This is a genomic window from Dysosmobacter sp. Sow4_B12 (assembly GCF_052116665.1).
Taxonomy (GTDB): Bacteria; Bacillota; Clostridia; order Oscillospirales; family Oscillospiraceae; genus Oscillibacter.
This window is the reverse complement of the sequence record NZ_JBQKKR010000006.1, coordinates 1-99,705: the sequence shown is the minus strand read 5'-3', so window position 1 is coordinate 99,705 and position 99,705 is coordinate 1. Positions and strand designations below refer to the sequence as shown.

General features: G+C 58.0%; 99 protein-coding genes, 5 tRNA genes, 1 rRNA gene, 2 pseudogenes and 1 other annotated feature. Of the genes and pseudogenes, 32 read left to right on the top strand and 75 right to left on the bottom strand.

The window, feature by feature from the left end; translation table 11 throughout:
- The 15 genes and pseudogenes from ACTQ4R_RS08040 to ACTQ4R_RS07970 all read right to left on the bottom strand — a co-directional run.
- Positions 1–207: pseudogene (locus ACTQ4R_RS08040) on the bottom strand (hypothetical protein); the annotation flags it as partial.
- A gap of 59 nt (positions 208–266) precedes the next feature.
- Positions 267–467, bottom strand: a complete 201-nt coding sequence (locus tag ACTQ4R_RS08035; RefSeq protein WP_441627531.1) for a hypothetical protein — start codon at positions 465–467, stop codon at positions 267–269.
- A 560-nt stretch (positions 468–1,027) separates the two neighbouring features.
- Positions 1,028–1,816 (bottom strand): hypothetical protein, encoded by a 789-nt coding sequence (locus ACTQ4R_RS08030; RefSeq protein WP_441627529.1) that lies wholly within the window; start codon positions 1,814–1,816, stop codon positions 1,028–1,030.
- Complete coding sequence (locus ACTQ4R_RS08025) at positions 1,813–2,967, bottom strand: hypothetical protein (RefSeq protein ID WP_441627527.1); 1,155 nt, start codon at positions 2,965–2,967, stop codon at positions 1,813–1,815. The genes ACTQ4R_RS08030 and ACTQ4R_RS08025 overlap by 4 nt, the downstream gene beginning before the upstream one ends.
- A 702-nt stretch (positions 2,968–3,669) precedes the next feature.
- Positions 3,670–4,323 (bottom strand): HAD family hydrolase, encoded by a 654-nt coding sequence (locus tag ACTQ4R_RS08020; RefSeq protein ID WP_441627525.1) that lies wholly within the window; start codon positions 4,321–4,323, stop codon positions 3,670–3,672.
- A 122-nt stretch (positions 4,324–4,445) separates the two neighbouring features.
- Positions 4,446–5,270: a PHP domain-containing protein gene (locus tag ACTQ4R_RS08015; RefSeq protein WP_441627523.1), complete on the bottom strand. Its 825-nt coding sequence runs from the start codon at positions 5,268–5,270 to the stop codon at positions 4,446–4,448.
- Positions 5,267–5,902 (bottom strand): bifunctional phosphoribosyl-AMP cyclohydrolase/phosphoribosyl-ATP diphosphatase HisIE, encoded by a 636-nt coding sequence (gene hisIE / locus ACTQ4R_RS08010; RefSeq protein ID WP_441627521.1) that lies wholly within the window; start codon positions 5,900–5,902, stop codon positions 5,267–5,269. Before hisIE ends, ACTQ4R_RS08015 begins: the two co-directional genes overlap by 4 nt.
- A gap of 18 nt (positions 5,903–5,920) precedes the next feature.
- Positions 5,921–6,676 carry an imidazole glycerol phosphate synthase subunit HisF gene (gene hisF, locus ACTQ4R_RS08005; RefSeq protein ID WP_441627519.1) on the bottom strand — a complete coding sequence of 252 codons (756 nt, stop codon included), beginning with the start codon at positions 6,674–6,676 and terminating at the stop codon, positions 5,921–5,923.
- Complete coding sequence (gene hisA / locus ACTQ4R_RS08000) at positions 6,670–7,389, bottom strand: 1-(5-phosphoribosyl)-5-[(5-phosphoribosylamino)methylideneamino]imidazole-4-carboxamide isomerase (RefSeq protein ID WP_441627517.1); 720 nt, start codon at positions 7,387–7,389, stop codon at positions 6,670–6,672. The genes hisF and hisA overlap by 7 nt, the downstream gene beginning before the upstream one ends.
- Positions 7,390–7,401: 12 nt before the next feature.
- Positions 7,402–8,013 carry an imidazole glycerol phosphate synthase subunit HisH gene (gene hisH, locus ACTQ4R_RS07995; protein ID WP_441627515.1) on the bottom strand — a complete coding sequence of 204 codons (612 nt, stop codon included), beginning with the start codon at positions 8,011–8,013 and terminating at the stop codon, positions 7,402–7,404.
- A 14-nt stretch (positions 8,014–8,027) separates the two neighbouring features.
- The gene (hisB, locus tag ACTQ4R_RS07990) at positions 8,028–8,615 is read right to left on the bottom strand and encodes an imidazoleglycerol-phosphate dehydratase HisB (RefSeq protein ID WP_441627513.1); all 588 of its coding nucleotides are present in this window, start codon (positions 8,613–8,615) and stop codon (positions 8,028–8,030) included.
- A 12-nt stretch (positions 8,616–8,627) separates the two neighbouring features.
- Positions 8,628–9,692, bottom strand: coding sequence for a histidinol-phosphate transaminase (hisC, locus tag ACTQ4R_RS07985; protein WP_441627511.1), 1,065 nt, complete (start codon positions 9,690–9,692; stop codon positions 8,628–8,630).
- Complete coding sequence (gene hisD, locus ACTQ4R_RS07980) at positions 9,689–10,981, bottom strand: histidinol dehydrogenase (RefSeq protein WP_441627509.1); 1,293 nt, start codon at positions 10,979–10,981, stop codon at positions 9,689–9,691. Before hisD ends, hisC begins: the two co-directional genes overlap by 4 nt.
- The gene (gene hisG / locus ACTQ4R_RS07975; RefSeq protein WP_441627507.1) at positions 10,978–12,555 is read right to left on the bottom strand and encodes an ATP phosphoribosyltransferase; all 1,578 of its coding nucleotides are present in this window, start codon (positions 12,553–12,555) and stop codon (positions 10,978–10,980) included. Before hisG ends, hisD begins: the two co-directional genes overlap by 4 nt.
- Positions 12,556–12,737: 182 nt before the next feature.
- The gene (locus ACTQ4R_RS07970) at positions 12,738–14,207 is read right to left on the bottom strand and encodes a MerR family transcriptional regulator (protein ID WP_441627506.1); all 1,470 of its coding nucleotides are present in this window, start codon (positions 14,205–14,207) and stop codon (positions 12,738–12,740) included.
- A gap of 223 nt (positions 14,208–14,430) precedes the next feature.
- On the opposite strand from ACTQ4R_RS07970, the gene ACTQ4R_RS07965 reads away from it, so the two are divergent.
- The 4 genes from ACTQ4R_RS07965 to ACTQ4R_RS07950 all read left to right on the top strand — a co-directional run bounded on the left by ACTQ4R_RS07965 (position 14,431) and on the right by ACTQ4R_RS07950 (position 17,179).
- Complete coding sequence (locus ACTQ4R_RS07965; RefSeq protein ID WP_441627504.1) at positions 14,431–14,775, top strand: cupin domain-containing protein; 345 nt, start codon at positions 14,431–14,433, stop codon at positions 14,773–14,775.
- A 122-nt stretch (positions 14,776–14,897) separates the two neighbouring features.
- Positions 14,898–15,386, top strand: coding sequence for an RNA polymerase sigma factor (locus ACTQ4R_RS07960; protein WP_441627502.1), 489 nt, complete (start codon positions 14,898–14,900; stop codon positions 15,384–15,386).
- A complete protein-coding gene (locus ACTQ4R_RS07955) occupies positions 15,370–16,419 on the top strand; it encodes a DUF4179 domain-containing protein (RefSeq protein WP_441627500.1) in 1,050 nt (349 codons plus the stop codon). Before ACTQ4R_RS07960 ends, ACTQ4R_RS07955 begins: the two co-directional genes overlap by 17 nt.
- A 277-nt stretch (positions 16,420–16,696) precedes the next feature.
- Entirely contained in the window at positions 16,697–17,179 is a 483-nt protein-coding gene (locus ACTQ4R_RS07950; protein ID WP_441627498.1) for a MarR family winged helix-turn-helix transcriptional regulator, read from the top strand.
- 39 nt (positions 17,180–17,218) lie between these two features.
- Here the strand turns inward: ACTQ4R_RS07950 and mtnA are convergent, their stop codons facing one another.
- The gene (gene mtnA / locus ACTQ4R_RS07945; RefSeq protein WP_441627496.1) at positions 17,219–18,277 is read right to left on the bottom strand and encodes an S-methyl-5-thioribose-1-phosphate isomerase; all 1,059 of its coding nucleotides are present in this window, start codon (positions 18,275–18,277) and stop codon (positions 17,219–17,221) included.
- Positions 18,278–18,289: 12 nt separating this feature from the next.
- Positions 18,290–18,811: a nitroreductase family protein gene (locus ACTQ4R_RS07940; RefSeq protein ID WP_441627494.1), complete on the bottom strand. Its 522-nt coding sequence runs from the start codon at positions 18,809–18,811 to the stop codon at positions 18,290–18,292.
- Positions 18,812–19,033: 222 nt separating this feature from the next.
- Here ACTQ4R_RS07940 and ACTQ4R_RS07935 point away from each other — a divergent pair, with 222 nt between their 5' ends.
- Complete coding sequence (locus tag ACTQ4R_RS07935; RefSeq protein ID WP_441627492.1) at positions 19,034–20,197, top strand: pyridoxal phosphate-dependent aminotransferase; 1,164 nt, start codon at positions 19,034–19,036, stop codon at positions 20,195–20,197.
- Positions 20,198–20,232: 35 nt separating this feature from the next.
- Here the strand turns inward: ACTQ4R_RS07935 and ACTQ4R_RS07930 are convergent, their stop codons facing one another.
- Positions 20,233–20,478 carry a hypothetical protein gene (locus tag ACTQ4R_RS07930; RefSeq protein WP_441627490.1) on the bottom strand — a complete coding sequence of 82 codons (246 nt, stop codon included), beginning with the start codon at positions 20,476–20,478 and terminating at the stop codon, positions 20,233–20,235.
- A 207-nt stretch (positions 20,479–20,685) separates the two neighbouring features.
- Here ACTQ4R_RS07930 and ACTQ4R_RS07925 point away from each other — a divergent pair, with 207 nt between their 5' ends.
- The 5 genes from ACTQ4R_RS07925 (at position 20,686) to ACTQ4R_RS07905 (ending at position 25,915) form a co-directional block, all read left to right on the top strand.
- The gene (locus ACTQ4R_RS07925) at positions 20,686–22,665 is read left to right on the top strand and encodes a YgiQ family radical SAM protein (protein WP_441627488.1); all 1,980 of its coding nucleotides are present in this window, start codon (positions 20,686–20,688) and stop codon (positions 22,663–22,665) included.
- Positions 22,666–22,774: 109 nt separating this feature from the next.
- Complete coding sequence (locus tag ACTQ4R_RS07920; RefSeq protein ID WP_441627486.1) at positions 22,775–23,023, top strand: sporulation transcriptional regulator SpoIIID; 249 nt, start codon at positions 22,775–22,777, stop codon at positions 23,021–23,023.
- 43 nt (positions 23,024–23,066) lie between these two features.
- Positions 23,067–23,324 carry a hypothetical protein gene (locus ACTQ4R_RS07915; protein ID WP_441627485.1) on the top strand — a complete coding sequence of 86 codons (258 nt, stop codon included), beginning with the start codon at positions 23,067–23,069 and terminating at the stop codon, positions 23,322–23,324.
- 124 nt (positions 23,325–23,448) lie between these two features.
- Positions 23,449–24,453: an LCP family protein gene (locus tag ACTQ4R_RS07910; RefSeq protein ID WP_441627483.1), complete on the top strand. Its 1,005-nt coding sequence runs from the start codon at positions 23,449–23,451 to the stop codon at positions 24,451–24,453.
- A gap of 34 nt (positions 24,454–24,487) precedes the next feature.
- Entirely contained in the window at positions 24,488–25,915 is a 1,428-nt protein-coding gene (locus ACTQ4R_RS07905) for an S-layer homology domain-containing protein (RefSeq protein WP_441627481.1), read from the top strand.
- A gap of 46 nt (positions 25,916–25,961) precedes the next feature.
- Here the strand turns inward: ACTQ4R_RS07905 and ACTQ4R_RS07900 are convergent, their stop codons facing one another.
- Genes ACTQ4R_RS07900 through ACTQ4R_RS07885 form a run of 4 tightly spaced genes read right to left on the bottom strand, consistent with a single transcriptional unit; the run spans position 25,962 to position 30,208 of the window.
- A complete protein-coding gene (locus ACTQ4R_RS07900) occupies positions 25,962–26,255 on the bottom strand; it encodes a NifU family protein (protein WP_441627479.1) in 294 nt (97 codons plus the stop codon).
- Positions 26,248–27,780, bottom strand: coding sequence for an ATP-binding protein (locus ACTQ4R_RS07895; protein WP_441627477.1), 1,533 nt, complete (start codon positions 27,778–27,780; stop codon positions 26,248–26,250). Before ACTQ4R_RS07895 ends, ACTQ4R_RS07900 begins: the two co-directional genes overlap by 8 nt.
- Positions 27,781–27,820: 40 nt before the next feature.
- A complete protein-coding gene (locus ACTQ4R_RS07890) occupies positions 27,821–29,191 on the bottom strand; it encodes a vWA domain-containing protein (RefSeq protein WP_441627475.1) in 1,371 nt (456 codons plus the stop codon).
- Positions 29,192–29,227: 36 nt separating this feature from the next.
- On the bottom strand, positions 29,228–30,208 hold the full coding sequence (locus tag ACTQ4R_RS07885) for a hypothetical protein (RefSeq protein ID WP_441627473.1): 981 nt from the start codon (positions 30,206–30,208) through the stop codon (positions 29,228–29,230).
- A 158-nt stretch (positions 30,209–30,366) separates the two neighbouring features.
- Here ACTQ4R_RS07885 and ACTQ4R_RS07880 point away from each other — a divergent pair, with 158 nt between their 5' ends.
- The 3 genes from ACTQ4R_RS07880 to ACTQ4R_RS07870 are packed head-to-tail and all read left to right on the top strand — an operon-like array spanning position 30,367 to position 32,203.
- On the top strand, positions 30,367–30,747 hold the full coding sequence (locus tag ACTQ4R_RS07880; RefSeq protein WP_441627471.1) for a GntR family transcriptional regulator: 381 nt from the start codon (positions 30,367–30,369) through the stop codon (positions 30,745–30,747).
- Positions 30,744–31,598 carry an ABC transporter ATP-binding protein gene (locus ACTQ4R_RS07875; RefSeq protein WP_441627469.1) on the top strand — a complete coding sequence of 285 codons (855 nt, stop codon included), beginning with the start codon at positions 30,744–30,746 and terminating at the stop codon, positions 31,596–31,598. The genes ACTQ4R_RS07880 and ACTQ4R_RS07875 overlap by 4 nt, the downstream gene beginning before the upstream one ends.
- The gene (locus ACTQ4R_RS07870) at positions 31,595–32,203 is read left to right on the top strand and encodes an ABC-2 transporter permease (protein ID WP_441627467.1); all 609 of its coding nucleotides are present in this window, start codon (positions 31,595–31,597) and stop codon (positions 32,201–32,203) included. The genes ACTQ4R_RS07875 and ACTQ4R_RS07870 overlap by 4 nt, the downstream gene beginning before the upstream one ends.
- A 290-nt stretch (positions 32,204–32,493) precedes the next feature.
- On the opposite strand, the gene ACTQ4R_RS07865 is transcribed toward ACTQ4R_RS07870, so the two are convergent.
- The 3 genes from ACTQ4R_RS07865 to ACTQ4R_RS07855 form a co-directional block, all read right to left on the bottom strand.
- On the bottom strand, positions 32,494–34,116 hold the full coding sequence (locus ACTQ4R_RS07865) for a putative manganese-dependent inorganic diphosphatase (RefSeq protein WP_441627465.1): 1,623 nt from the start codon (positions 34,114–34,116) through the stop codon (positions 32,494–32,496).
- 140 nt (positions 34,117–34,256) lie between these two features.
- Positions 34,257–35,330: a M24 family metallopeptidase gene (locus ACTQ4R_RS07860; RefSeq protein WP_441627463.1), complete on the bottom strand. Its 1,074-nt coding sequence runs from the start codon at positions 35,328–35,330 to the stop codon at positions 34,257–34,259.
- Between the two features lie 351 nt (positions 35,331–35,681).
- Positions 35,682–37,292 carry a CTP synthase gene (locus ACTQ4R_RS07855; protein ID WP_441627461.1) on the bottom strand — a complete coding sequence of 537 codons (1,611 nt, stop codon included), beginning with the start codon at positions 37,290–37,292 and terminating at the stop codon, positions 35,682–35,684.
- 612 nt (positions 37,293–37,904) lie between these two features.
- On the opposite strand from ACTQ4R_RS07855, the gene ACTQ4R_RS07850 reads away from it, so the two are divergent.
- From ACTQ4R_RS07850 to ACTQ4R_RS07820, 7 genes are all read left to right on the top strand, one after another.
- Positions 37,905–38,912: an ABC transporter substrate-binding protein gene (locus ACTQ4R_RS07850; protein WP_441627460.1), complete on the top strand. Its 1,008-nt coding sequence runs from the start codon at positions 37,905–37,907 to the stop codon at positions 38,910–38,912.
- A 122-nt stretch (positions 38,913–39,034) separates the two neighbouring features.
- Entirely contained in the window at positions 39,035–40,018 is a 984-nt protein-coding gene (locus ACTQ4R_RS07845; protein ID WP_441627458.1) for an ABC transporter permease, read from the top strand.
- Complete coding sequence (locus tag ACTQ4R_RS07840) at positions 40,011–40,805, top strand: ABC transporter ATP-binding protein (RefSeq protein ID WP_441627456.1); 795 nt, start codon at positions 40,011–40,013, stop codon at positions 40,803–40,805. Before ACTQ4R_RS07845 ends, ACTQ4R_RS07840 begins: the two co-directional genes overlap by 8 nt.
- A 383-nt stretch (positions 40,806–41,188) precedes the next feature.
- Positions 41,189–41,436: a binding site (T-box leader), on the top strand.
- 138 nt (positions 41,437–41,574) lie between these two features.
- Entirely contained in the window at positions 41,575–42,597 is a 1,023-nt protein-coding gene (locus tag ACTQ4R_RS07835; protein ID WP_441627454.1) for an ABC transporter substrate-binding protein, read from the top strand.
- 45 nt (positions 42,598–42,642) lie between these two features.
- A complete protein-coding gene (locus ACTQ4R_RS07830) occupies positions 42,643–43,509 on the top strand; it encodes a fumarylacetoacetate hydrolase family protein (protein ID WP_441627452.1) in 867 nt (288 codons plus the stop codon).
- A 22-nt stretch (positions 43,510–43,531) separates the two neighbouring features.
- Positions 43,532–44,473 carry an ABC transporter permease gene (locus ACTQ4R_RS07825; RefSeq protein WP_441627450.1) on the top strand — a complete coding sequence of 314 codons (942 nt, stop codon included), beginning with the start codon at positions 43,532–43,534 and terminating at the stop codon, positions 44,471–44,473.
- A complete protein-coding gene (locus tag ACTQ4R_RS07820; protein ID WP_441627448.1) occupies positions 44,466–45,239 on the top strand; it encodes an ABC transporter ATP-binding protein in 774 nt (257 codons plus the stop codon). The genes ACTQ4R_RS07825 and ACTQ4R_RS07820 overlap by 8 nt, the downstream gene beginning before the upstream one ends.
- 119 nt (positions 45,240–45,358) lie before the next feature.
- On the opposite strand, the gene ACTQ4R_RS07815 is transcribed toward ACTQ4R_RS07820, so the two are convergent.
- From ACTQ4R_RS07815 to ACTQ4R_RS07800, 4 genes are all read right to left on the bottom strand, one after another.
- On the bottom strand, positions 45,359–46,567 hold the full coding sequence (locus ACTQ4R_RS07815) for a dicarboxylate/amino acid:cation symporter (protein ID WP_441627447.1): 1,209 nt from the start codon (positions 46,565–46,567) through the stop codon (positions 45,359–45,361).
- Positions 46,568–46,630: 63 nt separating this feature from the next.
- Positions 46,631–47,824: a threonine ammonia-lyase gene (gene ilvA / locus ACTQ4R_RS07810; protein WP_441627445.1), complete on the bottom strand. Its 1,194-nt coding sequence runs from the start codon at positions 47,822–47,824 to the stop codon at positions 46,631–46,633.
- A gap of 332 nt (positions 47,825–48,156) precedes the next feature.
- Positions 48,157–49,359: a VWA domain-containing protein gene (locus tag ACTQ4R_RS07805; RefSeq protein WP_441627443.1), complete on the bottom strand. Its 1,203-nt coding sequence runs from the start codon at positions 49,357–49,359 to the stop codon at positions 48,157–48,159.
- A gap of 6 nt (positions 49,360–49,365) precedes the next feature.
- Positions 49,366–50,178 carry an AAA family ATPase gene (locus ACTQ4R_RS07800; RefSeq protein WP_441627441.1) on the bottom strand — a complete coding sequence of 271 codons (813 nt, stop codon included), beginning with the start codon at positions 50,176–50,178 and terminating at the stop codon, positions 49,366–49,368.
- 300 nt (positions 50,179–50,478) lie between these two features.
- On the opposite strand from ACTQ4R_RS07800, the gene ACTQ4R_RS07795 reads away from it, so the two are divergent.
- Positions 50,479–51,678: a CaiB/BaiF CoA transferase family protein gene (locus ACTQ4R_RS07795; RefSeq protein WP_441627439.1), complete on the top strand. Its 1,200-nt coding sequence runs from the start codon at positions 50,479–50,481 to the stop codon at positions 51,676–51,678.
- A 20-nt stretch (positions 51,679–51,698) separates the two neighbouring features.
- Entirely contained in the window at positions 51,699–52,607 is a 909-nt protein-coding gene (locus ACTQ4R_RS07790) for a hydroxymethylglutaryl-CoA lyase (protein WP_441627438.1), read from the top strand.
- 137 nt (positions 52,608–52,744) lie between these two features.
- Here the strand turns inward: ACTQ4R_RS07790 and cysK are convergent, their stop codons facing one another.
- Complete coding sequence (gene cysK, locus ACTQ4R_RS07785) at positions 52,745–53,677, bottom strand: cysteine synthase A (RefSeq protein WP_441627436.1); 933 nt, start codon at positions 53,675–53,677, stop codon at positions 52,745–52,747.
- A 245-nt stretch (positions 53,678–53,922) separates the two neighbouring features.
- Between cysK and ACTQ4R_RS07780 the strand changes: the two genes are divergently transcribed.
- A complete protein-coding gene (locus ACTQ4R_RS07780; protein WP_441627434.1) occupies positions 53,923–54,354 on the top strand; it encodes an RrF2 family transcriptional regulator in 432 nt (143 codons plus the stop codon).
- Between the two features lie 83 nt (positions 54,355–54,437).
- On the opposite strand, the gene ACTQ4R_RS07775 is transcribed toward ACTQ4R_RS07780, so the two are convergent.
- Entirely contained in the window at positions 54,438–54,602 is a 165-nt protein-coding gene (locus ACTQ4R_RS07775; protein WP_441627433.1) for a hypothetical protein, read from the bottom strand.
- Positions 54,603–54,614: 12 nt separating this feature from the next.
- Positions 54,615–54,962 (bottom strand): TetR-like C-terminal domain-containing protein, encoded by a 348-nt coding sequence (locus ACTQ4R_RS07770; RefSeq protein WP_441627431.1) that lies wholly within the window; start codon positions 54,960–54,962, stop codon positions 54,615–54,617.
- Between the two features lie 363 nt (positions 54,963–55,325).
- On the opposite strand from ACTQ4R_RS07770, the gene ACTQ4R_RS07765 reads away from it, so the two are divergent.
- The gene (locus tag ACTQ4R_RS07765; protein WP_441627429.1) at positions 55,326–55,925 is read left to right on the top strand and encodes a site-specific integrase; all 600 of its coding nucleotides are present in this window, start codon (positions 55,326–55,328) and stop codon (positions 55,923–55,925) included.
- A 348-nt stretch (positions 55,926–56,273) separates the two neighbouring features.
- Here the strand turns inward: ACTQ4R_RS07765 and ACTQ4R_RS07760 are convergent, their stop codons facing one another.
- The 6 genes from ACTQ4R_RS07760 to ACTQ4R_RS07735 all read right to left on the bottom strand — a co-directional run bounded on the left by ACTQ4R_RS07760 (position 56,274) and on the right by ACTQ4R_RS07735 (position 62,018).
- Positions 56,274–56,996 carry an AlkZ-related protein gene (locus ACTQ4R_RS07760; RefSeq protein ID WP_441627428.1) on the bottom strand — a complete coding sequence of 241 codons (723 nt, stop codon included), beginning with the start codon at positions 56,994–56,996 and terminating at the stop codon, positions 56,274–56,276.
- 115 nt (positions 56,997–57,111) lie between these two features.
- On the bottom strand, positions 57,112–58,248 hold the full coding sequence (locus ACTQ4R_RS07755) for a hypothetical protein (protein ID WP_441627426.1): 1,137 nt from the start codon (positions 58,246–58,248) through the stop codon (positions 57,112–57,114).
- 161 nt (positions 58,249–58,409) lie between these two features.
- Positions 58,410–59,540 (bottom strand): hypothetical protein, encoded by a 1,131-nt coding sequence (locus ACTQ4R_RS07750; RefSeq protein WP_441627424.1) that lies wholly within the window; start codon positions 59,538–59,540, stop codon positions 58,410–58,412.
- A complete protein-coding gene (locus tag ACTQ4R_RS07745) occupies positions 59,537–60,139 on the bottom strand; it encodes an RNA polymerase sigma factor (RefSeq protein WP_441627422.1) in 603 nt (200 codons plus the stop codon). The genes ACTQ4R_RS07750 and ACTQ4R_RS07745 overlap by 4 nt, the downstream gene beginning before the upstream one ends.
- 63 nt (positions 60,140–60,202) lie before the next feature.
- On the bottom strand, positions 60,203–60,355 hold the full coding sequence (locus ACTQ4R_RS07740; RefSeq protein ID WP_441627420.1) for a hypothetical protein: 153 nt from the start codon (positions 60,353–60,355) through the stop codon (positions 60,203–60,205).
- 82 nt (positions 60,356–60,437) lie between these two features.
- Positions 60,438–62,018: a recombinase family protein gene (locus ACTQ4R_RS07735; RefSeq protein WP_441627418.1), complete on the bottom strand. Its 1,581-nt coding sequence runs from the start codon at positions 62,016–62,018 to the stop codon at positions 60,438–60,440.
- A gap of 44 nt (positions 62,019–62,062) precedes the next feature.
- Between ACTQ4R_RS07735 and ACTQ4R_RS07730 the strand changes: the two genes are divergently transcribed.
- Positions 62,063–62,314 (top strand): threonine/serine exporter family protein, encoded by a 252-nt coding sequence (locus ACTQ4R_RS07730; RefSeq protein WP_441627417.1) that lies wholly within the window; start codon positions 62,063–62,065, stop codon positions 62,312–62,314.
- Between the two features lie 114 nt (positions 62,315–62,428).
- On the opposite strand, the pseudogene ACTQ4R_RS07725 reads toward ACTQ4R_RS07730, so the two are convergent.
- The 9 genes and pseudogenes from ACTQ4R_RS07725 to ACTQ4R_RS07685 form a co-directional block, all read right to left on the bottom strand.
- A pseudogene (locus ACTQ4R_RS07725) lies at positions 62,429–62,899 on the bottom strand (cation:proton antiporter); the annotation flags it as partial.
- Positions 62,900–63,624: 725 nt separating this feature from the next.
- A complete protein-coding gene (locus ACTQ4R_RS07720) occupies positions 63,625–64,632 on the bottom strand; it encodes an ATPase P (RefSeq protein WP_441627415.1) in 1,008 nt (335 codons plus the stop codon).
- Positions 64,633–64,767: 135 nt separating this feature from the next.
- A complete protein-coding gene (locus ACTQ4R_RS07715; protein WP_441627413.1) occupies positions 64,768–66,249 on the bottom strand; it encodes a carbon starvation CstA family protein in 1,482 nt (493 codons plus the stop codon).
- Positions 66,250–66,444: 195 nt separating this feature from the next.
- Positions 66,445–66,726 (bottom strand): hypothetical protein, encoded by a 282-nt coding sequence (locus tag ACTQ4R_RS07710; RefSeq protein ID WP_441627412.1) that lies wholly within the window; start codon positions 66,724–66,726, stop codon positions 66,445–66,447.
- A 54-nt stretch (positions 66,727–66,780) separates the two neighbouring features.
- On the bottom strand, positions 66,781–68,529 hold the full coding sequence (locus tag ACTQ4R_RS07705; protein WP_441627410.1) for a hypothetical protein: 1,749 nt from the start codon (positions 68,527–68,529) through the stop codon (positions 66,781–66,783).
- A 4-nt stretch (positions 68,530–68,533) separates the two neighbouring features.
- Positions 68,534–69,448, bottom strand: a complete 915-nt coding sequence (locus ACTQ4R_RS07700; protein WP_441627408.1) for an AAA family ATPase — start codon at positions 69,446–69,448, stop codon at positions 68,534–68,536.
- Between the two features lie 303 nt (positions 69,449–69,751).
- On the bottom strand, positions 69,752–70,426 hold the full coding sequence (locus ACTQ4R_RS07695) for a YoaK family protein (protein WP_441627406.1): 675 nt from the start codon (positions 70,424–70,426) through the stop codon (positions 69,752–69,754).
- A gap of 15 nt (positions 70,427–70,441) precedes the next feature.
- Positions 70,442–71,260, bottom strand: coding sequence for a DUF4866 domain-containing protein (locus ACTQ4R_RS07690; protein WP_441627404.1), 819 nt, complete (start codon positions 71,258–71,260; stop codon positions 70,442–70,444).
- Between the two features lie 50 nt (positions 71,261–71,310).
- Positions 71,311–72,210: a LysR family transcriptional regulator gene (locus ACTQ4R_RS07685; protein ID WP_441627402.1), complete on the bottom strand. Its 900-nt coding sequence runs from the start codon at positions 72,208–72,210 to the stop codon at positions 71,311–71,313.
- A gap of 76 nt (positions 72,211–72,286) precedes the next feature.
- Here ACTQ4R_RS07685 and ACTQ4R_RS07680 point away from each other — a divergent pair, with 76 nt between their 5' ends.
- A complete protein-coding gene (locus ACTQ4R_RS07680; RefSeq protein WP_441627400.1) occupies positions 72,287–73,618 on the top strand; it encodes an aminotransferase class I/II-fold pyridoxal phosphate-dependent enzyme in 1,332 nt (443 codons plus the stop codon).
- A 403-nt stretch (positions 73,619–74,021) separates the two neighbouring features.
- On the opposite strand, the gene ACTQ4R_RS07675 is transcribed toward ACTQ4R_RS07680, so the two are convergent.
- The 20 genes from ACTQ4R_RS07675 to ACTQ4R_RS07580 all read right to left on the bottom strand — a co-directional run bounded on the left by ACTQ4R_RS07675 (position 74,022) and on the right by ACTQ4R_RS07580 (position 92,728).
- A complete protein-coding gene (locus tag ACTQ4R_RS07675; RefSeq protein ID WP_441627398.1) occupies positions 74,022–75,086 on the bottom strand; it encodes a M23 family metallopeptidase in 1,065 nt (354 codons plus the stop codon).
- Positions 75,086–76,915, bottom strand: coding sequence for a VirB4 family type IV secretion system protein (locus tag ACTQ4R_RS07670; protein WP_441627396.1), 1,830 nt, complete (start codon positions 76,913–76,915; stop codon positions 75,086–75,088). Before ACTQ4R_RS07670 ends, ACTQ4R_RS07675 begins: the two co-directional genes overlap by 1 nt.
- Positions 76,908–77,489: a hypothetical protein gene (locus ACTQ4R_RS07665; protein WP_441627394.1), complete on the bottom strand. Its 582-nt coding sequence runs from the start codon at positions 77,487–77,489 to the stop codon at positions 76,908–76,910. The genes ACTQ4R_RS07670 and ACTQ4R_RS07665 overlap by 8 nt, the downstream gene beginning before the upstream one ends.
- The gene (locus tag ACTQ4R_RS07660) at positions 77,486–77,749 is read right to left on the bottom strand and encodes a hypothetical protein (protein ID WP_302644233.1); all 264 of its coding nucleotides are present in this window, start codon (positions 77,747–77,749) and stop codon (positions 77,486–77,488) included. Before ACTQ4R_RS07660 ends, ACTQ4R_RS07665 begins: the two co-directional genes overlap by 4 nt.
- Positions 77,750–77,808: 59 nt before the next feature.
- Positions 77,809–78,123: a hypothetical protein gene (locus ACTQ4R_RS07655; protein ID WP_325194941.1), complete on the bottom strand. Its 315-nt coding sequence runs from the start codon at positions 78,121–78,123 to the stop codon at positions 77,809–77,811.
- Positions 78,124–78,198: 75 nt separating this feature from the next.
- Entirely contained in the window at positions 78,199–79,803 is a 1,605-nt protein-coding gene (locus tag ACTQ4R_RS07650) for a DNA cytosine methyltransferase (RefSeq protein WP_441627392.1), read from the bottom strand.
- 12 nt (positions 79,804–79,815) lie between these two features.
- A complete protein-coding gene (locus ACTQ4R_RS07645) occupies positions 79,816–80,130 on the bottom strand; it encodes a DNA cytosine methyltransferase (RefSeq protein WP_441627390.1) in 315 nt (104 codons plus the stop codon).
- 17 nt (positions 80,131–80,147) lie between these two features.
- Positions 80,148–81,044 carry a conjugal transfer protein TrbL family protein gene (locus tag ACTQ4R_RS07640; RefSeq protein WP_441627533.1) on the bottom strand — a complete coding sequence of 299 codons (897 nt, stop codon included), beginning with the start codon at positions 81,042–81,044 and terminating at the stop codon, positions 80,148–80,150.
- A gap of 64 nt (positions 81,045–81,108) precedes the next feature.
- Entirely contained in the window at positions 81,109–81,399 is a 291-nt protein-coding gene (locus ACTQ4R_RS07635; protein ID WP_441627388.1) for a type II toxin-antitoxin system RelE/ParE family toxin, read from the bottom strand.
- 2 nt (positions 81,400–81,401) lie between these two features.
- Complete coding sequence (locus ACTQ4R_RS07630) at positions 81,402–81,746, bottom strand: AbrB/MazE/SpoVT family DNA-binding domain-containing protein (RefSeq protein WP_441627386.1); 345 nt, start codon at positions 81,744–81,746, stop codon at positions 81,402–81,404.
- 140 nt (positions 81,747–81,886) lie between these two features.
- Positions 81,887–82,222: a DUF3852 domain-containing protein gene (locus ACTQ4R_RS07625; RefSeq protein ID WP_441627384.1), complete on the bottom strand. Its 336-nt coding sequence runs from the start codon at positions 82,220–82,222 to the stop codon at positions 81,887–81,889.
- A 175-nt stretch (positions 82,223–82,397) separates the two neighbouring features.
- The gene (locus ACTQ4R_RS07620) at positions 82,398–87,308 is read right to left on the bottom strand and encodes a SpaA isopeptide-forming pilin-related protein (RefSeq protein WP_441627382.1); all 4,911 of its coding nucleotides are present in this window, start codon (positions 87,306–87,308) and stop codon (positions 82,398–82,400) included.
- A 144-nt stretch (positions 87,309–87,452) separates the two neighbouring features.
- Positions 87,453–88,130, bottom strand: a complete 678-nt coding sequence (locus tag ACTQ4R_RS07615; RefSeq protein ID WP_441627380.1) for a hypothetical protein — start codon at positions 88,128–88,130, stop codon at positions 87,453–87,455.
- A gap of 560 nt (positions 88,131–88,690) precedes the next feature.
- Positions 88,691–88,930: a hypothetical protein gene (locus ACTQ4R_RS07610; protein ID WP_302643255.1), complete on the bottom strand. Its 240-nt coding sequence runs from the start codon at positions 88,928–88,930 to the stop codon at positions 88,691–88,693.
- A 23-nt stretch (positions 88,931–88,953) separates the two neighbouring features.
- Positions 88,954–89,493: a hypothetical protein gene (locus tag ACTQ4R_RS07605; protein ID WP_302643253.1), complete on the bottom strand. Its 540-nt coding sequence runs from the start codon at positions 89,491–89,493 to the stop codon at positions 88,954–88,956.
- 46 nt (positions 89,494–89,539) lie between these two features.
- Complete coding sequence (locus tag ACTQ4R_RS07600; protein ID WP_302643251.1) at positions 89,540–89,842, bottom strand: nucleotidyltransferase family protein; 303 nt, start codon at positions 89,840–89,842, stop codon at positions 89,540–89,542.
- Between the two features lie 616 nt (positions 89,843–90,458).
- On the bottom strand, positions 90,459–91,010 hold the full coding sequence (locus ACTQ4R_RS07595; RefSeq protein WP_302643250.1) for a hypothetical protein: 552 nt from the start codon (positions 91,008–91,010) through the stop codon (positions 90,459–90,461).
- Positions 91,011–91,146: 136 nt separating this feature from the next.
- A complete protein-coding gene (locus tag ACTQ4R_RS07590) occupies positions 91,147–91,383 on the bottom strand; it encodes a hypothetical protein (protein WP_441627377.1) in 237 nt (78 codons plus the stop codon).
- A 98-nt stretch (positions 91,384–91,481) separates the two neighbouring features.
- On the bottom strand, positions 91,482–92,198 hold the full coding sequence (locus tag ACTQ4R_RS07585) for a DUF4367 domain-containing protein (protein ID WP_302643246.1): 717 nt from the start codon (positions 92,196–92,198) through the stop codon (positions 91,482–91,484).
- The gene (locus ACTQ4R_RS07580) at positions 92,195–92,728 is read right to left on the bottom strand and encodes an RNA polymerase sigma factor (RefSeq protein WP_302643244.1); all 534 of its coding nucleotides are present in this window, start codon (positions 92,726–92,728) and stop codon (positions 92,195–92,197) included. Before ACTQ4R_RS07580 ends, ACTQ4R_RS07585 begins: the two co-directional genes overlap by 4 nt.
- A 325-nt stretch (positions 92,729–93,053) precedes the next feature.
- Between ACTQ4R_RS07580 and ACTQ4R_RS07575 the strand changes: the two genes are divergently transcribed.
- Together ACTQ4R_RS07575 and mobP3 are read left to right on the top strand one after the other, a co-directional pair.
- Positions 93,054–93,215: a hypothetical protein gene (locus ACTQ4R_RS07575; protein WP_441627375.1), complete on the top strand. Its 162-nt coding sequence runs from the start codon at positions 93,054–93,056 to the stop codon at positions 93,213–93,215.
- Positions 93,203–95,161 (top strand): MobP3 family relaxase, encoded by a 1,959-nt coding sequence (mobP3, locus tag ACTQ4R_RS07570; RefSeq protein ID WP_441627373.1) that lies wholly within the window; start codon positions 93,203–93,205, stop codon positions 95,159–95,161. The genes ACTQ4R_RS07575 and mobP3 overlap by 13 nt, the downstream gene beginning before the upstream one ends.
- Before the next feature lie 79 nt (positions 95,162–95,240).
- Here mobP3 and ACTQ4R_RS07565 read toward each other — a convergent pair whose 3' ends face one another.
- Together ACTQ4R_RS07565 and ACTQ4R_RS07560 are read right to left on the bottom strand one after the other, a co-directional pair.
- A complete protein-coding gene (locus tag ACTQ4R_RS07565; protein WP_441627371.1) occupies positions 95,241–95,426 on the bottom strand; it encodes a hypothetical protein in 186 nt (61 codons plus the stop codon).
- A gap of 145 nt (positions 95,427–95,571) precedes the next feature.
- Positions 95,572–95,886, bottom strand: coding sequence for a hypothetical protein (locus tag ACTQ4R_RS07560; protein WP_441627369.1), 315 nt, complete (start codon positions 95,884–95,886; stop codon positions 95,572–95,574).
- A 221-nt stretch (positions 95,887–96,107) separates the two neighbouring features.
- Here ACTQ4R_RS07560 and ACTQ4R_RS07555 point away from each other — a divergent pair, with 221 nt between their 5' ends.
- The 4 genes from ACTQ4R_RS07555 to ACTQ4R_RS07540 all read left to right on the top strand — a co-directional run bounded on the left by ACTQ4R_RS07555 (position 96,108) and on the right by ACTQ4R_RS07540 (position 98,836).
- Complete coding sequence (locus tag ACTQ4R_RS07555) at positions 96,108–96,314, top strand: helix-turn-helix domain-containing protein (protein ID WP_441627367.1); 207 nt, start codon at positions 96,108–96,110, stop codon at positions 96,312–96,314.
- 146 nt (positions 96,315–96,460) lie between these two features.
- A complete protein-coding gene (locus tag ACTQ4R_RS07550; protein WP_441627365.1) occupies positions 96,461–97,153 on the top strand; it encodes a CAP domain-containing protein in 693 nt (230 codons plus the stop codon).
- A 214-nt stretch (positions 97,154–97,367) separates the two neighbouring features.
- Positions 97,368–97,685 carry a DUF6809 family protein gene (locus ACTQ4R_RS07545; protein ID WP_441627363.1) on the top strand — a complete coding sequence of 106 codons (318 nt, stop codon included), beginning with the start codon at positions 97,368–97,370 and terminating at the stop codon, positions 97,683–97,685.
- Positions 97,685–98,836, top strand: coding sequence for a tyrosine-type recombinase/integrase (locus tag ACTQ4R_RS07540; protein WP_441627361.1), 1,152 nt, complete (start codon positions 97,685–97,687; stop codon positions 98,834–98,836). Before ACTQ4R_RS07545 ends, ACTQ4R_RS07540 begins: the two co-directional genes overlap by 1 nt.
- Positions 98,837–99,023: 187 nt before the next feature.
- Here the strand turns inward: ACTQ4R_RS07540 and ACTQ4R_RS07535 are convergent.
- From ACTQ4R_RS07535 to rrf, 6 genes are all read right to left on the bottom strand, one after another.
- Positions 99,024–99,099 (bottom strand) — tRNA-Thr (locus ACTQ4R_RS07535).
- Between the two features lie 6 nt (positions 99,100–99,105).
- A tRNA-Asp gene (locus ACTQ4R_RS07530) sits at positions 99,106–99,182 on the bottom strand.
- 59 nt (positions 99,183–99,241) lie between these two features.
- Positions 99,242–99,317 (bottom strand) — tRNA-Trp (locus ACTQ4R_RS07525).
- A 37-nt stretch (positions 99,318–99,354) separates the two neighbouring features.
- Positions 99,355–99,431 (bottom strand) — tRNA-Ile (locus ACTQ4R_RS07520).
- A gap of 53 nt (positions 99,432–99,484) precedes the next feature.
- Positions 99,485–99,560 (bottom strand) — tRNA-Asn (locus ACTQ4R_RS07515).
- A 35-nt stretch (positions 99,561–99,595) separates the two neighbouring features.
- Positions 99,596–99,705: ribosomal RNA gene (rrf, locus tag ACTQ4R_RS07510) — 5S ribosomal RNA — on the bottom strand; the annotation flags it as partial.

Genomic DNA, 99,705 nt, shown 5'->3' with positions numbered 1-99,705 from the left:
GGAGAGAACCCTTCCATCACCAAATACTTTCTTGCAAATATGCGGAGTCTTGTAAGCGGAATCTGCAACAATGGTCTCTACTTCGGGGAATGCCTTCGTTACCTTGTCATAGGCTTTTTGATTCACAATGCTGTTACTGTCGCCCTGTGATTCATCGTCACGGGACAGGCGGCAATACAGCGCGGTAATTTTGTCAGACTGCTTCATAGTAGATTCCTCCATCATCTGAGGACAGTCTGCCAAGACAAGGTTGCTGTTGGTCACGATCACACACTCCCTTCGGAGTCGATCAGCTTCACCGCCTTTTCGGGAAGGGTGTGCGTTCCGTCAAAACTGGCAGTAAAGCGGTAGATGGTGTTTCCTTCTTTCAGGCGCACCGTGATCTGCGGTAACTCCTGCCAGAGAGGAACGGGGGCACTGCGGCTGCCGTTCGATTCCACTTGGACGTTACGTTTCTTGTTATCCATTTGCACCTTCCTTTTCATTCAGATTTCCGAGCAGCGCCGCATGAATCTCCCGGAGCAAAGTGCGTGATATGACCTATTGCTATTCAGTATATCACGACAATTTCCGGGATTCCATTGGGCAATGTACCGGGATTCACAGGAGAATTACAGGCAGTTCGCCGGGTCGCACAGCCGTCCGTGCCTGTCAAGAAATCGGCTTCGCCTCGCTGCGCGTCCTTGACAGGCTCGTTCGCCTGTGCAAATCGGTAATCAAGGCGGCGATGCCGCCATTTGCCAATGAAAATCAACTGCGTTCCAAGACTTTTTTAATCTTTCAGCCTAATTATAACAAGAACAAACGTTCGAGTCAATGCGATTCTTAGGGGAAGAGCAAGCACAGCAAGTGTAGCTACACTTGCGAAAAATGGCGTGGGTTGACCGGGATTTCCTTGCAGTGCAGCAAGCAAATCCGGTGAGTACCCACACCGAAAAAACAGGGCGTTCCGGCTGACTGCCGAAACGCCCTGTTTTCATTTTTGGGATAGTCCCAAGCCCTTATGTTTGTGAAAAATTGCGAAAGCTCACCAGCTATACTCTGATAACTGGAATGTGTAGGATTCGCCGGGAGTAATGTCATAGATCACAACAGAGTCATCCTTGAATTTATCTCCGGCGCTCAGAGAAGATAGGTATATATTGCCGGAGTCTACCAGATAACCCGCACTGTCATACAGCTTATAACTAATCATATCATACCCGGAATCACTGCTCCCGCTCTTCTTTTCTCCGGTAATCGTAATGGTCAGATGCGGGGAATAGTCTTTGTCAAACTTAAATTCGGCTCCTTGAATTTGGATCACGGATGCCGTACTCCCCATGAAGTCCTTCACCTTCAGATCCAGCGGAAATGAATCAAACGTCACTTGAACATCTTCAATAGGCAGGCAATACAGAGCATCGCAGTTTACTTCGTCAAACTGAACTGCGTTTTCCTTGTACACGGTGAAATAAACCTTCCCGCTTGCGGACGTTCCGGCTTTGATCTCAGAGGCAGGGATTCTCACATTGGCAAGATACTGCTCTCCGGCAGCTTGGCTGGAATAATAACTGAAATCATCAGGAGAAACGGACTTTGTACCAGTATAGACCTCTTCATCCGCATCATTTACGATTCGAATATCAACATCGACATCGGCTGACAGGGACTTATCATTTTTATCAGCCAAGCCAAAGAAAAGGCTGTAATCACTTGTCCCTTCGTTATACTGGAAAGACCAGCTTTTCAGTGTTTCAACACGGGATGCTGACGATCCGCACCCACTTAACAACAATGCAATTACAAGTCCCCACATAAGAAAGCATCGTTTCATTTCTGCGTCTCCTTATCTGTCTGTGCCTTTATTGCACGGAACATTTCTTGTTTGAGCAAACGCTTTTTCTTTGGATCCATTGTGCAGTAATTGCGATTGCACCGCTCACTTAGAAAGCAAGTCTCGCAGATAAGCTGTTCAACTTCCTGCATAATCAGTTCATCATCACTGGGAAGCTCGTAGGCTTCGATCTTTTGGATGCCTGTCGGGTTACGCAGTCCGTAGTCAATCAGTTTTCCATTTCCGGTTTTTACATAGCGGTAGACCTCGGCGCAGAACGAAACACTGTCACCAACGGCGCACTCTTCAAAGCCGGATTTCTCCATCCAGACGTGATCCTCTTTTCCGTCAAACATTGTCCCATCGGTGTACATTCCACTAATGAAGATCCGCTTGAAGCAAATATGTTTTGGCTTAACCTTCTCAATCTGTCCTTTGAAATGAGACATAACCGCATTGAAAAAGCAGTCAGAAAAGTACGGACGGTGTTTCTTACCCAACGACGCGAATTGAACGTCGAGATAATCATTGTAGGAAAATTTCTCCGCTCCAACAACATTACGCTGGGACGCTGGGTCAAAAAGAATGATCCCGCCTTCGTCTAATACACGATCCTTTTCTCCATAGTAGAGTGCCAAAAGCGATTTTTTATCTGGATACTTGGCAATCAGAGCAGCGGCTTTTTTGAGCCGATCCTGCCGCTTTTGCCTTTCGCAGCGTTCGCACTCATGCTGCTCCGCAAGAATGCGATCCTCTATGTGTCTGCTTTCGGCTTTTGTCAGCAACGGCGATAAATGGTCAACGCAATCGTAATCCCCATTTTTCATGCGTGTTTTGAAGCGGGCAAGAACTTCTTTAAGTTCCTCAGTGGTCAGATACCTTGCCTTGCTAATAGAACAGCTATGGTAACACCCCGTGTTTATGTTGCCATGCCCATCGCCGTACATAATGGCGGTATTCCATGGGCAAAAATAATGTTCTTTCTGGACGAGTCTTCCTCGCTTCAAGCCCTCCTCAAATTCCGGAAAGACCGCTGGATTGCCACAGCCTTCGTGATCCTCCACCCAAAATCCGGAAGGACCCTTGTCCGCGTGGCGGATCATCACATTGATTGCGTCGACTGTGGCCTTTTTCATTTGCTTGTTATTCATAACCCAAACCTCCGTTAATAAGTGCCGCCAGACAGCGACCTGACATGTTAACGTGGTCTTTTAGAGCTTTTATGGAAATTATAGCATGTTTCCTTGTACTTGTCTATCCTACTTACTTGGCCGGACAAGCAAAAACAGCTTTCAAATATTCAGAGGTTTTTATCTCTGTAAATGATGTGCTGCTTATGGAAAGGGATTCCACTGTTCATTGGATGGTAAATAGCTAATTGTAACCATGCAATAGCGAACGGAACGGTGAGCGCAGTACACGGATTGCAGAAGCGCGGAATGAGGAACAAAATTATCGTTTCAGCACACTTCTTTCCTATCCTCACAAGGATTGGTTTAAGTGAGGGATTTCTGACTACTTTTCTGAAAGATGACATCTCAGAAGTACCCTTATGAAACAGGTTGGAAATCGGCATTTAACTGACGTATGAGCTGTACTTGTGCAAGGGCATGGACGCATCATTGCCCCTGATTTTTGCGTTGCTCACAGGGAAGCTAATTCCGGATTATCGGCCTTAAATCGTACAAAATCCATCCTATCCATCTACCATCAACAAAGGCAACTGCAAAAGCAAAGGGGCATGTTCCTTAATGACACATACCCCTTTTGTCAGCAACCCTTGTCCGGCAACTGCCATAGTATTTGTTTCTCAAAACCTGTTTTATGGACAGCTACCTCATGGGCAGCTTTTTTCAATGGCCGAGGATATAACGCTCCAGCTGCTCCGCAGTGTCCGCCAGCAGTTCCGCCCCGGCGTCCACCAGCACCTGCCGGTCCCGGAATCCCCAGGTGACGCCGCAGGCGGTGAGGCCGGCGTTGTGGGCGGTGTCCATATCCGTGTCGCTGTCCCCCACAAACAGCGTCTCTGCCGGGACGGCTCCCAGCGCCTCCAGCACCTGGCGCACGCCGGTGGGGTCCGGCTTCACCGGAACACCCGGCAGCTTGCCCCGCACCAGGTCGAAGGTGTCCGGAAAGTAGTGGCGGATGATGACCTGGCTGAACTCGTCGGCCTTGTTGGAATACACGGCCATCCGCACGCCGGCGGCCTTCAGCCGTGCCAGCATGGCCGGAATACCGGGATAGGGTTCCGTCTTGTCCATGTTGTGGGCGGCGTAATACTCGGAAAACTGCGCCAGGGTGTTGGCCGCCATCAGCGGACTGCGGAAGCCCTCCGGCGAGAACCGGCGCACCAGGTTGGGGATGCCGTGGCCCACCATCTGCCGGAACTCCGCCACGGAATGTTCCGGCCAGCCGTTCCGGCGGCAGACGTGGTTGCCCGCGGCAGCCAGGTCCTCAATGGTGTTCAAAAGCGTTCCGTCCAAATCAAAAATGACCGTCTGATACATTAAAGATCACCTCGCAGATCGTGTTGAAAACAGCTCCATTGTACCAAGTTCCCATAGGTATCTCAAGAGGCGGAAACACCGAAAGCCGCGGCTTCCGGCCGCGGCTTTTTGTGGTTTCCTTGTCACAGGGTGCACTCCACGGGGCCACCCAAAGTCAGAAGAACGCTTTTTGCAAAGCCCGCCGCCTTTGCCAGAGCGGCGGACTGGCCGTAGCCGTACACCACCGTGTCCGCGCTGTGGGCGTCGGAGGTGAGAATGATCCGTCCGCCCATGCGCCGCCACTCCCGCAGCAGGAACAGCGCCGGATAGGGCGCGGTCCGGTAGCCCCGGGACACGCCGCCGGTATTGATCTCCAGCAGCGTGGCGGCGGGGTCCGCGGCGTGGAGGGCCTCCAGAGCCGCCGCCTTGTACCGGGGCGAGTCCTCGTCAAAAAAGCGGCTGCCGCCGTTGAGCTTGGTAATGAGGTCCAGGTGTCCCAAAATGGGAGGCTTTTTCTCCGCCACCCGGCACACCTCCCGGAAATAGCCCTCCGCCACCGCCAGGGCGTCACCGCCGAACAGCTCATCCCGGCAGGCGGTAAAGTGCTCCTCTCCCCAGTCGGCGGCGTAAAAGCGGCCGTTGCCCGCCTGGTAGTGAACGCTGCCGATCCAGTAGTCGAAGCCCTCCGGCGTCACGTCGGACTGGCTGTCCCACTCCAGGCCCAGCAGCACCTCCATACGGCCGGCGTATTCCGCCCGCAGCTCCAGCACCGCCCGGCGGTAGGCCGTCATGTCCCCGGGCAGGACGGCACCCTCATCCTGGGGGATGGGGGTATGGGAATGACAGGAGACGCCGTAGTACCGCACACCGGCGTCATACGCCGCGGCGGCCATCTCCGCCAGGGTGCTTTTCCCGTCGCAGAAGGTGGCGTGGGTGTGGACGGAGCAGGCGGTGGGCGTCAAGCTCATTGCATCCGCTCCTGCTTCACCTTGTGGTCCACCACGTGGCGCTTTTCCAGCTCCCGGGTGATGTCCTCCACGGTGATGCCCATCTGGACCATCAGCACCATGACGTGGTACGTCAAGTCCGCGATCTCATAAATGGTCTCCTCCTTGTCCTCCTTGCGGCCGCCGATGATGACCTCCGTGCACTCCTCGCCCACCTTTTTCAAAATCTTGTCCAGTCCCTTTTCAAAAAGGTAGGTGGTGTAGCTGCCCTCCTTGGGGCTGGTCTTGCGGCCCTCAATGAGGTGGTACAGCCCCTCGTAGCTGAACCGTTTCAGCTCGTCAGAGAGATATACCTCGTTAAAAAAGCAGCTCTCCGCGCCGGTGTGGCAGGCGGGGCCGTCCTTCACCACCTCCACCACCAGGGCGTCACCGTCGCAGTCGGCGGTGATGGACACCACGTGCTGCACGTTGCCGGAGGTCTCCCCCTTGCGCCACAGCTCCTGGCGGCTGCGGCTCCAAAAGCAGGTGCGCCGCTCGTCGATGGTGATGGCCAGGCTCTCCGCGTTCATGTAAGCCAGGGTCAATACCTCCTTGGTGTAGTGGTCCTGGACAATGGCGGGGATGAGGCCCCGCTCGTCAAATTTCAGCTCCATTGGTCGTTTGCTCCCCTCTTACAGGCGCATTTCCACGCCCTGGGCGCGGAGATAGCGCTTTAATTCCTTGATGTCCACCTGCTTGGTGTGGAAAATGGAGGCCGCCAGCCCCGCGTCGATGCCCGGATGGGTGAACAGCCGGGCAAAATGCTCCATGTTCCCGGCGCCGCCGCTGGCAATAATGGGCACGCTGACCCGGGAGGCCAGGGCGTCCAGCATCTCCAGGTCAAAGCCCGCCTTGACGCCGTCGGTGTCGATGGAGTTCAGCACGATCTCGCCGGCGCCTGCCGCCACGCCTTTGACGGCCCACTCCATAGCGTCGATGCCGGTATCCTCCCGGCCGCCTTTGGCGAACAGGCGGAACTGCCCGTCCACCCGCTTGACGTCCATGCTGAGGACCACGCACTGGTCGCCGTACTTCTTGGCCGCCGCGCCGATGATGCTGGGGTCCGCGATGGCGCCGGAGTTGACGGACACCTTGTCGGCGCCGCACTTGAGCACCCGGTCAAAGTCGTCCAGGGTGCGGATGCCGCCGCCCACCGTCAGGGGAATGAAGATCTCGCTGGCCACCCGGCGGAGGATGTCGGTGAACAGGTTCCGCCCCTCCACGGAGGCGGTGATGTCGTAAAACACCAGCTCGTCGGCGCCGGATTCGTTATAAAAGCGGGCCATGTCCACCGGGTCCGCCATGTCCCGCAGGCCCTCGAAATTGGTGCCCTTGACCACCCGCCCGTCCTTCACGTCCAGGCAGGGGATGATGCGCTTGGCTAACATGCGCCCACCTCCTCAATGACAGTTTTCAAATCCAGCCGCCCGGTGTACAATGCCTTACCCAGAATGGCGGCCCGGGTGCCCATGGCCTGCAGCTCCTTCAGCTCCTCCAGGGAGCTGACACCGCCGGAGGCGGTAACGGCCAGGCCCTCGATCTTCGCAAGCTCCCGGTACACGGCCAGATTCGTGCCCTTCTCGGCGCCGTCCCGGCTGATGTCCGTGTAGATGACGGTGCCCACGCCGGCGTCACGGAGGCGGCGGCAGAAGTCCACGCTCTTTTCACGGGACAGCTCCTTCCAGCCGTTGACGGCCACATAGCCGTCCCTTGCGTCCACGCCCACGGCGATTTTATCCCCGTGGGTCTGGGCCATACGGGCGGTGAAGGCAAAGTCCTTCACCGCGATGGTGCCCAGAATACAGCGGCCGACGCCCAAATCCAGATACTGCCGGATGCGCTCCTCGGTGCGGATGCCGCCGCCCACCTCGATATAGAGGCCGCCTTGCTTTGCGATGGCGGCGATGGATTCGAAATTCGCCAGGGTGCCGTCCCTGGCGCCGTCCAGGTCCACCACATGGAGGTATTTGGCCCCGGCGGCAATAAAGTCTCTCGCCACGGCGCAGGGGTCCTGGCCGTAGACGGTCATTTTGTCGTAATCTCCCTGGTACAGGCGGACCACCTGGCCGCCGGAGAGGTCGATGGCGGGAAATATCTGCATGGCGCCCCTCCTTTACAGCTCCGCGAATGCCTTGAGGAGCCGCAGTCCCGCGTCGCCGGATTTCTCCGGGTGGAACTGGGTGCCCCAGACGTTTCCGCAGCGCACCGCGCCCGTCACCACCACATTGCCGTACTGGGAGGTACCCAGGGTGCTGGCGGCACAGTTTTTGGCGTAAAAGCTGTGGACGTAATAGACGTGCTCCCCGTCCTTGAAGTACTTGAACAAAGGATCGTCCTTCACGATCCGCAGGCTGTTCCAGCCCATGTGGGGGACTTTCAGCGTCTTGTCCTCCAAGTCGCCCCGCAGGTCCACTACCTCCCCGGGCACCAGCCCCAGGCCGGGGTGCTCGCCGTACTCAAAGCCGCGGTCAAACAGCAGCTGCATCCCCAGGCAGATGCCAAGCAGGGGCTTACGCTCCGCCTCTTCCCGGATGACCGGCACCAGGCCCGTGTCGTCCAGCTTGGCCTTCGCGTCGCCGAAGGCGCCCACGCCGGGGAGGATGATGCGGTCCGCCGCCCGCAGGCGGGAGGCGTCCCGGGTGACCTCCGTCTCCAGGCCCAGGGCCTTGAGGGAGGAGGACAGGGAAAACAGGTTTCCCACGCCGTAATCTACAATTGCGATCATGGTATCAACTCACTTTACAGAGTACCCTTGGTACTCGGAATCTCGTCCAGGTGCTTTTCATCCGGAGCAACAGCCTCCTTCAGCGCCCGGCCCATGCCCTTGAACACTGCCTCCAGGATGTGGTGGGTATTCTCCCCCGTGATCTCCCGGATGTGGATGGAGCCGGGGCAGTTGCGGACGAAGCCCAGCCAGAACTCCTTGGCCAGTTCCGTGTCAAAGGTGCCCACCTTGGCGCTGGGCAGCTCCACGGCCCAGCCCAAATAATCCCGACCGGAGAGGTCCACGGCGCACAGCACCAGCGTCTCGTCCATGGGCAGCAGGAACTGGCCGTAGCGGGTGATGCCCCGCTTGTCCCCCAAAGTCTCGGTAAACGCCTTGCCCAGGCAGATGCCGATGTCCTCCACCGTGTGGTGGTCGTCCACCTGGGTGTCCCCCCGGCAGGTGATGTTTAAGTCAAAATCGCCGTGGCGGGCGAAGAGCGTCAGCATGTGGTCCATGAAGCCGCAGCCGGTGGCAATGTCGCTTTTTCCGGTGCCGTCCAGGTCCAGCGACAGCGTGATCTGCGTCTCCTTGGTGTCCCGTCGAATGGCGGTGGTACGCATAGGCAATCCTCCTTACAGTTCTTCCAGCAGGCGGGCGATCTCGTCCACCAGCGCCGTCATCTGCTCCAGGGATCCGATGGTGATGCGGACATAGTCCCGGATGCGGTCCGCGTCGAACCAGCGCACCAGGATGCCGTTTTCCTTCAGCTTCCGGTACAGCTCCCCGCCGGGGAGCTTGTCGGACTTGGCAAAGATAAAGTTGGCGGAAGAGGGCAGCACGGTAAATCCCAGCTCCTCCAGCTCCCGGACCGTCCACGCCCGGTTGTTCTGAACGGCGGCTGTGCAGGTTTGGAAATAGGGCTCGTCCTCCACGGCGGCGGCGCCGGCCACGATGGACAGGCGGTTGACATTGTAGGGGTTGAAGCTGTACTTCACCCGGTTCAGCGCGGAGATGAGGGCGGGGCTGCCCAGGGCGTAACCCCCCCGGCCGCCGGCCAGGGACCGGCTCTTGGACATGGTCTGCACCACCAGCAGGTTGTCATAGCGGTAGATCATGGGCACGCAGCTCTCGGCGCCGAAGTCCACATACGCCTCGTCCACGATGACCACCCGGTCCGGGTCCGCCTCCAGCAGCCGCTGGATATCCTCCCGGGGGACCGTCATGCCGGTGGGGGCGTTGGGGTTTGCGATGACGATGGTGCCGGGGAAATCCATGTAGTCATCCACATTCAAGGTGAAATCCTCCCGCAGGGGGATGACCTTGGCGTCCAGGCCGAACAGGGCCACCTGGGACTTGTAGAAGCCGTAGGTGATGTCGGCGTAGGCCAGGGGCTTGCCCTCGCCGCAGAAGGCCCGGAAAGCAAAGGCCAAGATCTCGTCGGAGCCGTTGCCGGTGAGAACGTTCTCCGGCTGCAGCTCATACCGCTTGGCAATGGCCTCCACCAGACGGGCGCAGGTGGGGTCGGAGTAGAGGTTCAGCTTCAAAAGCTCCGCCCGGGAGATGGCCTTGATCACCCTGGGAGAGGGCGGAAAGGGGCTTTCATTGGTGTTGAGCTTGATGTACTGCTGGTCTTGCGGCTGCTCGCCGGGCGTGTAAGGGGCCAGACGGCCGGCCTCCTTGGAAAGGAACTTGCTCATTGGGCGTTTCCTCCTTTTTCTGTTCGGATCAGTACGGACCGGGCGTGGGCCTCCAGGCCCTCCCGCCGGGCAAAATCGGCGATGCGCTCCGCCACAGGGGCCAGCGCCGATCGGTCATAGTAGAGAAAGCTGGACTTCTTCACGAAGTCATCCACGCTGAGGGGACTGGAGAACCGGGCGGTGCCGGATGTAGGCAGGGTGTGGTTGGGTCCCGCGAAATAGTCGCCCAGCGCCTCCGGAGCGCTGCGGCCCAGGAAAATGCTGCCGGCGTTTTTCACCAGGGGCAGCAGGGCGAAGGGGTCATCCACGCACAGCTCCAGGTGCTCCGGCGCGATGAGGTTCACCGCCTCCACCGCCTTTTCCAGGTCGCCGGTGACGATGATCTTGCCGTTGTCGTCCACAGCCCTGCGGGCGATCTCCTGCCGGGGAAGCAGCGCCAGCTGCCGCTCCACCTCCCCCTGGACGGCCTGGGCCAGCTCCCGGCTGTCCGTCACCAGCACGGGAGAGGCCAGCACATCGTGCTCCGCCTGGCTCAACAGGTCCGCCGCCACCCAGGTGGGGTCGGACTTGCCGTCCGCCACCACCAGGATCTCGCTGGGGCCGGCGATCATATCGATGGCCACCCGGCCGAACACCTTGCGCTTGGCGGTGGCCACGAAGATGCCGCCGGGGCCCACGATCTTATCCACCTTCGGCACGCTCTCCGTGCCGAAGGCCAGGGCGGCCACCGCCTGGGCGCCGCCGATCTTGAAAATCTTGTCGGCGCCGGCGATCTTCGCCGCCGCCAGAGCCTCGGCGCCGATAGCGCCGTTTTTATCCGGCGGCGTCACCACCACGATCTCCCGCACGCCCGCGATCTTGGCGGGGATGACGTTCATCAAAATGGTGGAGGGAAAGGCCGCCGGCGCGCTGGGCACGCAGATGCCCACCTTCTCGATGGGGGTGTACCGCTGGCCCATGACGATGCCGGGCCGGTCCGTCAGGACGAAGTTTTGGTGGACCTGCTGCTCATGGAAGCAGCGGATATTCTCCGCCGCCAACTCCAGCGTCTGGATGAAGTCCGGGTCCAGGGCGTTCCAGGCCCCGTCCAGCTCCGCCTGGCTGACCCGCAGGTCCTCCAGGTCCGCGCCGTCAAAGCGCTTCGTGTACCGCTTCAAGGCGGCGTCGCCCTCCCGGCGCACCGCCTCCAGCACCGCGTCCACGGCGGCGGACACGTTCTCCTCCGCCTGGATGTCCCGGTTCAAAATCTGCTCCGGTGCCAGGTCGTCAAAGTTCAGAATGGGGATCACTGCTCCGTCACCTCCCGCAGCTTGCCAAGGAGGGTGTCGATCTCCCGGCGCTTGAACTGGTAGCTGGCCCGGTTGGCAATGAACCGGGCGGAAATGGGCATGAACTCCGTCAGCACCTTCAGATTGTTCTCCCGCAGGGTGGTGCCCGTTTCCACAATGTCCACGATCACATCGGAAAGGCCCAGGATAGGTGCCAGCTCGATGGAGCCGTTCAGCTTGATGATGTCGATGTCCCGGCCCTGGGCGGCGTAATAGCGCTTGGCGATGTTCACGAACTTCGTGGCCACCCGCAGCGACCGGCCAGGGTCGTCGGCAAAGTCCTTGGGACCCGCCACGCACATGCGGCACCGGCCCAGGCCCGTGTCCAGCAGCTCATAGACATCCGCGCCGGACTCCGCCAAAATATCCTTGCCCACAATGCCGATGTCCGCCGCGCCGTGCTCCACGTAAATGGCCACGTCGCTGGGCTTCACCAGGAAGTAGCGGATGCCGGCGGTGGGATTTTCCACCACCAGCTTGCGGGTGTCGTTGTAGTTTTCCGGACAGCCGTAGCCCACACCGGCCAGCAGGTCGTAGACCTTGTCGCCCAGGCGTCCCTTGGGCAGGGCCACGTTCAGCATGCCCCGACCGTCCCCGGCCTCCTCCTGGTCTGTCAGACGGTCCAGCTCATCCAGGTACAGCGCAAAGCCGATAGCCCGGGCGCCGGGGCGGAACTGGGCGGCCAGGGGGTCATACCGTCCGCCCTTCAGCACCGCCCGGGGAAGGCCCGCCAGATACCCCTGGAACACCAGGCCGTTATAATAGTCCATGTCGTTCACCAGGGACAGGTCCAGCTTAAGGTTTTCCGTCTGTTCCCGGGCCGCCAGGGTCCCGCAGAGGGTCCGCAGCTCCGTCAAGGCAGCGCCCATGGGGGCGTTGAGGGCCAGAGGCTCCGCCGCGGAGAGCACCGCCTCCCAGCCGCCGGAGAGCTGCCCCAGCCGGCCCAGTGCGTCCGCCCCCTGGCGGGAGAGGCCCGCCTCGGCGGCGCATTTTTGCAGCTCGTGGAGGTTCTTGTCCCGGATGCAGGTCAGCAGCCGGGGACGGATGGCCTCCGGCGCCCCCACGGCGTCCAGCAGCCCGGTGACAAAGCCCATGTGGCTCAGCTCCACCACAAAGTCCCGGCCCGTCAGCGCCAGGCTCCGCAGCGCCAGGGACACCGCCTGGGCTGTCACGGCGTCGTCCACCGCGCCGATGCACTCCAGGCCCATCTGGCTGATCTCCTGGAAGGTGTGGCTCTCCTGGCTGGGACGGTAGACGTTTTCCGCGTAATAGTACCTCCCGCAGCTCCCCGCCTCCACCTGGGCGTTTTTGGCGATGGACAGCGTCACGTCCGGCTTCAGCGCCAGCAGGCGGCCGTCCAGGTCCGTAAAGGTGATGACCTGCTCCGAGGAGAGAAAGCGGCGGTTCTCCTGGTACAGGCCGTATTCCTCAAACCGGCCCATGTGGTACTTGCAAAAGCCCTCCTGCTCGTACAGCAGCCGCAGCTGCAGGGAAAGCCGCTCCTGGGGCTTTAAGATATTCAGATCCAGTTCCATGGGACATGTCCTCCTCGCGGGCTCAAGGGCCCTTCTCTTTTCACGGGGATTATTTTACTTCATTTTATTACCGAAGTAAAGTGATAATTCGGTAGCAGGTGAAATTCTGTCATTTGCACAAAGTCCAGCCATCGGAAAAAGCCGGATACAGGGATTTTACACCCCGCATCCGGCTTTTGCAATCACTGTTCTTCCAAAGCGATGGTAAAGGTGAAGGCGCAGAAGTTCTCCTCGCCCTCCTCCGGCAGCAGCAGCCCCAGGGAATCCGAGTAGCGGAAGCCCCGCTGCTGGACGTCCAGTGTCAGCACTGTGCCGCCCTGGCGGAGGGTAAAGCCCTCCAGAGGCGCGGATTCCACCTGCTCCAGCAGTTCCCTGCGGGCAGTGGTCCGGAGGGGCGCGTCCTTTTGGGCCCAAGTGAAGGCCATGACCGCCACCTCCATCTGGTCGGTGGGAAGCGTCAGCCAATTCTCCGTGTTCTCCTGTTCCGCCGAAAGGGTCACAGCCGTCAGACGGCCGTTTTCCACCGTATAGGCAAAGGGCAGGTTTTTCGGTCCCCAGCCGCCAATGGCGATATAAGCGGTCCCGTTAAACGGAAGATCTTCCCAGCGGCCATTTTCGTCCAGACACTGGCCGGAAAACGCCATGCCCAAATACTCCGCCTGGCGGTTGAAATTTTCCGCGAACTCCGCCACCGTCAGCTCCCCCCGGTTGGGCGGCAGCTGGGACCAGGCGTTGACCGTCTCCGCCGCCGTGACCGTCAGCGCCGCCGCCAGCAGATACGCTGCCAGGTTCTTCCAGCTAACAGGCTTTTCGATATAGGCGATGTCCGTGTCCCAGGGCTGGGGCTCCCCCTCCCCGCAGCGCTTGGCGCTCTGGTAGTAGCGCACCAGGTTGAAAATCGGAATGCCCAGGCCCAGGCCGTACCACAGCAGCATTAGATGCCGGGTAAAGGCCTCCGAATACGTCAGCTTCCGTCCGCCGGAAGCTTCCAGCCGCAGTCCCATGAGAGCCTTGCCGGGGGTGGTGCCCAGCAGGTGCAGCGCCAGTGGCTCCACGAGCAACAGCAGCCCCTCCGCCATGAGCGCGATGGCCGTGGTGTGGGATACCGGATTCGTCCCCAGCAGCCCCATGGCGCACAGAACCAGCATCCGCATGCCGAAAGTGTCAAAGAGGCGGGCAAACAGGCGGCGGGGGATGCTGGTGCACACCGGCAGGGCGTCCTCCTCCGGCAGGGACGGCGCATGGGGCGCTTTCCACCAGACCTCGCCCTCCGTCGGCGGCAGAGCCGGGGCGTCCAACGCCTCCAGATACGCGCCGGTATCCAGGTCGGCAAAGGTGGCCCCCTCCGCCCGCAGCCGGCCGCAGACCTCCCCCACCCGGTCCAGCGCCGCCTGCTCTGTACCCACTTCCGCAAGGCGCCGGTCCAGCACGGCGGTGAGCTCCAGCCGTCCGGCGGTCAGGTCCTTCAATTCCTCAATGGTCACGCCCAACCGCCGCAGCAGCTTGATCTTCTCCAGGGCGGCCAGGTCCGCCTCGCTGTAATCCCGGTAGCCGTTTTTCGCCCGGTCCGGACACAGCAGCCCCTCCGCCTCGTAATAGCGGATGTTGGCCCGGGGCACGCCGGAGCGCGCCTCCATCTCCTTACTGGTCAAAAGACCACCTCCTTTTCCCTCAGCGTACACTGTCAAGTAACTTGAAGGTCAAGTGTTTTTCTTATTTATCGTACTACACACCGCCGTTTTCCGCAAGATAGCGGAGACGTTTCCCGCAAGATAGCGGCGCCTCTGGACTTTCCGCCGCCGGTCTGGTACAATAAAATTACTTTCACCGCCCGGCCGCCAGCTTGGGGACAGGGCCATCAAGGAGGACGACGCTATGTACACACTATCTGAAAACTGCCCCCGGGCGGATGCCTGCGTTCGAAACGGCAACGGGCTCATCCACATCAAGCACCTGACCGACAAGGAGGGCCTGTACGGCCACGGCCGCATGTTCGCCCACATCACTGTGGACCCCGGCTGCTCCATCGGCTACCATGACCACCAGCACGAGACGGAGTTTTACTACATCCTCAAGGGCGAGGCCGTGTTCCAGGATGACGACAAGGAGGTCCTCCTCCACGCCGGCGACATCGGCGCCACCGGCTACGGCCACTCCCACGGCCTCATCAACCGTACGGAAGAGCCGGTGGAGTTGATTGCCCTCATCGTCATGGAGTAAACAGCAACAAACCTGCCCCATCAAAAAAGAGCGGCTTTGCGCCGCTCTTTTTTTCTGCCTGTGAAAGTTTTTCCCCTTCTTGCTCGTATCCCTTATGAGCGCGCGCCAAAGGAGTTGATCCCATGGACCTAAACCAGCGGGCGGAGCATCTGGCCGAGACCTACGCCGACGCCATTCTCCGCCTGAGCTACACCTATTTAAAAAACACCCACGACGCCCAGGACGTCTGCCAGAGCGTATTCGTAAAACTGCTGACGGAGCCGAGGACCTTTGCATCGCCGGAGCACGAAAAGGCCTACATGCTGCGGATGGCCGCCAACGCCTGCAAGGACATTTTGAAAAGCCCCTGGCGGCGGCGCACCTGCGGCCTGGAGGCCTGCGCCCAGGTGCCGGCGCCGGAGGCGGCGGACGGCAGCCTGCTGGCGGCGGTGGACCGGCTGCCGCCCCACTACCGCGCCGTCATCTACCTCTATTATTATGAGGGCTACCAGGCGGCGGAGATCGGGCGCATCCTGGGCGTACCCACCGCCACCGTCCACACCCGGCTGGCCCGGGGACGGGCGAAGCTGAAAGACTTGTTGGAAGGAGACGACTATGAACGCTCTGTTTGAGTACCGGAATACCATGGACGCCCTGCGCTTCACGCCGGAGCAGAAAGCCGCTCTGGCGGAAAGGGCGGCGGAAAGGGCCGGCGGGAAAACCCGCCGCCATCCCCTGTGGCGGACCGCCCTTATTGCCGCCTGCCTCGCCGCCGCCTTGGCGGTGGGCGCCGGGGCCAGCGGCATACTGAAATCCGCCGTGGAGGTCCTTGCCCCCATTTTCGGAGGCTCCGCCGCCCAGACGGAGGTCATCGATAAGATCGGCCACCCCATCGGCGCCGGAGACACGGACAACGGCGTCACCATCACCGCCGATGCCATCATCGGCGACCAATACAACGCCGCCATCGTCTACACCATCCGCCGGGACGACGGCACAGCCCTGCTGCCGGAAGGCACTGACCCCCGCTCCCTGCTGATGGGCGGCTTCGGCGGCGCCAGCCTGGACATCCGCGGCGGCAGCCACGGTAGCGCCCGGTTCGTGGCGGACGAAGCCGACAGCAGCGCCGTCCAGTTGGTGCAGACCCTCAGTGCCGACCACTCCATCACCGGCAGCACCGCCACGGCGGAATTTGAGGACCTGTGCGTCTGGGACGAGGCGCAGGAGACGCCCATCCCCGTGGTGGAGGGACACTGGAAGTTCCGCTTCGACGTGGATTACGAGGACGCCTCCGTCACCCTGGGCGGCGGGGAGACCTTCACCCAAAACGGCATGACCTTCACCGTGGACGCCGTCACCGTCTCCCCCGTGGCCGTCAAGGTGGACTACACCGTGGACAGCGAGGTCCGCTGGTCCGACGCCCCCAGCGGCCGACTGCCTGCCGAGGACAGCCGCCAGATGGAGCGGTATTTTGAAAACGTGGAGATCCTGCTGACCAAAACCGACGGCACGGTCATCGACCTGTCCTCCTCCGGCGGCAGCTTGAATCCGGAAAACGGCGTCACCGTCTGCGACAAGGGGGAGGTCTTTGACGAGATCCTGCCTCTGGAGGATCTGGAAAGCATCTGCGTGGGCGGCATCGCCTATCCCATCTCCGGCAAATAAGGGCGCAAAAACGCATCGGGTTGATCGGACCCGATGCGTTTTCTTCCAGGCCTGCCGTTCCCGGTCGGCAAGGTGCTGTCTCGTGGGCTTCCACAGGGTTCCCAGTCCCCGCGGCCCTTCCACGCTTGTATCTTATGCCCTGGACAGTTAGTTGTCAATTCAAACTGTTGCATTTGGCAACGATTTGTGCAATCTGTCAAAAATGTCCTTGCGGAATTGACGGTTGTCCGTTTTGCCTGCTATGATACAAGCATCAAACAAGCAGGGAGGCACGTCCATGGACCCCACCAGACGCAGGATACGAAAAATCGACAAGGACGCCCAGCGCTTCGTGGCCCAGGCACTGGGCAACACGAATCTGAGCCTTTCCGACTACGATATGATCCACACTGTCAACCGCCGCCCGGGCATCACCCAGGAGGAGCTGCGGAAAAAGTACTGTCTGGACAAGAGCACCATTGCCCGCCGGGCCGCCAAGCTGGAAAGGGAGGGCTATATCGAGCGCCGCTCCCACCCGGAGGACGGCCGCCGGAAGCAGCTGTTCATCACGGAGAAGGGCAAGGTCCTGCGCAACGCCAAGGTGGAGGCGGAATCCTTCTTCTTTGAATGGCTGACGGCGGACTTGACGCCCCAAGAGCTGGCGCAGCTGTGTCCCCTGCTGGACCGCATCCAGCTGCGCAGCCGGGATGAGCGGCGCCAGCAGTTCCAGCACCTGCTGGAGGTCTATGCCCAATCCCACGGCGGCTCCTCCAATCCATGAAATCGAAAAGAGGACGGGACAGCCCGTCCTCTTTTTGATTTACGCGTTTTCAAACAGCGCCGCCAGGCTCTCGGTAAAGGGCGGGTAGCAGATGCCCTTCTCCGTCACGATGGCGGTGATGAGCGCATGGTCCGTCACGTCGAAGGCGGGATTGTAGCACTTTACCTCCGGCAGGGCCATGGGCTTTTCGTACCACAGGTTCTTGATCTCCTCACCGTCCCGCAGCTCGATGGGGATGTGCTCCCCGTCGGGACAGGCCATGTCCACGGTGGAGGTGGGGCCCAGCACGTAAACAGGGATGCCGTAGTGCTTCGCCAGGATGGCCACGCCGCTGGTGCCGATCTTGTTGGCGGTGTCGCCGTTGGCGGCCACCCGGTCACAGCCCACGAAGCAGGCCTGGACCCAGCCGTTTTTCATGACGATGGAGGCCATGTTGTCGCAGATGAGGGTCACATCCACACCGCCCTTTTGCAGCTCGTAGCTGGTGAGGCGGGCGCCCTGAAGCAAAGGCCGGGTCTCGTCGGCAAATACCCGCAGCTTCATGCCCCTCTCCGCCGCCAGCAGGAAGGGCCCCTGGGCGGTGCCGTAGCGGGAGGTGGCCAGCGGGCCGGCGTTGCAGTGGGTCAGCACGCCGTCTCCTTCTTTCAAAAGGCTGAGGCCGAACTCGGAAATGGCCTTGCACTTGGCGATGTCGTCCTCGTGGATCTCCACCGCCTGTTCGTACAGGGCCTCCAGCACCGCCTCCCGTCCCTCCTGCCGGTGGGCCCCGGCGGTCTCCAGTTGAACGTTCAGCGCCCAACTGAGGTTCACCGCCGTGGGACGGGAGCTGTTGAGATACGCGCTGTACGTCCGCAGCCGCTCCATAAAGCCGTCCATGTCCGGGGCGTCGATGGTCCGGGCCAGGGCATACAGGCAGTAGGCGGCACAGATGCCGATGGCCGGGGCGCCCCGGACCCGCAGCGATCGGATGGCATCGTACATCTGCTCCGCCGTCTCCAGGCGGATCTCCTTTTCCTCGGTGGGCAGCAGGGTCTGGTCGACGATGTAAAGGGCCTCCGCCGCCTTGTCATACCGGATGTTCTGCAGGGGTCTTTCCATGGACGCCTCCCCTCACACCCGGACGATGTAGCCGTCCTTCCGGGGCTTCGGCGCGGGCACAGGTCCCTCCGCGTAGCCCAGGATGCAGTTGCCCACGCCCCGCAGTGTCTCCGGCAGGCCCCACTTTTTCAGCAGTGCCTTGCCCTCCGGCATGTCGAACAGCTCCCTTGCCCGGTTGATCCAGCAGGAGCCCACCCCCAGTGCCCAGGCGGCGGTCATGAGGTTGCCCAGCACCAAGGAGCCGTCCGGCACCCAGTTGGGATTCTCTCCGTCCGCCAGGACCACCACCACGGTAGGCGCCCCGTAGAAGGGGTCCGTCCCGGGCTTGCCCTGGATCTCGGCGTTCAGCTTGGACATGTAAGCGATGGTCTCCGGGTCCTGCACCACCACCATGACAGCCGGCTGCAGCCCCTTGCCGGAGGCCGCCCAGGTGCCGGATTCCAAAATGGCGTCCAGTTCCTCGTCCTTGATCTGCTCCGCCTTGTATTTGCGGATGCTGCGGCGCTCCTTCAGCACCTTCAAAGTCTCGTTCATGACGATTCCCCTTTCTTGGTACGATGATGATAGAGCCATTGTACCACGTTTGCCGGGATAGTCCAAAGAATATTTGGCCGCGGGGAAAATTTTAGGCAGATTGGGGCTGGTATTTTCCCCATCTTTTTGGTATGATTTTAAAAATACCGTTCCGGGAGGCGCAAACCGGAAAAAACACACTGCCGCCAGCCGGCTCATCCCCACCAGTAAGGAGTGATCCCCATGCCCCGTCCCCTCTCCGCCCGCACCGCCAGCTTCACCGATTCCGTGATCCGGCGCATGACCCGGGTATCTTTGCAGTATGGCGCCGTGAACCTGTCCCAGGGGTTCCCGGACTTTGACCCGCCCCAGGCTATTTTGGACCGTCTGGCCCAGGTGGCTCACCAGGGTCCTCACCAGTACGCCATCACCTGGGGCGCCCAGAACTTCCGGGAGGCCCTGGCAAAGAAGCAGAGCCGTTACATGGGCCTGCCCATCGACCCGGACCGGGAGATCGTGGCCACCTGCGGCTCCACGGAGGCCATGATGTGCGCCATGATGACCGTGGCGGACCCCGGAGACAAGGTCATCGTTTTTTCCCCCTTCTATGAAAATTACGGCGCCGACACCATTCTCTCCGGCGCGGAACCCATCTACGTGCCGCTGAATCCCCCCGACTTCTCCTTTGACCCGGAGGTGCTGGAGGACGCCTTCCGCCAGCGGCCCAAGGCCCTGGTGCTGTGCAACCCCTCCAATCCCTCCGGCAAGGTGTTCACCCGCGCGGAGCTGGAGGTCATCGCCGCCCTGGCGGAGAAATACGACGCCTACGTCATTACCGACGAGGTGTACGAGCACATCGTCTACGCCCCCCATCAGCACACCTATTTCGCCTCCCTGCCGGGCATGTGGCAGCGGACCATCTCCTGCTCCTCCCTGTCCAAGACGTATTCCATCACCGGCTGGCGGCTGGGGTACATCATCGCCCCGGAATCCATCATTGACCGGGCCAAAAAGGTCCACGACTTCCTGACGGTGGGCTGCGCCGCCCCGCTGATGGAGGCGGTGATGCCGGCTCTGGAGTTCGGCCAGGACTACTATGACGGGCTTCTTGCCAAGTACACCCACAAAAGGGACCTGTTCCTCCGGGGGCTGGACACCCTCGGCATCGCCCACACGGACCCCCAGGGCGCCTACTACGTGCTGCTGGACATCGGCGAATACGGCTACGGCAGCGACTTGACGTTCTGCGAGGACCTGGCGGCCAGGGTGGGCGTGGGCGCCGTGCCCGGCTCCAGTTTCTTCCGGGAGCCGGTGAACCACCTCATCCGCATGCACTTCGCCAAAAACGACGATACGCTGTACGAGGCCCTGAACCGGCTGGAGGCCATGCCCAGCTTGAAAAAGTAAAAAACAGGAGGCGGTACCGCCTCCTGTTTTTTCTGTTACGCCTCTTCCATGTAGGGACCGCAGTCATAGCTGTTGTACTGCTTTTTCAGCTTGACCACCAGGGAACCGTCGGACTGCTCCAGCTCCTCCAGGACGCGGAATTCCGTGCGGTTGCGCCGCATCTGGTTCTGGTAATGCTCATACTCCGCCCGGACAGCCCGGACGGCGGCCTCATGGGGCAGGTCCTCCTTGATGAGGAAGTGTGCCGTCTGCTCCAGGCAGGCGGCCATGATTCGTTTCATATGGGTCCTCCTCCTTTTTCGGATACCTGTATTTTACCGCGGCGTTTCTTTCATTTTCAAACGAAAAGTTTTTGGTTTCCTAATTTTTGTGACGTTTTGCAAGATATGAGGCCATAAAAACCGTCATTTTTCTCACGGTCCGCCGGGCTATCGACATCCGGCGCCGGGTCTGGTATACTGGGAGCATCAAAGCAAAGGGGAACCTCTATGGAACGAGATTTTTTGCCCATCTCCCGGGCGGATATGGCCCGCCGGGGCTGGGACCAGTGTGATTTTGTCTATGTCATCGGCGACGCCTACGTGGACCATTCCACCTTCGGCCACGCCATCATCTCCCGGGTGCTGGAGGACGCCGGCTACAAGGTGGGCATCATCTCCCAGCCGGACTGGAAAGACCCCGCCAGCATCCTGGCGCTGGGGGAGCCGCGTCTGGCCTTTTTGGTGATGGGCGGCAATATGGACTCCATGGTGAACCACTACTCCGTGTCCAAAAAGCACCGCCGGACCGACGCCTTTACCCCCGGCGGCGTCACCGGCAAGCGGCCGGACCACGCCGCGGTGGTATACTGCAACCTCATTCGCCGCAGCTTCCCCCACAAGCCCATCATCGTGGGCGGCATTGAGGCCAGCCTCCGCCGTCTGGCCCACTATGACTACTGGTCCGACAGCTTGAAGCGCTCTCTGCTGCTGGACGCCCAGGCGGACCTGCTTCTGTACGGCATGGGAGAGCGCAGCATCGTGGAGGTGGCCGAGGCCCTGGACAGCGGCCTTTCCGTGGCTGACATCACCTATGTCCGTGGCTCTGTGTACAAGACCCGCTCTCTGGAAAGCGTGTATGACGCCTTGACCCTCCCCTCCTGGGAGGCACTGAACGAAAGCCGCCGCACCTACGCCGAGAGCTTTTACACCCAGTACTGCAACACGGACCCCTTCGTGGCCAAGCGGCTGGTGGAGCCCTATGAAAAAGAGGGGTGCTATGTGGTGCAGAATCCGCCCCAGGAGCCCTTGACCACGGCGGAGATGGACCACGTGTACGCCCTGCCCTACATGCGGACATATCACCCCTCCTATGAAAAGCTGGGCGGTGTTCCCGCTATTGAAGAGGTGAAATTCAGCCTCACCTCCAACCGGGGCTGCTTTGGCGGATGCAGCTTCTGCGCCTTGACCTTCCACCAGGGCCGCATCGTCCAGACCCGCAGCCACGAGGCCATTGTCGAAGAGGCCAGGCTGCTGACCAAGGACCCGGACTTCAAGGGCTATATCCACGACGTGGGCGGCCCCACCGCCAACTTCCGCCACCCCAGCTGCCAAAAGCAGCTGACGAAGGGCGTGTGCCCCAACCGCCAGTGCCTGTTTCCCACCCCATGCAAAAACCTAACTGTGGACCACCGGGACTACCTGGAGCTGCTGCGCAAGCTCCGGGCGCTGCCGGGGGTGAAGAAGGTGTTCATCCGCAGCGGCATCCGCTTTGACTACCTGCTCTGCGACAAGGACGGCACCTTCCTGCGGGAGCTGGTGGAGCACCATGTCTCCGGCCAGCTGAAGGTGGCCCCGGAGCACATTGCGGACCCGGTACTGCGGATGATGGGCAAGCCCTCCAACGACGTGTACCAGCGGTTTCTCGCCAAATACCAGCACCTCAACGAAAAGCTGGGGAAAAAGCAGTTCGTGGTGCCCTACCTCATGAGCAGCCACCCGGGCTCCACACTGAAGGAGGCCATCGCCCTGGCGGAATATATCCGGGACCTGGGCTATATGCCCGAGCAGGTCCAGGATTTCTACCCCACGCCCTCCACCATCTCCACCGTCATGTACTACACCGGGCTGGACCCCAGGACCATGCAGCCGGTGTATGTGCCCACCAGTCCCCATGAAAAGGCCATGCAGCGGGCGCTCATCCAGTACCGGGACCCGAAAAACTACCGCCTGGTGCGGGAGGCCCTGGAGGCCGCCGGCCGCCAGGACCTCATCGGCTACGGGAAGGAGTGTCTCATCCACCCCACCGCCGGACAGCGTCCGCCGCAAGACGGCAGGCCCGTCCAGAGGGACACCGCTGGCCGCCCCAAAAGCTCCCAGCACGCAAAAGCCGGGGCGCCTGCCAAGCGGCAAAAGCCTGCCGCCCGCCCCGCCGGCTGGGCCAAGCCCGCGCCCAAAAAGAACAAGCCCGCCCGCAGGGGCCGGACATGAACCGGACAGCGCCTCCGCATTTCCGCGGAGGCGTTTCTTTTCGCTTTTCATCATACCCACCCTTTCCGGCGCATAGGCTGAACCAACAAGAGGCGGGGAGTGTTGTGCTTTGAAGGGTAACATGGAGGACCGGGCGGAACGCCTGGCTCTGTACATCATAGAAAACCGGACCACAGTCCGCGCCGCCGCGCAGAAATTCGGCATCAGCAAATCCACCGTACACAAAGACATCTCCGAGCGGCTGCCGCAGTTCAACCGGGCGCTGTACCTGCAGGTGAAGGAGGTGCTGGAGGTCAACAAGGCCCAGCGGCACATCCGGGGCGGCATCGCCACCCGAAAAAAATACCGCGGCACCTAAGCGGTGCCACATCGCTTCAAACACTCGGATCGGAGGTATGGATATGGCAAACCATCCCCAGGGGCGGGGCCGGGAAGCGTGGACGGAGCCAGCCGGCGCAGCGGACCCGCCGCCCGTCCCACAGGAGCCTCCCGTGCGCCGGTGGCCTCATCCCGTGAACGGCATGGAGCCGGCCAGGGCGGCGGACCCCATGCTGCATTACATCCGCTGCGCCCTCTCCTACCAAAACCAGCAGCTGGCGGACATCAAGGCCCTGCTTCAGCAGCTGGTGGTGGACCGGGAGGACGAACCCGGAAAATAACACGCGGCGCACGATTTTCCTCTTGTGTTTTTCCGGAAGCCGTCATATAATGTTGTAAGTGTTATGTAAATCTACCAAAGACAACTACCGCGGCTCCGCCGCGTTTGTAAGGAGCAATCACACTATGGCAAAAAAACACCGCCGCCGGCGCAGCTGGAGCCGGACCGTCCTCCTGCTGGTGTTCGCGGCGGCCGCCGTGTACGCCGGCGCCCACTGCCTGTTCCGGGCGCCGGAGCTTCTGGCGGAGGCCCATTTGGAGAATGCTTCCGCCGGCGCTTCCCTCCCGGCGGATACCTTGCCGGAGGATGACGCCTCCGCGGCGGCCCTGGCCGCCCATACGGCCCGCAAACGTGATTTTTACACCATTTTAGTCTCCGGCGTGGATGACGGCAACGGCGGCAGCGACACCAACATTCTGGTGGCGGTGGACGCGGAGAACGGCACCATCCACGGCGTCAGCATTCCCCGGGACACCAAGGCCGTTATCAACGGCGGCACCCACAAGATCAACTACGCCTACAACCACGGCGGCACCCGCCTGCTGGCGGACACGGTGGCGGACCAGCTGGGCATTCCCGTGGACTTCACCGTGACCGTGGACCTGGACGGCTTCGTGGCCCTGGTGGACGCCATTGGCGGCGTGGATTTTTACATTCCCGTGAACATGGATTATGACGACCCCGTCCAGGGCCTGTCCATCCACTATCAAAAGGGCACCCGCCACCTCACCGGCCAGCAGGCCATGGAGGTGGTCCGCTTCCGCCACAACACCGACACCAGCGTGGTGGCCTACGGCAATGAGGACATCGGCCGCATGAACACCCAGCAGGAGTTTTTGAAGGCCGTGGCCAAACAGACCTTGAAGCTGTCCAATGTGGACAAGGTGGGCTCCTTCTCCAAAATTTTTCAGCAGTACGTGGAGACGGATCTGACCCTGGGGAATCTCGCGTGGCTGGGCAAGGAGGCCATCTCCATAGGCGCTGAAAACATCTCTTTTTCCACTCTGCCCGGCGAGTGGAAGTCCCCGTACATCTACCTGGACCGGGAGGCCGTTTTGGCCCTGGTCAACGAGTCCTTGAACCCTTACGTGGAGGACCGGGTCATGGAGGACCTAAACATCCCCGGCTGACCCCTCCGCTCCCGCACAAAGGAGGTACACTTTGATGAAACGCCGTGTTTCCGCCCTGGCGCTGGCCCTGTGCCTCATGCTGACGGCGCCGGTCATGGCCGCCGAGGGCCAACCCACCCGCGTCAAGACCTACGACGGGCAGTTTTCCGACCTGGACGCCGGCTCCGTGTTTTATGAAAATGCGGCGGCGCTGTATGAATACGGCCTTTCCGTGGGCAAGGCCGACGGCACCTTCGGTCCAAAGGACGCCGTGACCGTGGGGCAGCTGCTCATATTCACCGGCCGGGTCCGCAGCCTGTGGCTCACCGGCGACCCCGAGCGCGGCGCCGACGCCTTCCGGAGCGAGGGCCAGCGGGCCTGGGAGCCGTATCTTCTCTACCTCCAGGCGGAGGGCGCTTTGGGCACGGAATTGGACGGGCTGTACGACTCCGCCGCCACCCGGGCCCAGGTGGCCCACGTGCTGGCCGCGGCGGCGCCGGCGGACAGCCTGCCTCTGATCAACGATGACGTGGTGACCCAGGGCTATGCCGCCCGGCTCTATATCCCCGATGTGACGGAATACACGCCCTATTACCAGGACATTCTCTTCCTCTACCGGACCGGCATCTCCCAGGGCAGCGGCGCCGGCGGCGCGTTCCATCCCCAGGAGCCCATCACCCGGGGTGCCCTGGCGGCCATGCTGACCCGTATGGTGGACCCCGCCCTCCGCGTCACCCTCAGCTGGACCGTGGAGCCGGAGTTCCCCTCCGCCGCCGGCACCACCTTGCGCAGTCTCATTCCCGCCGGCACTTATATTGCCGCCCCCACCACGGCGGAGGAGATGGACCAGTCCATCCGGTACATGCTCGCCGGCGGGCAGAACACCCTGTCCCTGCGCTACGATTCTCTAACCCCTGTCACGGCCCGGCAGGCCATGGAGCAGGCTCTGGCCACCGTCAAGACCTACTGTGAACAGTGCTACAACACTGTCTCCTGCACCTACGGCGCCGACGGCACTCTGCGCCTCACCTTCTCCGCCGCCAATACCGGCGGCAGCCTCCCCGCCTACCGGGACGAGACCATGGCCGCCGCCATCGCCGTCCACGACCAGCTGTGGGAGGACGGGCTCCTGCGCTCTGATATGACCCAGCGGGAAAAGGCCCGGGTGTACTACACCTGGATCTGCGACAACTGCGTGTATGACTACGGCGCCTCGGACAGCTCCCTGAGCCACATTGCGTACAGCCTCTTCACCCGGGGCACCGCCGTGTGCGACGGCTACACCGGCGCCTACAATCTGCTTTTAAAGCTGGAGGGCATCCAGTGCACCGCCCTGTCCAACGATGAGCACATCTGGACGGTGGCCGTGCTGGACGGCACCCAGGTCCACATCGACACCACCTGGGCCGACAGCGGCAGCGTCATCGACTACACGTATTTCGCCATGACCCCCAGCCAGTCCTGGAACCAGCACCCCTGGTAAATACAAAAATCTCCCCAGACCTTTGGTCCGGGGAGATTCTTTATGCTCACAGGTGATGGTCCCGCAAAAGCCGCTTAGCCTGTTCCCACAGCTCGTCGCTGACGGTCTGGACCACCACGACCTTCCGCACCAGCTCCGGCAGGGCCTTTACCAGCTCCGCCTCCACCAGCGTCTCGTTGGTCAGATCCGCCGCGGGGCAGCCGGCGCACTGGCCCAGCAGCTTCACGTACAGCACGCCGCCCTCCAGATGGTCCACCTCCAGCTCGCCGCCGTGGGCCCGCAGAGCGGGGCGCACCTGCTCGTTCAACACAGCCTCGATTTTTTCCAGGTCCTCACGCATGGGTCGTCTCCTCCTTTTCCGCCGCCTTTGCCGCGGCGATCTCCTCCCGGATGCGGTGCCGGGTATTGTCAAACAGCAGCTCCCGGTTGTGGCGGAAGTAGGCGTCACAGCCGACTTGCTCCACAAACCAGCTGGTATCATAACCGGCGGTGACCTCCGTCACGAAAATGACCAGCTCCTGGCCCTGGCCGAAGGTCTGCTCCAAAAAGCGGAAGGCGTTGTCAAACCGCTGGCCGGTCTCCGATGCCAGGGTCCCGCGCCGCTCCACCTCTCCGCCAAACCAGGCCCGAACGGCGTCCATAGCCTCCGCCGGGGCGGAGAGGCCCTCCCGCAAAAGCCGCTGGCAGTAATCCTCCAGGGCGTTCAGCTCCCGTTGGCGCAGGTCCCGGTCCTCCTTCGTCAGCTGTCCGGCCTCCTTGGCCCGCTTCATGGCCTCCTGCCGCTGCCACACCAGCTGGCCCAGCACCGCCGCCGGCTCCGCCTGGGGGATTTTCCCCTTGAACTCCGTCAGAGCGGCGTGGAGGGCGGCGGTCAGGGCATCCTGCCGCCGGACCGCCGCGGCGGACTCCGCCAGGCGGCTGAGCACCAGGCTCATAACGGAGAGCTTTTCGTCAAAGGGTGCCGCCCGCAGCTCCGACACGGTGATGGCCTGCCAGGTGCCGGAGAGGATGTCCTCCACGTGGTAGGTCCTCTGGTATTTGTAGTATAGCTCCAGGTAGTTGGCGAAGTCCTTGGCGATCCGGGGCAGCTGGATATACTGCCCCACCACCTCCCGGTCCACCCGGAGGCCCAGCTTTTCATAGGCGAAGATCAGCTCGCTGAGGTCCTCCCAGCCCCGGGCGGTGGCAAACTGCAAACCGTCCGCCGTGGTCTCGATGCGGTAGAAATTGTCCTTTTTGATGTCCAGGTAGGACACCACCGCGCCGTGGAGGCCCCTGCGGCAGGCGTACTCCTTCCACACGGAAAAGTCCTCGCTGACATCGATGCGCTTCACCCGGTCCAGCGTCACCACGTCGAAGTCCCGGACGGACTTGTTGTACTCCGGTGGGTTGCCCGCCGCCACGATGAGCCATCCCTCCGGCAGGCGCTGGTTGCCGAAGGTCTTGCACTGGAGGAACTGCAGCATCATGGGGGCCAGCGTCTCGCTGACGCAGTTGATCTCGTCCAGGAAGAGGATGCCCTCTTGAATGCCCGTCTTTTCCATCATCTGATACACAGAGGCCAAGATCTCGCTCATGGTGTACTCCGTGACGGAAACCTCCTCCCCGCCGTAGGTGCGCTTTTCAATGAAGGGCAGGCCCACGGCACTTTGGCGGGTGTGGTGGGTGATGGTGTAGGCCACCAGGCCCACGCCGGTCTCCGACGCGATCTGCTCCATGATCTGGGTCTTTCCGATGCCCGGAGGGCCCATCAGCAGCACCGGCCGCTGACGGACGGCGGGGATGAGGTAATTGCCCAGACCGTCCCGGGCCAGGTATGCTTTTAGGGTATTTTCGATCTCCTGTTTTGCCTGCTTGATGTTCATATCCGTTGCTCCTTATATGATTCGCCATGGGAGATTCGTATTACAGCTGGGGCAGCTCGTCCCAGTCCAGCTCGTCGGGAAATTCCTCCGCCGTCTCCCGTGCCGCCCGCTCCAGGTCCTCCACGCTCAGCACCAGGCGGATGGCCCAGGGCGGCATTTTCACGGACATGGGCGGCTCCTCCAGCAGCACAAAGGCCGTCTCATAGGGCGGCCGCTTCTGCGGGTAGACGCCCATGCCGTCGGTGAAATAGATCAGCCCCCGCAGGGAGGTAAACGCCCCCGCCGCCCGCAGGCCCTCCACATATTCAAACACCGGCCGGAAGTCCGTGGCGCTGCCGCCGGCCAGGGTGAACCGCTCCATGTAGCCCTTCAGCTCCTCCAGGTCATGGATCACCGTGTCGGACCGGACCTGGTCGTCGCACTGGAGGATGCGGATGTTCACCTTCCGGGTAAACGTGCCGGCGGAGCGGAGGACGGCGTAGGTGCAGGCCAGGAACTGCCGCACCAGGGCGCCGGAGGTAGACATGGAGGTATCCACGGCGATGACAAAATCCTCGATGCGCTTTTCCTCCTTCGTCTCCGGCGGCTCCACCAGGGGCATGTTGCCGTAGAGCCGCAGGCCGTAGGTATAGAAAATATAGTCAAAGGCGTCGCCGTCCACGGCCATGACCTCCCGGGGCACGGCGAAGCGCCGCAAAAACGCCCGGTAGTCCACGTCGTCCCGGACCGCCACCTTGATCTGCTCCAGCACCGCTTCGCCGCCGGCGGCCTGGCCGGCCAGCACCGTCTCCAGCCCCGTCCGGGTCTTGTCGGACAGGTCCTGCCACTTCTGGTCCTGCTGCCGGCGCTGCTTCTGGTCCTCCTTTTGTTCCGGGTCCCAGAGACCGTGGTCATCCACCAGGAAGGCCCGCCGGAGCTGGGCCAGCTCATAGTCCGGCAGGTCCAGCCGCAGCAGATGGCGGTAAATGCCCTCGGCGGTGAGGACCGGCATATCCCGGCGGCACTGGCCGTAAAATTTCTGCTTCACGGGCACGGCCCCCTCCGCAAGGCAGGCGTAGTCCAGCTCGTCCAGGATGCTCTCCACCGCCGCGTCACAGGCCAGGTCCCACAGTTCCGGTGCCTTGCCCCGCTTTTTGAAGATGTGCCGCAGCATGCAGTGCAGCAGTACGTGGAGGTACGCCCGGTTGACGGCCGTCCGGCTGCGGAGATACCGCTCCGCCAGGAAAGCGCCGTCATAGTACAGTGTCTCCCCGTCGGTGGCCAGGGACAGCGTCACACCGCCCCCCGGCTGGAAGCGCAGGCTGCAAAGGGCCACGTCCAGGTAAGGAAGATTCATATACAGCTCATTCCGGGCGGCAAACAAAATGTCCTGCCCGATGGCGGAAAAATCCTTCTTCGGCGCTTCCTCCACAACGTTCCTCCTCTCCCGGCGGCAAGCCATTCATCTTTACAGGTCAAAGCTCCTGTTCCCTCCGGCGGGAAAGCGCCGGTGCTGCTCCTCCAGCAGCAGGGCCACCGCCTCGGCGGCCCCGGCCTCCCGGGCCCGCTGGCAGGCCGCCGCCAGGGTGTCCCGGTCCGGCGCCGTCCGGTTCAGCAAAAAGGCCAGGCCCGCCATATCCCGCTCCGCCAGCAGCCAGTCCACGGCCTCCGCCGCGCGGCTTTGGAGGTAGGAACCGTACGCCGTCGCCGCCTGCTCCGACAGCTCCAGCGGATAGCGCATCCGCCAGAAGGCCAGCCGCAGGGCCGTGCCGCTCTCATGCTCCATGGCAAGGCAGCCCCTCCACAGCCCGTCATAGTCCTTCAAAGAAAGCTTTTTATGCCGGAAGCAGTGGTGGTAGGGATAGCCTGCGCCGTAAATATTATAGTCGAAATGATGGGCAGGGCAATTCTCCTCGTACACCTCTAAAAACTCCGGAAACAGCAGCCGGGCCGTCTCCCCCGCCGCCGTGACGACGGTCACATCCAGCTCCCGGCTCAGCTCGTCGGCAAAATACGCCAGGGACTCCCCCTGGTCCTCCCCGGTGCGGGTCAAGTGGAAGGTATCCAGCTTCTGGCAGTTCATGAGGGCGCCGCCGCCCCAAAACTCCACGTCGTCCCACAGCCGCAGCCGCTCCAGGCCGCCGCAGTTCAGCAGGGCGTAATCCCCCACCCGCCGCAGGTGCCGTGGCAGCGTCAGCGCCTTCAAGCGGCGGTTGTCCCAGCCGTCCTCCCCCGGCAGGGGGCCGCAGGTGAACTGCACCGCTTCCCCCGGCACTGCCGGGGCGCCGGGGGCCAGGGCGTGGTCCCCCAGAGCCGTCACCGGCAGGCCAAAAAGCGTCTCCGGCAGGGCGGCGCTCTCGTCGCAGGTCACAGCCCGCAAAACGGTGACCCCCGCCGCTTCCCGGCGGATGACCAGCTTCCAGTTATTGACGCCGCTGACGGTCTCCAAGGGCTTCCCTCCCCCTTTGCTATCTTAAATCCGCAGTATACCATACTTTCCGCCGCTTTCCTAGGTGCAATGCACACAAAAAAGTTTTTTCAAAAACCTCTTGACATTCCGTGCATACTGTATATACTGTACATGTACAGTACGAACGGAGGAATTCCATGGAACTCATTATACGAAACAATACCGACCAGCCGATCTACGGCCAGATCACCTCCCAGATCCGGTCCCAGATTCTCTCCGGCGCGCTTGCACCGGGAGATGCCCTTCCCTCTATCCGGGCATTGGCGAAGGATTTAAAAATTTCCGTCATCACCACCAAACGGGCTTATGACGAGCTGGAGGCCGAGGGCTTTGTCTGCACCGTGGCAGGCAAGGGCTGCTTCGTGGCGGAGAAAAACATGGAGCTGGTGCGGGAGCATCAGCTGAAAACACTGGAAGCCCAGTTGTCCGCCGCCGCGAAAACGGCCCGGGACTGCGGCGTCACCACGGAGGAGCTTTTGAACATGCTCCGCATCCTGCTGGAGGAGGAATCTCTATGAATGTTATCGAGCTGTCTCATATCCAAAAGTCCTTCGGCGATTTCGCCATCCGGGACCTGAACCTAACGGTGCCCGCCGGCACCATCTGCGGCCTGGTGGGCGAAAACGGCGCCGGCAAATCCACCACCATCCGACTGCTGATGGGCGCCCTGCGGCCGGACGCCGGCGCCGCCCGGGTACTGGGCGCGGATGTGTCCTCTCCGGAGTTTTTGCAGGTGAAGGAGGACGTGGGCGTGGTGCTGGACGAGGCCTACTTCCCCGAGTCCCTCAACGCCGTCCAGGTGGGCAAGATCATGGCGGCCACCTACCGCCGCTGGGACCAGGCCGCGTATGACGGCTGCCTCAAGCGCTTTGACCTGCCCGGGAACAAGCAGTTCAAGGACTTCTCCCGGGGCATGCGGATGAAGCTGGCCATCGCCGTGGCCCTAAGCCACCAGCCCAAGCTCCTGGTGCTGGACGAGGCCACCGCGGGCCTGGCCCCCATTGTCCGGGACGAGATCCTGGATATTTTCAACGAGTTCACCCGGGAGGAGGACCACTCCATTCTCATCTCCTCCCACATCTTGAGTGATCTGGAAAAGCTGTGCGATTACATTGCCTTTCTCCACAAGGGCCAGCTGCTGTTCTGCGAGGAAAAGGACCGGCTGCTGGAGGAACACGGCATCTTTGAGGGCTCCCGGGAAAACCTGGACTACCTGCTGCCGGAGGCCATCGTTGCCCGGGAGGAAAACCGCTACGGCGGCGTCCGGGCCCTGGTGAAGCGGGAGCTGGCTCCCGCCGGATTCCACTTGGAAAAGCCCACGGTGGAGGACATCGTGCTGTTTCTGGTGAAAGGAGCGAAGACGAGATGAAAGCCCTCATTTTGAAAGATACCTATGTGATTTTCCGGCAGATGAAGTATTTTCTGGTCATGATCCTGCTGTTCTCCGCCCTGCCCAGCGGCTTTAACAACGCCTTCGCCGTCATCTACGCCGCCATGCTGCCCTATACCGCCCTGGCCTACGACGAGCGGAGCAAATGGGACCAGATGGCCGCCATGATGCCCTATTCCGCCCGGGACATCGTGCTGGGCAAGTATGCGTTCGGCTGGCTGTGCATCGGCGGAGCGGCGGTGCTGTCCGCCCTGCTGCAGGCGGTGCTCTCCCTGGCGGTCAACCGGACATTTCTCCCCGGTGTAATGGCCCTGTCGGTGCTGGGCGCCCTCTGCATCCTGGCAATCACCCTGCCGCTGATGTTCCGCTTCGGTGTGGAAAAGGGGCGGCTGGCCATGTTCCTCATCATCTTCCTGGTGTGCGGCGCCGCCGGCGCCATCGCCAACATTGCCGAATCTGTGGAGCAGGGAACCTCATTTGCCTTCCAAGGGTCTGTCCTGGTGATCCTGCTCATTGCCGCCGTGGTCCTGACCGCCGTGTCCATTCCCCTGTCCCAGCGGTTTTACCGAGAGCGGATGGGATGATGGGAAACGCCCAGGGAAGCGGCAGCTGAACGTCAGCAAGTAAGCTTGCTGATCGTCTATTGCCAGACTTTCTTTGCCAGGCGTCCACTGCTAGGCGTCCACTGCTAGAGGTTCATATAATATATAATATAAAAATCCGGCTGGTTTTCCAGCCGGATTTTTTATAATTCGGTGTGCTTCGCACTTGCCCACCGTCGCGGCTTTGCGATTCCCGGCCCTTTTCGGGCCGCCAATCGCGCCGCTCCTCGATAATCGGCTCGCTTCTTCCGCCGCTGGCGGCGCTTCGCCGATTAACCCCACAACGCAGACAGCATGGGGATGATCTGCTTCTTCCGGGACATGATCTTCGGCAGGAACACCGCGTTATCGCTGGCGTCCTCGGGCTTGACGTTGAAGGCCTGGCAGATGGACTCCTCGTCTCCCACGAACAGCAGCTGTGTTCCCTCCAGCAGCACGTCCGTGATCATGAGCGCCACAATGTTCAGTCCCTTCTGCTGGCGGACCTTCGCCATGGCCGCCAGGAACTCGTCCTTCCGGGCCATGAGCCGGTCAGAGTCCATGCAGGTGATCTGGCTCACCGCCAGGTTGTAGCCGGCGATGTGGAACTCCTTGTAGTCCGTGTTCAGCATGGCCTCCACGGTCTTGTCATCTCCGCAGGTGGCGGAGAAGATGGCCTTGCCCAGCTCCTCCAGGGAGATATTGGCGATGCGGGCCATTCGCTGGGCAATGTCAATGTCCCGCTTCGTGCAGGTGGGGGATTTGAACATGACCGTGTCGGACACGATGGCGGCGGCCATGAGGCCCGCCATCTTGGCGGTGGGCATGAGGCCCTTCTCCTGGTACATATCCGCCACGATGGTGGTGGTGCTGCCCACCGGCTCGTTGCGGACGTAGATAGGATTTTTCGTCTCGATATCCGCCAGGCGGTGGTGGTCCACGATCTCCAGGATCTCCGCCTGCTCCAGGCCCCGGACGGACTGGGCCCGCTCGTTGTGGTCCATGAGCACGACCCTCTTGCGGCGGGGGCGCAGCAGGTGGAACCGGGCCAGGGTGCCCACCACCCGCTCCTCATCGTCCAGGATGGGATAGGCGCGGAAGCGGCTTTCCAGGACGGTGTCCTGCACGTCGTCCAGATAGTCGTCCAGGTGGAAGTACACCAGGTCCCGGCTCTTGCAGATATGGCCGATGGGCATGGCGTGCCAGATCAGGCGCATGGCCCGGTATGCGTCGTAGGGCGTGGCGATGATGCAGGTCTCCGTCTGCGTCTCCAGCAGCTCCCGGTCCACCTCCGCCTGGCAGACGATGACGCAGTTGACGTTCAAGTCCAGAGCCCGGCGGATCATGTCCGGCTGGTCGCCGCAGATGACGATGCTGTTGGGATTGGAGAACTCCAGATTCTCCCGTCCGGCAGGCAGGGCCACGGCGATCTCACCGGAGACCACATCCTTCATCTGGCCGCCCTCGTTGAGGATCTTGCCCTCCAGCACGGACAGCAGGTTGTACACCGGCAGCTCCCCCACCATGGGGTTGCGGACGGAGGTCATGTCATAGTTGGCCACGTCGCCGGCGGACAGCATGCCGTACAGCGTGCCGTCCTCATTGGCCACGGGGAGGACGGAGATCTTGTTGGCCTGCATGGTCTGCCAGGCGCGGCTGATGGTGGCGCCGGCGGACAGGGTGGGCGGCGTATCGTAATCCAGGTCCTTCACCTGGGTCCGCAGGTCCGTAATGAGGGCGGGAGGCTGAAAGCCGAACCGGTCCAGCACGGTCTGGGTCTCGTCGCTGACCTGGCCCAGCCGGGCGGCACGGTATTGCCGGTCACCCAGCGCGTTTTTCAGCGTCGCATAGGCCATGGACGAAACGATGGAGTCCGTGTCCGGATTGCGGTGTCCGGTAATGTAAATCGTATCCATAATATTGTGTGTCTCCTTACAGCGGAATTCTTCTATTATATAATTATGATTCTCCGGCGCCGCTTTGTCAACCGCCGCCAAAGGCCAGGACAGCACACGGAATCGATTACTTCCGTGTGCTGTCCTGGAAAATTTTTTTGTCACAGAATGATGAGCTCTTTTGGAGCCTTGGTGATGTCCCTGCATCCGTCCTCCGTCAGCAAAAGTACATCCTCAATGCGCACCCCCAGCTTTCCCGGCAGGTAGATGCCCGGCTCCGCGGAGATGACCGCGCCGGCCGGCAGGGGCTTTTCATTCATGGGAGAGGCGTTGGGAGCTTCGTGGATCTCCACGCCCACGCCGTGGCCGAAGCTGTGGCCGAAATAGTCGCCGTAGCCGGCGGCGGTGATGACCGCCCGGGCGGCGCCGTCCACCTCCCGGCCGGTGACGCCGGCTCTCGCGGCCCGGATGCCGGCCTCCTGGGCGGCAAGGACCGTGCGGTAAACGGTCTGCATCTCCTCCGTTGCGAAGCCCACCGCCACGGTCCGGGTCATGTCGGAGCAATAGCCGTGATAGATGCAGCCGAAGTCCATGGTGACGAACTCGCCGTTTTGAATGACCCGCTCCCCGGGGACGCCGTGGGGCAGGCTGCCATTGGGGCCGGAGACCACGATGGGGTCAAAGGACATGTTCTCCGCTCCGAAATGCAGCATCAAATACTGGAGCCGTGCGGCGATCTCCTTCTCCGTCACGCCGGGACGGATCTCCCCCAGGATCTGGTCCAGGGCCTTTTCCGCGATCCGCTGGGCCGCCACCATGGCGTCCAGCTCCTCCGCGTCCTTCACGGCGCGCAGCTGCCACAAAATGTCCGTGGCGGGAACCAGGTCGCAGGACAGGGCTTTGCGGTAGCGCTCGTGGTCCTGGACGGTCATATAGGCATCCTCAAACCCCAGGCGCCGGAGATGCTGGCTCACCACCACCTCCTCTGTCAAGGCGCCGTAGCCCCGGCCCGCCCGGGTCTCCCGGATCTCCGCCCCCTGCACATAGCGTCCGGCGGCCTCGATATACCGGGCGTCGGTGAAGTAATAGGCCTTGCTCCGGGTCACCAGTGCCACACCGTCGGTGCCGGCGGAGTGAAAGCCGGAGGCGTAAAAGCGGTTGGCCTCCCCTGTCAGCAGCATACCGTCCAGGTCATGGCGCTCCAGCTGCGCGGCAATCTCTTTGAAATGATTCACGAAACGCTCCTCTCTCACGCTCTCAGGCGTTTTCCTTTTCCATCCGCTCCACTGCCGCCTTCACGAAGCCGTAAAACAGCGGATGTGGCCGGTCCGGCCGGACGCCTCCCTTCGGGAGCGTCCATTTTCATGGCCCTCCGGCTCGCCGCTTTCGCGGCAACCGCCGGAGCTGGCCCGAGCCGGCCGTCTTATCCGTTCTTCTCCATATGCTCCACGGCCGCCTTCACGAAGCCGTAAAACAGCGGATGTGGCCGGTCCGGCCGGACGCCTCCCTTCGGGAGCGTCCATTTTCATGGCCCTCCGGCTCGCCGCTTTCGCGGCAACCGCCGGAGCTGGCCCGAGCCGGCCGTCTTATCCGTTCTTCTCCATATGCTCCACGGCCGCCTTCACGAAGCCGTAGAACAGCGGATGCGGCCGGTCCGGCCGGCTCTTAAACTCCGGATGGAACTGGGCGCCCACGAACCACGGGTGGTCCGGCAGCTCCACGATCTCCACCAGGTGGCCGTTGGGAGACAGGCCCGCCAGCAGCATGCCCGCCGCCTGCATCTTATCACGGTAGTCGTTGTTGAACTCAAAGCGGTGGCGGTGGCGCTCGGAGATCTCCGCCGTGCCGTACAGCTCCCGGCTGCGGGAGCCCTCCGTCAGCACGCAGGGATATTTGCCCAAGCGCATGGTGCCGCCCTTGTCCGTCACGTTCACCTGGTCCGGCATCAAATCGATGACCGGGTGGGCGGTGGTCTCGGAGAACTCAGAGGAGGTGGCGTCCGCCAGCTTCAGCACGTCGCGGGCAAACTCAATGACCGCCATCTGCATGCCCAGGCAGATGCCGAAGTACGGCACGCCGTTTTCCCGGGCGTACCGGGCGGCCTGGGCCATGCCCTCGATGCCCCGGTCACCGAAGCCGCCGGGCACCAGCACGCCGGACACGCCGTCCAGGATCTCCCCGGCGTTCTGCGCCGTCACAGTCTCGGAGTCCACCCAGCGGATGTCCACCACGGCGTCGTTGGCGGTGCCGGCGTGGTTCAAAGACTCCACCACGGAGAGGTAGGCGTCGTGAAGCTGGGTGTACTTGCCCACCAGGGCGATGGTCACCTTCTTGTGGGCGTTTTTCTCCCGCTTGACCATGGCGCTCCACTCCCGCAGGTCCGGCTGGTGGGTGATGAGGCCCAGCTTCCGGCACACCACCTCGTCCAGTCCCTCCTTCGCCATCAGCAGGGGGACCTCGTACAGCGTCTCGGCGGTGGTGTTCTGGATGACGCAGTCCGGCTCTACATTGCAGAACAGGGCGATCTTCCGGCGGATGTCGTCGGTGATGGGGGCGTCGCACCGGCACACCAGGATGTCCGGCTGGATACCCAGGCTCAAAAGCTCCTTCACGGAGTGCTGGGTGGGCTTGCTCTTCAGCTCGCCGGAACCGGGGATCTGGACGATAAGGGGCACGTGGATGAACACCACGTCGCCGTGGGGCCGTTCGGAAGCCACCTGGCGGATGGCCTCCAGGAAGGGCTGGGACTCGATGTCGCCCACGGTGCCGCCGATCTCCGTGATGACCACGTCCACGTCATCGCCGGCCATAGCGTAAATACGGCTTTTGATCTCATTGGTGATGTGGGGAATGATCTGCACCGTGGCGCCCAGATAGTCGCCCCGGCGCTCCCGGTTCAGCACAGACCACCAGATCTTGCCGGAGGAGATGGAGCTGTTGCCGGACAGGTCCTCATCCACGAACCGCTCGTAATGACCCAGGTCCAGGTCCGTCTCCGCGCCGTCGTCGGTAACGAACACCTCGCCGTGCTGGTAGGGGCTCATGGTGCCGGGGTCCACATTGATATAGGGGTCGAACTTCTGGTTGCGGACCCGGACGCCCCGCTGCTTCAGCAGCCGGCCCAGAGACGCCGCGCAGATGCCCTTGCCCAGGCCGGATACCACGCCGCCCGTGACGAATACGAATTTTGTTGACATTCCACTCACCTAACCTTTTCAACACACAGAATCTTTCCCGCGAGCCGGAAACTGTACACGCGAAACGGACAAATCCGGCGGGGTTTTTTACAACAAAAAGCACCGCCGGACCATTTTGCGGCTAGAAGTCCCAGTCTCTTTCGGGACTTTCAGCTGCGATCCGCGGTGTCGCTCGTCTGTTCGATTGTCGCTTTGCGGCCCACGCCGCAAACCGCCGCTCAAAGCGTTTCCAAAATACTTTCCCAATATATCATTCTGCATTTCAAATGTCAACGCTGGCTTTTTTAACAGTTTTTGAAAAATAATCCGTATATTTTGTTGAAAATAGCCATTGACTTCACTCCTTTAAAGCTATATATTGAAAAAGTACCAACACTTCAGCCAAACCGGCGGAAAGGAGTCCCGGCTATGCGTCATATTTCTTTCGCTTCCCGTTCTGTTTCCCTGGGCTCCTATTACTTTAGCAAGGTCCGCTTTGCGGGCCGTATCCGTCGTGTCTGTCCGGCTGAAACAGAACCCAACCGCTGACCGTGTATGGAAGGCGGCTCTGTTCTTCGGACAGGGCCGCTTTTTATAATTTAATCTTCCAATGAAAAGAAGGAGAGCACTGTGATGAAAAAGAAGCTTCTTGCCCTGGCTCTGGCCTCTGTGATGGTTTTGAGCCTGGCCGCCTGCGGCGCCAAGAAAGAGGAGGCCCCCGCCGAGGCTCCCGCTGAAACCCCCGCCGAGACACCCGCCGCCGAGTCCTATACCGTCGGCATCTGCCAGCTGGCCCCCCATCCCGCTCTGGACGCCGCTACCCAGGGCTTCAAGGACGCCTTGACCGACGCTCTGGGCGACGCCGTCACCTTTGACGAGCAGAACGCCGCCGGCGACAGTCCCACCTGCGCCACCATCGTCAACGGCTTTGTGTCCAACGGTGTGGACTTGATCATGGCCAACGCCACGCCCGCCCTGCAGGCCGCTGCCTCCGCCACCTCTGACATCCCCATCCTGGGCACCTCCGTCACCGAGTACGGCGTGGCTCTGGGAATCGAAAACTTCTCCGGCACCGTGGGCACCAACGTCTCCGGCACCTCCGACCTAGCTCCTCTGGACCAGCAGGCCGCCATGGTGAAGGAGTGGTTCCCCGAGGCCAAGACCGTGGGTCTGCTGTACTGCTCCGCTGAGGCCAACAGCCAGTATCAGGTGGACACCGTCCAGGGCTTCCTGGAGGAGCTGGGCTACACCTGCACCCAGTACCCCTTCTCTGACACCAACGACATGGCTTCCGTGACCCAGAACGCCGCCGACAACAGCGACGTGCTCTATGTCCCCACCGACAACACCTGCGCCAACAACACCGGCATCATTGACAACATCTGCCACGGCAAGGTCCCCGTCATCGCCGGCGAAGAGGGCATCTGCGGCGGCTGCGGCGTAGCCACCCTGTCCATCAGCTACTATGACCTGGGCGTTGCCACCGGCAAGATGGCCGCCAAGATCCTCACCGGTGAGGCTGACGTTGCCGAAATGCCCATCGAGTATGCGCCCCAGTTCACCAAGAAGTACAACGAGGCCACCTGCGCTGACCTGGGCCTGACCGTTCCCGAGGGCTACGAGGCCATCGCTGTCGGCTAATTATTCCGATTTCTCCAAAAAGAGCGGAAAAGGTCTTCCCTTTTCCGCTCTTTTTTGCTATACTATTGAAGTCTATGAGCATTTTGCAAATGCTCTATCATAAACAGGAGGAATCAACTATCATGCTTGGTTTCATCAACGCGCTGCCGGGCGCCGTTTCCCAGGGACTCATCTGGGGCATCATGGCCATCGGCGTCTATCTGACCTATAAGATCCTGGACATTGCCGACTTGACTGTGGACGGCTCCTTCTGCACCGGCGCCGCCGTGTTCGTGGTGCTGTTCACCGGAGGCACCAACCTGTGGGCCGCCATGCTGGCGTCCGTGGTGGTGGGTATGGCGGCCGGCCTCGTCACCGGCCTGCTGCACACCTTCTGCGGCATCCCCGCCATTCTCTCCGGTATCCTGACCCAGCTGGGCCTGTGGTCCATCAACATGGCCATCATGGGCATGAAGGCCACGGTGGCTATCAACGTCACCTCCCCGGAGACGCTGGACAAGCTGCTGGTCTCCCTGCGGTTCGTGCAGGATGTGGCCAAGGGAACCCGTCCCTTCTACCGCCATCCCATTTTCGTGGTGGGCCTGGTGACGGTGGCCGTTATCGCCATCCTCTACTGGTTCTTCGGCACGGAGCTGGGCTGCTCCCTCCGGGCCACCGGCTCCAACGGCAACATGGCCCGGGCCCAGGGCATCAACACGGACGTGGCCAAGGTGCTGGGCCTCATGCTCTCCAACGGCCTGGTTGCCCTGTCCGGCGCGCTGCTGGCCCAGTACAACAGTGCCAGTGAGATCAACATGGGCCGGGGCGCCATCGTCATCGGTCTGGCCGCCGTCATCATCGGCGAGGTGGCCTTCTCCAAGATCTTCCACAACTTCGCTCTGAAGCTTCTGAGCGTGTCCATCGGCGCCGTCATCTACTACATCGTCATTCAAGCGGTGCTGGCCATGGGCCTCAACCCCAACTACCTCAAACTCCTCAGCGCCTTGGTCGTTGCCATCTTCCTGTCCATCCCCTTCTGGAAGGGTAAGTATTTCCGCGCCAAGGTCAAGACCGCCGGCGTTTCCGCCGAAGCGGAAGTCACGATGGGAGGTGACCGCAATGCTTGACGTAAAGAATATCTGGAAGACCTTCAACGCCGGCACGGTCAACGAAAAGACCGCCCTGCGGGGCGTTTCCCTGCACCTGAACGACGGCGACTTCGTCACCGTCATCGGCGGCAATGGCGCCGGCAAGTCCACTCTGCTCAACGCCGTGGCCGGCGTGTGGCCGGTGGATGCCGGCAGCATCTCCATTGGCGGTGTGGACTTGACCCACATGCCGGAGCATAAGCGGGCCAAGTATATCGGCCGTGTGTTCCAGGACCCCATGATGGGCACCGCCGCCACCATGCAGATCGAAGAAAACCTGGCCCTGGCTGCCCGCCGCGGCAAGGCGCGCACGCTGCGCGCCGGCATCTCCAAGGCGGAGCGAGAGGAGTACATCGAGCGGCTGAAAATTTTGGACCTGGGCCTGGAGAACCGGCTCACCAGCAAGGTGGGCCTTCTGTCCGGCGGCCAGCGCCAGGCGCTGACGCTGCTGATGGCCACCCTCATCAAGCCTCAGCTCCTGCTGCTGGACGAGCACACGGCGGCTCTGGACCCCAAAACCGCCGCCAAGGTACTGGACGCCACAGACCGCATCATCGAAAAGGACCATCTGACCACCTTGATGATCACCCATAACATGCGGGACGCCATCCAGCACGGCAACCGTCTCATCATGATGTACGAGGGCCGCATCGTCATCGACGTGTCCGGTGAGGAAAAGAGGAAGCTGACGGTGCCTCAGTTGCTGGAGCTGTTCAGCAAAGTCAGCGGCTCCGATGAAGCTGACGACAAGCTGCTGCTCTCCTAAGCCGCTGACTTGGGGCCCCGCAAAGCGGGGCGCGCGCCAGCGTGTCACAAGCGTTTTCCGCAGGAAAACCTTGGGCCGGAACGGATTCATTCCGCTCCGGCCTTTTCTTATCGGAAGGGCTCCCGGCCGGGGAGAAGCCCCGGCTGGGACCAGCGGCTCCGATGAAGCTGACGACAAACTGCTGCTCTCCTAAGCTGCTGACTTGGGGCCCCGCAAAGCGGGGCGCGCGCCAGCGTGTCACAAGCGTTTTTTGATACGGGCCGTTGATGCGGCCCGTACTTTTTTATTTTTCTCTTTTTTCATTTAAAGCAGCAGAGAAAAATTGTTGAAATTAACGGTTGACATTTGTCCGCCGGATGCGTATAATGCAAAGCAATCAAAGAAATAAACCGATGAGCAAGAGGAGTAGTCGTTACGGCCACCTTTCAGAGAGCCGCGGATGGTGGGATCGCGGCAGAGAACGTTTCGATGAATGGACTTGCGAGGGCGGAGCGAACAGCCAGACGGCTCAGTAGCCTCCGACGGGGACCGTGCCCGTTACCAGGGCGGCGCGTATGATTTGTACGTGAGACGAGCGGGCGCTATGCGTCAACTTGGGTGGTACCGCAGGATCAGAAGTCTTGTCCCAATTGGGATAAGGCTTTTTTGTTTTTCCGGAAAGGAGTTTTCTTGATGAAACGCGACACCAGACGATGGCGGGGCCGGACATGAAATTGCAAATTGACCCGGACCCGAAATAAATTTTATAATCAAGATTGGAGATCAAATTATGAAAAACTTCCGTCATATTACTTCCGCCATTCTGGCGCTGTCCCTGGCCCTCACCCTCACCGCCTGCGGCGGCAAAAAAGAAGAGGCTCCCGCTGAGAGCGGCGCGAACGCTCCCGCCGAAGCCACCGTGGAAAAATACCTCATTGGCATCAACCAGTACGGACAGCACGCCTCTCTGGACAACTGCCGCATCGGCTTCCTCCAGGGCCTGGAAGAGGCCGGACTGAAGGAAGGCGTGGACTTCGAGGTGGATTACCAGAACGCCGGCTTCGACGACAACGTCAACGCCCAGATCGGCGACGCCTTCTCCGCCGAGGATGTGGATCTGATGGTGGGCATCGCCACCCCCTCCGCCGTGGCCTGCTTCAACGCCGCTGAGGACAAGGACATTCCCGTGATTTTCACCGCCATCACCGACCCCGTCCAGGCGAAGCTGGATTCCGGCAACGTCACCGGCACCTCCGACAAGCTGCCGGTGGAGGCTCAGCTGGACCTCATCCGTCAGCTGCAGCCCAACGCCAAGACCATCGGCATTATCTATACCACCAGCGAGCCCAACTCCGTCTCCGCCATCGCCGAGTACCAGGAGAAGGCCGGCGATTACGGCTTCACCATTGACGCCATCGGCGTCACCGCCCAGGCGGAGGTCACCCAGGCCGCCGACACCCTCATCGCCCACAAGGTGGACTGCATCTCCAACCTCACCGACAACAACGTGGTGGGCGTTCTGGCCGCCATCCTGGAAAAGACCAACGACGCCGGCATCCCCATCTACGGCTCCGAGGTGGAGCAGGTGAAGCTGGGCTGCGTGGCCGCCGCCGGCATCGACTACATCCAGCTGGGCAAGCAGACCGGCCAGATGGCCGCCAAGGTCCTCCGGGGCGATGCCGCCTGCCAGGACATCCCCTATGAGACCATCTCCGAGTACGGCATCTACGTCAACTCCGAGGCCCTGGACGCCATGGGTATCATCCTGCCGGACGCCGTGGCCCAGAAGGCCGTGGAAAGCAGTGAGGCTTGACAGCAAGCCCGCAGGAGCAAATCAGAGAATAAGGAGCATGTTTGCATGAAACTGGTCACCTACTGTGAAAACGGCGCCGAAAAGGTCGGCGCCCTGACAAAGGACGGCGCCGCCATTGTGCCGCTGAGCGTCCCCGACATGAATACCCTCATTGAGACCATGCCCCTCTCCGCCCTGTCCTCCGCCGTCACCGCGGCGGAGGACAGCGGCGTGTCCGTGGCTCTGGCGGATGTGGAGCTGCTCTCTCCCATCCCCCGCCCCCGGCAGGATGTGCTGTGCCTGGGCATGAACTACAAGGCCCACGCCGCGGAGGCCGCCCAATATGACGCCGGCGCCTTCACCAAGGAAAAGCCCGTGGCGGTCTACTTTTCCAAGCGGGTCAGCGAGGCCGTGGCCCCCGGCGGCGCCATCCAGAGCCACCGGGAGCTGGTGGAGCGGCTGGACTATGAGGTAGAGCTGGCGGTCATCCTGGGAAAGACCGCCAAACATGTGAAGGCCGCCGAGGCCGGGGACTATATCTTCGGCTACACCATTCTCAACGATGTCTCCGCCCGGGACGTTCAGACCGGCCATAAGCAGTGGTACTTCGGCAAGAGCCTGGACGGCTTTACCCCCATGGGTCCCTGCATCGTCACCGCCGACGAGATCGCCTTTCCTCCCGCCCTGGTCATCTCCTCCAGCGTCAACGGCGAGCTGCGGCAAAGTTCCAACACCTCGTTGTTCCTTAACTCCATCCAGGAGGTGCTGGAGGAACTGACCGCCGCCATGACGCTGCTGCCGGGCACCATTATCGCCACCGGCACCCCCGCCGGTGTGGGCATGGGCTTTGACCCACCCAGGTTCCTAAAGCCCGGCGATGTGGTCACCTGCGCCATCGAGGGCATCGGCACCCTAACCAACCCCGTGGTCTAATCTTGAAAGAGGAGGGCTCCCCATGGCGGATTTGCTTATCAGCACCCTCATCCAGGGCCTTATTTACGCGCTGATCTCCTTCGGCGTCTATATCACCTATTCCATTCTGGACTTCCCCGACCTGGGGGTGGACGGCACCTTTCCCCTGGGCGCCGCCGTCACGGCTATTTTGCTGACCCAGGGCGTGAACGCCTGGCTGACGCTGCCTATTTCCCTGGCCGCCGGCGCCCTGGCGGGCCTGTTCACCGGCGTCATCCATGTGCGGCTGAAGATCCGCAACCTGCTGGCGGGCATCATCACCATGACCGCCCTGTTCTCCATCAACCTGTACATCGCCAACGGCTCCAACCTAACGGTGGACCGGGGGACGGACACCATCTTCACCGCGCCGTCCACCATGGCCCTGCTGGGAAAGCTGACGCTCATGGAGCGGAAGCTGGTGGTGTCCCTGGTGCTGATCCTGGTGGTAAAGCTGGTGCTGGACCTGTACTTCAACACCAAGTCCGGCCTGCTGCTGCGGGCAGTGGGCGACAACGCGGACCTGGTCACCACCCTGGCCAAGGACCGGGGCAGCGTGAAGATCCTGGGCTTGGTCCTCTCCAACGCCCTGGTGGCCCTGGCGGGCTGCGTGGTGTGCCATGAGCAGCGGAGCTTTTCCGCCACCATGGGCACCGGCCAGCTGGTGTACGGCCTGGCCGCCGTCATCATCGGCATTTCCCTCATGAATTTTTACACCGCCACACCGGCGGCCCAGGGCCTCCGGCGCGTCAAAGGGCTGGGCTTTCTGGGTGATCCCCGGGGCACCACGGCGGTCATCCTGGGCAGCGTGCTCTACAAGCTGTGCATCCAGCTGGCGCTGAGCATGGGCCTGCCCCCCAACATGATGAAGCTCATCACCGCCATGCTGTTTTTGCTGGTGCTGGTGGTGTCCGGCCGGAAGGGAGAGGAGATCATCCATGCTTGAGATTCGTGACATTACAAAGGTCTATCACCCCGGCACCATCACGGAGCACCGCCTGTTCGACCACTTTTCCCTGCAGGTGGAGGAGGGGCAGTTCGTGGCCATCGTCGGCAGCAACGGCAGCGGCAAGACCTCCCTGCTGAACATCATCTGCGGCTCCATCCCCATCGAGGGCGGCGACGTGCTGGTGGGGGGCACCAGCATCACAAAGCTGAAGGACTACCAGCGCTACGCCACCATGGGCCGGGTGTACCAGAACCCTGCCGCCGGCACCTGTCCCAACTTGACCATGCTGGAAAACCTGTCCCTGGCGGACAACAAGGGCAAGTCTTTTGGCCTGGGCCGGGCCATCAACCGGCGCCGGGTGGACCAATACCGGGAGCAGCTGCGGTCCCTGGGCCTGGGCCTGGAGGATAAGCTGGATGTGAAAATGGGCGCCCTCTCCGGCGGCCAGCGGCAGGCGGTTTCCCTGCTGATGGCCACCATGACGCCGCTGAAGTTCCTCATCCTGGATGAGCACACGGCGGCCCTGGACCCCAAGACCGCCGAGGTCATCATGGCCTTGACGGACAAGGTGGTCCGGGAGAAGAAGCTCACCGCCATGATGGTGACCCACAACCTCCGTTACGCCGTGGAGTACGGCGACCGCATCCTCATGATGGACCGGGGCCACGTGGTGCTGGACCGGGCCGGGGAGGAAAAGCAGCATACCTCCATTGACGACATCCTCACCCAGTTTAATCAGATCTCCATCGAGTGCGGCAACTGAACAAGGCAAACGCCCGGGCCTTTAGGCCCGGGCGTTTGCCGTTTTGCGTGAAAGGGCGCCCTGCCAAGCAGGGCGCCTTTTATGTGTCAGGGGAGAGTGTTTGGTTTGGTCGTGCCGGATCAGGCCTTGACCTTCTCCTTGTTCTTGCCGGTGATGGCGTCCATGAAGACAGCGATAGCGCCGTCGCCAGTGACGTTGCAGGCAGTGCCGAAGGAGTCCTGCGCGATGTACAGAGCGATCATCAGGCCCTGCATGTCAGCATCGAAGCCCAGCATGGACTCCAGGATGCCCAGAGCGGCCATGACAGCGCCGCCGGGGACGCCGGGAGCGGCAACCATGGTGATGCCCAGCATCAGGATGAAGGGGAACATCTTGCCGAAGCTGGGGGTCTGGCCCAGCATCATCATGACGGCGATGGAGCAGCTGGTCAAGGTGATGGTGGAACCGGACAGGTGGATGGTGGCGCACAGGGGGCACACAAACTCAGCGATAGCATCGGAGACACCGTTCTTCTTGGTGCACTGCACGGTGACGGGGATAGTGGCAGCGGAGGACTGGGTGCCGATGGCGGTGGTGTAGGCGGGCAGCATGTTCTTGATGAGGCCGAAGGGATTCTTCTTGGACACGGAGCCGGCGATGGTGTACTGGAACACGATGATAACGCAGTGCAGGACGATGACCACGGCGAAGACCTTCACGAAAGAGGTCATCAGCTCAACGATGGTACCGGCATAGGCCAGCTTGGCGAAGATACCATAGACGTGGAAGGGCAGCAGGGGGATGATGATGCTGGCAACCAGCTTGCCGACGATCTCGCCGAACTCCTCCATGACGGCCTTCAGGGTGCCGTTCTTGATGACGGCCATGCCCAGGCCCAGGATGAAGGCGATGAGCAGGGCGCTCATAACGCCCATGATGGCGGGCATATCGATGGTGAACAGGGAGCTCACCACGGTCTCCTCGGCGTTCTCAGCCTCGGTGGTGAACATGCCGGCGTCAACCAGGTGGGGGAACAGGGTGATGTCCACGACATAAGCCAGAGAACCGGCGATAATGGTGGACAGATAGGCAACGCCGGTGGTGATGGCCAGGATCTTGCCGGCGCCGGCGCCCAGGTCGGCAATGCCGGGGGCCACGAAGCCAATGATGATCAGGGGGATGCAGAAGCTGATGAAGTTACCGAAGATGCTGTTGTAGGTAGCGCCCAGGCGGATGATGATCTCACCGGCGGAACCCATGTTCTGAGCCACGAAGCCCACGACAATACCGAGGACGATCGCGATGATCAGTTTGGGCAGCAAGCCCAGCTTTTTCTTTTGCTTTTCCATGTTTTCTTTGGCCTCCGTCCTCTTGCGGAGGCCCCCCTCCTTATTTATTTATTGATTGCCGGATTACTTTTCCAGCAAAGAATAACCCTTGGATGCCATGGCGGCCTTGATCTGGTCCACATGCTCCTGATTGCGGGTCTCCAGGACCATGGACACGATGCAGGCGCCCACGTCGGAGTCCTTGTCCTCCCGCTCGTGGTTGACGCTGAGGATGTTGGCGCCGCAGTCAGAGACCACCTGCAGGACCTGGATCAAGCTGCCGGGCTTATCCACGACCTTGGTGGAGATCTCAGCGATACGGCCGGACTTGGTCAGGCCCTTGGTGATGATGCGGGACAGGGTGGTGACATCCACGTTGCCGCCGGACACCACGCACACGGTCTTCTTGGAGCTGATGTCCACCTTGCCGAACATGCAGGCGGCCACGGTGGTGGCACCGGCGCCCTCGGCAACGGTCTTCTGGCCCTCCATCAAGGCCAGGATGGCAGCGGCGATCTCGTCCTCGGAAACGGTGACGATCTCGTCCACATACTTCTGGCACATCTCGAAGGTCTTGTCACCGGGGGTCAGCACATGGATGCCGTCGGCCAGGGTATCGCCGTCGGGCACCGTGGTGACATGGCCGTTCTTACGGGACTCATACATAGAAGGAACGGTGGCAGCCTGGACGCCGATGACCTTGCACTCGGGCTTCAGGCTCTTGATGGCGAAGGCGATGCCGCTGATGAGGCCGCCGCCGCCGATGGGGCAGACCACCTGCTCGACCTCGGGCAGCTGCTCCAGGATCTCCAGGCCGATGGTGCCCTGACCGGCCATGACGTAATCGTCGTTGAAGGGATGGGCGAAGGTGTAGCCGTGCTCAGCGGAAAGACGGGCAGCCTCGCGGGCGGCGTCGTCAAACACGCCGGGAACCAGAACGACCTCAGCACCGTACTTCTTGGTGGCCTCCACCTTGCTGATGGGAGCGCCGGCGGGCATGCAGATGATGGACTTGATGCCCAGCTTGGTGGCGGAGAGGGCGATGCCCTGGGCGTGGTTGCCGGCAGAGCTGGCGATAACACCCTTGGCGGCCTCGCCGGGAGTCAGAGAACGGATCTTGTTGTAAGCGCCGCGGATCTTGAATGCACCGGTCAGCTGCAGGTTCTCAGCCTTGATGTACAGGTTGTCCGCGATCTTGGATGCGGGATCCAGAGGCGTCCGGCGGGCGATACCCCGGAGGGCGGCTTGGGCGTCCTGGATCATTTCCAGTGTCAGCATGATAAAGACCTCCCAAATAAAATTTTGTTTCAGCTATTTGAACAATTCTCCCCAGCATGTCCACCAGAAGTTTCGTAGCTTTCAAACTTTTGTCCACGTAGCAAAAACAATTTAATTTTTGTTTGTTTTCCACTTTCTGACTTGATTATATAATTAGAATCCAGCAATTACAATGCACAATTCTTCCAATTGTGTTCGCCTCAAATACCACTATTTGACGAAGGGTCCGCGGTAGGCGTACACTTGGGCGCCATGGATAGCCATTTTCTGTCACAAAAAAAGCGCCCTGCCGGGCGCTTTTTCCCTTTAAACAGATGCCTTTCTCCCCTGGTTCAGCGCCGGGCCATCAAACGCTTCATGCCCGCCTCCAGTCCTTCCGCGGACAGGTCGAACATGGGGAACATGTGCCCCAGCTTCCAGTGGGTCTGCCCCCAGTAGTCCGGCTGGGCGGGCATGGGCTCCGGATTCAGCCAGATGAGGTAGGGATACCGCTTCTGCAGCCGCTCCAGGCAGGCGAGGCCCGAGGGGCCGTACTCCCGGCGGTTCCAGTCGTACCGGGGTTCCGTCAGCTCGTAGGGGTGCATGGCGGCGTCTCCCACCAGGATGACCTTGTAGCTGCTGTCGTAGTTCTGCAGCACCCAGTCCAGCGGCACGGCGGTGCCGCCGCCCCAGAAGAGGGTGGGCTTGGTGTACAGCTCCTCATAGACGCAGTTGTGGAAGTAGTAGGTGTGGAGCTCTTTGAAGTGGTTGGACTTGGTGGCCGCCTGGAACAGCATGGAGCACAGCTCCGCGTAATACTCCATGGACCCGCCGGAGTCCATGAGCAGCAGCACCTTCACCGCGTTCTTCCGGGGATTCTGATAACGGATGGTCAGTGTGCCGCCGTGGTCGCAGGTGTCCCGGATGGTGCCGTCCACATCCAGCACCTTTTCCCGGCTGTCCGCCTGCTGGGACATCTGCCGCAGCAGGCGGAAGGCCATCTGAAACTGGCGGGTGTCCAGGGTGTTGTCCCTGCGGAAATCCCGGAATTTTCGCTCCCCCGCCACCAGCAGGGCGGTGCGGTGGCGGCTCTCCCCGCCGATGCGGATGCCGCCGGGGTGCCAGCCGCTGTTGCCGAAGGCGGAGCGTCCCTGGGTGCCCACCCAGTAGCTGCCGCCGTTGTGCTCCTCCGTCTGCTCCTTGAGCCGCTCCTCCAGCAGCTTCAAAAGCTCCTCCAGGGTCTGGTCCGGCACGCCCATGGCCCGCAGCTCCTCCAGGGTGCGGCCCAGGTCCTCCGCCGGGTGGTCCAGCCAGTTCAGCAGCTCCTCCGGCAGCTCCCCCTCCCAGGGTACATCCCGGAAGTACTCCAGAAACACCTGGTCAAAGCGGTCGTAATCCGCCTCGCTTTTCACCAGCACCGCCCGGCACAGGCGGTAAAAGCCCGTAAGGCTGGAGCGGTGCAGCCCCCGGGCGCAGCCCTCCAGCAGCGTCAGCCACTCGTTGAGGGACACATCCAGTCCCCGGCTGCGCAGCAAATAGAAAAATCCAGCGAACATAGCCGTTTACCGCAGGGCCTTGCGCAGGGTGTTCAGGTCCTTGTCCTTTTTCAGCAGCACGCCGGCGAAGGGGATCTCTTTTTGGATGCGGTCCGGGTCCACGCCGCCGGCCACCAGGGCCCGCAGCCAGTCCACCAGCTCGGAGGTGCTGGGCTTTTTCTCAATGTCCCGCAGCTGGCGCACCCAATAAAAGCCCGCCAGAGCCTGGGCCACCAGCTTCCCCTCCAGGTCGCCGAAGTGGACGCGGAGGATCCGCTCCATCTGCTCCTGGTCGGGAAATTCGATGTAATGGAAAATGCAGCGGCGCAAAAAGGCGTCCGGCAGCTCCTTTTCCGCGTTGGATGTGATGATGACGATGGGCCGCTGCTTCGCCTTCACGGTCTCCCCTGTCTCCGGGATGTGGAACTCCATCTGGTCCAGTTCCCACAAAAGGTCGTTGGGAAACTCCAGGTCCGCCTTGTCGATCTCGTCGATGAGCAGCACCACCTGCTCCTCCGACCGAAATGCCTCTCCCAGCTTGCCCAGCTTGATGTAATGGGCGATGTCGTCCACGCCGTGGGTGCCGAACTGGCTGTCATACAGCCGCTGGACCACGTCGTAAACGTACAGGCCGTCCTGGGCCTTGGTGGTGGATTTCACGTTCCAGATGATGAGCCGCTTGCCCAGGGCGTCTGCCACCGCCTGGGCAAGCATGGTCTTGCCGGTGCCGGGCTCGCCCTTGATGAGCAGGGGCTTTTGCAGCGTCACGGCGATGTTGACGGCGGTCATCAGCTCGTCGGACGCCACGTATTGACTGGTTCCTGTAAATGTCGCGTTCATACGGATTACCTCTATGCTTTCAGATTCGCCCGAAAGGCGGGACTTTTCTCCCAGGATTATAGCAAATCGTCCCGCGGAATACAATCCTCCCTTTCCGGAATGTTTCACAGTGCAACGTCGCACCGTATCACTTTTTAACGTCTTGTGATACGTTTCATGTTTCCCCCCGCGCTTTTCTCCGTCTTTTCCGGGATTTCAGCGTCCGGATAGTTGGCATATTTCTTGCTTATTATCTTTACAGCACATTCCTCTGCTACATAAATTTTCATATGAAAAATATTTTTGAAAGAGGGTTATATCATGGAAAACGGAAAAGGCTTGCTGGACGGCGTTGTCGTTCTGGACTTGGGCCGCGTGCTGGCTTGCCCCTATGCGGCGGTCCTGCTGGCTGATATGGGTGCAACGGTCATCAAAATCGAAAACCCCAAGGGCGGCGACGACACCCGCAAAATGGGTCCCTTCATCAACGGCAACAGCGTGTATTACACCAACTTCAACCGCAGCAAGGTGGGCATCACCTTGAACCTGAAGGAGCCCGAGGGCAAGGAGATCTTCAAGGAAATGGTGAAGAAGGCCGACGTGGTTCTGGAGAACTACCGTCCCGGCACCATGGAGAAGCTGGGCCTGGGCTATGATGTTTTGAAGGAGATTAACCCCGGCATCGTCTATGGCTCTGTCTCCGGCTTCGGCCACACCGGTCCCTTGAGCAAGCGCGCCGGTTACGACATCGTCGGCCAGGCCATGGGCGGCCTCATGAGCACCAGCGGTTGGCCCGGCGGCCCCGCCACCCGTTCCGGAACCCCCCTGGGCGATGTTCTGGGCGCTCTGAACATGACGGTGGGCGTTCTGGCCGCTCTGGTGAACAAGCAGAAGACCGGCCTGGGCGAGAAGGTGGATGTGGCCCTGGTGGATTCCGTGGCAGCCGCCATGGAGAACATCACCATGATCTATCAGTCCACCGGCCGTATCCCCCAGCGGATCGGCAACCGCTATGAGTCCACCTATCCCTACGACACCTTCCCCACCAAGGACGGCGACGTGGTCATCGCTGCCGGCAACAACAAGCTCTACGGCATCCTGTGCGATGTTATGGGCCGTCCCGAGCTGAAGACCGACCCCCGCTTCCTGGAGGTCAAGGACCGCGTGGCCAACCACGACGCCCTGCGGGACGAGATCGTGCCCTGGACCCAGCAGCACACCATTGACGAAGTTGACAAGCTGCTCAACGACGGCGGCTGCCCCGCCTGCCCCGTGAACACCATCGACCGTCTGGTGGTGGACCCCCAGATCGCCGGCGCCCGCGGCATGTTCCCCACCATCAACCAGCCCGGTATCGGCGAGCTGGCCATCACCGCCATTCCGCAGCACTTGACCCGCACCAGCTCTCAGCCCCGGAAGCCCGCTCCCCTGCTGGGCGAGGACAACGCCGCCATCTACGGCCAGATGCTGGGCTTCGACGAGGCCAAGCTGGCCGAGCTGAAGGAAAAGGGTGTCATCTGAGCAAGGAGGCTGCATAAGACATGAGCAAGAAGATTGAAATCATTGAAGTCGGTCCCCGTGACGGTTTCCAGAGCGTCAAGTGCGCTCAGATCACCACGGAACAGAAGCTGCAGGTCATCGACGACCTGGTAGCCGCCGGCGTGAAGCATATGGAATACACCTCCTTCGTCAGCCCCAAGGCCATTCCCCAGCTGGCGGACGCCAAGGACGTCACCAAGGCGGTGCTGGAAAAGTACCCCGACGTGGACCTGTTCGCCCTGGTGCCCAACCTGCGGGGCGCCCAGAACGCCTATGAGCTGGGCCTGCGGAAGGTGTGCTATGTGGTGTCCCTCAGCGTGAGCCACAACAAGGCCAACATCAACCGCACCCACGAGCAGTCCCTGGAGGCCTATAAGGAGATCCGCGCCGCCTATCCCGACCTGGACGTGATCGTGGACCTGGCCACCACCTTCGGCTGCCCCTTCGAGGGCAAGTATGAGGACCCCGCCGCCGTGGTGGCGTTCTTGAAGGATTATGTGGACGCCGGCATGACCACCTGCTGCCTGTGCGATACCATCGGCATCGCCGATCCCGCCCAGGTGAAGGCCGTCATCTCCGCCGTGAAGGAAGCTTATCCCACTCTGGACCTAATGGTCCATTTCCACGACACCCGGGGCCTGGGCATGGCCAACTCCCTGGCTGCCATGGAGTGCGGCGTCACCAAGATCCAGGCCGCTTTGGGCGGTCTGGGCGGCTGCCCCTTCGCTCCCGGCGCCTCCGGCAACCTCTCCACCGAGGATACCGTCTGGATGCTCAACGAAATGGGCTATGACACCGGCATCAGCTTCTCCAAGCTCCTGGCCGCCGCCAAGTCCCAGGCCAAGGTCATCGCGGGCAATTACAGCGGTCACCACATCAATATCGAAGCGGAGACCCCCTGCAAGGCCTAAGGCCCCATCTCAGTTTTCTTCCCCCCTCTCTCTTCTAATACGCAAAGAGCCGGACTTCTTTCAGAAGTTCGGCTCTTTGCCAGCTCCGGCATGAAAATTTCCGCGGGAGGCAGCCGTCTCCCGCGGAAATTTAAGATTCAGTCCGCGAACAGCGGGGTGGAGAGATAGCGGTCGCCGGTATCCGGCAGCAACGCCACGATGGTCTTGCCCTTGTTCTCCGGCCGCTTGGCCAACTGAATGGCGGCCCACACGGCGGCGCCGGAGGAGATACCCACCAGCACGCCCTCCTTCTTGCCGATCAGCTTGCCAGTGGCGAAGGCGTCATCGTTCTCCACGGCGATGACCTCGTCATAGACCTTGGTGTCCAGCACATCCGGCACGAAACCGGCGCCGATGCCCTGGATCTTGTGGGCGCCGGCGGTGCCCTTGCTCAGCACGGGGGAGGAGGCGGGTTCCACCGCCACTACCTTCACGTTGGGGTTCTGGCTCTTTAAATACTCGCCCGTGCCGGTGATGGTTCCGCCGGTGCCGACACCGGCCACGAAAATATCCACCTTGCCGTCGGTGTCCTCCCAGATCTCCGGGCCTGTGGTGGCCTTGTGGACAGCGGGGTTGGCGGGATTGACGAACTGGCCGGGGATGAAGCTGTTGGGGATCTCCTTTGCCAGCTCATCTGCCTTGGCAATGGCGCCCTTCATGCCCTTGGCACCCTCGCTGAGCACCAGCTCGGCGCCGTAGGCCTTCATCAACTGACGGCGCTCCACGCTCATGGTCTCCGGCATGACGATGATGATGCGGTAACCCCGGGCAGCGGCCACGGATGCAAGGCCGATGCCGGTATTGCCGGAGGTGGGCTCAATGATGACGGAGCCGGGCTTCAGCAGTCCCTTGGCCTCCGCGTCGTCGATCATCGCCTTTGCGATGCGGTCCTTCACGCTGCCGGCGGGGTTGAAATATTCCAATTTCCCCAGAACGCGGGCCTCCAGGCCCTCTTCCTTCTCAATATGGACCAGCTCCAGAAGCGGCGTCTTGCCGATCAGCTGGTCGGCGGATGTATAGATGTTGCTCATGTTCAATTTCTCCTGTTTTCATTCATACTGATAAAATCGAATTTACGAAAAGAATATGCGGCAACATCGGCGACATCGAAAGTCCAGCAAAGGTTTCTGCACTTCAAATACCAACCTTTCAAGTAGGTTAGTTAGGATTATAATATACTGCATGCGTCTTGTCAAGGGCTTTCTGCAAAATTTTCCGTTGATTCCCTATCAACCATGCTGTATAATAGGTTTATCTCAAAACGGAGGCTGCCGGTATGCTGATTTCAACAAAGGGGCGCTATGCGCTGCGGGTCATGGTCGACCTGGCCGAACACCAGACGGACGGATTCATTCCGCTGAAGGTCATTGCCCAGCGGCAGGAGATCTCAGAAAAATATCTGGAGAGCATCATCAAGCTGCTGGTGAAGGCCCGGCTTTTGAACGGCCTGCGGGGCAAGGGCGGCGGTTATCAGCTGACGAAAGCGCCGGAGCAGTACACCGTCGGCACGATCCTGCGGCTGACGGAGGAATCCCTGGCGCCGGTGGCCTGCCTGGGGCAGGACGCGGATGCCTGCCCGCGGATGGCGCAGTGCCGGACCCTTCCCCTGTGGCAGGGGCTGGACAGGGTCATCAACGGGTATTTGGACAGTGTCACCATTGCCGACTTGATGCACCGGGATGCCGCTGGCAACGACTATGTGATCTGACGCCAATTCCCCGCCAGTGCGTACACGAGGCCCCTGCGGCCGTTTTACCACCGCCCCTTCCAGCGCTAAAAACCGCCGTCCGGCTACGCCGGACGGCGATTTTTTCGGATATTCATGAAAGCCTCCCGCGGCAGGGTGCCGGCTGCCGGCCAGACGCCTTCCTGCTCCGCCCGCCGGAAGGCCTCTTCCATCTGGCGGTCCAAGATCAAGCGGAGATAATTCATCATGGTCTCCTCGGAAAGGTCCATATCCCGGCGGACCTACTCCATCACGGTGCCGCTGAGGGCCGCGATATAAAAATCTCCCAGGAAGCTCTGATAGTTCTCCGAGACCTGGTGCTTGCCCTTGATGTCCGCCAGGAACAAGCCCATCAAGTGCGTCACCTCCTGGTAGAACATATTCCGCAGCGCCTCCTGTCCCAGGCTGTTGAGGGCGCACTTGCAGACCTCTTTGTTTTCCCGGATGGTGCGGAGAAACAGCTGAAAACCGTCCTGCCAGGTGAGGCAGTTGTCGCTTTTCCGGATCAAGGACAGCGCCTGCTCCTGGAACATCCAGGCCAGCAAGTCGTAGATGTCCTTGAAATGATAATAAAATGTATAGCGGTTCATACCGCAGTCATCCGCGATCTCCTAAATGGTGATCTTCTGCAGGGACTTCTGCGCCATCAGCTTTTTTAGGGACTCCGCCATTTGCTTTTTCCGCTTGTAAGACAGTTCTTCCTGCTTCGTATCCATCACCGCCCTTGCTCCAAATATACGACATGTGTGGAAAAACTGGGATTTGGTGCTCAGCCAGCTGGAGATCATGTTCGCCGACCGGGCTATAGGCTGGCTCCCTTGTCCTAGTATGCCACGGCAGCCAGTACGGCATTCACGCCGTGCCGGCGCACATACCGTTCTGGCCGCCATGACTTTCGGTAAACAAGGGATTCAGGCCAGAATCTGCCCTGCTTTCCAGCACCATTCTTGACTTTGTCGAAAATCGCTTACACAAAATTTTACGCCTGGCCTATCTCGACGCTGCCGACGCCAGAGGGCTTCTGCCCATGTTCTATCTGGAGCTGGTCAGCGGCCTGCGCAAGGGGGGAGCTGGTAGCACTGCTATGGTCCGACCTGGATATTAAAAACCGCACCATCTCGCTCAGCAAGCAGTACATCAAGAATCCAAACGGAGAACTCACCCTATCCTGTCCCAAGACGGAGACTTCCGTCCGAAAAGTCTCCATCCCTCAGATGGCGGTAGACCTGCTGATTCAGGAACATGAAAAGCACCCAGGCAACCCCTATATGTTCCCATCCCCTATCACTGGCGAAATGTACTACCCGGATTCCGTGGTCAACCTTCACAAGAAGATTCTAAAGGATGCCGGGCTGGGACACATCAGATTTCACGACCTCCGCCATACCTTTGCAACCCTGGCACTGCAAAACGGCGTGGATATCAAGACGGTATCCAGTATGTTGGGCCACTACGACGCCGGATTCACCCTCCGCACCTACACCCACGCCACCAGACAGAAGCAGGACGAAGCAGCGGAAACCATGGGCAACTTCATGGAGCAGGTCATGTGAGCACAAAAGAGCAAAAAATACAGGGCAGGAAGGCGGAACTTCCTGCCCTGTGCTTTCTAAACCTTTCCACACATTTCTACGTGTGGGTCACGGTGTGGGTCAGGCGGTTGACCCACATTTTGACCCACACCGTTTCGGCCGAAAAAGTAAGAAAAATCCCCGAAATCGCATGATTTCGGGGATTTTCTGTCAGGTGGCTCCAATCCGGATATTTTTGTTTATCACCCGAATCGGAATCTTGCGGAGCGAATCCGATTCGGAAGATCAGAAACTTCCTGTCTGACTAAGAAAACTTATCGCAAGGCGGGGATTGCCATTAGTATGCCCGCATCGTGTGGGATCACAGAATCATCCCAATACGGCGTCCAATTCCAGTATCTCCGCCTCCGGGAAGTTCTTCCGCACTTGTTGATAGATCAACTCTCCGGATTCTGCCGGGGCAATGGTATATGCGGAAGAGATGTGTTCATAGCCCCATAGTGCCTCCGGCGTTGAATAGACAGAGATAGGCCATCCATATTCCAATCCCTTCTTATTGATGCGTCTGCGGAAGTCACGGATCAGCAGATAGCTCTGCATCTGAAGGTCTGTCACGGTCCCTTCAAAGTTCTTCGCGCCTTCCTTGCCGAAACCCGCAAGCCTTTTCAGTTCAAAAGAGAAAAGTTCATCCTTATTCTCAAATTGGTCCATCACGCACTTGCAGCGCATACTGGTCAATTCTTCATCCCAGCGGCTGTCAAAGTCATAGCCATCCCGCCGGTAATTCGCAAAATGAGGGAACCACTCCTTTGAGATAAAGCCAGCTTTCTTTCCAAAGAATTTGCCGTAGGCCACCTGACCACTCCGGGCGATGAGCTCACGCCATTCCCACGGATCTTGCTCCTCATCACCCGTCCACCAATAGAGGTCGGAGGTGTTTTCCTCTGCGGAAAATCCGTGGATCTCGTTTTTGAAAAGCGGAAGGAAACCAATCTCGTTGATCCAGTCAATCAGTTCCTCCCAGCTCCGGATTCGACTGGGATCGTCCCAGTCCATTCCCCGCATGATCCATTCGCCGTTTTCAATGGCCATAGTGTGCCTCCCGCTACGTAATTTGTTTTATTATAGCACAGTCGCTGTTCGGATTCCACATTGAAGGGGAGCCATCAGCGGTAGGTCCTTTCGGAAAGCCAGCAAAACCGTTTGCTCATTTTGCGGGATCTACCGTGACATAGACAGTCAGCTTGTTCTGGCCCACGTCGATCCAGTCCATCGGCTGGGTGCAATCGTAATCGAAATACAGCTGATAGCCCTCCATGGCATCAAATTCCACCTCCGTGGACTTATCCACCTGGAAAGTCTGTTCCTCGGAATTCTCTTTTCCGGGATTGATAACCACGTTCAGATAGCAGGCGTCCTCCGGGAACAGAATATTCATAGCCGCCTGCTCCTCCATGAGCCGGGGTTCATCGTAGAGAATATTGCTGCGGGTCACGGAGACTACGCTGCCGTCCTCTGCACTATGCTCCGTCACCTCCATGCCGGTGATGAGGCCGGTCGCATCGTCGATAAAGTAAATGACCTCGCTGTTGATCCCTGTCAGACCATTCTGCCTGGCGGCGGTCAGGGTGGTGGTTCCATACTCTGTGCTGTCGGTCTTGTCCGCCACGGTCTCATAGTCATACGGCTGACGCGCCAGCCAGCGGTCAGACACCATGGCTTCATACTCAGACGCCGGGCACAGCGTCATCGTTTTCAGACCGTCTTTTTCGCAGGTATACAGGGCACCGGGAAGGTTGTCGTTGATGTATCCCGCCTCGCAGTATACGACCTGGTCAGCATCATCGTACTGTTCGTAGTCATACCACAGGCGGCCATCGGAACTGACAAATTGACGGACAGTCTTATTCTGCCAGTTGTTCTCCCCGTCCCAGGTCTCGGAGACGCAGGTCACCGCGCTGTGTTCCTTCATAATCATGGGGATGCTGTTGCTGTTTCGAAGGTCTGTGATCTCCGGATCATCCTGCCCACTAATGGGCATAACGGAAGCGTTGGAGACGTCGGCTACTTTTCCATCCTTGCAGGTAACATTCAGCGCCCGGATTTCCTCCAGCGCATCATCCCTGGCATAGGTGAAAGACACAACTGTCTCGCCGTCTCCCAGCGCCCGGAAGCTGGCAACAAAGGTGCCGTCATCGTCCTCCTCCGTGACCAGTTCCAACAGGGTGGTGTCGTCGATGGTAAAGTCCCAAATGAATCCTTCCTTTTCGGCGGGAAGGCGGACGGTCAGAATGCCTGCTTCCTGATCAATTTCATACCAGGTGTCGGATGTTTGTTCTTCCAAGGAGCTTCCGTCAGCTTTTCCTTCACTGGTGTTCTGTCGGCCGCACCCGGCCAGCAGCCCTGTCACGCAGGCGAGAGACAGGATCAGGGCAAGTATCTTTTTTGCGTTGTATTTTTCTTTCTGAATCATATCATGTTACCTCGATTCTATATGTCGACCCATCAGGGAATCCAATAGCGGATGATCTGCACCACCTGCTCCTGCCGGACAGTGATGACCGTGTTGTAGCAGTTGAAGGGCGTTTCGCTGGCCTGAATAGCCGCAGGGACGTCCTCGTACTCATAAACCAGGCCATCAGGTTCCTGTTCCAGGTCGGCGTGGTCCTCAAAGGTGCAGTCAGTGGATACGGGCAGGGTGATCGTTCCCAGATCATAGTAGATCGGATGGTCATCCATTGCGTAGGTGCGGTACAGACCGTCATCCTCAATCAGCTCTACGCCGCCGCTTTCGATGCCGCCGTTGATGATGACGGTGCCGTTATCCCGCCGGATGCTCTCAACGGTCACCGGCTTCCGACAGACCTGGATCTGGTCGCCTTCTTTCAAACCCTGAATATCTTCCAGTTCATAGCGGTCATAGTCATAGATCTCCGCGGTCAGGGAATACCCATCCCCGGTTTTGACAAGGTCCGCTGCCGTGAAGTCCACAGAGTATCCGCCGTCGGCAAAGGCGTCCTCCACACTTTCCATCGGATACAGCGGCATGACGTACCCAAGCTTCTCCACAATGGTTTGGGCGGCGTCCAGCAGCACCTGGGCATCGCTGCCGCCGGCAACACACCACTGCACCTCGGCCTCCGGAGCATACCAGCCCACCCAGGCCGCATCCTCGGACTTGCGCAGCTGGACGGAAACATCTTCGCCGCTCCAGTCCAGGCTCTCCGTCCAGTCAGCATAAATACCGGAGATGTCCTGGGGCTGCTCTGCCTTTAAGGCACGGCAGTAGTACGTCTGCCCGCCTTGTTCAAAATTGACTTCGGCCATTTGCTTGTCGCTTGCCCCTGTGTCGATCAGGTAGTAGGAGGTGCCGGAGGCACTGTCCGGCAGGGGGATGGAGTATCCCAGCTGCTGAAACTCAGCTGCGCTGGATTCGTGCATGGGGTTTGCGATCATGGCCGGTTGGTCGGTGCCTCGGTGGGACAGGGTGATGGCAGTTACAGCTACTGCAAGACAGGCGGCAATCGCCCCGGCTCTGTACAGCCAGGACCGTCTCTTTTTCATAGGCTGCTGAGCTTCCTCCAGCAGGTCATCGTCCACGGCGTTCATCCATTTTTGAAAACGAGTTTGATTCATAGTCTGATCCTTTCCTGTTCCAGTTCCGTGCGCAGCCGTTCCCGTGTGCGGAACAAGGATGTCTTAACCTTTGCTTCGCTGACACAGCATTCTTCCGCGATCTCCCGGATGCTCTCTCCATACCAGTAGCGGCGCAAAAAGAACACGCGGGCCTCAGCGCTCTGACGGCGCAGGAAGCCGTTCAGCACCCGGCGCAGCTCTGATGCATCCAGTTCTGTGTCCGGATCACCCTGTCCGGCAACGATCCAGGGTTCCAATTCCTCAAAAGCGTCGGTGAGGGCGGTGCTGCGCTGGGCGGCAGTATTGTAATTATAGCGGTCCAATGCCAGATTCCGGGTGATGCGGGCCAGATAGGCCCGCAGAGAGCGGGGGCGTTCCGGCGGGATGGCATTCCAGGCACGAAGGTAGGTGTCACTGACACACTCTTCCGTGTCCCTGGGGTCAGTCAGGAGCCGCTGGGCCACACTGCGGCACAGCGCACCATATTTCTTCTGGGTCTGGGTAATGGCTTCCTCACACCGCTGAAAGAACAGCTGAATGATCTGCTGGTCTCCCATGGCGGCTGAAAACTGAGCTTTCTTTGTTTCGATTTGTTCCATAGTTTTTCCCCCGGTACTTGAAGCTGCTTCATCCTATTAGACGGCACCATATCCGTTTTCGTTTCAGAAGTCAAGTGGAACATTGTATGGCAAATCAAGAGCCCCACCAGTTGCTGTGCCATAACTGTATAGTGGGCACCCAATGATCCTTCCTGTCAGCATAATACGAATCGTCCGGCGTTTTACAATCTTTACCTCAAACGCAATGGTTTCCATGTTTTCGCACCTCTTTCCATTTCTGAAGGCCGCAAAGGAAAAAACGGCAAGCTGCTGCCGTTCTTTCCTTTGCGGCCTTATTTTAGATGATCTGCACGATCTGCTCCCAGAGCAGGATATGCTTTGAATCAATGGCTCGGTTGTCATGGTAATGCCCAAACAGCCAGTAGGAATACTCGGCTTTTTCTTTGACTTCCTGGAAGAATTCGGTCAACTCATCCGCCTCGTTGTGGCGGGATTCCATCATAGCTGTGCTGATAGGGGCGCAGTGGGTGATGATGTAGTCCGCCTGCCAACCGCACCGACCCAGATTCCGTCTGGCTTCAGCATATTCCTCATCGGAGGGCAATTCCTGCTCCCACCATGATATGTGGTTGATACGGAATCGCGCCCTTGGCTTTCGCCGCAGCATCAGGAGCTTACGTTCAAAATTTGGATCGTCCAGCTCCAGAATGCCATCTTCAATGTCGTGGCTCCTGGCACCGCCCATGGTGAAGAAGCGGTATCCCTCCAGCTCGAAAATCTGCCCGCGCATCAGGTGCAGCATAAGTTTGAAATACAGTCTCAGAAATGCCTGTTCAACCTGCATCTCTTGAATTGGCATGAGAGAACAGGTTCTCTCCTCATCGTGCCTGCAACACACCCAGTACCACAGGGAATGGATTCGCTTTGCCCGGATACGGGAACCACAGGCACATCGCATTCTGCTGGACATTTTACTGTGTACCTGTCCCTGCAAGACATTTCGTTCCTTACGCAAGGTCTGCGCCTTGTCGAATACTTCCTTCGGCACAATGGTGTCGTTGATATCAGAGACAAAGTATTGGGGTCTCTCCCCATGGTTATATATCATCTTAGATGGAAGAGTATTCGAGGCATATCTCTTTTGAAGCAGTGCATTACCTGCATACCGCTCATTTTGCAGGATATAATCTATTGTTTTATGATTCCAGATCAACCCCAATGTATTGTCTTTATTCAGTTCCCGTGCAATCTCGCGGGAATTATTGCCGGAGAGGTACTCCACAAATATTCTACGAACGATTTTCGCTTCCTCTGGGATGATCTCCAACGCTCGTCCATTCAGTCGGAATCCAAGCGGTGCCTGGCAGGTATTGAACTCCCCTTTTTGCATCCGCATCTGATAGCTCCAGCGCATTCTTTCCGAGATGGCTTCGCTCTCTCGCTGTGCCAGCGCTGCAAACATGGCTGTTAGGATCTCACCGGAGGCCTGGGCGGTGTCGATGTTCTGCTCCTCAAAGTATACGCTGACGCCCAGTGCTTTCAACTCCCGCACCGCCTCCAGACTTTCCTTGGCGTTTCTGGCAAAGCGGGAGGAGGACTTCACGAGGATGCGGTCAATTCGCCCTTTCCGGCAGTCCTCCATCATTCGCAGGAAGTCCTTACGCTTTTCTACGGAGGTGCCGGTGATGCCCTTGTCGGCATAGACATCCGCAAGCTCCCAGTCGGGGTTATCCGTGATGAGTTTGGAGTAGTAAGCATTCTGCGCGGCAAAGGAGTGTTTCTGATCTTCGGAGTTGGAGCTGACACGGGCATAGGCTGCCACGCGGAGTTTCCGTTGGTTCTCCTGGCTGGTGGCAGGAATCGTGATGACTCTTGGTGCCATTGCCAGAGAACCGTTGGTTTTCTCCTTGCCGTTCATTCATCCGTCACCTCCTTCATCAGCAACACACAATTCTCGGCTCGATGGTTGCCGGCATTATGGCATCTCTCCTAAAAAAACGGCTGGGATATCCCAGAATTTCTATTACTGTTCCCTCCATTGTCATTATGGTGCCGGGCCTCTATCTATATCGTGCCGTCTATAATCTTGGTACGATGTCATTATCCGTCTCCGCTTCTTGGTTCGCCTCTGCTATGCTAATCATCGTCGCCCTGCCGCTTGGATTGATATTTGCGCGTATTCTGACGGATCGTTCCTTTCGCTATTGCACCTGATGGCTCTATACAACAAGAGGGGGCAGCATTGGATTGATGGGCAAGATAAGTTTCAACGTAGAATAAACTAACGACGTTGGCAAAGAGAATGTAAAAAAATCGGCCGTGGTTTAGCAATATGGTATTACCCGCCTTGGTCTCCAGCTTTCCCATCTCCTTCAGAGTCTCTACAGTGATGCTGACGGAGGTGGCGGTAAGAACCGTGCCCACAAATACGTTCTCCAGGAAACTGTTGCTTTCGATCATTCCCGTTTTGGCAGCACCCCAGGCCAGAGCTGTGCCCATGGCCAACGGGACCAGTACGCCCAGCAGGGCCACGAAAAAGCCGGCTTTTCCACTGTGCTTGAGTTCCTGAATGTCCGTTCCCATGCCGGCGGAAAACATCAGAACGATGACGCCCAGTTCACTGATCTGAGACAGGAACTCCGTCTCTGAGAGGATATTCAGCCCCGCGGGGCCAAGAACCAGGCCCGCCAGCAGCGCACCTACCACCTGAGGCATCTGAAACCGCTGGGTTACCAGCCCCAGCAGCTTGGTGCTCAAGAGGATCAGGGCCAGATCTATTAAATAACGATAGGACAAAATCAAGACTTCCTTTCTGATACAAAAAAACGTGCGGTTCTATTCGCATCATGCTATCTTAGTCCTTTTTGTCCCATTTTCAATCTGTATTCTGTACAAAACAACAAATGAATTTTGCCGTTTTTCTTCGATCATTAGAACACCGCTCAGACATTCCATACATCTGAGCGGCATTCCCCATGATGGGAAGCATGTTATGACAGGTGAACGTCTTCCGTCTGCTTTGCAGTCGGTTTTCCGTTATCCTTTTCCGTCAGCTTTCTGATTCCCTGAACCACGACAATAATGCCGAGCAAGAGCAGCAGTACCGCAAAGATCAGCTACCAAGTTCTGTACTTTCCAGAAAAAGCGAGCAACTTTTTCTTCGGGATATGATTCTTGCAGTGCTTAACTACCTGAAAAGGAAAGAAACATGACATCCCCATTTGGAATGCCATGTTTCTTTAGTCGGTACATTCTTGGGAAAGCAACAACTCAATGAAAGCCACAACCAGTATTCTCTGCTTTGAAGAGCAAGTAGCCGCCAGATGGGAGATGCGATCCATTATAATCGCTTATTGCTTAGCATTCCACTCTGCTCCCAAAGAACAAAAAATTGGGCATCCAACACAAACACCGCGGATAGGAACCTCCTTTTGGATTCCTATCCGCGGTGTTTTCTAAGCCACTTTCACGGAGCCTCTCTGACAGATATCGGGACCCTTTTCAGTGAATGATCGCTAAATATTTTACTGGTAATTCTCATTGAGAAACAGAGCCTTGATTGCTACTACCTCATCGTACTCCTCCTGGTCCACCTCCACGCTGGAATTCAGGGCCTTCAGGTCCTGTTTCACCACTTCCAGCGCGTCCGACGGCCAGATGGCCCGGCCGTCCTCAATGGCCCGCTGCATCCGTTTCAGTACGATGGGATGGGCGTACCGGGCGGGCAAGGGGAAGTCATGGTAGAAGCTGATGTACCCCTCCATGGCCTGCTGGGCCTTCCGAGCCCGGTCCATGATGGCTGCCCTGTTGTTCCGGGCGGTGGGCAAGATACTGGCTCCGGAGAACATGAAGATGGCCGCCAGGCCAAACAGCGTGAAGTACACCGCGAAGCCGCGATGCTGGGTAAAAAGATAGACGCCGTACACCAGGGCGGCCACGCCCATCAGTGTGATGGCCAGCGCCGCCCAGCGGTAGCTGGGATTGCTGCACAGATAGGCCCGTTTCCGCCGGGCGGACTGACTCAGCTCCAGGGCCAGTTCCGGCTTTTTGTCCAGATAGCCCGCGGCGTCCTGGAGGGACTGGATGTTCTTCCGGGCCTGGGAGGAGATGTCTGGCTTCTTCTGAGCGGCCAGCTTCCGCTGCCGCTCCGCCAGGCGCTTTTCCACATCGGCGCTGACCAGCTTGATCTCCGGATGGGTCTTCTCCAGACAGGCCAGCAACTGGTCCACCTGCTCCTCGTATTTGAAATTGCACTGCTTCTGCTTTCCGCCGTCGTACTCCACCACTAGATAGGGGATGGAGGCGAAGACGCCCCGTTTGGAGAAGCCGCCCTTGCTCATGGCCACCCGCTTGAAGACGCGGGTGATGGAGCCGTAGGGAAGATAGTACCGGCGGTCAAAATAGAAGCTATTCAGGTACAGGGCCTTCTCTCCCACGCCGCAGGGGCCGAAGTGGCGGCAGTTCTTCTTGTCCGCGGCCAGCTCTGAGGGGTCCAGATGAACCGGTCCGAGGGGGGTCGGTTTGAAAATCATGGCAAAAACCTCCAGGCGCCCGAGGCGTCTCCGTCCGGAAAAGCCCTGTGGGCCTTTGGTAAAAATCTGCCAGCCGCTGTTGTGGGGCAGCGGCTGGCAGGCCGTTGTGTTTCTGGAAGAGACTGGTGGGAAGATTTACTTCTTGGCAGCCTGCTTCTTGGTGGTGCGGAGGAAGATGAACAGCAGCACGGCGGCAAAGATGATGCCGACGGGATACGCCACTGCGGTGTTGTAGATGACGGCGCCAGCGGCGTCCTTGCTGTTCAGGAACTGGCCCAGGCACTCATTGCCCAGCAGGAAGTACGTGCAGGACACGGCGCTCATGAAGGTGGCGGGCACCACGGTAACCCAGAAGTTCTTCTTCTGATGGAACAGATACATGCTGGCGGCCCACAGGACGATCATAGCCAGGGTCTGGTTGGTCCAGCTGAAGTAACGCCAGACGATGGAGTAGTCCAGATGGCCCACGAATGCGCCCACCAGCAGCAGGGGCACGCACAGGACCAGACGCTTCTGGAACTTGTCCTGATTGATCTTGAACCAGTCGGCCAGGGTCAGACGGGCGCTGCGGAAAGCGGTATCGCCGGAGGTGATGGGGCAGGCGATGACGCCCAGCATGGCCAGGGCAATACCCACGCCGCCCATGGTCTTGACGCAGACGTCATAGATGGCGGCGGACTGGCCGTTGGCAAGAGCGGCCTGGAGGCCGGTATTCAGACCGCCGGTGACCTCATAGATGGAGCAGCCGGCGGCGGCCCAGATCAGAGCAATGATGCCCTCGCAGACCATGGCGCCGTAGAATACCATGTGGCCCTGCTTTTCGGACTTCATGCAGCGGGCCATCAGAGGAGACTGGGTGGCATGGAAACCGGAGATGGCACCGCAGGCCACGGTGATGAACATGAAACTCCAGATGGGCGTTCCGCTGGGATGCATGTTGTAGAAGTGGGTCCACAGCTCGGGAATGGTGTAAGCGGGATTGGTAAAGATACCAAAGGCGACACCCACAGCCATGATGATCAGGCAGATGCCGAAGAGAGGATAGATCTTGCCGATGATCTTGTCGATGGAGATGAAGGTGGCGATGAAGTAGTAGACCAGAATGATCCACAGCCAGAACTCCTTGCTGGTTACGATGCCGGTGAAGCCGCTGTTCTGGAACAGGGTGACGATCAGGCCGGCGGGGCCGACGGCGAATACGGTGCCCACCATCACCAGCAGAACGACACTGAAGACACGCATGACGGTCTTCATGCCGTTGCCCAGATAGATGCCGCAGATCTCCGAGATGGAAGCACCGTCGTTTCTCTCAGACAGCATACCGGCGAAGTAGTCGTGAACGCCGCCGGCGAAGATGGTTCCGAAGGTGATCCACAGGAACACCACAGGGCCCCACAGAGCACCCTGCATTGCGCCGAATATGGGACCAAGGCCCGCAATGTTCAGCAGCTGCACCAGAAACAGCTTCCACTGGGGCATAACGACGTAGTCGATACCGTCGTTGATGCGGACAGCGGGAGTTTCGCGGTCGTCCGGACCCAGAGTGTTGTCGATGACTTTACCGTATGTAAAGTAACCACCGATCAGGAGTACCAGACAAATTAGAAAACTGACCATATAGATTCCTCCCTTAATATTTGCACAGATTGTTTGTGAATAAACAATCTATTCACACAGCAGGATATTATAGTCGCTCTTTTCGAAAATGCAATACACAATGTAAAATTTTTTTATTTGTAATTGGAAAAACCCATAAAATTTTAGCCATAAGCGAAGCATGTAAAGACTGCTGTCCAACGCAGAAGTGTTTTCTCATGACTGCGGTACGCCCTCAGAAACACTTAGCAATGCTCTGGCCCGTTCCACCTCCTCCAACGGCACCTCAATAAAATACATGCTGCGGTCGATAGGACCTTTTGCGCCGAAATTTCTGGGGTCCAGCTTGGCGCCGCATCCGCAGACAGGCGGCTCCACATCGTATCGTCCAGCCCGGATTCCCCGGATGCCGGCGGTTTTCAGCGTCTCTTTGGCAGAAAGCCAGCCAGCCTTGTCCTGTTTCCTAAAAACAGTAGATTTCTTCTCAAAAAATGCCACATTAAATACTCCTTCCATTCAAATTGAATGTACCATTCGTCATTCGCCTGATATCTAATCGGAGAGATCCTGAATTTCCCGGCGGATCAGGGCGCCTGCCGCACCAGCCAGCTGGTCCATGCTGCGGATGCGGGCCAGGTTTTTTCCGTAAATTTCCTCCGCGCTGGGGACACTCATATCCTCTCCCATGAAGACCGCCGCCACCCGGGCACTTTTCCGCCGCAGCGAGCGGACCTCCCGGGCGGTGTCCTCCACGGCGGCTCGGTCCCCATAATCACAGCCGAAGGGATGCTTCCCGTCCGGCGGGATACGGTGGCTGTCGTTGGGACTGGCGTCCGTCAGCAGCAGAAGAAGATGACGCTCCTCCGGTGCGCTTCTCAGCAGATCCCCCGCCGCCCGGAGGGCCAGTCCGTCCCGGTTCCAGCCAGAGGCAAAGTAGTTGAAGATCTTCTCACTACCGTTTTTGTCGGCAAAGCCCTCCAGCACCCGCAGCACCGTGTAGCCCCGGAGACTGCAAAAGCTGGTGACCCGTACCGGGATGCTGCATCGCTGCAGGCTCTCCGCCAGAATATAGCCCTGAGCGGCGATGGCCTCCTGACAGTGGAGCCGGGAGGAGGACGCGTCCAGCAGCAGGTCCACGGAGAATCCGGGCCGGTGGGCGCTGATGTCCCGCAGGAAGACTTGACGGTCCTCCAGTACCGCCGCCCGCCAGGCCCGGGGACTGTCCAGACGGCCGCTGCGGGCCGTCTCCGTCTCGGTCTGGCTGTGGACCTGAATGCAGCTGCGGATCTGCTCTGTCAGCCGCAGGATGGCGTTTTGATGGAGACTGCTGTCTCTGTTGAAAGCCTCCCGGTTCCGGCGGGCCTGCACGGTGGCTTCCTCTGTCAGCCGCCGTGAGTCCCCGCTGCGGGCGTGCTCCGGGTCCGGGGCACCCGCCGTGAACCACAGATGACAGCCCAGATGACTGCCGGTACAGAGCTGCTGCTCCGCCGCCGCCAGTTCCTCCGGGGGATAGAGGGAGCGGCCGAAGCAACTCTCGATGTACTGCCGGTCCGTCTCGGCGTTCTCATTCAGCCGTAGCTTTGCCCGGCGCACATCCAGCTTCGGCCCGCCTCCGGCTCCGGCGGCACTGGAGTGTCCCACCGTCAGCATGTCGGTGTGGACGATCTCCGTGGGCAGAAACTTTGTCATGGCGGAGGCCCATTTGCCGTCGAAGTGCAGGTGGAGGGCCGTTTTGGACCGGGCTGTTCCATCAAACAGCCCTGACTGGGCAAAGGCGTTCCGAATGGCACCGGCCAGCGCGGCGCCGTCCAGCTCTCCACCGCAGCGCAGAGCGTCGGACAGATTCCGCTCCCAGGGCGTCATCACCGGCGGGCGCTGGCCCAGCACGCTTTTCCACCGGGCGGCCTGCATGGTGTAGACCAGCTGGTTCTTGGCCATCCACTCCTGCCGGGAGAGCTGGTACTCCCCGGCAAAGAAATCCTCCGCGTGGGCCCGGCGGGCCTCCGCCAGAATGGGCCGTTCCGGCAGCTCCCGCTGAAAGACGGCGTTCTCCAGCGCCAGCCACGCCAGATCGTCCAGCATGGCCTGACGGCGATCCTCCGCCCAGGCACCGAACAGCGCCCGGGGCATGTCCGCTCCGTACCATTTCCGGACGCAGCCCACGATGCAGTTCATATAGATGTCCGGCGTCCCGTCGCTGCGCAGGGCCATGAACAGCGGGTCGAAGCCGTACTGTCCGGCGGCGGTCCAGATCTGGTTCAGCGCCCGGCGCTGCTGGGCGCTGTAATGCTGTGTCAGCATGGTCTTATCCCTCGAACAGCTGGGCACGGGTGAGGCGGGGAGATATCCGCAGGGCCATGGTATCACGGATCAGGCCCTGTTCATAGCTGTCAAAGGCCTTGTTGGTAATTCCCATGTCCAGAGCCGCCACGACGGGGACGCCTGCGCGCATGAGATCCAGCGCGTCCAGCAGGCCCCGGAGGTCCAAGGCCTTGGTGGAGATCTCGGCGCTCTCGCACTTCTTCTGAAGCTCGAAAAAGAGCTGGGCGAACTGTTCCCGGTACTTCTTTTTCAGAGAGGGGAACTGTCCTGCCAGGAGCCGGTCCAGGTTCTCCGGACTGATGGTGGGCATCTGAATGACAGCAAACCGGGAGGTCAGGGCCTCATTCAGCTCCCGGGTGCCGGCATAGCCGTAGTTCATGGTGGCGATGAACCGGGTGGAAGGCTCCATAGGGATGCGGTCATAGCCCGGTACGTCGATGACCCGGCGGAAATCCAGCGCCGAGTGCAGCACGGCCAGAGCTTCGTTTTTCGCCATGTTGATCTCGTCCAGAATGGCGAAGCCACCGTACTTCACGCACTGATAGATAGGGCCGGGACGGAACCGCACCTGCCCGTTTTCAAATGTGTCCATGCCGATGAGGCCGGCGGCGTCCATGTTGACGTGGAAGGAAACGTTCCAGGCCGGACGGCCGAACACTGCGGCCAGGTTTTCCGCCAGGACGTTTTTGCCGGTGGCCTTCCCGCCGGCCAGCAGCAGGTTTTTGCCACACAGCAGGGCTGCGGCGGCCTGTTCCCAGATGTCCTTTCCGTAATAGTGATAGAGGGGCATCGGAACCCTGTCCCGCAGGGAATCCGGCAGAGGATACGCCTCCCGAAAGGCTCTGAGTTCCCGCAGCAGCTCAGGGTCGATGTTTTCATCTTCCAATAATTCAAACATCCAATCACTTCCTTTAATCCGTGTTTAGCACAAAGAAACGCGGGTTCTATCCCATAAAAATGAAGCAGATTCAGAGGTGGCCGCAGCGACTCGTCCTTTCCGCCCTGTCTGATTCCAACGTTTTGTATAACACTAACACAGGCCAAGGAAAGCGAGAAATGGTTTTGCGACGCGCTCTGAATTCTTGCAGGTACCGGTAAACAGATGAGCTCTGCCAAAGCAGTCAGGAAATACTCCGCGGCTCGATTTCATTCATTCTCTGTCGGTTTGATGAACCATGATTTTCAGTTTTCAAAGTCCTTCTCAGAATATGCTGTTTTGCCCTTTCTCGTAGTCAATGAACATCATGATAAAAGACAAAACCAGCAGGACGGAACAGCAAAGAATTGCCTTTTCATGCAAGAGCTGAATAGAAAAATTTCCTATTACTGCGCCGATGACAAAGCACAGGATAATTCCAAAATATAAAACGGCGTTCCGGAGATATTCAATATCTTTGCTCTGAAAGTAGTTGCAGAGATTTTGCGTCCCACTTCGCATATTCCCGATACACATGGTCGTTGCGATACTATTTCCACGAATCTTTCGGAAACTCTCCACTTGAATTCCGCAGGCAAAAGAAGTCAAGGAATTGGCCAACAGGTTCATGGAAAGCGGGAAAAACGCGACTCCCGCAAGGATGACTGCCTCAATCAAGACTGCGCTTTGCCGCCAGTGCAAGAACCGATTTTTGCCCACATGTACCAGCTCCGCCAATGAAATCCCCAGTGCAAAGGCAAACACAGGGAAAAAATAGTGCATGGCCATCTGAAAGTTTCCCTCGGACAAATTCACACCGAGCAGCAGCATATTGCCGGTCTGTGCGTTGGCAAATACATGATCACGCTCAATATATGAATAGGCGTCCATAAAACCACCGGATACGGCCAGAAGCATCCCAAGGCGTATGGATTCCGACATTTGTTTGGCCTTTTTCATCTGTGATTCTCCCCATTACAGCGGCAGACTGTCTTTCCCCGCCTGCTTTATCATCTTTTCCCTGCAGGAAAGCACAATCCCATCTACTTCCTCCAAATGATGCAGCATCTGCTTTTCAAATTCGTGGATGGGGAGCAGGATTCCAACCTCATCATATTTTTGGCCGTCTTTTGAGCCAGTCTCCTGCCCATAGTAAACCATTGACGAAGGTGCGCTTTTCTGAATGGAGCAAAAGGCGTCCCAAATAATGGCGTAGGCCTGTGCTTCACTCATCCCCAATGCAGCCGTGTCAGGAAGCGCATACAGCGCCAGAATTCCTCGCCTGCGATTGCAGAGTTTTTCTTCAATATTCAACTGCTCTGTATATGAGCGGATAATATCGAACCCATCGGCCAAGTAGAGTCTGGAACGAGGCGCGCAGTGATGATTTTGCAGGACCTCCTGAAACTTTGCAAACTCATGGTGGGATACGCCTTTTCCTTCTTCCGTAACGACTTGCTCCATCAAGCCGCCATCCGCATCTGTCAGCAGAAGCGGATTCATTCCTGCTTTTCCGTTGAACCGCTTGGGGATCAAATATGCTTCACGCAGCAGATCAAACATGCTTCGCTGGCAGACTTCCAGCAGCAAGGCATTGATATCCTGATTCTCGTAGGCTGAAAAGAAAATTTTTGCGAATTGTTCCGGATCAGAATCAGGAATCCGGTTATCATCGTCCAGATGCTCATAAAATATCTCGCTGAGTCTTGCACACGCATTTGGTGATTGCAGAATTTTAGAGAAGATCGCCTCCACCGCTTCTTCTCTTGGAATTTTTGAAATTGTCTGATTCATAAAACAACCTTCTTTTTATGAGTGACATACACACACTCTGAATTATCCTTTCATTTTGTATTGGATTGCTGACAGAGCATTTTTTCAAACTCTCGCACGGCTATGCTCAGAGTCCGTGAGGAATCTTTTACCATACAAACCTGCCGTTTGGGTATCTGATCCGCCAATGGTATCCGGTAAACCTCTCCACGCACCAAAGCTTCTTCCGCAAAGGGTTCCGGAAGGAATCCAAGGCCCAGATCATTTTTGACCAAAGGAAGGACCTGATCCGTCGTAGCCACTTCCGTATCCACCTGAAAAGGTAGGCCCTTTTTCAAAAACAACTGCTCATAAAAGCGATATGTCATTGTTTCGCGCCCAAGACAGATCAAAGGGTATTCCAGCAGGCTCTTAAGAGTGAGCTTTCTCTCTGCCAATTTTGCAAATCCAGGGCCTCCTACAAGAATCTCCTGAAAGGGCGTCAGCGGAAGTTCCGAAAGCGGTTTAGACGCGCCGGTGGGTGTTGTCACCACCGCCAGATCCACCGAACCGCTCTTTAAGGCTGCCAGTGCCTGCGGTGTGGAGTGGTTGGAGATGCGCAGGCGGATGTTTGGATAAAGGGCATGGAACGCTTTCAGTTTTTGCAGCAGCATCACATGCAAAGCCGTCTCGCTGGCTCCGATGGAAATGCTCCCTGTTTCCAGGCTGCGGCTTCCGGACAACTCCTTCTCGGCAGCACGGATATGCTCACAAGCTACAGCCACATGTTCATAAAGCCGCTTTCCCTCTGGCGTCAGAGTGACGCCCTGGCTGGAACGAAGCAGCAGACGGCATCCCAGTTCCTGCTCCAGCTTGTTCATACAGCGGGTGATGTTCGGCTGGTTGCTGCACAGAATATTGGCCGCTTTTGTCAGGCTCTGATACTTGGCCACATAGTAAAAAATCCGGTAATACTCATAGTTCGCTCCCACACTGTTTCCCCCATGTTAATTTGATATGTTCTATATATCAGTAATACATTTTGCATCTGGGCCGGCCAACAGTATAGTGCGGAAAAAGGAAGAAGTCAACTGCTGTGCAGTGAAAAAGGGGCGGAAAACGGAATACAAAAAACTGCCTTCCGAAGAACTGAAAAAGGAACGAAAGGTATGCCTGGACCAATATGAGCAGTGCCAGGAGATGGGCCTTTCTTTGGACTTATCCCGTGGTAAGCCCGGGAAGGAACAGTTGGCTCTGTCCATGGACATGCTGGGTGTGCTTGGTCCCCGATCAGTTACTGACAGTGAAAGCGGTATGGATTGCAGAAATTATGGTGGCCTGGACGGCATTCCAGAAGCCAAACGTCTGATGGCAGAGCTGCTGGGCGTTCAGCGGGAGGACGTACTGGTAGGCGGAAACAGCAGCCTGACACTGATGCACTTCATTCTCAGCCACGCTATGCTGGACGGACTTATGGGTGGAACGCCTTGGGTACAGGTCCCGGATCGGAAATTTCTGTGCCCGGTTCCAGGCTATGACCGGCATTTTGCCATGACAGAGCACTTTGGGTTCCAGTTGATTCCCGTGCTCCTGCGCGAAGATGGGCCTGATATGGATAAGGTTGAAGCATTGGTGTCCAGCGACGAGAGCATAAAAGGCATTTGGTGTGTGCCGAAATTCCAAAACCCGACCGGAATCGTATTCAGCAACGCCGTAGTACGTCGGTTTGCCGCGCTGCGCCCCAAGGCTTCGGATTTCCGCATTTTCTGGGACAACGCATACTGCGTCCATACCCTCTATCCGGAAGACAAGGACGAGCAACTGGATCTTCTGTCTGCCTGCCGCACAGCTGGAAATCCGGATTTGGTCTACGAATTCTGCTCCACCAGCAAGATGGCATTTCCCGGAGCCGGCATCTCCGCTGTAGCCGCCAGTCCCGCTAACCTGATTGATTTGCGGGGGGCGTTAAAATACGCAACCATTGGGCCGGACAAGCTAAACCAGCTGCGGCAGGTACGGTATTTCCGCAATATCACGGGCGTGCGAAACCACATGGCAAAGCATGCAGCTATTTTGCGTCCCAAGTTCGAATTGGTTGAAAAAGTGTTGGAGGAAAATCTAAGCGGACTTGGCATTGCCGACTGGACCATACCTCGGGGTGGATACTTTCTCTCCTTCAACACCATGCCGGGATGCGCCTCCAAAACAGTTTCCATGTGTGCACAGGCCGGCGTGAAATTCACACCCGCAGGTGCTACATTCCCACACAGTATTGACCCTGAAGACCGCAATATCCGAATTGCTCCCTCCTATGCAGAAGAGGGAGATATTTGGCAGGCAACCAAGCTGTTGACCTTAGGCCATACTGGTCACACTCCTTCTTTTTTCTGTTTTAAGTGACTTTACTTTTTTTCGCCTGAGCAGTAAAATGATAACAATTCTATTTCTATCTCTGATACCAATCTGAAAGGGGATCTTATCATGTACGACTATACTGCAAGACATTCATACCCTGGTCGCTCCTTTAATGAAACCTGCAGCTTTTGTGGATGCATTTTCCGTGTTGATACTCAGCTTCAGGATGGACATAACGAGAGCGAAGAATATTACTGCCCTGAATGTAATAAGGAGTACGGAATTCGCGCCTGTATCTCCCCGCAAGTAACTCTGATTTCTTCGCGTACTGACGGGCGGACATGTAAGTGTTCTGAAAATTGAAAGAGACAAACTCTATTATGCGGGAAGCTTTGCCAGCTTCCCGCATTTAATTTTTATTCAGCAGCGTCATAGAAAGGGGCTCATATCAATCTGTTGGCAGGTAATATCGCGGATCAGTCCGCTCATCGTTGACGCGCACCTCAAAGTGCAGGTGCGGACCGGTGGAGCGTCCGGTATTGCCGGTGAGGGCAATGATGTCGCCCGCCTCCACGGTCTGCCCCACCCGCGCCAGCAGTTTAGAACAGTGACCGTAGAGCGTGGAGAGCCCGTTGCCGTGGTCGATCATCACATAGTAGCCATAGCCGCCGGCGTTGTACTTGGAGGCTGTCACTGTCCCCGACAGCGCCGCTCGGATAGGCGTTCCCGTGGGGACAGCCAGATCCATGCCGGAGTGTCCCTTCGGCTTGTGGGTGATCGGGTCGATGCGGCTGCCGAATTCAGAGGTGACGCGGTTTTCCCATCCCGCCCCTATGGGTGAGCAGAAGCCGTCCGCGCCGATGAAGGGAATGTCCGCGCCGGGTATCCAGCCATCCGTTCCGGCGGCGACGCCGTAGCGGATGAGGTTGTAGACGCTGTCGGCATTGCTTTTCTGCTCCTCTGCGATCTCCAGTCGCAGGGCGCTTTCGATGTTACGATAGACCTCCGCCATATCCGTGATGGGAATCGCCACGGTGTAGTTCTCCTCTGTGTCCGTACCGTCCTCACCGGACACAGTGCGGGTACGCTCCTCATAGGTGACAAAGCAGTCCACGAACTGCCGGTGTGCGCGGCGGCTGGGAGCATCCTCGCCGAAGTACAGCGCGTAAAAAACAGCCTTGACGTGGATCTCGTCAAGACTATCTTCACCCTCCGTCATCTCATTGACGGCACTGATAAGCTCATCCAGCAGCTGAAAGCTGTCGCGCATTTCTTCGATGTAGGCCACATATTCCGCAGGGGTACTGGCAGGGATCTCTCCACCGCGGAAGCAGAGCAGCACGGCGGAGTTGTTGTGATCCACGCTGCCGGAGAGCAGAGAGCAGAAAAAAGCGAGGGTCAAGATCAACGGCGAGAGGAGCGCCACCATGATCCAGCCAAGCCTTTTCCGGATCTGCTCATCTGAGAGTGCGGCAGCGGCGGCCTTTGCCAGTGCCGCGGCAGGGACAGCCATCACCTGCCACCTGCCGTTCCGAAGAGTTCCTTCTTGTATTCCGGCGCCTGGACCTGCAATAAGTAGCGTTCATTGCCGCACTTATAGAGGCACGATCCACGCATGGGGTCCCGAATGAGGGCATACTCAGACTCCTCTAACTGGAGGTTCTCCACGAAGAATTTCTTATCCACATTGCCGCCGTTGAACAGAAACTGGTGGACGGGGATGGAGAACAGCGGGCGAGTCAACTCCCGAATACCCGGCTGGTCAAAGTCCTCCAGGTTCTGGCTGGCGAGGATGAGGGCGGAATTCTTCTTCCGCACGCGCTTGAGGCAATTGCGGATGTAGGTGACCACCGTCGTGTTGGAGAGCCAGAGGTACAGCTCGTCGATGGCAGCCACGGAATTTCCCGCGGTCAGGAGCTGGTCAGACATATAGGACAGCAGGCTGAACAGCAGCGTGTCCCGCAGGTTCGCCGCCACGTTGTCCAAGCCCTTGACACAGAATACGAGGAATTTGGACGCGTCGATGTTGGTATGTCCGTTGAAAAAGCGGGAGTCCGCGCCCTTGCACATGGAGTGCAGTCCCAGCAGCAGATCCCGCAGCATCTCCTTCGGGTAAAGGGTATCCGCTGCGTCATAGGTCTCGTAGGCGTCATGAATGACTTCGTAAAGGTCGGAGAGGATGGGGTAATCCTCCGGACGCATCCGCGTAAAATCAGTGCTGTCGGAGATCCCCCATTTTTGATAGAGCTTTTCTACCATCAGCTCCAGCGTGTCGATGTGGGGTGTGTCAAAGCCCTTGTAGACGCGGAAGACGTCCCGCAGGAAGGAGATGTGCTGTGCCAACAGCGTTCCGTGAAATGCTGCCGGCGCGTCCGAATCGTCCGGCTCGCTGCCATCGTCCCAGCAGCGGGGTTCCAGGAGGTTGATGCGGTATTGCCCACTGAGGTAGTCGAGGAAGCAGCCGCCCAGCCCTCTGCACTCATCCTCCATCTCATGCTCGGAGTCCAGAGAGATGACGCTCTTGCCGGTCTCCCGCACATTGCACAGCAGAAGCTTCAGAAGGAAGCTCTTGCCCTGGCCGGTGTTGCCGAGGATCAGGGCACTGGCGTTGGTCTTGTCAGGCGCGCGGCGGTCCAGGTCTACGATGATGTTGGAGCCGAAGCGGTCACGTCCGATAAAGAAGCCGCTGGGATCTGTTTTCCCGGAATAATTCATGGGATACAGATTTGCAACGCTCCTGGCGGGAAGCACCCGCTCGGCAAAGTTCGAGAGCTGGGCGCCGCCCGCGGGATTGGCAGAAAGGAACCCGTCCTTCTGTCGCAGGGTCAGCGGGTCGGCGCCCATGCGAGAGCGGATGAGTTGCGCTGAGATGGTATCCCGCGCCGTTCGCAATTTGTCTGTATCGGCGGCGGTAATATCCATGTAGACCGCGCAGTGGATGAGCGGCTCTTTCTCCTGGCGCTGCTTGGTCATCATCTCCGTCATGTCCCGCAGATTTGCCTCCGCGGTGACGCTCTGCTTGACGTCGTTGGTATTACTTCGCTCCATGCGGCTTTTGTTGGCAGCGGCATGGAGGATGGCGTCCTCCTCAGTGGGCGTGACCTGACGAGCCGTCAGGCGCAGGTTAACGCCGCCCATATCTCCAACACAGCGCAGCAGCGCCAGCTCGTCGGTGACAGGCGGGTAGCTTTTCAGGGACAGCGCCGCATGATACCGCCCACCCAGAATGAAATGGTCCGTGTTGAACTTTGCAGCGGCAGGCGCGATCATGTCCAGAAATTCCTTCGGACGCGGGGCCTGCTCCGGTGCTTTCTTTTTCTTCTTTGCTTTTTTCTTAGCCATGCACATACTCCTCTCCGTCGTGATCCGGGAAGAATTCCGTGGTCAGGTCCTGCTGGTAGTAGATTGCCAGAAGACGCTTGACGTCCTGCTCATTGGCAAGGCGCACCTGGATGCCATGGTCGCAGATGGACTTTTCCAGCTGCCGCAGAGCCCCTTCACCCGCATCCGCTTTCTCATGCAATGGGATCGCCAGCACGAATTCGCGGGAGGAGGCGGAGGAGAACTGGATAGCGTCCAGATGTGCCAGGTCCTTTTCCAGCAGTTCCCGTACTTCCGGGACTGTTTCTTCCTCAATGCGCCGTTGGTAATACTCCTTGTTGCGCTGGAAGGACTCACGGGAGTCCAGGGCAAGGATCTCCAGCACGAGCTGGGTACTGAGCAGCACCGTCAGGGAGCGGATGCGGCTGCGGATCACCTCCGGCGAGAGGACAGAGAGGTTGTCCGGGCGAATCAGGTAAAAAGCACGCTCCCCGGCTTCCGTCTGGATGCCGTGGGGCGTGATCTTCACAATGCCCATGAGCTGCCGGGTGGACTGGCGCTGGCGCAACTCTTTTTTCTTCTTGCGGTTCATCATGGATCCAGCCTCCACTCGTAATACTGCTGGCAGAGAAAGAGGAAGCAGGCGGCCCTTCGCAGGAAATCCAGGATGCTGGAACCCTCCACCTGAATGGTGAGGAAGGCGTACAGCACGGTGATCACCAGCAGGCCCATGCCCAGCCCCTGGGCCAGCGCCAGCACAGAGAGCAGTGCGCCGATGCCGATGACGGCAATGTCCCGCAGCAGCCAGAGCCACAGCATGGGCTTTGCCTTTAAGTTGTCAGGGTAGATAAACATTGGTATCCTCCAAAACGAAACCGCCGTCGGGCAAATCCCGACAGCGGCTCATGGTGTATTTACTCGTTCGCGGCTGCTTCGGCGTCCTCTGCCAGTGCCCGCTGGATGCAGTCCAGGAAGAAAGCATTCTGCTTGATGCCGTGTTTGCTCAGGTATTCCTTGAAGCGCTCGAACAGTTCCTCCGGTACCTGAAACGCCACCGTTCTTGTGTTTTCCTTACTCATTTTGGGTTTGTCCTCCATTTCATAAAATGTAGTGATGAGCCATGTCATGTATTGGCTCAGGGTTTTGCCGGACTCATTCTGCCGCTGCCGCACCTTGCTGTGCAGTTCCTCCGGGATCTCAGCGCACAGATTACGTGTTTTTTCTGCCATGGCAGTTCCTCCGTTTCCTTGATGGTAAAGCAAACATACGCTAAAGTGCGGGCAAAAGCTATTCACCAAAAGCAACTAAAGATGCCACTCCAAACCAAGCGCAATGACAAGAGCCACCCGCTCCATCAGGTATTCCACACAGGGGATGGCGACGCTGTTGCCCAGGGCCTTATACCGCGCCGAATCCGAAGCGCCGGGGGCATCCGTCCAGCCGTCCGGGTAGCCCTGCAGCCGTTCACATTCCAATGGGACCAGGCGGCGAAGCAGATGGCAGAAAGCGTCACCCCATTCCGATACCGGACGGTAGACGATATCTGTCGCGTCCTTGTACTGACGTGCGCTTTCCGTGGAGGCAATGTCATCCTCCTTGAATTGATCCACCCTTTGCCGAGAAAAGACGCTGTGCCGGTCCGTGGCGGTGAGGGTGTAGGCGATATCCCGTTGCCAGCCAATGCCATTGCCACCGTTTTGCGGTTGGCGGTCGATGGCATTGCCGGTAATGCAGATTACTTCTTCCGCTTGCACCAGCGGGACGTTGTTGCCCCCGGTCCCATAGCGTGCCGACATGGTGGGCGCCACATCATGGGGACCAGTGTATCTTCCGTCAATGCCGTGATTATCATATACCATGGGGTGCTTCGGACGCAGCACCAGCGGCTGGTGCCCATGCTCCTGAGCTCGCAGGGTGCCGGTAACATCCTCACTGCACTCCATGATCTTTCCGCCCTGGTCGTTGATACAGAGGACACTGGGCATACAGTTGCCGCTGGCGCTGCCCTTGAGTGTTGGCGAGACTTCTTCATTGTAGGCAATGGAACCTGCACTGGCTCCTGCCCCGGCAGAGAAGCTTGCCACAAAAGTCTGTTGCTTCGCGTCACCGCAAGCTTCATAGCCCTCGCTTTCACATTGCTGTGAAAGCTCGCTTATTCCGCTGCGGCTCCTTTCCCCGCACGAACCGCTTCGCTGGGTTCGTGTGGGGGCCCCCATAGGCTGCGCCTGCAGCGCACCGGCGACCCCATGCAGGTCCCGCACCTCGTCCCGCTGGTTCACCGCAAACGCAACGGGTTCTTTCAAACCATCGAGGGACGCACCCGGTGTCGTGACGAAGGTCTGCATCTGGAGATTCTGCGTAGCCAGAAGTGCACCGGCTACATCGCCAAGGTCGATGCCTTCATTCCTTTGATTGAAGTGGTAGGCTTTGAGTTCATCCGGAATCGGTCCGGGCGGGATCAAACCTCCCTGCATCGAAAGCGCTATTTCTAATAATTTCGGCAACAACTTGCCACGGCAGTCCGCGCGGCGCAGCATTCCCCGGCACGCTTTCTGGGACAGCCAGTATCGGGATGGGACTGTATCCAGCAAAATCTGCCACAGCGAAGATTCTACGACGTCTTTGGGGCACTCCGAAGTGTTGAGCGTCCCAAGTGATCCAAGCCACGGAGGATCGTACTCCCAGCACGGCCCCAGAATATTCCCAGCGTCCTGCCTCAGGTCTAATAACATGAAGGTGTGGTTCTTCAATTTGGATGAACGCTTCGAGGACTTTTTGAAAGTCTGCCCCAGGCCGTTTTTGACCCGTTGCAGGATCTCGCCCGCTGCTGAGCGCCCCGACGACGTTTTCCCAGATCCCGAATCGCGGGCGAACAAGGACTCCTGTCCTTCCAGTTCTTCTATCCGCATCGCGCATTTCCTTTATAATTCTGATTTGCTCCATAAAAAGGCCGGAGCGCTCGCCAGCCAAACCAGCACGCGCTCCGGCCACAGACAGTCCTGGCACGGGCTGCCCCCGCAGATGATATCCACAGGCGGCAGATCCGCCCCGTTGAGTTTTGTAATGTCTCCCATATGCGTCATCTGCGGAAAGCGAAGCTTTGTCACAAGGATGGGAAACGGTTCAATCTCGCTGGCCCATACCGGCTCAACGCCACAGCGGACTGCAGCCAGAGGGAAACCGCCGATGCCGTCGAACAGGCTGGCCATAGTGATGTTGTCTTTCAATAGTTTCATTTGAATTACCCTTTTGATTATTTGATTGCCGCGGCGATGGTCCTGGTGGTACTCACCGCTGCCTGGGCTGTGTAGACGGCGCTCATAACGTTGGCTTTCGTTGTGGTATCCACGCCGAAATTTCCGGCGATGCGGGGAACCTCACCGGCAGAGAGCATGAGCCCCACCCCCATCAGCGCGTGGTCCTTGAAGATCATGAGTCCAGCAATGAGGATGGTGGACTGTAAAAAAGCCGTCAGGCACAGACCGATGACCTGCTTCATCCAGCCAACGAAGCCGTCCAGATAGCCCCTGGGGATGCTGAACATATAAAGCGAACCAACGGCAATCTGAATGAGCAAAATGCCGCCCCGTTTGAGGTTGGCAAAAAACACCTTCAGCACTGCGTAAGCCATCAGGATCACGCAGAACAGGATCATGATGGGGCTGGTGATGACATCCAGGCCGAAATGGGTACTGTTCACCGCGTCCGAGAGCGTCTGGATCTCGCTGAGCTCTGTGACGATGTCCTGACCCACTTCTCCGATGCTTCGGCCATAGCCGGTGAGTCCTGCGGAAAAGGTCCCCTGCAGCGATACGGACAGTGCATACAGCCGGACGGGAACCACCGTGAAGAGGCTCACCGCCAGGAAGCCCTTGATGACGTTGAGGGCGCTTTGCTGCAGATTGCCCCTGCCGGCGGAGTATTCAATGCCGCACTCAAAGGCGCAGACTACTACGCTCACGGCGAAGAGCGCCCAGCCCAGACGGGAGAAGAACAGCACGATGGCGTTTACCCAGTCCAGCTCAAACAGTTCCACGCCCATATTGCCCATGAGGGCGAAGAAGTTGCCGAGAAAGCCTACGATCTGCCCGTAGATCCAGTCCACCAGCTGATCCAGCACTGTCGCGGCAACAAAATCCCAGATAAATATGTTTGGTCACCTCCGGACGCAAAAAAAGCCGCCGCCCATAGGGGCGACGGCCAAACTGTGCGATTTATTTCATGTAACGTTTCAATTCCTGATAAAAGTTTTCACGCGTTCCCGCAAGGATCACGACCACAAGCTGTCCGTTTTCCTCATAGATCCGATAAGCGATCTCGTAGTTCGTTCTATTATAGTACACGTCAAAACCATATACGCCCGCAAGATCACCGACCTTGGCCTCTCCGGCGTAAGGATCGTTCTGAATGGTCTCCAAGGCTTTGCGGAAAGCGGCTTTCAGTCCCTTTTCCTTGACCTTCTTGAAGTACCGCTCCGCACCGGGCAGAAACTTCAGCTCATACATCCTCACTGCTCCTCCGTCCCAAACAGGTCATCCAGAGAAGCACCACTTCCGCCAGTTGCGGCAAGTGCATCCGCCTCATCGATCATCGCCTCTACTGCGGGGCGCACGTTTTTCTGCGTTTCCTTAAACTTTGCCAGCAGTTCGTCCCCCTGATACCCCTGTGAGATCAGGTCCGCCAGGATCGCTTCGGCGAACTCGCCTCCGCTACGCTCAGAGACCGGACGGATCACCAGCTCGTTACCGCGCAGAATACACTCGGCTTCTGTATCAAAGCCCAGCAAATCAAAGTATTTTTGTGGAATCGTGATCTGACGTTTTCCAGAAATACGAATCATTTTCCGTTCCATACCGCGAGATCTCCTTGCTGTCATAACTGCCATTGCTATCCCTCCCATTCTATGCCGCAAGCAGCACAGATATACATATTTCTTTGTTTCTTGGTTTTAGGATAGCGCATTTTCAGCAGAAAGTCAAGCGGTATAGGTTTTTAAATCCCGATGATGGTCCAGATGTACTTGGGAGCAGTCAGAGTGAAAATCAGGCAGGCAAAGAGAATGGCGGGACCCGTCCATTCAAACTGTCCCCTCTGCCGGTAGTCGAAGTACGCGCTACCCAGTTTGACGAAGAACGCGATGGCGAGGATCATGTCCAGCGCGGGGAATACCACATTGTCCACCACAGTCTTGATCTGGCTTGCGGCGTCTTTCCATGTACTTTCTACTGCTGAAGCCACATTGCCTGCGGCAAAGGCTGCCGTGCTGAGCAGGCAGGCCATCAGGAGCACCATGCCGAGGATACAAATCATTTTCTTGTGCTTTCTCATATATCGTCCTTTCCTTTATGAAAAGGAGAGGCTGTGGAGACAGCGGCACCCAGACAAGGAACCAGGCTTTCGGGAGCTGTACCCCTACAGCCTGGTTCCTTTCCGGATTTCATTGCATGGTTAAGGGTGGGCCGCTCTTTTGGGGCGGTCCACCCTTAAAGATTATTTAGAGAGCTTAATAGCCGGTGCGGGGCAGGGGCTTGCTGGGCTTATAAACTCTGGTGACCCAGCGGGAGGTCGCCATGATCCACTGGCCATCATAGACGCCGCCCGCATCCGCCTGATTGACGAACTGCGTGCCGCCCGTGAGCCAGGAGACCACGCTGCAGTACACTCTCGGTGCCTCTACCTGCCGGAAGTTGGCAGGTACCACGCCGAAGGATGCCATGAACTGCGTGACGTACTCATTGGAGGCAAGGCCCAGTGCCGCGGGCGAGGCGTCCAGCACATAATTCTGCTGGGTGCTGAGGTTGTCCGCCAGCACACGCCAGGTATCTCCGCTGAGATTGGTCTTGTACACCACCTTGTAATTGCCGGGGGTATTCCAGGTGCCGGTGACCAGCTTATCCAGCCGGACCGCATTGGTGGGCAGCGTGTCTCGCCAGTAGAAGGAGGTCAGACTGGTGGTGGAGTTGTTGGCGATGTTGGAGAGGTCGTAGCGGATCGTCTGGCCGGGCATGACCTCCACGAAGCCGGTTTTCTTGATGGACACGTTTGTATACAGGCTCTTGTTTGTCATGGCCGCTTTCACGATCTGACCGGCGAACTCAATCTCCACCTCAATGGGCGTCTTATCCAGGCCATAGAAATCCGCAGCCTTGGATTCCACGATTTTGTAGCGGCCAAGAGGAAGTTCCTTGCTGACCGCAAGCCCGTTCTTATTCGTCTTAATCGTATCTACAAGGCGGTTTGTCTTGTAGTTGTAGATTTCAAAGACGGTGTTGGGAATGGGGGTACCGGCGGGCCAGCCGTTCATGGAGTTGTAGTCCGCGGAGGTCTTTTTGATCTGGATCTGACCGGTGATGGGGGTGTTCTCCCACTCGACCTCCGTAGTCTCGCCGGACCTGACATAGACGGTCTTTCTCTGCGTGTCAGGTACATAGCCCTCATTTTCCAGTTCACGCAGGTAATAGCGGCCAGGTGTCAGGCCCTCGAAGCGGACATATCCCCGGTCATCGCTGGTTTCCTGGGCGATGGGGGTGTTGCTGCTGTCATACAGGACAAAGGAAACGCCGTAGATGCCATCGCCCGTGGTACTGGAAATCTTGTAAATGAGAATGCCGGAAATGGCCTTGTTGGTCACAGTTTTTATGGTTGTGCTGCCGTCCTCAACGGAGAAATAGACCGGTGTGTTATCCAGCAGGAAGCCTTCCGCCGCCACGGTTTCCAGGGCATAGTAGCTGCCGCTCTCCAGAGGTACATAGACACGGCCATCCTTTCCGGTGGTTACCGTATCCACCAAGGCATCATCTCCGACCCTGCGGATCTCAAAGGTGGTGTTGGGGATTCGTTCAGACCTGTCCGCTTCATTAACCTTGATGATCTCCACACCACCAATGGGGTCGTTATACACGGTAATGGTCTGGGTGTCCGCAGGGTTCACCACCACTGTCTGCGTCTGGGTAGCCGGGTCGATGGTATAGCCGGGGATGGTTTTTGTCTCCTTCACCACAACTGTCCCGGTGATGCCGGAAATGCGGATATCACCGTTGGAATCCGTGGTGTAGAGGCCCTTGCTGGAAAGGTGGCCGTTGGCGTCATCCACATAGCCGCCATCCGCGTAGGTGATCTGGAATTCCACGCCACTCAAAGGCTTGCCGCTCACACGATCTTTCTTCTGAACGACAAGCGTTCCCTGCTTTTTGTTATAAAAGCGCAGGATCTGGACTTCGCCCTCTTTGATGAGAATGCTCTTGGGGGTGCCATCCAGGACGTAGCCCTCGACAGTCTGCACTTCACGGGCGGTCACGGTCGTGCCGGGTTCGAGGTCAGTAATGGTGATCTGACCTGCTTCGTCCGTGATATACTCGCCGTTGCTCCGGCCAACCACAGCGCCGGAGCTATCCGTCACCAGGAATCGGACGCCTTCCAGCGGTTCGTGGTCTGTACCCTCGATAAACTTCTGGATGACCAAGGTCGTGCTGGGGGTGTTATAAAACGTAAGTGTCTGGGTATCGTTGGGATTCACGACCACGGTCTGTGTCTTCGTCGCGGGATCGATGGTGTAGCCGGGGATGGATCTCACCTCGGTCACGACCAGCGTACCTACGACACCATTGATGGTGATCTTGCCGTCCTTATCGGTATAGTAGAGACCATTGCTGCTGATCCGGCCATTCGCGTCCGGCACATATTCGCCGGTAGAAGTAGTCACCCTAAAAGTGACCCCCTCCAGCGGCTCTCCGTTCAGCGAGTTCTTCTTCAGGATGACCAAGGAGCCGGCTTTGGAGTTTTTCACGACTACAGTCTGGGTGTCGCCGTTCTTTCCAATGACTACATTGGTAGAAGCCGTATCCATAACATAGCCGTCCGGGGCCTTGATCTCATTGATGACGTAGGCACCGGGAGCAAGATTGGAAATGAGGATCTCTCCCTGCGCATCGGTGGTGAAAATGCCATTCTGCGTTAGTGTTGCAGTGCCGATAACACCGTCAAGGCCCACTTCACATCCGGCAGCAGTGGTCACACGGAACTCCGCGCCGGACAAAGACTGTCCCGTGGCGCTGTCCCGCTTCTGGATTATCAGTTTTCCCTTGGGCTGGTTGGCAAAAGTCAGGGATACTGTGCGTCCTTCCTTGATCTGGATCGTCTGGGACTGCGTATCGATGAGGAAGCCGTCAGGCGCTTTCGTCTCCGTGACGATCACGCTCTTTCCGGGCTTTAGACCATCAATGCGGATCTCGCCGTTGACATCCGTCTTGAAAATGCCGTTGGCATCGCCAATCAGAGTGCCATCCGCATAAGTCACTTTGAATTCCGCATTGGCCAGCGTCACGCTGGGATTGACGGAGCAGACCTTGCGAATCAGCAGAATGCCATCGGGGGCATTTTCGAAGGGCACGGTGACTACACTCTGCTCACCGCTGTCCGCCAGATAGACCGTCTCAGAGGACTGGATGATGCTGTATCCATCCGCGGGGTCCACTTCCTCCAGAATGTAAGTGCCGGCAGTCAGTCCCGTCCAGATGGCTGTGCCGTTTTTGCCGGTGATCTTCTGCCCGATAACGGTGCCGCCAGTACCGGAAGTGCCGCCCAGGAATCTCAACTGGAACGTGGCCCCAGGCAAAGCCTCATGGGAAACGCTATCGTATTTCTCGACGATGATGGCATTGAGGGGCGTGTTCTGGAACGTCAGGGTCTTGCTCTCGCTGCCATGCAAGATGACCTTCTGCGTGGAGGGCTCTTTCATCTGGAAGCCAGGAGCGGGTTCTACCTCAGTCACGGTGTACTCGCCGGGATACAGGCGCTTACCAGACTCATGAAGTTTGATCTCGCCACGGGAATCTGTGAGGAAATAGCCATAGTCGATGGTTGCGGGTGCTTCGGCAGATTCACCGTTGCTGGTATAGGTGATGTGGAATTTGGCACCCTCCACATCAGCACGTGCGACGCTGTCCTCCTTGTAGATGGTCAGCAGAGGCATTTTGCGATTCTTGAACGTGATGCTCTTATCATCACCGGCGTTCAGGCTGATGGTCTGGACCCGGTCCGCGTCCTTGTCCGGCAGATAGTAGGGTGCGGGAACGGATTTCTCCGTGATCCGATAGGTGCCGGGAACAACGCGATTGGTGATAGTCCCATCTTCGCCTGTGGTCCAGTCACCGCGGTAATCACTGCCAATGCCTTCTACGGTAAAAACAGTTCCGGCAACCGGGGTGGAATCGTCCGCGTCGATTTTGGAGATGGTCAGCTGGGGCTGCTTCAGGTTCTCGAAGACGAGCTGCTGATCATCACCAGGACCCAGATAAATCGTCTGGGTGTTGGTTTCGTCCAGGACATAGGGCTTGGGCACGGACTTCTCCGTGACCTCATAGCTGTCTACGGGAATAGCAGTCAGAACGGCCTTGCCGGAAGCGTCGGTCGTGACGTCCTGATGGTAGCCGTAGTGGATGCCCTTGATCTCAAATACGGTTCCGGCAACAGGCAGCTTGTTCTGCTTGTCCAGCTTATTGATGGTCAAATTGGGGAGCTTCTGGTCTTTGGCCGTCACCGTGACTGTGCCGCCGCCATTGACAACGGCCTGATCCACGTGGGCACAGACGGGAGATGTCAGTTTGGCATAGGGTGCGGGGGCGGACACTTCAACGAAGGTATACATACCCTCCGTAACATTGGTGACCTTGATCTTGCCGGAGGCATCTGTGGCTTCCGTGCCGACCAGCTGGCCGTCCTTGAGGATGTTGAATACCGCGCCGGAGAGCGGTCTGTCGGAATCATCCAGCTTGATGAGCTGGACCTTTACCTTGGCATCATTCTCAAAAACAAGGGACACATTCGTCTTTCCATCCCAGTAAAACTCCTGCTTGACCTTGTCAGGGTCCTTGCTGAGAGAATACCCGGCAGGGGGCGTCACTTCAGTAGCGGTATAACTGCCGATGGGCATCGTGTCCCAGGGCACATCCGTTAACGCACCGCCGATGGCCGTTGTATAGGTGCCGGTGAAGTTATTATCGACGCCGGTAATTTTGATGACCGCGCCGGCAAGGCCATGGCTGGGGTTATCTGCGTCGACTTTGCGAATATTACCCGTGGCCGTAATGCTGGGCGTATCGGTAAAGGTGACGGTCACGCTATTGCTGGTTCCATTGGGGAGGACGACATATTCAGGACCGGCGTTATCGATTGCATAACCGTTGGGGGCAGCCGTCTCTGTGACGGCATAGGTGCCGGCATCCAGCGGAGACAGCGTATAGGTCCCATCCGCGCCGGTGGTAATATCCTTGGAGAAGGAGCCGTTTTGGGCTTCAATGTGGAATTTCGCACCAGCCAGTCCCTTGGTGGGGTTGGTGGCGTCCACTTTCTTGACAGTGAGCTTGTACTGTTCCTCGGTGATATCCAGCCCTGGCAATCCGGAGAATGGGTGCATATGGGATTCGGCTCCGTCTCCGGGTGATATTCCGGGACTTGAGAAAGCCTGATGTTAAATCGGAGCTTGTCTCCAGCTTTCATAAGTGATTTCCTCCAAAACAAAAAAGAGCCGGACATTTCTGTCCGACTCAGCCGTCTGATCTTATTTCATTGTCATACCGCTCTGCTCCGGGGATTCCCGGCGATGCAGGTCGTTCTCCGGTACCAACTGCTCAACCTGCGTCATGATATTCTTCAGTTCCCGATCCTGCCCAATGGAAAGAGACTCGTCCTGCTCCCTGGTGAAGAGCAAGGCATGGTAGATCTCGGCGAGCTGCTCCGGCGCAAAAAGGGCGTCTTTTTGAACCAGCCCGCTCCGTGCGGCGAAGTCCCGCTTCGCCTCCTCGTAATGCTCATAGAAATAGTTCCCGGTGTGGACGCCCTCTCGATTCCAATCCCATTCCCAAGTAATGAAGCGGACGCCATAGCTGGTGGGATGCCCCGCCAGAACGATGCCGTTGAAATCCGCCAGGACACGGTAGTCGCCCTCCAGATCTCTTGCCTTGAGCTGCGGCGCACGTTCCATCATCTCCATGTACTCAGAAGTCGTTTTTGCGATGTCGATCACGTTTTGCAGCTCTGCCTGTGCGCCATTGGCATCCACATTCTGCTGACGGTACAGGATACTGCCTTTGCCGGAGATGCGGCACAGGTAGCTGCCGTTCCAATTGGCAGGAAGGTGGTGGTCTTCAATTCGTCCAGTCTCGAAGCCAGCTCGCTTCAAACTGATGGCCATTTCCTCGAGGTAGCGGAGCTGCGCCATATCGTTTTGCTTATCCATATCAAAATCCTCCTGTAAAAAAATAAGCCGGAGCAAACCTGATTGCTCCGGCTGGTAAACGTATGATGGGCAATAGCGCCCTTTTTGAATCTGGAATTGAAAAAGGGCGCCTCTTTGATGGCTTTGACTTAACCAACAAACAGACGCCCGAAACTTCGTATATAATTTTGAGGGAAGCTTGCCCTGTTTTCCTCTTTGAAAAAGGCCGCTTTTGCCGCACACGGCAGGAAAAGGGAAGTTCAGATCCGTCCAGTTACTTAAATTGCTCGAAAATATCCATTCTCCGCAACTCAAAAATTTGAAAAAAAGAAGGCCGCAACCTCCTGGAACTCTAAGCTTTGCGCTTAAAATATCCAGATTGTTGCGACCTTATGGAGCTGCTGGGCGGATTCGAACCGCCGACCTCATCCTTACCAACTGCTCAAAAGCCCCGAAAGTACTGCTTTCCAGTGCTTTCGGGGCCTTTTTGTTCCAGAAATGCGTGGTCTTTGGAGCTTTCCGCTCCACTGTTTCCATCCGCTCGTTTTCCCGTGTGGGTCACGGTGTGGGTCAAACCGTTTTCAGGATACAAACGAGGGGCGCACCTCTGACAGCGGCAGGCCAAGCCGCTGCGCCTTGTCTCGTTCGTAGGTAACTCGAGTCACCTCTTCAACAAATGTTTTCTCCTTTGGCGTGGCACTTGCCCAGCGCACGCCATACTTCCGGCACAGGTGGAAGAAAATTTCATAAAAGCGTTCCTCCTCCAGATCCTTGCGGCAATACCACGCCGCATCCGATGCCGGCCTTTTGTTCGCATCCATACAGGGCACCTCCTCGCAAAATACTAAACAAGATAGGTAAAGAATATCCGTTTGGCCGCTTCATCCGCGATCAAATACCTCGGCGCAGAGGACTGGAAGGCTGGAAGCTGAATCGCTCCAAAATCCTTTTCATAGTGTCTCGCAAGGCTCGTTGTTTTTGCTTCAAGCACCACATCGCCGGTTAAGCCGTTGTCAATGGACAACTTAATTCCATAGGCAATCATCAGTCGCCCGATCCCAGTATACTTCGGATTCCCCTCATCGAGCGTGGGATTTGACCCCGGCTGTGTCTCCATGTACACAATATGGATGACCAGCGCGCTTTCAAGTATCTCATAGGCTGCCAGAGCGATCAATTCATCGCCGACTTTGGCCGCGTATTTTTCAAGCCTTGGATCACCCAAATACTCACTCGTCCATGAGGTCTGCCACAGTGGATGCGCATTTGTCAGCTCAGCATCCTTCTGAGTCATCCGCTCGATCATCACGGGGACTTGTTGATTCGACCCATCATAAACAAACGGTTGAAAGCGCACATTTCTCACCTCTTTTTTAGTATACATACTGTCGTTTCACAAATTTTAGCAATTCTCTGTTCATCACTGCATTTTATGCAATCTGAACTCCTTCTTTCAGAATCGCATCGTAAAAAGCCGCCCCCGCATTGATCTCGCACGCATCGTACACATCGACCTGCTTACCCGTTATGCAGTGCAGTTCTTCTGCAATGCAAAGCACATCTGTGGGGTCAAACTGACCTCCGCCTATGATCATCAAATCAATGTCAGACGAGCTATCGGCTTCCTGTCTGGCATATGAGCCAAACAAGATTGCTTTTTCCGCCCGATACTTCTTTAACAGCGGGAGTACAATATCCGCCAGTTCACTTTTGGAATAGATATGTTCGGACATCGTTTTCCCTCCTTAAACCTGAAATATATATTTTCTCCCTCAGTGCATCTCAGAAATATACAACCATTACCCGGCTCAAATTTTGAGGCACACTAAACAAAGAGTACATCCTCTACTCAAAGCGTCTCCCTTACCCGTTTCATGTAGTGATCGGAAAGTTCAAACATCAGGCAGCCTTCCACAATACGTCCTCCTCTGTTTCCATATCCGTCATCTCTTCTGCCGTTTTCAGTATACCAAATAAGAACGAGGTTTACAACCGAAATAACGCTCCATATCTGTGCAAAAGCAGGGGATACCCCTGCTTTTGCTTTTAATATGCTTTTTCAAAAGATGTCCGCCTGTTTCGAAGGGAAAACATTGCACGAAATTTTTGAAAACCATATTGCCGCTCCTTGATGATAGGCGGACTGGCTGCTGATCGAACTGCGTTCCATATTATACAGAATGTGGCAACATATTTAAAGCTAACCGTATAACGGTTTACCCATTCACGCATAGCGCAAACGGGTAAACCGTTATTGAGAAAGGCGGAAACAGCACGCAAACGCACGCGTTGTCCCCGCCCACCTCGATGGCACAATCCTCCTGCTCCTATCTCTAACCTTTACCAAGCTTACCTATGGCCATTTTCAAAGAATTCATTCGCACGTTGATTGCAGACATCCATAGCCTCCGAAGGTAGCTCTATATCTACATCATCAATATCATCAGGGAATTTTTCTCGGATTGAATTTTTATAATTCTCTCCGTCTTCTGGCTCCCAGTATTCCTTTACACTGTATGTACCATCCTCAATTTCAAATGTAATAGCGCACGGCATGCTACTTGCCCCTGTAAGGTCTGCTTCTCCATCCTCATATTGATATTGAGCATAAAGAGCAAGCAAGTATACTTCAACAGTGTTTTCTGAAGAAACAACTTTGATTACCTCATGATACTCTGTAGTAAATGTCTGCCTATCGCCATCCCTAAAGACATCCTTATTATGAGAGAGTATGGCATCCGAAATCGCCTGTTCCAGCAACTCATTCGTGTTTGTGTCAACCTGTTCATCTCTCACATCTGGATCTATTTGCCCATTATCTTTCCTCTGTTGCTCCGTGCATCCACTGAGTACCAACAAGCACACCACCAAGACTGCGCCAACAGATATGTACTTTTTCATACACAATCCCCCCTGGTTCGGCTATCAGTAATTCTTAATCACATAGAATGTATATGTCGAGTTCAATTCTGTATTAGTAAACGCAGCATCCTTCCTATTTGTATTATGCGCTGTGTAGCAGACATCTACCGTGTTATTAATAGGAATCGGATGCACTCCAGGACGCTACTGTTTTTCCTTCAGAAACGAGTGTCAACGTGGCCTTCACTTTGTCATCAGTGTTGGAGCCTTTGCAGGTAGCGGAACAAATAGCTGTCGTTCCGTCAAAGCTGAGAGAAATCGTGTCTTTCACAGCAAATGTATCCACTGCCTGTGCGCCCATAGTCAACATCATCACGGCCATAAGTATTAGTGCTAAAATGCGTTTACCCATGTAAATCACCCCCTCTCACACCTAGGTAGCAGGATTTTTGCTTCTACCCGATAGATGCAAAAGGGGGTTGATTTCTTACATAAATTTAGAACTTTCGTCTATTTCGTCATTTCAGACAAGCTGACGCTCTCCGCCATGTGCAACATGTCATCCTGCTCCATGGCCGCATTAATTGTAAAGTGAAGGTTCTGGTCTGTATCGATCCACGAAAGTGTACTGTCTGCTTCTGAATCTTCGGAACAGAAAAACAATCCTTCATGCCCGTTCACCGTAACAGCCACAGTAGCTGCTCCATCAGTTTCAATGCTGGTCATAGCGTCATCAGTCATGTAAATATAGTCAAAGAGAATGATTTCTCCATTCGCATTTTCATATCTGCGCTGCACATAATTAGGCCATTCGACACGTTTGCTGATATTTTCCTCATAGCCCTTCGGCAAGGCAGTAATCTCATATTCCGGCATCGATTCCGGCAGGGGAGCCTCTTGTGTGTAGCGATAGCTGACGTATGTTTCATACCATTCTGTAATCCACTGAAGCACTGCTGCTCTTACGGTTGGACTAACAGCCATAACACTTCCAAAGCTGATCGTGACCACAAGCAGAATAACCGCCGCCCGCTGCCCAACTTTTTTCCATACAGGCTTACTTCTATCCTTTGCCCAGCGCAATGGATCTTTGAGCATTGCCCCAATCTGGCGCTGATGTTTTAGTGACGGCTCAAAGGGGATTCTGTCTTTGCAGTCTTCTTCATCCAACGCAATAGCATCTAATAAGATTTCTCGCATCAAACTATCCAATTCCCTATCTGTCATGGATGTATCCCCTCCCTTCCAGCGATTTCACGAAGCATTGCTCGACCACGGGTGATGCGCACATTAACCGCATTTTCTGTAAGGCCCATGCTCTTAGCAATTTCTTTTCCGCTGTAGCCCAGAATCATTTTCATTTCCAACACGGATCGGTAGGTCTCCGGTAACTGAGCAAAGAGCCGAACGACTTCTTTATAACTCATCGCTTCCTCAACACCGGCCGCAGGATTCCCTTCCAACTCTTCCATCAGAACGGTTTTTTTCTTTTTGCGCAAAATTGCAAGTGCTTCGTTCTTCACTATAGAGATGCACCAGAAGATACGTTTCTTACAAGGAATCTCCAAAAGGGCATCAAAATTCCGAATAATTTGTAAAAAAGCATTTTGCACGGCGTCCTCTGCATCGTGCGAATCTTTCAATATCCGAAGAGCCGTTTGTTCCATTCTATCGTGATTCTGCTCATAAATCTCTGTAAATAAAGCACGGTCTTCATCACTTTCTAATGCAGCTAAAAGAAACGTCAGCAAAATCATCGTCACCCCGCACATTTAAGTATAAAACTTATAATTCTATACTTATAGAAAATTGTCAAGCGCTTTCTGCAAAACTTAAAGTATCTCATGCTTTTTACCTGGCTTTCCAACTCGCCTTCTTCCGCCCACACCGCAGACCTTTTACTGACAGGAAACCGATAAAGCATACAAAAAGGGGAGGCCCAGCCGTAAGGCCGGGCACTCCCTTTTTCATTGCAAATTGCCTATCCCGCACTCAACCACGCCAGAGCATCCTCCAGTGGAAGGGTCGTGACCTTTTGTGCGGCACGCCTTGAAAATTTCAAAGGCTGGCCGTCTTGTGCATATGCTCTCCGGGATCATCGCGGACAGCTTTCAGTTCAGTGAGGAGGACCTGCGCCGACGCCGTGCGGAGAGCGTCCGAAATGTGAAGCAGACCAATGGCCGCACCTCGTTTGAAAAACGGGTGCGGGAATCCTGGGAGGACGATGACGGATGGCAAGGCTGATCGTCAAAAGTCCGTACATCAAGTGCAACGGCAAAAACTCGGCAGGCGGCTATATGAGATACATCGCCACCCGTGAGCGGGTAGAACTGATCCGGGATGACCGCCCTCCCACTCGAAAACAGGAACAGCTCATCGCAAAACTGGTGAAGGATTTTCCTGCGGCAAGGGAGATGGATGAGTATGCTGACTACCAGGAGCATCCCACCAAGGCTAACGCTTCGACATTCATCTCTCAAGCGTTGGAGGAAAACTGGAGTGATGTTCAGAAATTAGATGGTTACATGAAGTATATCGCAACACGGCCCAGAGCGGAGCGGCTCGGCTCTCATGGGCTCTTCGGTGACAAAGATGGTGTGGAACTGGACAAAGCCATGGCGGAGCTGGAAAACTACACGGGAAATGTGTGGACGCACATCATTTCCCTGAAGCGGGAGGATGCGGAGCGACTGGGCTACGACAATGCCAGGGCGTGGAGAAATCTTCTCCGCGCCCACCGCAACGACATCGCCGCCGCTATGAGCATCCCGCCCCAGGACTTCCGCTGGTACGCCGCCTTCCATGACGAAGGCGGCCATCCCCATGTGCATATGATGGCATGGTCTGCAAAACCCGGTCAGGCATACCTGTCTCAGGACGGCATCCGGCAAATCAAATCCAAACTCACCAACGACATCTTCCAACAGGAGATGCTCCATCTCTACGAACAGAAAACGGTCTCCCGTGACCAGCTGGTACGGGAAGCGCGGCAAGCCATGCGGGAGTTGGTCCAGCAGATGCGAAACAGGATCTGCGACCACCCGGAGGCGGAGCGGCTCATGCAGGAGCTGGCCCTCCAACTGGAAACGGTCAAGGGGAAGAAGTCCTACGGCTACCTTCCCAAGGCGCAAAAGGCGCTGGTGGATGAGATCGTGGACCAGATGGAGCAGCTTCCGACCGTGGCTCAGTGCTATGAAAAGTGGTGGGAGCTGCAAAGTCAGGTGGAGGATTTCTATTCCGAGAAGGAGCGGCACCGCCCGCCGCTGTCTCAGCAAAAGGAGTTCCGTCAGATCAAGAACGCGGTCATCCAGGAGGCGGAGACGATCCGGCTGGGGGAAATTACCTTCGAGGATGATACCCTGGACCAGAGGGATGAGACAGAGAAGGATGAAAATGTGTCCTGGGATTTCTGGATGCTACGGACGGACATTCAGGATGAATACTCATCACTGGCAGAGCGGGATGACGCCGTGGAGAATATGCGGGAGCTGGCAGAGGCAGGCGATGTTCATGCGCAGTATTTCATGGGAAAGCTGTATCGAGACGGCCCGCTGCTGCCGCCGGACTGGGTGAAGGCCCGGTACTGGTTTGACAAGGCGGCGAAGCAGGGATACGCGGCAGCCAAGTATGCTCTGGGAAATCTGTTGCTCTCTGATGATGCTAGCGTCCACGATTCCGAGCTTGGCATCCAGTGGCTGGAGCACGCCGCCTACAATGGAAACTACTATGCATCCTACCGTCTGGGCAAGGAATATCTGAAGGGCAAGGTAGTAAGAAAGGATACCCGCAAGGCCATGGATCACATCTACACCTCCGCCCAGGCCGGGAATCCTCATGCGCAATATCTGTTGGGGAAACTGCTGCTCCAGGGAAAGGTAGTCGAGCGGGACAAAGAGGAGGGTATCCAATGGCTGACCCTGGCGGCAGAGCAGGGGCACAGCTACGCGCAATGCCTTCTGGAAAGGCAAATCGCTTCGACAGCGCCGGAGGTATTCCTTGCGGTGACGAGGCTGCTCCATCACATGGCAAATATCTTTCAGGATAACTCCCTGCCGCAGAGCGGCACGGGACTCATCCATGCCGACCGTAAACTTCGTGAACAACTGCGAGAGAAGCGCCTCGCCCATGGCCACAAGGAGAATGATCACGAAGAACAGCAATACGGCGGCTGGAATATGACCATGAGGTAATGCATTGCAGAATGGACAGCACAGCATCTCCCGGCATAGCGAAAGCACTCCGCCGATGATTCGGCGGAGTGCGGATAAATCACAGCATGAAAAAGCCGAGGCCCTTGCGCTTTGGAGCATCGCTGTCGATCAGTTCCATAGACCGTGTCCAGGTCTTCACCGTCTGCTCTTCGAAGAATTCGGTCAGCAGATCCAAGTCCTCCTGCTCGTCATAAGCCTGCAAAGCATCGTAGTAGGCGCGACGGTCTTCCTCGTAGATGATCATGGGCGGATAGTCATTGATCATCAGCCAGTAGTTCAGCAGCGTCCGGCCAACACGCCCGTTGCGACGTCATCGATAATGAGACTCTGGGCAGGCCGATGAATGGGGCGCATCGGAGCGAGTGGTCAATGGTTTGTAAGACGTCGGTTTATTCGGTCCCTTTTTGCTGGTCCAGCAGGGCTGCCGCTGCCCGGCGGGCCTCCGGTTGGTAGTGGCTTTCCGCGATGCGGCGCAGTTCCACCTCGGAGTAATCTGCGAACTTTCGCAGATACCGTTCCTCCGGTGTGCAGGCCAGCTTCTGAAACTCCACCTCTGGCAAGTACAGCTTCAACTCATGACAGTGGTCACAGACGAACATTTCTATCTCCAGTGAGCCGTTGGCATAGACCGTGGGACCCATCCGAAGTTCCCGCAGGCCCAGGGAACGCATTGTTCCCCCGCAGAGACATTTCTTTTCTTCCATGAAGGCATCTCCGTCATTGTGATGGATTAATTATAACACAGGATTCCGCGAGACAGGAAAAATCTTTTGTGGATTAAAAAGGTTTTTCTTCTGATATACCGCATGGGCTAACTGCAGCTCCTGCGGGCACTCCCCTCCACCAGATGGTGGGGAAATAAATCAACAAGACGAAGGATAACAAATAAAAGGCCCTTCCGCCAGGAAGGGAGAAAGGATAGTACATGAAAAAAGTAACGTTCAAATCCTACGAGGAACTTCCGATGATGCTCTCGGTCCTGGAGATGGCGGCAGCCCTGGGCATCTCCCGTGCCGGAGATTACGAACTGGTTCGGACTGAGGGCTTCCCCGCACTGAAGATCGGCACCCGCATTGTGATCCCCAAGGACAAACTCAAGGAATGGGTGGATCAGAATGTTGGGGGAAAGTGATGGTTTTGCGTCTGCCGTTGAACGCTGAAACTCTCGCCCGGAGGTAATGCCTACGTTTTATCACAGACCACTTTCGCAAAATCATATAGCTTTTGTCCTCTGGTTGTGGTATTGCTTTGTGTTACAAAACAGAGAGGAGCATCAGCATGAAGCATGATAAGAGAAACATCACGGCCATGGTGATGGGCATGGTTATCGGCGCAGCCCTAGTGAGCGAAGCCGCAGCGGGAATCGTGGCAGAACCTATGTGGCAAAAAATCTATGTGGATGGACAACAGGTCTATATGACGGCCTGCAACATTGCGGGGAACAATTTCGTGCGGCTCAGGGACATCGGTCAGCAGGTAGGCTTCAACGTATACTGGTCTGACGGCGTACAGATCGACACGGATGCACCGTATACCGGAGTTGCCCCGGTGCGGGAAGCCAGCTCTCAGCCGACAGATATGGAGATTCGGGAGGAAATGATTCTGTGTATCAACGAGGTGCGCAGAAAGTATGATGTCCCGGAACTGACGGTCGATCAGGCGCTCATGGATGCGGCACAGGAATGCTCCGCCTGCCTGTACACCCGCCATAATAACCGGGTAGAATGCGAAACCGTGGCGGCGTCTGGTTATTCCCACGGCTTCGGTTCCAATCTGACGGTGTTCACCGTCACAGACCCGGAAAAAATTCCCGAAAAGGCTGTGGCGAATTGGGAGAACTCCCCCAGCCACCTGGCGACGATGATCGACCCGAATTGCGATACCGTCGGCATCGGCGTTACCATCGATAACGGCAGAGCCTTCTGCTACATGTTCGTAGGGAATCCGACCACGTGTAATCCCTACGCATGAGTGTGGCGATAATCCCAAATGAGCCGCATCCGAATCCGGATGCGGCTCACTCTGTCGGTAGCGCAAGTTCATGCGCCACCTCAAAATTTGCGTCGCAAAACAAAGAAAGAAAGCCTGTCCGCAATTGATAACTTTCTGAAAATTGTAGTCAGTTGGGGATGGCTATTCCGCAAAGGTTGCGGTATTGTGTGTCGCTGACAGGAGGTGGCACACAATGCATGATTATATGAAAGCCCTCTACCACAGGTTCGAGGCTCCATCCAGAAGGGTGGAAAATCTGGATAGGAAAATCAAGAGAACGCACAATCAGCTCACCCGCTTACTGGATAAACCAGGGCGGAAACTGCTCCTGCGGATAGCGGACATGGAAGATGAACTGCGGGAGGAAGCCTGCCTGAACAGCTTCATGTCCGGCTACCGTCTGGCCCAGGGCATCCAACAGGAGCTGCTGGCAGACCAGCCTCCATATAGCTTCGAGGCTGAAGACGAGCGGCAGGCTTGTGAAAGTTGGGAAAGGAGAGATACGGAATAATGGCAAAAAAACGCGCCAACGGCGAAGGCAATATTCGTAAGCGTAAAGATGGCCGGTGGGAGGCCCGCTACACGGCAGGACACGACCCTAAAACCGGCAAGCGGATCATCAAAAACGTGCTGGGCAAAACGCAAGCTGAGGTCCGTGAAAAGCTGAAACGCGCTTTGGAAGAAACAAACGGTATGGATGTTGCCCGTGCCGATGACTTCACAGTGGCTACCTGGCTCAAAACTTGGTATGACCTCTATGCCAAGCCCAATGTGCGGGTAGCCACAGCGGACCGCTACGATTTGATGATCAACACCTATACGATCCCCCGCATCGGAAACATCAAGCTGACCAAGCTGACTTCCCGTGACCTCCAAAAGCTCTACAAGGACCTGATGGAAAATGGCCGGGAGCGGAAACCCAAAACCGGCGCTCAGGGATTGAGCAGTACCACGGTGCGGAGCGTCCATCTCATGCTCCACTGCGCCTTTGAGCGAGCAGTCAAGGAACGGCTCATCCCCCGTAATCCAACGGATGATTGTATCGCTCCCAAGGTTCGGAAATTCGAGATGAAAATTCTGGAGCCTGAACATATGAAAGCATACCTCGACGCTGCCGACGTCAGAGGGCTCCTGCCCATGTTCTATCTGGAGCTGGTCAGTGGCCTGCGCAAGGGAGAGCTGGTAGCACTGCTATGGTCCGACCTGGATATTAAAAACCGCACCATCTCGGTCAGCAAGCAGTACATCAAGAATCCAAACGGAGAACTCACCCTATCCCGCCCCAAGACGGAGACTTCCGTCCGAAAAGTCTCCATCCCTCAGATGGCAGTTGACCTACTGATTCAGGAGCACGAAAAGCACCCGGGAAATCCCTATATGTTCCCCTCTCCTATCACTGGCGAAATGTACTACCCGGATTCCGTGGTCAACCTTCACAAGAAGATTCTAAAGGATGCCGGGCTGGGACACATCAGATTTCACGACCTCCGCCATACCTTTGCAACCCTGGCACTGCAAAACGGCGTGGATATCAAGACGGTATCCAGTATGTTGGGCCACTACGACGCCGGATTCACCCTCCGCACCTACACCCACGCCACCAGACAGAAGCAGGACGAAGCAGCGGAAACCATGGGCAACTTCATGGAGCAGGTCATGTGAGCACAAAAGAGCAAAAAATACAGGGCAGGAAGGCGGAACTTCCTGCCCTGTGCTTTCTAAACCTTTCCACACATTTCTACGTGTGGGTCACGGTGTGGGTCAGGCGGTTGACCCACATTTTGACCCACACCGTTTCGGCCGAAAAAGTAAGAAAAATCCCCGAAATCGCATGATTTCGGGGATTTTCTGGAGCTGCTGGGCGGATTCGAACCGCCGACCTCATCCTTACCAAGGATGCGCTCTACCGACTGAGCTACAGCAGCATAAAATGGCGACCCGGAACGGGCTCGAACCGTCGACCTCTAGCGTGACAGGCTAGCGTTCTAACCAACTGAACTACCGGGCCATTTATGGCTCGCTACCGGATTATTATATCACATACAACCGAGGTTGTAAAGACTTTTATGGCAGGGGCAGAAGGATTCGAACCCTCGGCACGCGGTTTTGGAGACCGCTGCTCTACCAGCTGAGCTATACCCCTATCTCGCGTGAGGTTTCCCCTTGGCGATCGACCATACTGGTGGGCCTTCGGGGACTCGAACCCGGGACCGGCCGGTTATGAGCCGGCTGCTCTAACCAACTGAGCTAAAGGCCCGTGTCGGCGTTTTAAGAGAAGTGTTGCCGCCACGCCGAGTGGCGGCAACCTCTTGGCTCCCCCAGTTGGACTCGAACCAACGACACCGCGGTTAACAGCCGCGTGCTCTACCGACTGAGCTATGGAGGAATATCCAAAACTCTGATGAAACCATCAGAGTTTTGTGTTGGCGCTACCTATCTTCCCGGGCCGTCACCAGCCAAGTATTGTGGGCAGAAACGAGCTTAACTACCGTGTTCGGAATGGGAACGGGTGGACCCTCGTCCTAATCAGC

What these genes read in the sequence shown, in the direction of transcription:
- ACTQ4R_RS08035 (WP_441627531.1), bottom strand. Translation starts at nt 467, where the DNA reads ATGGATAACAAGAAACGTAACGTCCAAGTGGAATCGAACGGCAGCCGC.
- ACTQ4R_RS08030 (WP_441627529.1), bottom strand. Translation starts at nt 1,816, where the DNA reads ATGAAACGATGCTTTCTTATGTGGGGACTTGTAATTGCATTGTTGTTA.
- ACTQ4R_RS08025 (WP_441627527.1), bottom strand. Translation starts at nt 2,967, where the DNA reads ATGAATAACAAGCAAATGAAAAAGGCCACAGTCGACGCAATCAATGTG.
- ACTQ4R_RS08020 (WP_441627525.1), bottom strand. Translation starts at nt 4,323, where the DNA reads ATGTATCAGACGGTCATTTTTGATTTGGACGGAACGCTTTTGAACACC.
- ACTQ4R_RS08015 (WP_441627523.1), bottom strand. Translation starts at nt 5,270, where the DNA reads ATGAGCTTGACGCCCACCGCCTGCTCCGTCCACACCCACGCCACCTTC.
- hisIE (WP_441627521.1), bottom strand. Translation starts at nt 5,902, where the DNA reads ATGGAGCTGAAATTTGACGAGCGGGGCCTCATCCCCGCCATTGTCCAG.
- hisF (WP_441627519.1), bottom strand. Translation starts at nt 6,676, where the DNA reads ATGTTAGCCAAGCGCATCATCCCCTGCCTGGACGTGAAGGACGGGCGG.
- hisA (WP_441627517.1), bottom strand. Translation starts at nt 7,389, where the DNA reads ATGCAGATATTTCCCGCCATCGACCTCTCCGGCGGCCAGGTGGTCCGC.
- hisH (WP_441627515.1), bottom strand. Translation starts at nt 8,013, where the DNA reads ATGATCGCAATTGTAGATTACGGCGTGGGAAACCTGTTTTCCCTGTCC.
- hisB (WP_441627513.1), bottom strand. Translation starts at nt 8,615, where the DNA reads ATGCGTACCACCGCCATTCGACGGGACACCAAGGAGACGCAGATCACG.
- hisC (WP_441627511.1), bottom strand. Translation starts at nt 9,692, where the DNA reads ATGAGCAAGTTCCTTTCCAAGGAGGCCGGCCGTCTGGCCCCTTACACG.
- hisG (WP_441627507.1), bottom strand. Translation starts at nt 12,555, where the DNA reads ATGGAACTGGATCTGAATATCTTAAAGCCCCAGGAGCGGCTTTCCCTG.
- ACTQ4R_RS07965 (WP_441627504.1), top strand. Translation starts at nt 14,431, where the DNA reads ATGTACACACTATCTGAAAACTGCCCCCGGGCGGATGCCTGCGTTCGA.
- ACTQ4R_RS07960 (WP_441627502.1), top strand. Translation starts at nt 14,898, where the DNA reads ATGGACCTAAACCAGCGGGCGGAGCATCTGGCCGAGACCTACGCCGAC.
- ACTQ4R_RS07955 (WP_441627500.1), top strand. Translation starts at nt 15,370, where the DNA reads ATGAACGCTCTGTTTGAGTACCGGAATACCATGGACGCCCTGCGCTTC.
- ACTQ4R_RS07950 (WP_441627498.1), top strand. Translation starts at nt 16,697, where the DNA reads ATGGACCCCACCAGACGCAGGATACGAAAAATCGACAAGGACGCCCAG.
- mtnA (WP_441627496.1), bottom strand. Translation starts at nt 18,277, where the DNA reads ATGGAAAGACCCCTGCAGAACATCCGGTATGACAAGGCGGCGGAGGCC.
- ACTQ4R_RS07940 (WP_441627494.1), bottom strand. Translation starts at nt 18,811, where the DNA reads ATGAACGAGACTTTGAAGGTGCTGAAGGAGCGCCGCAGCATCCGCAAA.
- ACTQ4R_RS07935 (WP_441627492.1), top strand. Translation starts at nt 19,034, where the DNA reads ATGCCCCGTCCCCTCTCCGCCCGCACCGCCAGCTTCACCGATTCCGTG.
- ACTQ4R_RS07930 (WP_441627490.1), bottom strand. Translation starts at nt 20,478, where the DNA reads ATGAAACGAATCATGGCCGCCTGCCTGGAGCAGACGGCACACTTCCTC.
- ACTQ4R_RS07925 (WP_441627488.1), top strand. Translation starts at nt 20,686, where the DNA reads ATGGAACGAGATTTTTTGCCCATCTCCCGGGCGGATATGGCCCGCCGG.
- ACTQ4R_RS07915 (WP_441627485.1), top strand. Translation starts at nt 23,067, where the DNA reads ATGGCAAACCATCCCCAGGGGCGGGGCCGGGAAGCGTGGACGGAGCCA.
- ACTQ4R_RS07910 (WP_441627483.1), top strand. Translation starts at nt 23,449, where the DNA reads ATGGCAAAAAAACACCGCCGCCGGCGCAGCTGGAGCCGGACCGTCCTC.
- ACTQ4R_RS07905 (WP_441627481.1), top strand. Translation starts at nt 24,488, where the DNA reads ATGAAACGCCGTGTTTCCGCCCTGGCGCTGGCCCTGTGCCTCATGCTG.
- ACTQ4R_RS07900 (WP_441627479.1), bottom strand. Translation starts at nt 26,255, where the DNA reads ATGCGTGAGGACCTGGAAAAAATCGAGGCTGTGTTGAACGAGCAGGTG.
- ACTQ4R_RS07895 (WP_441627477.1), bottom strand. Translation starts at nt 27,780, where the DNA reads ATGAACATCAAGCAGGCAAAACAGGAGATCGAAAATACCCTAAAAGCA.
- ACTQ4R_RS07880 (WP_441627471.1), top strand. Translation starts at nt 30,367, where the DNA reads ATGGAACTCATTATACGAAACAATACCGACCAGCCGATCTACGGCCAG.
- ACTQ4R_RS07875 (WP_441627469.1), top strand. Translation starts at nt 30,744, where the DNA reads ATGAATGTTATCGAGCTGTCTCATATCCAAAAGTCCTTCGGCGATTTC.
- ACTQ4R_RS07870 (WP_441627467.1), top strand. Translation starts at nt 31,595, where the DNA reads ATGAAAGCCCTCATTTTGAAAGATACCTATGTGATTTTCCGGCAGATG.
- ACTQ4R_RS07865 (WP_441627465.1), bottom strand. Translation starts at nt 34,116, where the DNA reads ATGGATACGATTTACATTACCGGACACCGCAATCCGGACACGGACTCC.
- ACTQ4R_RS07855 (WP_441627461.1), bottom strand. Translation starts at nt 37,292, where the DNA reads ATGTCAACAAAATTCGTATTCGTCACGGGCGGCGTGGTATCCGGCCTG.
- ACTQ4R_RS07850 (WP_441627460.1), top strand. Translation starts at nt 37,905, where the DNA reads ATGAAAAAGAAGCTTCTTGCCCTGGCTCTGGCCTCTGTGATGGTTTTG.
- ACTQ4R_RS07845 (WP_441627458.1), top strand. Translation starts at nt 39,035, where the DNA reads ATGCTTGGTTTCATCAACGCGCTGCCGGGCGCCGTTTCCCAGGGACTC.
- ACTQ4R_RS07840 (WP_441627456.1), top strand. Translation starts at nt 40,011, where the DNA reads ATGCTTGACGTAAAGAATATCTGGAAGACCTTCAACGCCGGCACGGTC.
- ACTQ4R_RS07835 (WP_441627454.1), top strand. Translation starts at nt 41,575, where the DNA reads ATGAAAAACTTCCGTCATATTACTTCCGCCATTCTGGCGCTGTCCCTG.
- ACTQ4R_RS07830 (WP_441627452.1), top strand. Translation starts at nt 42,643, where the DNA reads ATGAAACTGGTCACCTACTGTGAAAACGGCGCCGAAAAGGTCGGCGCC.
- ACTQ4R_RS07825 (WP_441627450.1), top strand. Translation starts at nt 43,532, where the DNA reads ATGGCGGATTTGCTTATCAGCACCCTCATCCAGGGCCTTATTTACGCG.
- ACTQ4R_RS07820 (WP_441627448.1), top strand. Translation starts at nt 44,466, where the DNA reads ATGCTTGAGATTCGTGACATTACAAAGGTCTATCACCCCGGCACCATC.
- ACTQ4R_RS07815 (WP_441627447.1), bottom strand. Translation starts at nt 46,567, where the DNA reads ATGGAAAAGCAAAAGAAAAAGCTGGGCTTGCTGCCCAAACTGATCATC.
- ilvA (WP_441627445.1), bottom strand. Translation starts at nt 47,824, where the DNA reads ATGCTGACACTGGAAATGATCCAGGACGCCCAAGCCGCCCTCCGGGGT.
- ACTQ4R_RS07805 (WP_441627443.1), bottom strand. Translation starts at nt 49,359, where the DNA reads ATGTTCGCTGGATTTTTCTATTTGCTGCGCAGCCGGGGACTGGATGTG.
- ACTQ4R_RS07800 (WP_441627441.1), bottom strand. Translation starts at nt 50,178, where the DNA reads ATGAACGCGACATTTACAGGAACCAGTCAATACGTGGCGTCCGACGAG.
- ACTQ4R_RS07795 (WP_441627439.1), top strand. Translation starts at nt 50,479, where the DNA reads ATGGAAAACGGAAAAGGCTTGCTGGACGGCGTTGTCGTTCTGGACTTG.
- ACTQ4R_RS07790 (WP_441627438.1), top strand. Translation starts at nt 51,699, where the DNA reads ATGAGCAAGAAGATTGAAATCATTGAAGTCGGTCCCCGTGACGGTTTC.
- cysK (WP_441627436.1), bottom strand. Translation starts at nt 53,677, where the DNA reads ATGAGCAACATCTATACATCCGCCGACCAGCTGATCGGCAAGACGCCG.
- ACTQ4R_RS07780 (WP_441627434.1), top strand. Translation starts at nt 53,923, where the DNA reads ATGCTGATTTCAACAAAGGGGCGCTATGCGCTGCGGGTCATGGTCGAC.
- ACTQ4R_RS07775 (WP_441627433.1), bottom strand. Translation starts at nt 54,602, where the DNA reads ATGGACCTTTCCGAGGAGACCATGATGAATTATCTCCGCTTGATCTTG.
- ACTQ4R_RS07770 (WP_441627431.1), bottom strand. Translation starts at nt 54,962, where the DNA reads ATGAACCGCTATACATTTTATTATCATTTCAAGGACATCTACGACTTG.
- ACTQ4R_RS07760 (WP_441627428.1), bottom strand. Translation starts at nt 56,996, where the DNA reads ATGGCCATTGAAAACGGCGAATGGATCATGCGGGGAATGGACTGGGAC.
- ACTQ4R_RS07750 (WP_441627424.1), bottom strand. Translation starts at nt 59,540, where the DNA reads ATGAATCAAACTCGTTTTCAAAAATGGATGAACGCCGTGGACGATGAC.
- ACTQ4R_RS07745 (WP_441627422.1), bottom strand. Translation starts at nt 60,139, where the DNA reads ATGGAACAAATCGAAACAAAGAAAGCTCAGTTTTCAGCCGCCATGGGA.
- ACTQ4R_RS07740 (WP_441627420.1), bottom strand. Translation starts at nt 60,355, where the DNA reads ATGGAAACCATTGCGTTTGAGGTAAAGATTGTAAAACGCCGGACGATT.
- ACTQ4R_RS07735 (WP_441627418.1), bottom strand. Translation starts at nt 62,018, where the DNA reads ATGAACGGCAAGGAGAAAACCAACGGTTCTCTGGCAATGGCACCAAGA.
- ACTQ4R_RS07730 (WP_441627417.1), top strand. Translation starts at nt 62,063, where the DNA reads ATGGTTGCCGGCATTATGGCATCTCTCCTAAAAAAACGGCTGGGATAT.
- ACTQ4R_RS07720 (WP_441627415.1), bottom strand. Translation starts at nt 64,632, where the DNA reads ATGATTTTCAAACCGACCCCCCTCGGACCGGTTCATCTGGACCCCTCA.
- ACTQ4R_RS07715 (WP_441627413.1), bottom strand. Translation starts at nt 66,249, where the DNA reads ATGGTCAGTTTTCTAATTTGTCTGGTACTCCTGATCGGTGGTTACTTT.
- ACTQ4R_RS07705 (WP_441627410.1), bottom strand. Translation starts at nt 68,529, where the DNA reads ATGCTGACACAGCATTACAGCGCCCAGCAGCGCCGGGCGCTGAACCAG.
- ACTQ4R_RS07700 (WP_441627408.1), bottom strand. Translation starts at nt 69,448, where the DNA reads ATGTTTGAATTATTGGAAGATGAAAACATCGACCCTGAGCTGCTGCGG.
- ACTQ4R_RS07695 (WP_441627406.1), bottom strand. Translation starts at nt 70,426, where the DNA reads ATGAAAAAGGCCAAACAAATGTCGGAATCCATACGCCTTGGGATGCTT.
- ACTQ4R_RS07690 (WP_441627404.1), bottom strand. Translation starts at nt 71,260, where the DNA reads ATGAATCAGACAATTTCAAAAATTCCAAGAGAAGAAGCGGTGGAGGCG.
- ACTQ4R_RS07675 (WP_441627398.1), bottom strand. Translation starts at nt 75,086, where the DNA reads ATGGCTGTCCCTGCCGCGGCACTGGCAAAGGCCGCCGCTGCCGCACTC.
- ACTQ4R_RS07670 (WP_441627396.1), bottom strand. Translation starts at nt 76,915, where the DNA reads ATGGCTAAGAAAAAAGCAAAGAAGAAAAAGAAAGCACCGGAGCAGGCC.
- ACTQ4R_RS07665 (WP_441627394.1), bottom strand. Translation starts at nt 77,489, where the DNA reads ATGATGAACCGCAAGAAGAAAAAAGAGTTGCGCCAGCGCCAGTCCACC.
- ACTQ4R_RS07660 (WP_302644233.1), bottom strand. Translation starts at nt 77,749, where the DNA reads ATGTTTATCTACCCTGACAACTTAAAGGCAAAGCCCATGCTGTGGCTC.
- ACTQ4R_RS07655 (WP_325194941.1), bottom strand. Translation starts at nt 78,123, where the DNA reads ATGGCAGAAAAAACACGTAATCTGTGCGCTGAGATCCCGGAGGAACTG.
- ACTQ4R_RS07650 (WP_441627392.1), bottom strand. Translation starts at nt 79,803, where the DNA reads ATGCGGATAGAAGAACTGGAAGGACAGGAGTCCTTGTTCGCCCGCGAT.
- ACTQ4R_RS07645 (WP_441627390.1), bottom strand. Translation starts at nt 80,130, where the DNA reads ATGAAACTATTGAAAGACAACATCACTATGGCCAGCCTGTTCGACGGC.
- ACTQ4R_RS07635 (WP_441627388.1), bottom strand. Translation starts at nt 81,399, where the DNA reads ATGTATGAGCTGAAGTTTCTGCCCGGTGCGGAGCGGTACTTCAAGAAG.
- ACTQ4R_RS07630 (WP_441627386.1), bottom strand. Translation starts at nt 81,746, where the DNA reads ATGGAACGGAAAATGATTCGTATTTCTGGAAAACGTCAGATCACGATT.
- ACTQ4R_RS07625 (WP_441627384.1), bottom strand. Translation starts at nt 82,222, where the DNA reads ATGAGAAAGCACAAGAAAATGATTTGTATCCTCGGCATGGTGCTCCTG.
- ACTQ4R_RS07620 (WP_441627382.1), bottom strand. Translation starts at nt 87,308, where the DNA reads ATGCACCCATTCTCCGGATTGCCAGGGCTGGATATCACCGAGGAACAG.
- ACTQ4R_RS07615 (WP_441627380.1), bottom strand. Translation starts at nt 88,130, where the DNA reads ATGGATAAGCAAAACGATATGGCGCAGCTCCGCTACCTCGAGGAAATG.
- ACTQ4R_RS07610 (WP_302643255.1), bottom strand. Translation starts at nt 88,930, where the DNA reads ATGGATGCGAACAAAAGGCCGGCATCGGATGCGGCGTGGTATTGCCGC.
- ACTQ4R_RS07605 (WP_302643253.1), bottom strand. Translation starts at nt 89,493, where the DNA reads ATGTATACTAAAAAAGAGGTGAGAAATGTGCGCTTTCAACCGTTTGTT.
- ACTQ4R_RS07600 (WP_302643251.1), bottom strand. Translation starts at nt 89,842, where the DNA reads ATGTCCGAACATATCTATTCCAAAAGTGAACTGGCGGATATTGTACTC.
- ACTQ4R_RS07595 (WP_302643250.1), bottom strand. Translation starts at nt 91,010, where the DNA reads ATGAAAAAGTACATATCTGTTGGCGCAGTCTTGGTGGTGTGCTTGTTG.
- ACTQ4R_RS07590 (WP_441627377.1), bottom strand. Translation starts at nt 91,383, where the DNA reads ATGGGTAAACGCATTTTAGCACTAATACTTATGGCCGTGATGATGTTG.
- ACTQ4R_RS07585 (WP_302643246.1), bottom strand. Translation starts at nt 92,198, where the DNA reads ATGACAGATAGGGAATTGGATAGTTTGATGCGAGAAATCTTATTAGAT.
- ACTQ4R_RS07580 (WP_302643244.1), bottom strand. Translation starts at nt 92,728, where the DNA reads ATGATTTTGCTGACGTTTCTTTTAGCTGCATTAGAAAGTGATGAAGAC.
- ACTQ4R_RS07575 (WP_441627375.1), top strand. Translation starts at nt 93,054, where the DNA reads ATGCTCTCCGGGATCATCGCGGACAGCTTTCAGTTCAGTGAGGAGGAC.
- mobP3 (WP_441627373.1), top strand. Translation starts at nt 93,203, where the DNA reads ATGGCAAGGCTGATCGTCAAAAGTCCGTACATCAAGTGCAACGGCAAA.
- ACTQ4R_RS07565 (WP_441627371.1), bottom strand. Translation starts at nt 95,426, where the DNA reads ATGATCATCTACGAGGAAGACCGTCGCGCCTACTACGATGCTTTGCAG.
- ACTQ4R_RS07560 (WP_441627369.1), bottom strand. Translation starts at nt 95,886, where the DNA reads ATGGAAGAAAAGAAATGTCTCTGCGGGGGAACAATGCGTTCCCTGGGC.
- ACTQ4R_RS07555 (WP_441627367.1), top strand. Translation starts at nt 96,108, where the DNA reads ATGAAAAAAGTAACGTTCAAATCCTACGAGGAACTTCCGATGATGCTC.
- ACTQ4R_RS07550 (WP_441627365.1), top strand. Translation starts at nt 96,461, where the DNA reads ATGAAGCATGATAAGAGAAACATCACGGCCATGGTGATGGGCATGGTT.
- ACTQ4R_RS07545 (WP_441627363.1), top strand. Translation starts at nt 97,368, where the DNA reads ATGCATGATTATATGAAAGCCCTCTACCACAGGTTCGAGGCTCCATCC.
- ACTQ4R_RS07540 (WP_441627361.1), top strand. Translation starts at nt 97,685, where the DNA reads ATGGCAAAAAAACGCGCCAACGGCGAAGGCAATATTCGTAAGCGTAAA.